Here is a 115343-nt window from a genome sequence, read left to right as displayed (position 1 = left end):
AAAGAGAAAGTTAAAAAAGGAAACGATACTGCGGCAGAAGAGGGAAAAAGCTCTGTGTCAGTTCCAGTAACAGATTATACATTTGATACTGCAGGCAACATGTTTGCATATGCAGAGTTTGAACTATCGGGCGAACCACTTGTAGAAGGTTTGGGACTGGATTTAGATGTTCTTGATCCAAAGAAGGTTAATAAACCAGAGAAATTTGATTACACTGCCGGGATTGAGGCATACGAGTATTCAGAGGAAGGCATGTATGAAGTTGTGGAGAAGTCTGGCTTGGGACTTCATTTGATCAATGGACCTGTTGTTAATGAAATGGCAAAAACAAAGGGCAAGGCAACGGATGTTGTTTTAGGTGAACGCTTTTATGAGTTAGCAGATGCGGTTGGTTATCCAAAGGAAGAGATCTTCCGTAACATGTTCCCGACTTTTATAGAATATGGACAAGGTGACCCACATTATGTTCAAGAGGTGGATACTGAAGAATACGCTTCAAACGATGATGGTACATACATTCCGAATTATCAGGTGAACTTTAAATCACTTCGCTGGGATCGAAATAAAATGGACCACATGTTAACACCAGCAGCATATGGAGGTACTTTCTTAAAGCAGTCACTTTGGGCTGGAGACTTTTTAGGAGGATTCCATACTGTAAAAGAGGAAGAGGAACTCGCTGGTGAGACTGGTAATGATGATAAAGATCCTAACATCAGACTTGGCGTTAGCTCTCCAGATGGAATGCAAGGGATGATCCTTGTTGAAGAAATTTGGAATAAATTAAACTTTATACGCGATGGATTATTTTACAATGCAAACGCTGGAAAGTTGATTAAGGCAGAAAACGGAAGCACATATGATCCTGCAAAAGGTTTAGTGTACTTGCCGCATCAAGTTAAGGTAGAAGAAAATGGTGAGGATTTAGCACCATCTGCCAAATCGCTTCAAATTGCCGATGAGCGAAGTCTTCTCAACGATCAATGGCTGATGCTTTGGCCTGCAGCAGAATTCTATGGAATGACGGACCAACGCAGTGAAAATAAAAATGTATCACCTTCTTTCCAAGCATTGTTTGATGGGAAACCGTATCCTTCTGCCCCTAAAGAAAATGTAGATGCTGATTCAAACAACGATATCTCATCTTCAGACCCATATAGCGTGAACAAAGATGTATTGTTGCATGTTTTCAAAAATTTGGATGCTATGCACTTTAATAAAGAAACAGGTTCCTTTGTTACGGAACACGATGGAAAATCTCAAGGGAAATACATCGATACGTTCCAAGCAGGATATACAGTGGAAGCGTTGAGGATTTTCCAACGTGCCATCGATGGACTCCCGGTTGGTTATGCAAGCGGGGAGGCAGCGGAAGGTCTAAAGACAGTTGAAGGAAAGCGTGCGATTGAGCTGATCAAATCTCAGGCAGATTTCATTATAAATGAGTTGGTGCTTGAAAATGGTTTGGTGGCAAAAGGATACACAGTTGGAAAAGGAGCTGATACTGAGTCAACATTGGAGGCTCAACTTGGAGCGATTCGCGGTTTGACAGCAGCCTATTTAGCAACTGATGATGACAAATATCGTGAAGCAGCCCGCAATATTTTTATTGCGATGGATGATAAGCTTTGGGATAATGAAGCCAATGCCTATAAGACGTACAAGGATGAAATGCAATATACACCTTATACGGCAGGTGGGGTGGCAGCAGTATTTAGAGTGGCAATCCAAAACCTAAGTAATCAAGAGAATGATAAGCAACAGCCAGAGTCATTGGAAGTAGAGTCTATCATTTCTAAATATTCTAGATTCTTTGAAACGGTTATTGATGGTCCGAGTCTTGATCAAGGTATGCAGGCTAGCGAGTTCTGGGATACAGGTGATTTTTATTTTAGCGGTAAAAAATCGGAGAACACCGATAAAGATAACGTTCCACAAATTCAAGCAGGTCATGGTAAGTTTGGAATTGCTCCAGTCCTTGTTCCTGTGGAAGTAAAGAAAAAATAGAAAATTATAAGAGAGGCGTTTGATTTTGAAAAAACTAGCCCTCCTCCTGCTGACGCTCCTTTTTATAGGGGCGTTAGCTGGTTGTACGAAAGAAAGCAATGTCAGTATAGTGAAAAGTTCAATAAAACGAAATGCTGCAGTGAATAGCAATAATATTATCATCAATAAAAAAGGTAGTTTAATATTCACAGCCAATCTTGACGTGAATACTGTTTCAATAATTGATTCTAAATCAGGTAAAGTTAACGCCGAAATCAAGGTTGGTAAAGACCCACGTCAACTGGCTTTAAGTCCTGATGAAAATTACCTTTTTGTCTCTTGTATGCAAGAAAATAGGGTGGATGTCATTTCTGTAGAAGAGAAAAAAGTGATTAAGTCTATCAAAACGAAGATTGAGCCATTTGGGGTCTTAACGAGTCCGGATGGAGAGCTTCTTTATGTTTCAAATTATCGTTCCAGTCTTATTTCTGTCATAGATTTAGTGAAAAATAAGCTAGTTACTGAGATTCCTGTCGGTGAACGGCCAAGGTCCTTGGCAATGACCGCAAATGGAGACAAGTTATACGTCCCACATTATCTTGAGGGTAAAATATCTGTCATAGATACAAAAAAGAATTCTGTAATAAAAACGATTCAGCTTTCCGAATCACAAAACAAGGCTGATCGAAAGAAAAGCCAAGGCATACCGAATACGTTAGAACAAATCGTGATAAGTCCGGATGGGAAAAAAGCATGGATTCCTCATTTGTTAACGAATGTTGATACCCCGATTCACTTTGAGGAAACGATATTTCCAGCGATTTCTGTCATTGACCTCGAAAAAGATGAAGAAATCATTGATGAGAGAAAAGAACTTTTCGAGGAAATGAATGTAACTGATAGTAAAAATAAGACCATCATTGTCTCTAATCCATATGATGTTGTTTTTCATCCGAAAGGTAATAAAGCTTTTGCGATTATGTCCGGGAGTGAAGACCTTGTAGTCTTTGATCTAAATCGCGGTGGTAATGCTACTCAAGTCCTTAGAAGAATAGAAGGGGACAATCCACGTGGAGCCGTTATTTCTCCCGATGGAGAAACCTTATTTGTTCACAATGCGATGAGTCATGATTTAGCAACGATTACGACAGGCGGAAAAAGCTCTTATTCACGTGCAAAAATGAATGGGGAAAATATCAATCTAATAGATAAAGATCCAATGGATCCTCTTGTGAGGGAAGGGAAAACCTTATTCTATTCTGCGAATAGTGACGAATATGCAACAGAAATCACCGGAAACAATTGGATGAGTTGTGCCTCATGTCATGCGGACGGGGATATGAATGGATTATCTCTTTCTACTGCAAAGGGTCCTCGAAACGTTCCGAGTAATGTTGTGACAACAGAAACTGGATTGTTCATGTGGGATGGAAGTCGGGATGATTTTACGGATTATATTTTAACTGTACAAGGAGAAATGGGCGGGATGATGGAATTCGACCCAGGAAAACCTCTACCTAAAGATGTACAGCATATGTATGATGCGTTATTCGCTTATCTTGACAATCCTGAATCTTTCCCGCCACCTAAAAGCCCTTATCGAAACGATATAGGTAAACTAACTGTAGCAGCACAAGAAGGAAAAGAGCTATTTAATGGTAAAGCAGGCTGTATCAGTTGTCACGGTGGGAAGCAGTTTACGGATAGTGGTAAGGCTGTCAATGTAAATGGGAATCTTACTACAGAAAATATTTCCTTTTTGCATAACATTGGCACTTCTAATTCAGCAGATATGGGTTCAAATGGGGATGCTAGATCAAATATGAGCAATCCAAGAGATAATCTTCATTTTGATACGCCAACATTAAGAGGCGTATGGGCAACAGCGCCATATTTCCACGATGGAAGTGCAAAAACGATTGAAGATTCTATTAAACGACACAAGACAAAAGAAGTTTCTACGCTCTCTACTGAAGAAATAGAAAAAATTGCAGAATATGTTCGGTCAATAGAATAATATTTTGATATTCTAAAGGAAGTGCCATTGTGGGCGCTTCCTTTTTTTGGATAAATCACTTAGGAACAAAAAAATAATTGTATTTGAAACTTTTATTCGATGCATCTGTCTCTAATGTATGAAAGGAGGTCAGGCAATGACAAACATACATACAGTGAAAAAAGCAATCAATGGAGATGAAGTGGCCTTTGAAACATTGATAAAAGATGAAAGTGCTAAGTTATACAGGACAGCTTTTCTCTATATGCGCAATAAAGAAGATGCTCTCGACGTTTTGCAGGATACAGTTACAAAAGCATTTGTCTCTATCCATCAATTGAAAAGCCCTGAATTTTTCAGCACTTGGCTGATCAAGATTTTGATTAGAACAGCCTACCATTTGCTTGAGAAAAAGAAGAAATTTGTTTTAACAGGTGATGATCTGCTCAACCAAATGGTAGACATTCAAAGTAAGAAAAGTGAAAGTGAAATCGATTTGTCGGTTGCATTGGCTCAATTAGAGATGCATTATCAAACGGTCATCATCCTTTTCTACTATCACGATCTCTCGATTCGTAAAATTGCGGAAACATTGGGTAAACCTGAGGGAACCATCAAGACATATCTTCGCAGGGCAAAATTAGAAATGAGAAAAGTACTGGAGGGGAAAGAAAACTATGAACAAAGAATGGTTTGATAATGAGTTGTTAGAGATTGAAGTTCCCCAAGTAGAAGTGATGACAGCGATTAAGAAAGGAATTGCGGAAGGCAGAAATGAAAAAGTGAGAATCGCAAGAAAAACAAAAGTGAAAAAAGCGGGAATCATTACAGCAACGGCTGCATCATTACTGCTCGCCTCTGGTTTTATTTTTACACCCATGACAAAGGTTTTGGCAAGCGTCCCATTGATAGGTGCCATCTATGATGATTTTCATTCCCAAGAAGGTAAACAATTGGCCGCGAGCAACTTGGTAACGGAGCTAAATGAAAAGGCTATCAGTAACGGTGTTGCGGTCACCATCACAAGTGCTTACTATGATGGTAACATTATTGGAGTAACATTTAGAGCAGAAGGTGACATTACAAAAAATCATGCACCAGATAACAGCCCAGAATCAGGATATTCGTTTCATATATTTGATGGGAATGAACAAAAGCAGTGGGCTGGTACGAGGGAAAGTTTACAGAAAAAAGATGGTAATTATATTGGTGCTTTTACCCTCGAATACTCCGAAAAGGAATGGCCAACCGCATTTACTTTACCTGTCACTTTTACGAATATGGGTGGGGTTCAAGGAGAGTGGACATTTGATATTCCGATTAAGCAACTGCCAGTCAAAAAAATCCTAACAAATACCGAATCTGTAAGCTCGGATGGTGTCTATGGATTGAAAATGAGCTCTATTCTGATTGGAAAAACGAATACGAGTTTCCACTATGAAGCAACCATGCCTGAATATGATTCTGTCAGTTTAAGAATATTTGACGATCAAGGAAACCAAATTGACGAGAATTTTGCTTCTTCCAAAAAGGCTAACTTCAGCAGCAAGATGATAAATGATGCCAAGTATTTAATGATTTATCCAGAGTTTGATAGAGATGAGTTTCCAACAATCCAAAAACTGAATAGAAACACGTTCAAGGTGGAAAGTGCTAGGTTTGGCTATAACATTAACGTAAATAACGTTAGACAATCTGGAAGCACCGTTTCACTCGATCTTGAAATTGGAAATGTAAATCACGAGCATTTTCGTAAGGACATCGTCAGAAATTTTGCTGAGAACTTTCAATTAGTAAACTCAGATGCAGAAGCTGTAAGAAAAGGGTTAAAAGGTCAGGAGTTTTACACTCAATTGAAAAGTGAATCACTGTTATCGGCTCATTCTGTAAAGAAAGTTGGAGAGTCTGTTTTTAACCTAACATTCAAAATTGAAAATAACGCGGTTTTTGAAGATTACTCTATCATGGTGCCATTCGGAGTATTTAGCATGAATGAAGAAAGCATCAAACTTGAACCGATTAAGATTGAGCTTAAATGACCTCTCACAGAAAAAATATCTAGAACAAATGCCGTTTTCGCACTGATTGTTGCTTTTCGGATGCTATTCTTTTCCAACATTCTTTATTGCATCGGGGCTCTTTTCGCGAAGCTACTGAACCAAGAATTCATAAAAAATCGTAAAAATCCAGGAGCCGATTTTTACTTTAGCTTGTGAAAACAACAAAGTTTACCAAAAGAGCCTAAACAAAAAATAACCCTGGTGATAAAGGGTTATTTTTTGTTGGCATGTGATGCGCTTTTCAGAAAATCTTAAAGTGTACAAACGTTTTGCGGCTTTTTAGGTCTCCTAACAAGTTCGCCACCACAATTCGGACAGACGCTATTTAATTCCTCGTAACAAGGAGTACAAAAAGTACATTCATGGACACAAATATAGGCCACACTATTTTCATCAATAGATGAGTTGCAGCGCTCACATTCTTTCCTCATTTCTAAAGCCATAGAATAATCCCCTTCCAAAAATATTTACAGGAGAAATATACCATTTAATGACGAACACAAAAAGTGACAGTTTTCAAAAAAAATTTGAGGTCAGTTTTGAAAATGACCTTAGTGTTTGTGAAACCGAGCTATCTTTAACGAAATTTAATTGGAATATTTCACTTTATTACATCGTATTTCTATGTATATAATGGAGACAAATATTCCCTTAATTGGTGTTAGAAAGGTGAAGGTTAAATGACTTTTATCATTTTGATGGGCATAGTTATTATCGCGTTTGTAATTTTGAAGAGGGAAAAAATAAGTGAAAGTAGCAATTTTGATATTCCTTTTATTCGTCTTATAAGTAAGCAAACGTGGTTTAGTAATCCGTGGTTATCAGGGATTTTCTTATTCTTTGTAAATGTCGTTTTATTTGGAGCGACTGCACTTCTTCTACTTGTCTTAACTAAGTTTACCGTTCCATTTCTACATATTTTGATTATGGTGGCAGCTGTCGCCATAAGCATATTAGCTTGGAAAACAATTAGCCGATCTTGGCATGGAACTAAGAAAGACCGAATAAAAATGGGGGTAGTAGGAAGTAGTTTTTATTTGTTTCTTACATTATGGATTGCATATGAATGGTTCAATCTAAAACCCAAGTTTCCTGGAGATGACACTTTTATGGCAGCAGTAGGTTTGACGTTTGGTTTCATTGTTACAATTGTTGCTTTTATCACATGCCTTAGTTTTTCGCTCTCTTCTAATAAGTTTACCAATCGATAAAATTTGGGGTTAAAAGGAATGAACGTCTTCTTTTCATAGAATCTCAAACACAAGAGAAAGGAATAAAATCAAAACTTCCTCAAGAAAATAAAAAAGGCTGCAATAGCAGCCTTTTTTGCGTTCTTAAACTGTCTGTAAAGACTGAATTTCTTTTAAAGCTTGATGAAGATTTGCTTTAACTGTGAGTCCTTTTAAGTTTAATCCTAATGTTACCATTGTATGGGCAACCTCTGGACGGATACCGGTCATAATTGTTTGGACTCCCAAAAGGGACAATGCGTTAATAATTTTAAACAATTGATCTGCAACCATGGTATCAATAATCATGACTCCAGATACATCTAAGATAAGAAAATTTAGCTTAAGATTGCCCACTTGCTTCAGCGTTTCATCCATGAGCATACATGCTCTTTCTGTGTCGATATTTCCTATTAAAGGTAAGACACCGACGCCATCCATCAATGGAACTACTGGCACAGACAATTCTAATAAGGCAGTTTTTGCGTTTTCTAGATTCTTTTGGTGGAATTGAACATAGTTAAGACTAAAGCTATAGACAGCCTTGTCCAAAAGCGGGTCAATAATTGAGATAACTTTGAAAATCGTGTCCGTTGACAATTGATGCGCTTCCGCTTCCTTTTGGATAGCCTTCCAAATATATTCGCGATAAAAACTTGCATCCTTCAACGCTTCATCTAATGGAGTTCCAAGTTTAAAAAAGTACTCTCCGGTTTCTTTTCCCCAAGTCATAATTTTTTCGAATGCTTTACTTTGATTATCGTATTCGATTAAAGCTTCACCGAAATAGCCAATGAAATTGGCACGAATATTAATAATTTGGGGCTCAATTTGACTAAATGAACGTCGTTGAGCTTCTGTCATTTGGACTCCAGCTAATCTTTCTGTATGAACCTCGTTTGCAATTTCAAGTTTCTTATTTACAATCATTTGTCCTAAAAGCACCAATTCGTCGTTCATTTCTATTCCTCGCATTCTTTATCTATTTTAAGGATTCATTTATATAGTCATTTTTTTATCAAATGTCTCTTAAAAAAACTATTAAGTAGAAGATATTTTTACATACTCTAATAATGATAACTTAACGTTCGAAATTTGGACAAGTAATATCTATTTCCCGTGGTGGATAATTTAGAAGGGAAATGAAGGTTTTTTACAGTATTTGTAGAAATTCATGAAAATGAACTAGAAATAGGATTGTTTAACATCATTCTAATGGTAGGTTGGAAGCAATAAAGTGAAAGGGAAAGGAGAGTCGGAAATGATCGTAAATGAAACAGAACGGCTTAATTTACGTGTTTTTAGAGATGAGGATTTTGAAGATGCAAAAGAGTTTTGGGGTAATGATGAAGTGATGATGCACTGTAACGGTGCTACGCCACATGATTTATTAATAAGAGCACTTGGAGGATACCGGAAGTGCCATGAAGATAAAGGGCTATCTGTTTATGCTGTTGAAGATAAAGAAACAGGTAAAGTACTTGGTGCTGCAGGTTTCAATATTCCAGAAGGAATTGAAAAGGTCGAGCTTATCTATCACTTTGGTAAGCAGGCATGGGGTAAAGGTTATGCAAAAGAAGCTGCACAAGCTTGTTTGCAGGTTGCCGAAAATCACGGTCAAGTGCGCACCATTTACGCTGCAGCCGATCCAAATAACATTGGGTCACTAAAGATACTAGAGAAAATTGGATTTACTTTTAAGGAAATGAAATGGTTCGATGATACTAACCAAGAAGAACCATATTACGAATACGAAATCAGCTGAGGTTTACAAATGGAAATAAGACTAGCTTCTGAAAAGGATATTGAACAGCTTAATAGGTTCTTTTCGTAAACTTTGTGTGTTTCACACGCAAACTAAAAATCGACTTCTGGATTTTTACGTATTCTTATGAATTCTTGGTTCAGGAACTTCTCGAAAAGAGCCATGAAGCCATAAAAAATGCGGGATGAGAGTAGTATCCGAAAAGCAACAATCAATGCGAAAACAGCCGCTTATTAAAATGCGAGGGGACTTCATATTCTTTTAAAATAATTTCGAGGAGGATAAGTGGATGGATATCTTCTTTATTTTCATAGGCATTAATTTCTTTATCTTATTAGGGTTTTATGCCATTCATATTTTTCTTACGAAAATTAAATGGATCAAGTACCTGTTTGCTGGAGTACAGTTATTGATAGGAATCACAAGTTGGTTATCGGTTTTGCTGACTTTAAATTCCTTGACTATTGCCATCGTCGGCAGTTTTTTCTTAATCAATTCCCTCATATCATTCGTCATTGCATTTTTATTAGATCTTTTTGAAAAAGCGAAACCTCACTGGTTCATCTCGACACACTCCGATGTTTGAATGTGAATGGCTTGTGGAAAAAACTCACTACATACACGAATTGAGGGGTGAGTTTTTACATGATCAAACTTAAATCGAACATTGATGGTAAACAATTTACGCTGTTAAAGTTGAAGGACACATTGGAACCAATGGGATACACAGTCGGAGGCAATTGGGATTATGACCACGGATATTTTGATTATAAAATTGCCGAAACAGAGGGCAATCAATATTTGAGAGTCCCCTTTGTAGCCATTGACGGCGAAGTTGAAGATCCGAATTGCAAAGTGAAGTTAGGAACACCATTTCTGCTCTCACATGAATACGAAGATGAAGTCGATGAAGAAGGCAATGTGGGCAATGTCTCTGCTACATTTAATCAATTCAAAGAACCTAAAGACAAGGATGCTGATTTTCCAACTGAATTTGAAGCGAAAGGCAAGGTACTTGTCGCCAAATTAGAAACTGCACTTGTAAAGTAGAGGCTGTTTTCGTAAATTTTGTTTTTTCGTAAAAATCCCAAAAACCGGATTTTTACCCTTTAATCATTGATTCGTTAACTAAATATAGAGAGTAGCTCTTTTCTAAACGTGAATAAACCTAGCTTCAAACTGAAAATTAGCATGAATATCATTATTAAGGTAACGAAAAGCAATAATGTAATGTTTTAAAAAAGAGCATAAATAAAAAAATCCCTAACTGCTATTTAGTGGTTAGGGATTTTTAAAAAATTGAGAATATGTTTAATTTTAAGGTCTGACTACAGCGAAATATGAGCTTTTATAGTAATTAATTAAAAGCAAAACTTAATAATTTTTAGATTAACACAAACTTTTTGTCGAGGAGCAGCCTCATATAAGCGGTACTTTTCTTTATAGGTCATTTCCCTCTTCATTTCCTCGGCACGAACTTTCATTAAATATTCAGCTTGAATATGATTGAATTCCATCATCGTAATCGCCTCCCTGTTTCTTAATACTAATATACGTTAGGAAGGCATTTGATCTCATTCGTCATTGGAATGAAAATAACTACAACTTTGGTCTGAAATTAAGGTATAGGATATATTGACTAATTTTTCTGACTAATTTAAGCTGATAATAGATATAGGAATAGGGGTGTGGTAGGTGAAACAAATTTATAAAGATTTCTTTTTCCACTTTGATATCATGATTATTTTTATACTTCTTTGCTTAGGGATCGGTTTCATGTTTTTTACTGGCATTACGCTCATAGCAGCTGTACTTTTTCTGGTGGGAATGCTCGGATTTGTACTTAGTGAATATTTTACCCATCGATTCTTATTCCATTTAAAAGCACCAAAAAATCCTTTTTTTCTTAAATTACTTAAACGCCTCCATTATGATCATCACACATATCCAAATGACCTCAAATTATTATTTCTACCGCTTTGGTACAGCATACCTAACTTTTTAATCTTCTCTTCGATTGTTTATCTCATCACTCATAATTTTTTATGGACTGTTTCCTTTGGAATGGGCCTTATGACTATGCTATTTATCTACGAATGGAAGCATTACGTTGCCCATCGGCCTATAAAACCGAAAACAAAATTTGGACAGTGGATTAAGAAGGTTCACATCCTCCATCATTACAAAAATGAAAATTACTGGTTTGGAGTAAGTAATCCATTTACAGATGTGATCTTTGGAACATTTGCAAAAGAAAAAGAAGTTGAAACTAGTCATACCGTAAAAGATCTAGAAAAGAAAGCTAAATAGGTAGAAAAGGATTAGAAGCATGTGAAAAGTGGTAATTCATATGTAGATTCTTAAATTCGAGGAGATGATCATATGGATACAACCAAGAAGACCTATTATGTGAATATGGTGAATGGAGAAGTTATTCCTGAGCCGGCAGGAACAGAAACTCACTTTAGAGTTAATGGAACTGATGAAGAAATAGAGGATCTCATGCAAATGTTCTCTGAAAACTACCAAGCAGATTTAGAGACATTTGGTCGTGCTCATATCCCCTATAAGGAATACCACAAAGACAAAGAAAATGATCATTATGATGCGACCATGGTCAAAATCTATCAGCAAATTTATAACCTAGGAGATGCTGAAGCTCGCGCACATATTAAAGAAATGGGAATCCTAGACGGTACGGCGATGGAAAGTCCGAAAGGGTTCTAATAATGAAAAAGCTGACTCGAAGGGTTGAAGTAGAAACCTTATAAGTCAGCTTTTGTTTTGCACTAATATAGTTGTATCATTTAAATTCCGTCTCCAAGACCTAGGAGTTCACCTTTCCTCAGAGTTAGAAATTTCAACAATATTCATAGAAAATGAAGAGTGCTGGTGGATAAAATCGATAATATCATCTACTATTTTCTGTCTATCATGATCTAGCGAAGCGACATGATAAGAGTTTTCGAGAGTTACGATCCTTTTTTGACATGATTGGATTTCATTGTAAATCATGTCCGTACAAGTAGGCGGGACCACATGATCAATTTTTGACTTTAAGAGAAGAGTGGGACATGAAATGCTAGATAACTTTAATAGTGACTGATCCATAAGTGCTAACAAATTCCTGATTGCGCGAGTAGGAACAGAATCGTATACAATTTCAACGACATTCTCCTGCTTGATATCAGGAACATCTTCTGGAATAAATCTTTTAGAAAAGTCATGCCTAAAACATTCATAGCCTGGAACGGATAATGCGGCATTGATGGTTATTATCCCAGTTAATTTACAACAATTTTCACTAGCAAGAGTGAGTGCGAGTGTTCCACCCATAGATTGACCAATCATAAAAACTTCCAAACATCTGCTTTTTAAAAAATTTACTGCCATTTTGACACTATTTATCCAATCCTTATAATGGCATTTTTCCATTTCATGCGGATCTGTACCATGACCTTCAAGGCGGGGGGCATAGACAGTGAAACCTTGCTCAGAGAGACATTCTCCCAGGTATCGAACGCTTTGTGGGGTACCATTAAAACCATGACAAATTAGGACACCAATTTCGTTACCTTCAAAGAAAAATGCACCAGCACCTTTCATAACGGGATAGTTACTTTTCAATTGTGTTCCCTCCTAAAATAGAAAAACTCTTTCCGCCTTGGTTGCAAAAAGAGTTTTCATCAGTTTATCAACCAAAGCATATGCTTTGCTGGTGGGAGCACCTTGCATATTGCAGGTTGCTGTGAATTCTTCGAGCCAGTTCTCTCATTCACTCTTGATAAATTTTATTTAATTAAAGGTTACTTTTCATTATATTCTTATAAACCGATAGTAACACTTGGAATTTAAAAATGTCAATGTAAAAAAATATTGACAAACTTGTTTTCGTGCTTTAAAGTCATTATCAACCTATAAAAATTACATGATTGCATGAAATCTTATCGAGAGAGGCAGAGGGAATTGGCCCGATGAAGCCTCGGCAGCAGACTCATAATGAGCACTGTGCCAAATCCAACAAGCGTATGCTTGGAAGATAAGAAGAGCCATAAATTTTTTAACACGGCCTCTTCTTTTTGAAGGGGTCTTTTTGTGTAAGTGAACCCATTATTCTGCTATATTTTTCGGAATAATTATTGGGATTTTCCAATAGGCTTAACTAACAAAATAGTTTTCTTATCAAGAGAGGTGGAGGGAATGGCCCCGTGAAGCCTCGGCAACAGACTCTTCAGTGAGCACTGTGCCAATTCCAACAGGAATATTCCTGGGAGATAAGAAGAGTCTGTTTAGATATGCTTCATATTTAAACCCTCTTCTTATGAGAAGAGGGTTTTTATGTGAGGAGGAATAAACAAAATGGCTATGCTTTTACAATTAGTGCAGCTAAGGAAGGAAAAATTGATTGAAATACTGATTAGAAATGGGATTTACAAAACGTCAGATCAAAAACATTTATATGATGCACCATTGCAAGAATTAGAAAAAGAGTACATTAAAATCTTAAATGGAAAAAATTTTTAAAAAAGGTATTTACTTACACCAGTTAACGCGTTAATATAGTAATAAGTAAAAGGAAAACTAAATAAATTATGATTGCTTCTTATCAAGAGAGGTGGAGGGAATGGCCCTGCGAAACCTCGGCAACAGACTCATTATTGAGCACTGTGCCAATTCCAACAAGCTAAGTGCTTGGAAGATAAGTTGAGATCTTATCAATTTGCGTATGCTTGATAAGCCTCTTCTTATTTTTAAGAAGAGGCTTTTTATTTTTACAGAAAAGGAGAGATTGCCGTGATCACCTTTAAGGATGTCACAAAGACTTATGAAAGTAATGGGCAAAAGGTGCCTGCATTGAATGGCATAAACCTCAAGATTAACGAAGGAGAAATTTTTGGAGTAATCGGATTTAGCGGCGCAGGTAAAAGTTCACTTATCCGATGCGTGAATTTCTTGGAAAAACCAACAACCGGAAAAGTGATTGTGGGTGGTCAGGATTTAGCAGGTCTTTCGAAAAAAGAAATTAGGGACGCTAAAAGGAAGATTGGCATGGTGTTTCAACACTTCAACTTGCTCAATTCAAAGACCGTGTTTGCGAACGTCGCAATGCCTCTTTCCTTAGCAGGTGTTCCTAAAGATGAAATCAAGCAAAGAGTGAATGAGCTCATAGAATTTGTAGGACTCACAGATAAAGCCAATCAATATCCCGATCAATTATCAGGTGGACAAAAACAAAGGGTGGGCATTGCCAGGGCACTTGCAACTAGACCAGCCATTTTGCTTTGTGATGAAGCTACATCGGCTCTTGATCCACAAACAACAAACTCAATATTACAGTTGCTAAAAAGAATAAACAAAGAATATAACATCACCATTTTGTTGATTACACACGAGATGGGAGTTATACGGGAGGTTTGCGATAAGGTCGCGGTTATTGAAGAAGGGAAGATCATTGAAAGCGGAACAGTATTTGAAGTCTTTTCTAACCCTCTAACAAAAACAGCTAAAAACTTTGTCAGTTCGGTTATGCATGACAAGATTCCAGATTCCATTCAAAAGATACTTTCCGAATCTGGCAGAGATAGAAGAATATACAAAGTAATCTTTGTGGGGCAAAGTGCAGGTGAACCGCTTCTATCTCAAATCGCAAAGCAATTTAAAGTGGACGTAAATATTCTCTACGGCAACATTACTGAACTTCAGGGTACTCCATTTGGCAACATAATAGTCGAGTTCAATGGAACAGAAACTGAGATAAATCGGGCATTGATCTATATTAACAACCGAAATGTCACGATTAAGGAGGTGATTTCAAATGCTAGTTGAAAGTTCAGAGATTGTTGAGGCGCTTTTAGACACCATCACGATGGTGGGACTGTCACTTCTTTTTTCCACACTGATTGGTTTACCGCTAGGAATTTTACTCGTCATTACCAGAAAAGGACATTTATTAGAAAATGTTCCCGTGTTTACGGTTTTGAATGGAATCATCAATATTTTCCGTTCTGTACCCTTTATCATTTTGTTGGTTGCGATCATTCCTGTTACACGATTTATCGTTGGGACGTCTATAGGAACAGCAGCTGCGATTGTTCCACTTGTGTTTTATGCAGGACCGTATATTGCAAGATTAATAGAGAATTCTTTACTTGAGGTGGACCAAGGAGTAATAGAGGCAGCAGAAGCGATGGGTGCTACTCCTCTTCAAATTATTTTCAGATTCCTCGTTCCTGAAGCTTTGAGCTCTCTTGTCCTCGGTCTCACGATAGCAACTGTTGGCCTAATTGGAGCATCGGCCATGGCAGGCGCTGTCGGTGGTGGGGGGCTAGGTGATTTAGCGATAACTTACGGATATCAGCGATTCGATACAAAGGTCATGATCATCACGGTAGGCATCTTGATTGTATTGGTGCAAGGTCTGCAATCTTCTGGAAACATACTTTCAAAAAAAATAAGAAGACGATAAGGAGAATGATAAATCATGAAAAAATATGCAATTTACTTATTCCTACTGGTGGCATCCATCTTAATCACGGGCTGTTCAAGCCACGAAGCGAGCGGTTCAAAGAAGGAAGTAAATATCAAAATTGGGGTGAGCGGGACAGATAATCGGATTTGGGATTTTGTAGCCATGAAGGCCAAAAAGGAAGGGATCAATGTGGAAATCGTAAGTTTTTCGGATTATGTTCAGCCTAATCTGGCACTCGCTGAAGGTGAAATTGATGCGAATGCATTTCAAACAATTTCTTATTTCAATGCTTTCAAGAAAGAGCACAATTTGGATCTTAAACCGATTGCTACTACGGTAATCGCTCCAATGGGTATTTATTCAGAAAAATATAAATCCGTGGAAGATATCCCAGAAGGAGGAAAAATCGCCGTGCCAAATGAAGCTACAAACATGGGAAGAGCTTTCCTGCTCCTTCAAGAGGCTGGATTAATCAAACTTCCTGAAGACTTTGACGGAAATGGTTCACTCGATAAGATTGTAGAAAATCCAAAAAAACTAGAGATTGTTCCAGTTGTAGCCGGTCAAACACCACGAGTATTGCCTGACGTAGCAGCTTCGATTATCAATAACGGAATTGCAGTTGATGCCGGATTCAGTCCAGTCAAAGATTCTATTTTCCATGAAAGTGCGACGGCAAAACCGTATATTAACATTATTGCAGTGCGTACGAAAGATGAAAATCGAAAAGAGTTGAAAAAACTGGCTGAATTGTACCAACAGGAAGACGTGGCTGATTTTATCAAAAAAGAATACAAAGGAAATACGATTCCAACCTTCGTTCCTTTAAGTGAGATTGGCGAGTAAATCAAACATTGGAGTGTGAAGAAGAATGACAGTGGCAGTTGATAGATTGGAAGAATTGAAAAGCTTAATAATCTCGGAAATTGAAAATAATAAGGAAAGTTACATCGAAACAAGCCATCGGATTCATGAAAGGCCAGAAATCGGAAACGAAGAGTATTTTGCATCGGCACTCCACATCGGAACCTTAGAAGAGGCAGGCTTTTTCGTGAAAAAAGCGGTTGCGGGTCATCAAACATCCTTCATTGCGAGGAAGAAATCCGCATTAAAGGATGGTCCTACGATTGCCTTCCTGGCCGAATACGATGCATTGCCTGGTCTAGGCCATGCCTGTGGTCATAACATCATTGGAACAACGAGTGTGGCGGGGGCAATTGCACTTAGTAAAATAGTCGATGAGACTGGAGGAGAAATAGTGGTTTTGGGTACTCCCGCAGAGGAAGGAGGACCAAACGGAAGTGCGAAAGGTAGTTTCGTTAAACACGGCCTTCTTGAGGGTATTGATGCAGCATTAATGATTCATCCCTCAGGTCAGACACGCCTAACAGGTCCATCGCTTGCGGTTGACCCATTGGATTTCGAATTCATCGGCAAACCGGCACATGCATCATCTTCTCCACATGAAGGAATCAATGCACTGGATGCTGTCATCCAACTATTCAATGGTATCAATGCACTTAGACAGCATGTTCCAAATGACGTTCGCATTCATGGCATCATCACTCATGGAGGAGATGCCCCTAACATTGTACCCGAATATGCAAAAGCAAGATTTTATATTCGTGCCGCTACCCGTCAAAGGTGTAATGAAGTAACCAGGAGAATAAGAGCCATTGCAGAAGGTGCAGCACTTGCTACTGGCGCAAAAGTGAACATAATAGCATTCCAAAACGAAGTGGATAATCTTCTCCCAAACCGAGTTTTTGATAGTGTGTTCAAAGAAGTAATCGAAGGACTAGGGGAAACGGTGGGAACGGACGAAAGACCTGGCCTTGGTTCAACAGACGCAGGGAATATCAGTCAAGTCGTTCCCACCATTCATCCTTTCATAAAAATTGGATCGGATGATCTTGTTGCTCATACAGTAGAATTTAGAGAAGCGGCTCGCTCAGCTAAAGGTGATCAAGCATTGATTATAGGGGCGAAAGCTCTTGCCTTAACTGGACTGAGGTTGATTACAGATAAGTTGAAACTTCAAGAAATCAAGGGAGAATTCAACGAACCAAAAAACGAATAGAATTAGTAAGCTTATTCTTAAAAGCCCTGTTCTACTTGATTACTCGAGTAGAACAGGGCTTTCTGCTTGTTCAAATTTTACTGAAGAATGAAATCTAAACATGAGTTAAAGGCAATATACTAGTACAAAAAGGAGGGGATTCCTATGACGCTTGCATGGTTTGTTTTACTGGTGTGTGGAGGCTTTATTTTCATCGGATACATGATTGACTTCTTTGCTAAAAATCGGAATCTACAGAAAAGTCGTGAGCACGGAATGGAGGGCATTAGTGAATCAGAAAAGATACAAAATGAAATGTACCTCAAGAGCACGATGGACGATTATCATAATCCGTACTCCTAATAATAAGAAATTAGTATGTGGGATATACTCAATTAAAAAGGGTTTTACTAAATCATTTCAGCAGGTCCTTTTAGGAACACACAAATGAATCATGATATGCATAAAAAGCATGACATCTCTAAAACAGATTGTTATGCTTTTTATGTATATTTTTACATAATTGAAACATTTATGTAGAATCAAAGGGGACAAATCGATAGACACTAATCAACAGCTATAAGGAGTTTTTTATGAAGAAGTATACATACTTACCTCCAAGGTTTAAACCATCTTCTAAAATAGTGGATGTAATTGATGCACAAGGAAATGTTGTATGTAAGTTTAAAAGAACTTATAAAAACTTTTTAACAAGATTAGTGTACTATGTAACGAACATAGATTGGTACGTTCAAATTGACGTTATATCAAATGATAGGGATATAGTTTATCAGTGTCAAAAAACAACAAAATTAGTTGGAAGACCAGAGTATCAAGTGATTAACTGTATGACGAATGAAATGTTTCAGGTATGTCAAAAATCCTGGCAAAATATTGTCCCCGAATTTCACATTAAATATAATTCTATTGATCTTGTAATGAAAAATGAACTCTTAGATTGGGTGAGGATTTTTCATAATGGAGAAGAAGTAGCGAGATGGAAAATGAAAACCTCGGAATGGTTCAAGACGCATTTAGAAATTGAAGAGGACTGTCCTATTCAAGAACCAGAGTTTTTTGTTTGTTTGCTTCAAAATATTTTTTGTGTTGGAGACTGAAAATGAATTCTGATTTCCAATTTAAAGAAAACAAAAATAGTCAGTAATAATAAGGTGTGAGGATTTTCGAGGTCCTCACACTTTTGTTTGTGTCTATTCAGGTTTGTAGAAATCTTTCTAATTTAGTTTCTTAAAATGGAAAGGATTGATGGAATTTTATTTGTGTAACTGTACAGTTTATTTGTGTGAATTGGAGTTCTATTTGTGAGAAATCGTGTTCTATTTGCAATTGTTACGCCAAAGACAAGCAATAGCTAAAATTATCTCCAAAAAAGATGTTCTTTACAAAAAATTCCTACTGAATTATAAATATTCTATAAGTTCTAATTTTTTAATAAAAAGGGTGTAATTATTGAAGTTTATTAAGGGTTATAGAGAAGACGAGCATCTAAGAAAGAGCTTTAATCAACTTGCTGAAGAAATCTTCGGAATCAATTTTGAGAAATGGTATAATGCTGGTTTTTGGACTGATAGATACGAAACCTATTCATTTGTGGATGGGGACAAAGTAATCGCTAATGTGTCAGTAAACAAGTTGACACTAGTTGTTAATGGAGAAGAGAAGCGTGGCTTGCAAATTGGAACGGTTATGACGCACCCAGATTATCGCAATCTCGGTTTGTCTGCTAGGTTGATGAACAAAGTTATTGAAGATTACGAGGGACAATATGACATGATGTACTTGTTTGCTAACAAAACGGTACTCGACTATTATCCTAAATTTGGTTTTCATAAAGTTGAAGAACAAATATTTTCATTGAAAAATAAATTTAATTCACAAGCGAATTCACCTATGAAGAAACTTACAGAAACTGAATTGAATTTACTTTATGAAACTGCTTCTAAACGAGTTCCAGTTTCCCGTAAGTTTTGCGTAGTGAATGCAGCAGAGTTGGTGATGTTTTATGCTATGTATGTCTTTGCTGATGATCTCTACTATGTAGAAAATCATGAAGCAATTGTGATTTGCAAACAAGACGGAGATCAACTGCATGTATTTGATATCATCAGTTCAAAAAATATCGAGATAGAATCAATATTAAAAGAAATATGTTCATCTAATATTAATGAAATCATTTTTTATTTCACTCCATATATTCAGGATGTAGAAATGAATGTGTTCGAAGGCAGCGAAATAATGTTTGTTAAGAAAGCAGAGGGACTAGAATTACCAGTCTTATTTAAACATCCATTGACATCGCAAGCCTAAATAGGAGGTGTAGGATGAATCAGATTGTTTCATTTCAGGGCGGAATGGCTGGGGGAAAAACAACTTTGGCAAAGAGGTTGGAAAAGAAATTCCCAAACATTTATGTGAGCTATGAAAATCCCTATCCTCTTGTGGCTCAACGTGGAAAATTAGATCTTGATTTGTCAACTGAAGAAGGATTTGTGAACAATCAACGTCTATTTATTCGAGCAGAAATTGAGAGATTCCTAAAACTCCCTACAGGAAAGGTATTGTTTGATAGAGGGCCTGAAGATATCGAGTTCTTCACTCTTCATTATCCAAGAGCGAACGGCTTTGAATGGGATATTGAATATCTATTAAAGGAAGAACTTACAGAATTAAGATCTTGTCGTTCCGACCTCATTATTTATCTGGATGCTTCCCCCTCTACATTATTTTCGAGGAAAATAGCGGATCAGACTCGAGAAAGAGGGTCATTTGATAAAAATATGAAACTGTATCCATTTGAGCGCGAGTGGTATGAAAAACAGCATACCGTTTTTATTCAAACGAATGAAAAGAGTGCGGATGAGATAGAATTAACAACTCTTAATCTATTGAAGGAAATCGATTTTGTTTAATGGGAGAAAGACTCACATGAAAATTCCTCAAAAAGATTTCAATCAAGAATTGCGCAAGACCATTGATGGTTATGAAAAACAACTAGAAAATGATTTGTTCAGTTTGGAAAGGAAATACAAAATATTTTTTTTGCAAAAACAACAAAAAATCGAAGTGAGTTTTGATAGAGAAGGTCAAAACCCTTTTGAATCAGGATATAGCTCCAGTATTTCTTTGGGTATCATTGACGAAGACGGTGAACTCGTCGATTTATTAAAGATTAACATTTGGGAATGTAATTATTTATTTCTAGGTCTCCCAATGTCAAGAATGATACCTGGCGCTAAACTTGTAGGTGAACTTGTAGATGAATCCGTGAAAGAGATTAGACATGAAATTCGGGATTATCTAGAAGAATTTCTTCAAGAAGATGAAAAATAACGTTGGTAGTGGAGGACGATGATGGGAGCATGGGGCGCAGGGATATGGGATGATGACTTGTCATGTGACATTCAGGACGAATGGAATGATTTGCTTGATGAAGGGATGAATACTCGAAAAGCAACGAAAATCATCCTTCAAACCTGGATGGAGGAATTGGGTGATTTGGACGAGGAAGAAAGATTAATTGATGAATCTCTCATATACATAGCGTTAGCTGCACTGCAAATAAGACATAATGTTTTAACTAGGTCGATAAAAAAGAAGGCTTTGGAATGCATTGAAAGTGGAGCCGACTTATCTTTATGGCAAGAGAATCAAGATGAATCTTACGCTGATAGAAAAAAAGTGCTTGAGGAACTTAAATCTAAACTAGAAAGCACATGGGCGAAACTCTTCTAATTGGATGCTAAAAAAATTTGGTCGTTTTCTAAAAGATTGTTGTTTTAGGAATAATCCTTGTGAATACCTAGTAGTTGACTGAAGCGGAAATCAACCACTACTTCACTAAGTTATATAGCAACGAAGTGTACGAAAACATCCGAAATTTAAAAAGGATTCCCCGAATTTGAACGAATTCTTATTGGTGGGGAATTTTTTTTTGTGCATTTTGAAACAAATTCCTAATTCATACGACTTATTACCAGATGGAGGGAGTGACAAGGTTGGATATTGAAAATATATATGAACTGTATTATCGAGATGTATATCATTTTGCTTTATATTTTACGAACAATAAGCAAGAAGCGGAGGATATCACGCAAGAAACATTTATGAAAGTAATGAAAAATCACCATACCTTAAAAGAATCATCGAGTATGAAAACTTGGATTATTTCTATAGCAAGGAATACAGCTATTGATTTGAAGAGGAAGCAAAAGTGGGTAAGTTTTCTTCCTGACTGGTTTCAAAAAGAAGAAGTTGATTCGGAAACTACAGAACAAAAAATCATTAAGAAAGATGAATGGGTTGAACTGCAAGATGCATTGTTAAGATTGAAGCCACATTATCGAACACTTGTCATTTTGCGTGGACTGAAAGAGCTTACCATCAAAGAAGTCTCTGAAATATTGGAAATCAGTGAACAAAAAGTTCGTGTCGATTACCATAGAGCAATTCAACAATTAAAAAAGCAAGTGCATTCTTTTCAAGAAGGGTGGGGAATGACGAATGAATAACCAAGAAATGAATGGATTTCTGAATCCTCTTAAAAATCGACCTGATTTAGAGCCTGATCAGGAATTCACTATGAATTTAAAACGTCGATTAATGTTGAATGAAAAGAACATTTCTTCAGAGAAGGTTAGGGGGCGGAAAAATTGGGGTGTCATATTTTCACTTTGTACTGCGATTGTGCTATTTGCGATTTTATCGGCTTCTTTTCTGACCAAGCAGACAACGAATCCTGAACAAGCATCTGAACATTCTCCAGACGTAGAAATTCCAAAAGAATCTTTTCCGATTTTTAATGAACTTATCTCAGAGACGCCAGCCTATAAGCAGCTATACGAAAAAATCGTACTCATTACGGGTATGCGGGAAGAAAGCAAAGTGGTCATTTCCTATTTAGAGGCTATGAAAAGAAAAGATTTAATGGAACTTAAAAAGTATGTTGATGAATCTGTAGTAAATGAAAAATCCCAAAGTTTGTTCACCTTTTACGAAAGTATGAATGAGAAAACGATCATACTCCGCGGGATAGTACCTAACATGGAGGAAAATCGTTTTGAAATTCTAATTAGTTTTGAAGATACGAAGGAGAATCCATACTTGATTCAACATAGTATCTTCTTGAACACTGAAGATGAGCAGAAAGTGAAGATTGAAGATGGATTACTCAAATCGGATGACAAAAAAGTAGAAACAGTAAAAAATGAATTTGAACTTACTAATGCAGAAAGAGAGAATTATGAATGGTTTAAGAAAGATTACGATGAAAGTAATTTGAAAGACTTGTCACCTATCAGCGTTGCAAAGCTTTACGTACAAGCAAAATTGGATGGGGATAGGGAAACGGAATATGAACTGTACACTTCAAGATCAGATCATATCTTATGGACAAAAGAAGAACATCTTAGTTTTCCTGCAACAGATAGTGGGACGAAAGAGCAAATCTTAGCTGATTTTTCTGGCATAGAGGAAGGGAAGTTTATCCAAACTAGTGATATTGAAGGTTATGTTAGTTTCACGAATGCGAATGGTGAAATGGGCTGTCGAATGGTTAAAGATGAAAATGGGGTATGGAAGGTTGGTTTCATGCCAACTCAATAACATATGTGAATTCAGGGAAATTTACGGCCAAAATCAAAAACACCGATTCCAAAGGGATCGGTGTTTCATGTTGTACAAAATATTGCATTAACTTTTTCTTGGCGCTAACCGTGGAGCTTGTGCTTTTTTACCTTTTGAATTTTCTTTAGTCGCTTCTTTATTCACTTCAATACGGGTATTCCCCATGAATAGAATGGTGATTGCAGCTAAACCAATTGGAATTAAGGCAATCATAAAGGTTATCGTAATCGAATCGGACATTGCGTTAACGATCCGATCCAGAACAAATCCAGGTATTTTCGAACGTTCTCCTGATTGGAATAGTTGTTCCGGATTTTCAAATTTCATTCCAGCTTGCCCGCCTTTGAAGGCATTAGAAAGTTTGTCGGTGAAAACATTGTTCTGTATCGTTCCGAATACAGTGACACCGATGGTCATTCCTAACGAACGAAGGAATGAGTTTGTAGAGTTTGCAGAACCGCGATAGCGTGCCTCCAAGTTATAAATTGAAGCCGATGGTAGTAATGAAAATGAAAAGCCCATTCCAAATCCGACAAGGATCATATACAAAGTAATCATCCAGCGTGCAGTATCAGGATCCATCGTACCAAGTAGATACATACCAGCGAAATAGGCAACAACTGATATGAGCATCAAGTTGCGGAAGCTCGTTTTCGCTTGGAAAATACCGCCGATGGCACTCCCTGCAACCGATCCTAGCATCATTGGTGTTAAGATAAATCCTGCATTTGTAGCCGAACCGCCAAAAACAGCCTGAACAAAAATCGGAATGAATACAGCTAAAATGATAAATGTACCGCCGTATAAAAAGGCAAGAATCTGTGATGTCGCAAATAGACGGTTTTTAAACATCCAAAAGGAAATGATCGGTTCTTCTGCTTTTCTTTCAATAAAAATAAAGACGATGAAAAAGAGTGCAAAACTAGCCAATAAGCTAATAATGGGAGCAGAGGCCCAAGCGTATTCCTTTCCGCCTAATTCTAAAGCAAACATAAGACTCACAACGGCTACTACTAGAGTAATGGCACCGCCATAATCAATGCGTTGCTTGCTGTGTTCAAGTGATTCTTGATAATAACGAAAGATAAGGTAAAAAGAAATAATTCCGATGGGTACGTTAATATAGAAAACCCAATGCCAGCTTATAAAGTCAGTAATATATGCCCCAAGTAAAGGCCCAAGTACACTGGATACGCCGAAAACAGCGCCTAGTAAACCTGTCATCTTCCCGCGGTTTTCAGGAGGGAAAATGTCAAAAACAATGGTGAAAGCAATCGGCATTAATGCACCACCACCAATACCCTGAATGGCGCGGAACACACTGAGTTGAACCATACTTTGCGCGATACCGCACAATGCAGATCCAACGAGGAAAACCACAAGTCCGAATATGAAAAATCGTTTTCTGCCGTACATATCGGATAATTTTCCGAAAATCGGCATTCCTGCCATGACAGCAACCATGTAGGCAGATGTTACCCAAACGAATTTATCAAAATCGCCTAAGTCTGCCACAATTGTACCCATTGCTGTCGCAACAATCGTGTTGTCCATTGCAGCCATTAATATGCCGAGCAACAAACCGGCAACAACAAACTTCAAGTTTTGCTCTTTGTTTACCATGATTTTCTCCCTTCAAAGTAGACGAGGATTAGCAACAGCCTGTCTCTTCCAAAATGTAGCATATCTAATCTTAACTCCTGACGTCGAGTCTTTCAAGCATGAACTATTTGCAAGGGAATCTCGTAAATCGAAAGCTTTCCCAGTGCAAATTATCTAGGCATCGGTCATATCTACCTTAATTTCTGGGGAAAATAAAAGGTGAAATTATGTTTTTTTTGATAAAGTATTAAATAGTAATGGATATTCATTCCAAAATGGTTGAATGATGTATGGATGTGAAATTCTTATATGAGATGGAGAACGACATTGAGTAAAACGAAGAAATTAAAGTGGCTTTCATACTTAAAAGTACTTATTCCCGCAGTTCTTCTCATTGTAGTGATAATTGGAGCTCGTAGATTTTTTGAGGGAATAAACGGCGAGTTACTAAAGAAACAATTTGATGAACTTAGTTTTTTGAAGCTTACATGTATTACCTTATTAGGATTTTTAGCTGTCTCTCCCATGATTTTATACGATTTTGTCTTTTCGAAAAAACTAGGCCTTCAAATCGGCAAAAAACAACTGATTCCCCAGTCTTATATTTTCAACACATTTTCCAATTTCATTGGATTTGGAGGATTTGCAGGAGCGGCACTACGAACGTATTTTTATCAACGCTACAACCTCGAGCGACGATCAATCATCAAAGAAATTGCGAAACTTTCGTTTTTCTATCTTTCTGGTATGTCTCTATTATGTTGGTTGATATTAATGGGGGTATTAGATTCTTCACTACTTGTGAAATATAGATGGTTAAAACTTGCGGTTTTGGCCATTGCACTTTATCTGCCAGTAGTATTAATAAGTCTTAGTTTTACCAAGCAGTTTGATTTAAGAAGGAATGTTGATCGAAAATACATCTTCCAGTTGATTTCAACTTCTACGGTAGAATGGCTGTTTGCCTTCATGGCGATTTACGGAATCGGAATACTTTTAGGTGAACACATTCCAATTCTTGAATTCCTTTCCATCTTTATCATCGCGACCTGCGCCGGCGTCATGAGTATGATTCCAGGAGGGCTAGGTTCATTTGATTTCATGGTTCTAATTGGACTTGAATCCTTAGGTTTGGAAAAAGAAACAATCCTGTTGATGATTTTACTCTATCGATTCAGTTATTATGTTTTCCCATTTTTCGTTTCCTTCATTGTACAAGCCCGTTATTTGTGGGGAATGTTCAATCGTAAATGGACAAACCTCCCCAACATTGTGATGGCGAATATCAGTCATGTTATTTTGACTGTACTGGTTTTTTTGGCAGGATTTATCTTGCTTTTTTCAGCATCTGTTCCAGGGATATTTAATAGGCTATCGTTTATGAAAGAAGTCCTTTCAGCACCGATTATGAATCTCTCTCATCAACTTTCTATCGCGGCTGGAATTTCTCTTTTGGGGCTTGCAAGAGGAATTGAATATCGAGTAAAACGAGCCTATTTTTTGACAATCGGAGTATTAATCGCAGGTTCTTTATTTACTTTTTCAAAAGGGTTTGATTATGAAGAAGCGATTTTTATTTTGTTAGTTGCTTGGGGGTTATGGTTAGCGAGGCACCGATTTTATCGAGAGGATTTTGTTCACACATGGGGTAAATTTCTTTTTGATACTTGCATCATATTGTTGATGTTAGGTTTCTATTTCTTTATCGGATATGTGAATTTGCCTTCATCTAATATTAAAGTACCTGTAAAATTGCAGGAAATTATCCTTATCAATCCTTATGAACTTTTTCGAAGTGGGATGATTGGACTTATCATTGCATCTACATTTCTTCTTCTTGGTTTTAAGATAGATATGCCTTCCTTCAAACCAAAGAAGATGGGGAAAAATACATCCATGATTGTGAGGGAACATTTGATTCAATATAAGGGTACAGTACTTTCTCATTTGTTGTTCCTATATGATAAGTATGTTCACTGGTCTACTCACAAAGATGTGTTATTCGGATATCAAATATATGCCGATAAGATAGTCGTACTTGGAAATCCAGTGGGTGAAAAAGCATCAATCCATCGGGCTATGGAAGAGTTCCGGGAGGAAGCAGACAAATTCGGGTATACACCCATTTACTATCAAGTAAGCAAAGAAATGCTTCCATACCTTCATGAAAATGGTTACGATTTCTTTAAGTTAGGCGAAGAGGGCTATGTTCAGTTAAAGGACTTTACTTTATCAGGAAAAAGAATGAAAAACTTGAGGGCTGTGCGAAACAAACTAGAGCGAGAAGGAATCTTGTTTAGCGTGAATTTACCACCATTTGATGCTGAATTGCTCCATGAACTAAAGGAAGTTTCGGAAATATGGCTTGATGGTCGTAAGGAAAAAGGCTTTTCATTAGGCTATTTTGACGAAGAATATATAAATTTGACCCCAGTGGCCATTATAAGGGACGCAAATGGGAAGTTGCTGGCATTTTCAACGTTAATGCCTGTTTACGATCAGAACAAGGTGATTTCCATCGATTTAATGAGATATGTACCTGATTCTCCTAGTGGAACAATGGATTATATGTTCATGAACTTACTTGAGTGGGCTAAACAAGAAGGTTATGTGCGTTTTAATCTAGGAATGGCGCCACTATCGAATGTTGGCATTTCGAAATATGCTTTCCTTGGTGAAAGAATAGCCTCTCAAATCTATTCGCAAGGGCATTTCTTATATCAATTCCAAGGTGTTCGCCGATTTAAGGAAAAGTATGCAGACGAATGGGAACCGAAGTATTTAGCTTATAAAAAGAAATCGTCGTTATTCTTTACGATGATGCAAGTGACGTTGCTAATCTCAAAAAAGAAGGACTAAAAATATTGGCCTCCTTGATTATCGGGAGGCTGTTTTGGAGGAGAGACCATGATTTTTCGTCATGTACGCGAATCAGATGCTGAAAAAATGGTTGAATTGGTATTAAGTATTGAGGCAGAGTCGAATTACATGCTATTTGGACCGGGGGAAAGAGGTTTAACAACAGAAAGGCAATTGGCTATGATTAAGGCGCTGAATGAGGAGCAGAACTCTACTATTTTTGTTGCTGAAGAAGATGGAAGATTACTAGGGTACTTGTTAGCTCGAGGAGGTAGCGCTAATAAAACGAGGCATTCCGTTTATATTGCGATTGGAATCAGGTCTGATTTTTGCGGAAAGGGCATTGGGACGAAACTTTTCGGAGAATTAGAGAATTGGGCACGGGCAGTAGGAGTACATCGTCTGGAGTTGACAGTCATCGTTGAGAATCAGGTAGGAGTGTCATTATATAAAAAATGCGGTTTTGATATCGAAGGTACGAAAAGGCATTCCGTTATACTAAATGGTCAGTATGTAGACGAATACTATATGGCGAAGCTAATCTAATCGAGTGAGGCTTAATAATTGAATTTGGCGTTAAAATACTGAAAACATTCTTAAAAACGGAGATTAGTTCAGAAAAACAAGCGATTTGACTTCAAATTCAGGCTGAAACTGATTATAAAAGGATTAAAAAGAAGGTCGCTCATAAGTACTCCATTCTCGTTGCTAAAATGATTATGAATAAGGCGAATAAAACATTAAAAGCGCACAATCCGAAGAGGTGATCCCAAGATATGCATGTACATATTCTGTTTGGAGCAAGTGGAACAGCCAGTTTAAAGTATATGTTCCGAGAAACTGACTCATCTGAGAGTAATCAAGTAATTGGCTTTCACGATAACTTGGTGGTCGGTCCATTATGGAATCTCCACAAGCCTGAAGGACTTGTAAATCGCCAAAATTGGTTAATACAACACCTTCCTATTGTATTAGGAGATGATTTTTTTGAAAAAAGTTATCAAGAAGAGTTTATGAAATGTGTACATCAAGTAAATTCCGTTACAGAAGAAACTCCGATTACGATATGGTGTACAAACAATGCTTCAGAACAAGCTGGAATAAGGCTTATTATGTACCTGTTAAGAGACCAATCAAACCCAATCCGAATCCTCAACGTCAAACCTATTTTTGATCGATTATTCAATACAGGAAAATATAAAATGGATATTCGCAGTGTGGGAGAAGTCAATCCTGATAAGCTTGAGCTTATTTATAAGGAGGCAGCTTGCATTGACCCTGTGAATGAGACAGAAAAGATTTCCTTAATGAAAGAATGGGGAGTGCTCTCCTCAAGTAAGGAACTATTAAGAATTTGGTGGAAAAACCAGATCAAGGAAGTGCCTGTCGATTACTTTGATGACTATCTTTATGAAATTGTTCTAAAGGTACACGGAAAACGAAAACAGAAGGAATTCATCAGAGCACCTCGTATCATCGGAGAAGCCATTGGCTATCTAAATCATGATGTCGGCGATCAATTCTTAGAATACCGTCTAAGAGAATTGGTCTCACAAGGATTACTTGAAGTTGAAGGCTCCTTTAAAGGAATGCCTTTCTACAGTGTCCGGGCAAAGTAAGTGCTTGCAAACTGTGGTTATCGCCAAGCCTACAAAGGGTATAGAAAACACTGAGGTAAAAATCAGTTTTAAGCGAGTTACTTTGTTTTAGGATAACAGTGAAGTCAAACTCGTAGGATAAAGTAATAATAGATTTTTACCACAGTGTGATTTGAATCACAACCTTCAAGAGAAATATTACTTATAATCACTATGTTGATATAAGAAATGACAAAGGGAGTGCTTAACTTGCTTAACCAAAAAACAATTGACATCATTAAATCTACTGTACCTGTATTAGAAATCCATGGGGAAAAAATCACATCACGCTTTTATGAGATGATGTTTACAAACCACCCAGAATTATTAAATATCTTTAATCATGCAAACCAAAAGCAAGGAAGACAACAAAAAGCATTAGCTAACACGGTTTATGCGGCTGCAAAATATATTGATCAATTAGAAGCGATTGTACCTGTTGTAAAACAAATCGCTCATAAACATAGAAGTCTTGGCATCAAGCCGGAACATTATCCAATCGTCGGCAAGCATTTAATCATGGCGATTAAAGATGTATTAGGCGATGCAGCAACAGATGAAATCTTACAAGCATGGACAGATGCATACGGAGTTATCGCTGACGTATTTATTAGTGTAGAAGCAGAAATGTATGATGAGGCTGCAAATCAAACCGGTGGATGGGAAGACTTTAAGTATTTCATCATTGACAAAAAAGTTACTGAAAGTGACGTTATTACTTCTTTCTATTTAAAACCTGCGGATGGTAAAGAGCTACCACCATTCCAACCTGGCCAATACATCAGTATCAAGCTTGAAATTGAAGGACAAGAATATACACATATCCGTCAATACAGCCTATCAGATATATCTGGAAAAGATTACTACCGTATCAGTGTAAAGAAAGAAGCAGGAAACAATAATCCAGACGGAATGGTTTCCAACTATCTTCATAACGGCTTAAAAGAAGGCGAACGAGTACTTGTCAGCGCTCCAGCTGGTGATTTTGTCCTTGATACAGAAAAAAGCACTCCAGTTGTCCTCATCGGTGGTGGCGTTGGAGTTACACCGATGATTAGTATGTTAAACACTATCGTGGAGAAACAGCCAGAAAGAAAGGTAATTTTCATCCAGGCTGCTCAAAATAATAAAATGCATGCATTTAATAACCATGTCCAAGAAGTGGCCAACATTCACAAAAATGTATCTGCACACGTATTTTACGATGTTGTCGAAGCTGGCGACGGAGCAGTACAAGGATATATTACAGCTGAGTGGATTAAGGAAAACGCATTGCTAGAAGAAGCAGATTATTATTTCTGTGGTCCAGTGCCATTCATGAGATCACTTCATCAATCACTAGCAGACTTAGGAATAGAACAAAGCAACATTCACTTCGAATTTTTCGGACCAAAAGACGAACTATAAGAATAAAAACATATCAAAGCAGATTACTCTATAACAGAGTGGTCTGTTTTTGCTTTAGATTGAAGTTATCGTTTTCATATAGTAAGGTCCCCTATCAGTTACAGTCATTTTCTGTTATGATTAGTTACATTGATTTTTGAAAAAAGAAAGAAGTGAATCATTTGCAAGATTTCAAACAATTAGGAGTCAACATTGACTTAGTTAATACATTACGAGCGCATGGTTTGGCGCAGCCAACCCCAATACAGGAAAAAGCGATTCCCGTTCTACTAGAAGGTAATGACGTCATCGCACAGGCACAAACAGGAACAGGTAAGACGCTTGCTTTCTTATTGCCTATTCTTGAAAATATCAACTTGGATCGCAGGCATATTCAAGCTTTGATTGTTACACCAACTCGTGAACTTGCTTTGCAAATCACAAGCGAAATTAATAAATTTAAGGGTCCGGATGTCAATGTTTTGGCTGTTTACGGTGGTCAGGATGTTGAAAAGCAGTTACACAAGCTTAAGAAGAACATTCATATTGTGGTAGGTACACCTGGCCGTCTGCTAGACCATCTGCGCCGTGAATCGATTAGTTTCTTAGATACATCTATGGTTGTTTTAGACGAAGCAGATCAAATGCTTCATATCGGTTTTCAGAAGGATGTAGAAGAGATTTTAGGTCAAACTTCATCTGGACGTCAAACCATGCTCTTTTCTGCGACGATGTCACCACAGGTACAGTCACTCGCAAAACAATTCTTAAAAGTTCCTGTCACTATTCATGTAAAAGAAAAGCAAGTTACCGTGAAAGATATTAAACAACTGGTATACGAAATGACTGATCGTGAAAAGCAAAGTACGCTCGTTACTCTTTTAGATCAGCACCGTCCATTTTTGGCTGTAATCTTTTGCAGAACGAAGCGTAGAGCAAATACCCTAAATGAAGCGTTGGTTAGCAAAGGATATAACTCAGAAGAACTGCATGGTGATTTGTCACAAGCAAAACGTGAAAAGGTAATGGATCGCTTCAGAAAAGCGGATTTGCAATTCTTAGTTGCTACGGACGTAGCTGCGCGTGGATTGGACGTAGAGGGAGTTACGCATGTATATAATTACGATATCCCACACGATGTAGAAAGCTATATTCACCGAATTGGACGTACTGGACGTGCCGGCGGGAAAGGATTGGCTATTACTTTAATGGCGCCCAAAGATCGTGAATTCCTTGCGTTAATCGAAGAAGGCATTGGAATGAAACTTGAAAAGCGCCAGCTTGAAGGCACTTCATATAATATTGTTGCTGCAAAAAGTGATGAAGACTCAGAACGGAAAGCACGAAAACGCGCTGGAAGTGGCGATAGAAGAAGCTCTGATCGAAACCGTTCAAGTGAAAGAGGCCGAACTTCAGGCGGTCGCGATGGTGAACGTCGTCCAAGTGAAGGAAGACGTGACGATCAGCGAGGTCGCTCCGGCTCAAGAAGTGAAGGAGAGCGAGGACGTGGTGACAGCAAAAGAGAGGTTGCTCGAAACCGATCTACAAAACGTCGTCAAAGTGAAAGACGCATTGGTGAAGGCAGACCATCTTCTGAAGGAACCCGTCGTGAAACAAATCTTGGTTCGGAGAGAAATCGCTTTTCAGAAGGCCGTGAGCGAGGATCGGAAAATTTAGGTGAAAGACGTTTTCGAAGTGCTGAAAGGCCAGCTTCTGGGAGAACTCGTTCTTCCGAAAGAAATGTGCGCGATTCAGGACGTCAAGGTTCACGTCAATCAGAAGGCCCAAAAAGAAATGTTTCCAAAAGCGTGATTTCTAGGAGAAAAGGTAAATAGAAGAAGGGTGCATCGATTGATGCATCCTTTTCTTATTCTGTTTTTTGATAGAATAAAAAAATATTCTTATCAAATTACAAATATTAGAATTTTTTGTATAATCATGTAGAAAGACACATTTGCGAAGGAGTGATCAAATTGAGTACCATAAGTTTAATGAAAAAGACAGCCGGTGTTGTCCTTGAAAAAAAGAAACTTACAGGCGTAGTGGCAAGAGTTGGACTTGTACTAGATATTTCGGGATCCATGAGAACGTTATACAAGAATGGGACTGTTCAGAAGGTCGTTGAACGCATCCTCGCTGTAGCAAGCCAATTTGATGATGACGGCATGCTCGATGTGTGGGTATATGATAATGAGTACTCTAGATTGAAAAGTGTGAGTGAACGTGATTTTCAAAACTATGTAAATGAATATATCTTAAATAATGAGTTGATCCACAAATTCGGCAGAAACGACGAACCACCTGTAATGGAAGATGTTATTAATAAATATACAGTTGAAGATCCAAGCAAAGATCCGGCTTTTATAGTTTTTATCAATGATGGTGGCTGCAAAAGAAGTATTAAGAAACCAGTTGTAAGTTCATCAAATAAGCCTTTGTTTTGGCAATTTGTTGGAATTGGTGATTCCAACTTCGATGTCTTGGAAAACCTCGACACGATGGATGGCCGCTTTATTGATAATGCCAATTTTTTTCATATTAAGGATATCGAAAAGATTTCTGACGAAGAACTATACAATAAACTTCTACATGAATTTCCAGAGTGGATCAAGGAAGCAAAAGAAAAGAGCGTATTATAGGGACAAAGAGGTATCCAAAGTAAATTGGATGCCTTTTTTGTGGTCTAGGAAATTATAAAATAAATTAATGTGGATAACTTTCTACGTTTGTCTAATAATCCAGCTCCAGCGCCCAGCCCCTCGGGGTTGTTTCCTAAAGCCGAAACAACCTTGGTCATAAGCCAAATCACTTCAGAAATCAAGATTTCCTGCGTGATTCGTCTTATGCCTGTCGGGGCTAATCAGGGCGCTTGCGCCTTTTTTGTTGGTAAATTGGTTGTCTTGTCAAAAAGAAAATGTTATTGGAAATTCAAGCATGCCTATCATAAATTTCGTCGGAATGTGTTATGATAGAAGTAAGAAAAATCCGACAAAGTTTTGAGTTATTTTTATAAAGAGACGGGGCTTAATTATGCAGTATATTACAGACATTATGGCTCAATATGGATATCTTGTCATTGTATTGTCATTATGCCTTGGTATTCTTGCAGCACCCATCCCTCTAGAAGCGGTCATGGGTTATGCAGGAGTGATGTCATATCAAGGTGACTTAAATACTTTTGGTAGCATCTTTGCGTCAGCAACGGGCACGACATTGGCGATGTTCATAACCTATGGCATCGGATACAAACTAGGAATGCCTTTTTTTGAACGTTATGGAGAGCGCATACATTTGGGTCCTGCAAGAATACAACAAATTTCGAATTGGTTTAATCGGCATGGAAATTATTTGATTGTCATTATTTACTTTATTCCTGGAATTCGACATTTTACTGGTTATTTCGCTGGTATCACAAGAATGAAATTTCCTGTATTTGCCCTTTATAGTTTCTTTGGTTCTTTTTTATGGGTGACCCCATTTGTTATTGGTGGGAAAGCACTTGGGCCAAATTGGGAAGGATTTTATCAATGGATGCATGAACATGTTGTTCTAGGTAGTACATCGTTCATATTAGCAATTGTGTTGTTTTACTTAATAAAAAAGTATCGTATTCATATTGTAGGATATCTAAATAAAAGTTTTGTATTTTTTAAATCCAGAGTAAAAGTATATATATCCGTTGTCTCAACATTTGTATTGGTAGCAGGATTAATCATCTATATGATCATGGCTAAATGATTGATTTTTCGGAAAAATGAGTTATAATAGGATGAAATTGAATGATGAAAACGTCAATGACAAAGAGAGTAATGATTGAGGAAACTTAAGCGAGTCAGGGAGAGTGTGAGCCTGATGTGTAATCTTTCATGAAGCGCACTTTGGAGATGCATTCTTGAAAAAACGTAGGGAATGCCGGGGATAGCCCCGTTATCAAGATAAGCAGGTTCCGTTTACGGAACAATTAGAGTGGTACCGCGGGAATCTTAAACTCTCGTCTCTTCTTCAGAAGAGGCGGGAGTTTTTTATTTTTTATGAGGGGGAACAATAGTGGATTATGTAAAGGGATTTGCCTCTGTATTATCGCCCTTACTAGAAGGCGATCTAAATGAAAATGAAATCACATTGATGATTGAAAAACCGAAACACAGCGGACTCGGTGACTATGCTTTTCCTTGCTTTTCACTGGCGAAAATAAAAAGGAAATCACCGCAAGTGATTGCTAGTGAACTTGCATTAAATGTTACGTCTCCCTTATTTGAAAAAACGGAAGCCGCCGGTGGTTATGTGAATGTTTTCTTGAAAAAAGATGCTGTAACAGAGCATGTAATCCAAAATGTTCTGAAACTAGGTGGCCAATACGGAAGTTCAGAAAATAAAAGTAAGGGCGTAGTTACCCTCGACATGTCATCGCCAAATATTGCAAAACCTTTCTCAATGGGGCATTTGAGATCAACTGTAATTGGAAATTCACTATCACTGATTTTTGAAAAAAGCGGCTATCAGCCTGTTAAAATTAATCATTTAGGTGATTGGGGAACACAATTCGGGAAATTGATTACTGCCTATAAGAAATGGGGAGATGAAGAGGAAGTCATCGCCAATCCCATTAAGGAACTCCTCAAACTATATATCAAATTCCATGATGAAGCAGAAAAAGATCCTGAGCTTGAGGTTGCAGGCAGAAACTGGTTCAAGCAACTTGAAGACGGCAATGAAGAAGCCTTATCGCTCTGGAAATGGTTTCGAGAGGAGTCACTAAAAGATTTTTCGAGAATCTATGATTTGTTGAATATTAAATTCGATTCCTTTGCTGGGGAAGCCTTCTATAATGACAAAATGAACAGAGTTGTTGAATTGCTTGAAGAAAAAAGATTGCTGACAACTTCTGAACAAGCTCTAGTCGTCGACTTAGAATCGGAAAATATGCCACCTTGTTTAATTAAGAAGTCTGACGGTGCCACACTTTATGCCACAAGGGATTTAGCAGCGGCATTATATAGATTTGAAAACTATCGCTTTGCTCATTCCATTTACGTGGTTGGGAATGAACAGACACTTCATTTCAAACAGCTAATTCACGTACTAAAGAAGATGGGATACGCTTGGTCAGATCAAATGGTGCATGTACCATTCGGAATGATTCTCAAAGACGGTAAAAAAATGTCAACGCGAAAAGGGAAAGTAATTTTATTAGAGGAAGTATTGAATGAGTCCATTGCCTTGGCAAAAAAGAATATTGAAGAAAAGAATCCGAACCTTGAAAACAAGGAAGCGGTAGCCAGAATGGTTGGGGTCGGTGCAGTGATTTTCCATGACTTGAAAAACTTCCGAATGAACGATATTGATTTCAATCTTGAAGATATGTTGCGTGTGGAAGGAGAAACAGGACCATACGTTCAATACACATACGCTCGTGCTAACTCACTGCTCAGAAAAGGTGGTTGGAATACGGGAGAGGCTCAAGATTCACCAGCGTTAAGTGGGGTTGAAGAATGGGATATTACGATGAAGCTATTAGAATTTCCAGAAGCCATTCAAAGAGCGACTGCAAAATATGATCCATCTCAGATTGCTAAATATGTAGTCGATCTTGCTCAAGCATTCAATAAATATTATGGAGCCGTTCGGATCTTGGAAGAAGATGAATGGAAGTATTCACGTCTAAAACTTGTTTCTGCTATCTGCACAGTCTTGGAAGAAGGTCTGCGTCTATTAGGACTGCAGGCTCCTGAGGAAATGTAATAAAAAACGAGGGCTTATACAGGAAAGCCCTCGTTTTTGTTCGCTATGAAGGTAGTGGATTCATACTTCTTGAGAGCCCACAACAAAAATAAAAACATTAAGAGAGGTATGAAATAAGGATTCACAGAAGATAGTACAGATTCGCGACCCGTTTCTTCAATTTGAAAAATTCTTGAATCTTTGTTCCCTACTAATCCGTAGAATAAACCATAGGCCACATTTAAACCGAAATGAATGCCGACATCCGCCCAAACAGAGCCAGTCTTAAAATAAGCATAAGTTAATGATAAACCAAGAATAACACTAAAGATAATATTACTCCACGAAAATCCTGCATACCAAAAATCTTCGAATGCGTAGATAAAAACACTGATAGTAAAAACCCAGCTAATCTTCAGATGGTCCTTCAGTAGTGTGATGACATAAGCACGGACAATGATGCCATTGATGAAAGACCCGAAGAAAAAACCTACAAGTATTTGCATGAGTGGCATGATAATCTGCATTCCTTGTTTTCTTCCTTGATATTCGGTAGTTCCGGTGATTAAATCGATTCCATACCATATTAGCCAAAAACTGAAGCCAATCAAAAAACTGAAGAGAAAATTCCTGCCCCAACCTTTATGAATGTAGAGACCGATACCGCGTAATCCACCAAGACCCGCAACTTTTGTGATTAAGGAAGCGAGGGGGAAAAACAAGAGGATTGTGGCCAATTGCAAGTACATATTTGTTAACTTAACGGGAACCAAATTAAAGTATAAATCTAAAACGAAAAAGCCAACAATTCCAATGATCAAATTCTTTTTCATTTATATTCCTCATTCCATATAAGCTTCATTTTTATTCTAAGTTAGTTTTAGGAAAAATCAACCAATTTATAAAATACATATTATAATAGATTTAGGAGGCGATATCCATGAATGAGGAAAGACTAAAGATGCTCCGTAAAAAGCATTTGATTCAAATGAATATGATGGCGTTGATCGGTTTCGGAATTTTTATGTTACTGCTGTATAATGGTATAACTACTAGAGCCATGTGGATTTCCCTCATTCTATTAACTGTATTTCAACTTCTCTTTATAGTCATAAAAGATATGCCGATAATAACTTTGTTTTCTAAGGATTGGCGTGAGTTACAAGACTATGAAAAAACAAAACTTGGTGGTGAATGGAAAAAGCAGAAGAAGATGCACATAACTTCCCAGATGCTTCTCATTGTAATCGGTGTATTTAATGCCATGGTTGCTGGTCCTAATAATAAAATGCTACTTGAAGGTAACTATGCTCATTTATTTTATATTTTCTTGTTCATAATCTTGTTACTGCTAATCAATGTGTCAACTGTCATTCATAATAGGAAACTTGATAAAAACGAGAACTTGGAAGGATACACGAAAAATATGTTCAAGTTCAGTATCATTACTGCAATAATTTTTATTATTATCGTTTTTACAGGGATGGTTTTATTCTTGTTCTCATATTAGAGGGTGATTATCAGGATCAAGCTTAATGCAATATGAATGATTGATTGGAGGCATCATATGGAGACTGAACTTCTGAAAATATTCGATGAAAACAGAAATGAAATTGGTACTGCCTCACGAGCGGACGCTCATCGTAAAGGCTTATGGCATGAGACATTCCATTGTTGGTTTGTCGAAAGGCAAGCAGGCGAAGATTATATTTATCTTCAAATAAGAAGCCACTTGAAAAAAGACTATCCTAGTTTACTAGACATTACGGCAGCTGGACATCTCTTGGCGAGTGAAACTGTAAAAGATGGAATCCGTGAAGTTCAAGAAGAGCTTGGTGTCCCGATAGAGTGGAAGGAAGTAGTGTCTCTTGGAATCGTGAAGAATGAAATTTACCAAAAAAACCTAATTGATAAAGAATACAGTCACATTTTCTTATATGAAAATAGGCTTCCAATGGAAGATTTCCGATTGCAATCAGAGGAAGTGACAGGAATTGTCCGAGCAAAATTCAGCGAATTTGAATCTTTTTATATGAATGAAGTCTCAGAAATCAAAATAGAAGGATTTGAATACGATTCAAAGGGTCAGAGATTATCCATCAAGCAAAATGTTGGGATGGATCGTTTCGTACCACATCAAGAATCGTATAGTTCGGCAATCGTAAAAATGATAGGGGAATATCTTGCATCACGTGATAAATAACTTAGTAAAGGCATCGTTCAAAACGATGCCTCTTTTCTGTCTATTTTAGGATTCTCTCCACTGTATAAATCCCTTTATAATTTTCAACTGTATTTAGATATCCGATTACATCAATTTTGTACTGCCCATAAATCGGGGAAGGTATTAAGGTTTCTTCGTAAGAAGTGACACCATTTCCAGAACTTCCTGCCAATTTCCCTTCGGAATCACGGACTTCTAAATCCAGATCATTGGCGGGTAAAGTCCATTCAATACGTACTTTCAAAGAAACAATGCCTTTTTCTATATCAATGCCATAATAATCATGTGAAGCAACTCCTGCATCAGCCAGCCCTGTACCAACAGAGCCCTCCCATGTATGCTGTGTGGTATAAGTATCATATTTTTTACCCGTCTTCTTATCAGTGTAGCCAGCAATTTTGATTCTTGAGTTTGCTGCTTGTTCGACTGCTTTATAGGCATTGATATAGCCAGCACCGACTTCATGTAGCTTATAATCGGCCATTGGATCTGCAGTATTAATCAGCAAATCAAGGGCCATATCTGGCGTTAACGCTTGTTGTGCTTCTTTCATTAGGGCAATGACACCTGATATATGCGGTGTAGCCATACTCGTTCCACTTGAAGTCGTGTAATAAGGAAGGTGTATAGGATCGATATAAGTAGCATCAGTAGCCGTCCCGAGAGCGTTCATCACTAAGCCTGTTGATGACCGAGTCGCAACAATATCAACACCTGGTGCCGTAATATCTGGATGTAAAAACTCGTCACCCTCAACTCCTCGAGAAGAAAAGTCAGCAAGCTTTTTGTCCTTAGTACCTGCAGCAACACTGATAACCCAAGGTGGTGCAGAATAAGGATTTAGAGTATTATCCTCCGGTCCTTCATTGCCTGCTGCAAATACAACCGTCATACCAGCATCGTGAGCTTTCTTTGATGCAACATTGATAGGATGATTCGGTGAATATTCCCCAGTGGATCCCCAGCTATTGCTAATCACGTCAATTCCGTATTCTTCTTGATGTTCAAGAACATAATCAAAAGCTTCTAGAGACCAAAGTATATTTATTCCTTCACCAACTCCGAGTCCGACTAGTTTTGCATCAGGAGCTACGCCCTTATAAAGGCCAGCTGATGCGGTTCCATTTCCTGCAATTGTTCCTGCCACGTGTGTTCCATGACCTGAGGTAGTATCCGTATTCGGAACATTTTCTAGGAAAAGTGACTCACTTCCAAACAAGCTATTTCCTGTAAGGAATTTGACGTTCTGAATGACTTTTTCTCCAAACTGTAGATCCTGATGGGTAGCATCTATGCCACTGTCAATGACCGCTACTGTAACCCCTTTACCGGTGTATCCAAGATCGTTCCAAACCGCTTCTGCTCCAATTAATTGTCGACTGTCTCTTAGATAATACATTAGATTATCATTCAAATAGATTGATAAGATTCCGTCTGTCAGATTAAGTAATTTTTCAAAAAGCAATACATTCCCGCTGATGGCCACCATTGGAAGACTATTAAACTTTTTCGTTTTAAAGCCAATGCTTTGAAGCAACTGAATGTCTGATAATGAAGGCATTTCTTGATAAGTAATAACGGCATCGATTTTTCCTGTAGTAATGGGATTGGCTAACAGTTCTTTTAGCTTCGGATCGATTTCAGGCTGGTCGATGACAGCTTTTGGTTGTGAAATAGAGAAAGAGAAAATGAATCCAATAATTAAAACAAACGAAACGATAATGCGAGAGATTTTGTTCATGCAAGCCTCCTAATAGGTTGAATTTTCTGACACTTCTACCTATATCCATTTTGTAGAATTCAGAAACCTCACAATAAATATTAATTGGCTTTTGATTTTGATACATCTTTATAATCAACGTCGATTAGGAGATAACCTTCATAATAAACAACTACTTCACTTTGTAAATCTAAAACCTTTTTGACAACATCCATGTTTCGGCAGAAGAGGGGAACTTCCATTTCACCATTGTAAAAAACAACCTGGACGAAATCTTTTGAAAATAGGGGTGCTTCATTATTAATTCGTATAAAGGTTCCAGAGAATGAACTAAGATCAGCACGGTTCTTACTCTCTGCTTCATAAGCCTGGAGAGTGAGTCTTTGATTTACTGATTGAAGGAAATCCTTAATGAATAGTACGAAAGAAATCAATCCGAAGAACATAAAGGAAACATATAAAGAGTTGGAAAGTGTGGGGAGCAGTGCCGCAATCAACCAAGAGGTTAGCGCAATCATTAAATGGATATACATTTTTTCACCTGCTTTCATGGTATAGAGGCAAAAGACTGCCAAGCATCTATGCTGGCAGTCTAGGTGAGTAAAGCTTAACTTGTTTTTCTCAGCGTCTGATTTGTGTTGTTTTTCTGTAATAACCAGAATACAGGCACTCCTATCAAGGTAATGATGATAGAGATAAACGTATCACTTGGTGTTTTCATGATTGTACTTGCTAGAATATAGATTGCTCCAATGATAGCGACAATCGGTGTGATTGGATAAAGGGGGACTTTATAAGTTCCATTTTCAGGCTTTTCATTTTTACGTAGAAGGAACACTGCGTAAAAAGCAAGTCCATAAAATAAAAACACAGAAAATATGGCTATATCTGATAGTCTGTCAGGATTACCTGCAAGCATCATTACAATGGCAATGATAACTTCAACTACCGTCACCCTAATGGGAGTCTTTAGTTTTGGATGAATATGTGATAAGGCGTGAGCAGCTGGAAGTAATCCCTTCTCTGCCATTGCCAGCGGGATTCGTGGAAAAGTTAATATTTTTCCATTCAAACACCCGAAAATGGAGATGAGAATTCCAATTGTTATTAGTTGTCCGCCTGTTGCTCCAAATAAAATATTGGCTGCTTCCTTTGCAGCAGAAGGTCCTAATTCAACGATCTTTTCAGCCGGTAACACATGTAACATGGCAACGTTCACAGATAAATAGGCTACCATGACGAATAGGATGCCAGAGATTATCGCTCGAGGCAATGTTTTCTGCGGGTTTTTCATTTCTCCGGCCATAAAACCAACATTCATCCACCCATCATACGCCCAAAGTGTGGCAAGTACAGCCGCTCCCATGCTGATAGCCTGAGTGCTGCCACTATCCATATTGAGAACTGGAACGTCACCTATCGCAATTCCTCCAATTGCTATAAATGCTATCGGAATCAATTTTGCAACAGTGGAAACACTTTGAATGATGCCCCCATATTTCGTACCTAAGATATTCATGAATGTTAAAAAGAGAACCGTCACAATGCCAATCCAAACTTTATGGCTATCTGACATTCCGAACATAGCTGCTACTAGTGATCCAAAGTATAGGCCTAGTGCACCTATGATGGCTGGTCCGTAAACGATGGTTTGTATCCAGCCGCAAAGAAATCCCCACAGTTTTCCATAGACTTCCTCTAAGTAAGCATAAAGGCCTCCAGTCCTTGGGATTTTGACACTTACTTCTGCAATCGTTAGCCCACTCGCAAGTGTAATAATTCCTCCAATCACCCAAGCCCATAAGGCCATTGTTGAATTCCCTGCAGAGGCAATGACAATTCCAGGTTTCATGAAAATACCCGAACCAATCACCGTTCCTACGACCAATGAAGTGGCTACCATAAAACCGATATTCTTCTTAAGATGTGTCTCTTTTTCCATGTCCATCACCTACGCACATATGTATTTTTGAGATTAACAGGATTATAACATAGGTTGCTATCATTATATAATTTTCAGAATTTAAAAAATAATTAAAATGTTGGTAAAAATAATATTGTTTTTATCTAAAGTGGCGTGGGTAATAGGAATGATAGAACAATATAGGAAGGAAAAATGAAAATGAAAAAAATGGTTATTATTATTCTAATGTTGTCAGTAATAGGAGGAATAGTTTATAAGATGTTCCTTGATGATAAAGTTAAAGGTGAGAAAGACACCTTAATAATGGCATTCGGAGACTCTCTCACATATGGAAAGGGAGACCGGGATGAAGAAGGATATATTGGAATTCTAGAAAGAAACTTGAATGGAAGATATCAAGATCGTTCATTTGTCATTAAGAATTTTGGGGTGCCAGGTAGAAAATCATCAGGTGTATTGAACGAATTATCAAATATCCACACAACAGAAAAACTGAATGAAGCCAATCATTTTATCGTTTTTATCGGCACTAACGACTTAATTAAAAGCAATGGGGGAGATTACTCGCCATTAAATCATGATAAGATTATGAAAGGTTTCTATGAATACAAGCGCAATATGAAAGCAATACTCGAATTGTTGCGAACGGCTAATAAAAGTGCCCCTATTGTGGTTGTGGGTATTTATAACCCTTATCCTGATGGTGAAAAAATCGAATCCTATATCGACGAGTGGAACGAAGCGACGGAGGAAATTGCTAAGTCACAGAAAAATACGGTTTTTGTAGGTACTAATGATCTCTTCAAAGGGAAAAATAAAAGCGATTATTTTAGCGACAGTTTGCATCTCGATGAAGATGGGTACGAACTTCTCGCCAACCGCATCATGAATCAACATAACTTTGCAAAAAATGAATAACGATATAAGAGAACTTTTTACTGATTTCAATCGTCATATAAGATGGGGGAAACAAAAGGAACAATTTGTACTGAGCGAAAGTTTATTACACCAAAAAATTTGACGACCTCCAGTAAACTAGATAACAGGAGAAAAAATAGTGAAAAGATTCAAATTCAAAAACGCTTTTACATTGTTGCTTTTTATAGTGATTGCTTACCTCTTATACTATAACTATATTAAAGAGCCAGATCTTAGTAAAATAAATTATCCAACGGAGTTGCATCCAAAAGTTCTGGATGGGCGCGATCAACTCATTCAAAAGACGTCACAAATCGGAATACCCATAAAGATTACAGAAGGTTTCAGAAGTGTGGGAGATCAGGATGCATTGTATGCCCAAGGGCGCACCGTTGATGGTGATATTGTTACTCACGCAAGAGGCGGAGAATCTTTCCACAATTTTGGCTTGGCCCTCGATTTCGCTTTGATTGCAAAAGACGGAAATATTATTTGGGACATGGAATATGACGGAAATGGGAATGCGAAGGCAGATTGGATGGAAGTTGTGAATATAGCAAAAGATCTTGGTTTTGAATGGGGCGGAGACTGGGCTGATTTTAAAGATTATCCTCACCTTGAGATGAACTTTGGATTGTCAATTAGGGAGCTCCAGAGAGGGAAGCGCCCTTAAATTTAAGTGGTTAAATAAGAAAAGTGGATTTCCAAAGGAAATCCACTTTTCTTATTTTGAATTTTTCTCGTCTTCTTGTCTTTGTGCTTCCAATTTAGCAGCGGCACGATTTTTGCTTCGTTTTTTTAATTGGTATCCAATAAAACCAACATATAACGGCACTGCGATATAAATGAAATAAGGTCTCTCAACATGTTCATTTTTAATAATGATAAATAGAAGATAGCCAAGCAATGCGGTAATAATCGTTCCGTACTTTGGAAGAGGAACGCTTTTTAAACTTGGGATTTTGTACTTACTAACCATCAGAAAGCAAAGTGCCATGAATGAAACGCTGATAATCAAATCAGGAATCCATCTGTTTAGCATCACAATTAAAGTTAATAACCCACCAGCTGCCGTAATAGGGACACCTGTGAAGTAGTTAATCGAGCTTTTTGCATTTACATTAAAACGGGCAAGTCTAAATGCTCCAAAAAGAGGGAATAAGCCCGCAATGATTAAGCCGATCAGTCCGTATTGTGAAAAAGATGCATAGTAAACAAGAATAGCTGGTGCAACACCAAAAGTAACGATGTCTGCTAAAGAATCCAATTCTTTTCCTATTTCAGACTGAGCATTAAGCATTCTTGCCAATCGACCGTCCATGCTGTCTAGCATCATTCCGATTAAAATTAAGATGGCAGCATTTTTAAAATCTCCGTTTGCCGTGAACACAATTGAAATGAATCCGCAAAACAAGTTGCTAAGTGTAAATAAGTTTGGAATCGCTCTTCTAATCATTTTCTCTAATTACCTCAAATCACGAAAAATTTTTCTGCATTATTATGGAATGATACCCGTTAATATCTATCATAACACATAATCTTTCGGCAATTAATCTCATAATTCGCATTCCTTTCAAAAAATTTCTCCTATCAGCGAAAAAAGATTGATGGAAAAATTACCAAAATAATCACCTAATTAGCAAGAGAGAATAACTCATAGAGGTGATGAATGTGGAGACGTTTTATAAGCATAAGCTCATTAAAAGTGGTGACGGTTATATCTTATCCTTATATCTTCATCCCATGAATCAAGAATTTTCAGAAGAATTGGGTGCGAAGAGTGAAAGTAATCAGTCTATTGAACAGTCAGTCAAACAGTACATCAGTAAGCAAATACCAAATATCAAAATTAAGTCTGTCCAAATCCTTCTAGGAACGATTGTTATTTCCTGTTTTTCTTTTACTCAGGAAAGAGCATCGGCATCTACAAATGATACGACAACCCCAGAAATGGTTGGATTTAATACATATACCGTTCAGGGTGGAGATTCCCTTTCTGTAATTGCAAAAAAATATGGAATATCAATAGAACAAATAAAAGAAGCGAATAACCTAGTTTCGGATGTGATTAGAGTTGGGCAAACTTTAACCATTCCAAAAGGGGCTACTGTTTCCATGCTTGATTCTAGTCCTAAAACTTACACGGTTGTTTCAGGTGACAGTCTTTCTGTAATTGCAAAAAGATTGAATACTAGTGTAGAGCAAATCAAAGCTGAAAATCAACTTGAAAGTGATCTCATTAGGGTGGGACAAGTATTGGTGATTCCCACTAACATTTTGGAGAATCCAGCACCTACATCAAACTCAAACCCTGCAACCATCAGTTCAGAACCTGCTATGAATTCAGCTGTAAATGAAGGCACCTATATTGTGGTTGCAGGGGATACATTATGGAATCTTTCTCAGCGTTTTGGTACGTCAATTTCTAATATAAAGCAGATGAATAACTTATCGTCTGATACGTTGACGATTGGACAGAAGCTTGCCGTACCATCTTCAACAGCTGCCAATGATGGAAATTCATCACCACCTTCATCAAAAACTGCTCAATATACAGTAGTTAGCGGCGATAGTTTATCAGTTATTGCAAAAAAATACAGCACAACTGTAGACCACTTAAAAACTCTTAATAATCTTAATTCTGACGTGATACGTATAGGACAGGTAGTAGTTGTACCTGAATTGAGTGCTACCTTTGTATTGCCAGCGACAACAAACGTACCTTCGTCACCGCCGACATCTCAGACGACGTCTTACACGGTAGTCAGTGGGGACAGCTTATCTGTCATTGCTAAAAGATTCAATACAACCGTTGATAGTATTAGAAGTCTTAATAACTTAACATCGGACATTATTAGAGTCGGACAAAAATTAACGATAAACGGGACCACAGGTAGTACAACGATCACTTCACCACTGGTTGCCCCCACAGCTCCAACAACAAGTCCGGACATAACCTCTGTACAAAAAGACTTAAATACTCTGGGATATTATGCCGTCTCTGTGTTCAGCGGCGTAGCAGACACATCAACAGAGGCTGCTGTGGAGGCATTTCAAAAAGACTATGGATTAGCTATTACAGGTAAGATTGATTCTACGACCAAAACCGAAATTGAACATGCAATCGTTAAGAAAAATCTTGTTCAGGATACAAAAATTTATACGGGTGTTCCATACAAATGGGGAGGTACCACTCCAACAGGCTTTGATTGTTCAGGATTTGTGTATTTCATGTTCAATAAGCAGGGTGTGGAGATTTCCAGGAATACATCAGAGGGACTATACATGACAGGGAAACCGATAGCCAAAGCTGATCTAAAACCAGGAGACCTCGTCTTTTTTGGTGTCGTGACTCCAGGAAAAGTGTCACATGTAGGCATTTATACTGGCGGAAATAACTTCGTATCGGCAACATCATCAAAGGGGATATGGGTGTACTCTATAGATGATTCTTACTGGGGAAAGTATTACATGGGAGCAAAAAGAATCTACTAAAAACCGATGGATTGGTGGTGTTTGAAAAATGGATAGCAGTTTATTTGATAAATACGAGATCAAAAGGCATGCTGAGGAAATCGAAATAACGCTCTTCTGCAAATCAGCATCTCCCAAGTTTCTCGAAGAGTTTGGAATTGAATTTGATTGGAAAAATAAATTTTCACGAAAAGATATAAAGGACGTGGCAGAAGCATTTGTCAATAGAAGCTTTCCAAAAATCAAAGCCGCCACCATCGTCATTGTTGCTGGTGCAGTTATTTTAGCCACCATCCCATTTAATTCTGCTAAAGCACATCAATCAAATTTCAATATGACTTATTTGTACTTTGGAAATACTACCTCATATATAAGGCAAATCGATCAAACGCAAGGGAATTTAAATGTTGTCTCTCCAAGTTATTTTGACATCAACGCAGATGGATCTTTAAATATTTCAAAGCAATTTGATCCGATTTTTCTTAGTGAAATGAAGAAAAGGGGAATTAAAGTTGTACCGTTCTTAAGTAATCACTGGGATAGCAATATAGGACGGGCAGCATTGGAAAACCGTGAAAATCTTACAAGTCAAATTGCAGCTTTCATTGTGGAGCATGATCTTTATGGGGTACAAGTAGATATAGAGAATGTAACTGATATCGATCGTGATAATTATACTGATTTAATCAAACTGTTAAACGATAAACTTCCTCCTGAAAAAGAAGTATCAGTTGCGGTTGCTGCCAATCCGAATAACTGGAAAAAAGGGTGGCACGGGTCCTACGATTATCCGGAACTTGCCAAATATGCCGATTATCTTATGATTATGGCTTATGACGAGAGTTTTCCTGGTAGTGCGGAAGGACCTGTAGCAAGTTATCCTTGGGTAGAGCGTTCCATTCAATACGCTTTGGCACAAAAAGTTCCTTCTGAAAAAATTGTACTCGGCGTACCGTTTTACGGACGTTATTGGAAAGTAGGAACCTCATACGGTGGAAATGGCATCTCCAATTTACGTGTCGATGAAATGCTTAAGAAATATGGTGGAACGGTTTCCTTCGATGAAGTGACAAAATCGCCAAGAGCAACCATTAACATTAAAGAAGGTGATGCTCCATTTGAATTTTCAGGAACCAGACTTGGTCCCGGACAATATCAGATATGGTTTGAGAACCATGATTCGATTAAAGCTAAACTAACTTTGGTTCATAAGTACAATTTAAAAGGGACAGGCAGTTGGAGTTTAGGGCAGGAGAATCCTTCGATTTGGCAAAACTACAGGACATGGATTTCACATGATGGTGAAATCACGGTTACACCTGCTCAACCAGCAAAGCCTACAGAGCAGACAAATGGTTCAACCAATCCTGTAACAACTGTTCCGAAGGTAACTGCACCTGTAACAAAGCCTGCAGTAAAGCCAAGTGTACCGGCGTCTAAGACCCCACCAAAACCAGCACCTCCTCCTTCACTAGTGGGGAAATTTATGTCACCAAAACTCAATAACACCTACGTAAGAAGAGCAGCTACTTCAAATGAAAAAATATTAAAAAAGTTAACTGTTAAAGATTCCGTAAAGGTCATTCAAGAATACACCGATCGTAATAAAGTGAAATGGGTGAGGATACAATCAGGTACAACGGTCGGATGGGTAATGACTTCTCAGCTGGTTGTGAAAACACCTCCAGTTGTAGCTAAATCCTATCCTACTTTAAAATACGGATCAAAAGGTACTTCGGTCGTTCAGTTGCAGGACAAATTAAGAAAAGTCAACGTTTATAAAGGGAAATCTCATGGTACCTACGACACCGCCACGCGAACGGCTGTCATCAATTTTCAAAAGAAATATAAATTGAAAGCTGATGGTATAGCAGGCAATTTAACACATGCAAAATTGAATGTAGTCTTAGGGATTAAGTAGGAGGAAGAAGAATGAAAAATATCCGCAAGTTATTATTAGGTTTGTTCATTTTTATGCTTGTGATGGGGAATTCTGCCTTAGCGGGTGAAGAAACCGAGGTAAAGCTATTTGGAGTTGGGTCTACTGTTGTAAAACTCGAGGATATGAGTCATGCGATTAAGACAGGTGGCAAGAAACCAAATGAAGGATTTGTTTACTCGCCTGTAGGCATTAAGCCAAATGGGAAAGCAAATTTTTCAATGATGATAAAAGGCAAAGGAACCATTATTCTTAAAATAGAAGAAACTGACGCTCGTGGTACTTTCATTAAAGAGACCATTTCTAAACCCGTAACTTTAAGTGATAAATGGCAAACTGTTGAACTCTTAAGTCATCTTAGTAGCAATACTGCACAAGTAGACGCATTAGTATTGACAACAACGAAGCAGCAATCAGATTTTCTTGTGAAAAGAATAAATTGGACAAAAAAGTAGCTTGGGATTTCCCAAGCTACTTTTTTGTAAGGTCAATGTGAAAACAGCCTAATGTAAAGGTCTATCGCTTTCAATTTTTCTATATAACAAGCTTGGATTGAACGTAATGAAACAACAGATTCGCTGTATGTTCAATAGAAGAAGAATGAGTCCTTTCGAAGGCATGTGATGAATCTATGCCTGGGCCAATCAAACCGTGAGCTATATCATGTCCTGCACGGATCGCCGCCGACGCATCAGAACCATAGAAAGGATAGAGATCAATTTTGTATTGTATCTTGTTTTCTTCTGCAAGTTGGACTAAATGTTTTCTTAATCCATAATGGTAAGGACCACTTGAATCTTTTGCGCAAATGGATACAGTATATTCATCAGTCGACTGGCCATCACCCATTGCGCCCATATCTACAGCTAAATACTCAACCGTTTCAGGTGTGATGTTAGAATTTCCTCCATAGCCGATTTCTTCATTATTAGAAATAAGGAAGTGGGTCGTATATGGTAACTCGATTTTATCATCTTGAATTTTCTTGATTAGCTGAAGCAGTATAGCTACGCTAGCTTTGTCATCTAAATGACGGGATTTGATAAATCCGCTCGCTGTAATTTCAACGCGAGGGTCGAAGGAAACGAAATCTCCCACCTCAATGCCTAATGCTCGAACATCCTCGGCACCTTTGACCACTTCATCAAGACGGATTTCCATATTAGTCTGATTACGTTCCGCTTTTCCCGCATCATTGTAGACATGAACAGAAGTTTGATGCATGAGTATTGTTCCCGTCAGTTTTTTACCATTACTTGTTTCGATTTGACAATACTCTCCTTCAATGGAGTTGTATTTAAAACCACCGATTAAGTCGATTTTAAGACGGCCACTAGGTTTGATTTCTTTTACCATTGCCCCAAGTGTATCCACGTGAGCAGTAAGCATTCGATGTTGGTTGTCGTCCTTTCCGTTAATTGTCGCAATTAACCCCCCTTTTCGATTGCGCTTTGTTTCAACTCCAGAGTTATGTAAGAATTCTTCTACAAAGCTTATGACTTCATTCGTGTTACCTGATGGACTAGGTATGGAAACGAGTTTTTTGATGAGTTCTATTGTGGATTGAGTGTTAGTCAATTGAAAATGCCCCCTTTTGTAAAATATATCCCTATTATAGCGGAATTTTATGTTTGTTCCCAATTTTCGTTTTAATAGTCAATTTTTAGCCGATACTGCATATGTTAGTTTGTGTTGAAACTTTTTCTTTACACAAGATTAGTTTTCAGAAACGCGGGGTAATTAATGTAACAAAGGAAACTGCTGGATGATGATCAGTAGTGCTCAATCAACAAATGGGGGTAGAAAATATGACAAGAACGGAACTATACCACGATAAGCCAACGACTTTTTTCTGGAAAGGGACGTTGCTCTTCTTTCTAACCTGCATTTTACTAGGAATTGGACTGATGCAGTATTCTCAAAATCAAATTAAAATTGATGCGCCAAAGATAGATTTAGGAAGAAAAGTAGTCGTTCATCTTCCAAACGGTGAAGAAGTATTTACTTACGAAAAATTGATTATCCAAAAAGAAGGAAAAATCATTTACAAAGGTGAACGCAATACATTGGATTTTACAGGTGGAACGATTGAACACAAGGATTGGGAGTAATATTAGGAAGAGCTCTATTGTAGGGCTCTTTTATTTTGTTTCGTTAATCCAATGGTAAAGTCTCAATTGAATTTAAGGATCAAGATCGTTTTATCAGCCAGATTATTCAAAAGTTAATCGCCAAATTCTCAAAACTAATCTATATTTGTACATGAGGTGAAAGTATTGAACATACTATGGGATTTTGATGGAACACTTTTTAATACATATCCTGCCTATACGGCTATCTTTAAAAAAGCGGTCGGAGAAGGTATTTCGGAGGAAGAAGTATTTTCTAAGCTGAAAGTTTCTTTTGATCATGCATTTCGTTCATTTGGGATGAATGAGGAGCAGGAAAGGGAAGTTCGCGCACAAGTGAGAAACCTAAGCCCAGAGGACTTCTTGCCATTCCCAGGTGTTATGGAAGTTTTACAGAAGGCAAATAAAAACGTCATTATGACACATAAAGAAAGAGTAGATGTTGAAAATGTGTTGAAACTGCATAACCTTGAAAGTCTAATCTCAGAGATAGTTGCAGGTGACGATGGTTATCCAAGAAAACCGCATACCGCTTCATATGAATATTTGCACCGCAACCACCAAATAGACCTTGCTATTGGAGACAGGGAACTTGACGTAATTCCTGCCAGACAACTAGGGATCAAAACATGCTTATTCCAAAATCCAAATGGAGAAGCAGATTTTCATTTAGAAAATTACGGTGATTTCGACGAAGTTGTCGGCAAATACATGGGTATTTTGTGACGGGAATTCATGAATTTAATTCTTCTTTTCTAAGATTTCAATAATTTTTCTATTCAAGTTAATTTTTATTCTAGTGGAATTGGTCAATGAATGAGTCTGCTATTTAAGAATCAAAAGAGTCTTCTCCCAAACTGGGAGAAGACTCTTTTCGTTTACAAACGATTCTTATTTCGTAGGTTCTTTGGTACATACACACAAAAAGGATCACTTTCCAGATAATCTCCGGTAACAGCATATGTTCTAGAGCGTGATCCACCACATATGTAGCGATATTCGCATACCCCGCATTTTCCTTTGTATAGGTCAGGGTTTCTTAATTCTTGGAACACTTTTGAATGGCGATAGATTTGTGCAAGGGGATTCTCACGAATATTTCCGCCTTTGATAGGCAGCAAACCGCTTGGTAATACATCCCCTGTATGTGAAATAAATAGAAATCCATTCCCATCATTGACGCCTTTTGGTGCTCTTTTTAACCCATCCAACATTTTGTTTTGATCCATTGTCATCGTATCTTCGTATTTATATATATCACTGTCAATCTTTTTCTCTAGTGCCTTTTGTTGTAGAACAACGCGTCTATAGTGCTGTGCAGCAGTAGTTTTTATATCATATGGAGCTGTCTTACTTAATTCATAAAGCCATCGAAATACCTTTTCATGTTGAATAGGAGAGATGCAATCTTCGAACTGTCCTCTACCAGTAGGAACTAGGAGGAAAATATACCACATCACCGCTTTTAACTCACCGACCAGCTCAGCCATCTTCTCTAAATGAAGAAAATTATATTGTGAAATAACAGTATTGATTTGAAGAGGCATATGTAGTTCATTTAAAAAACGTATTTTCTCAATTGTAAGATTGAAAGAACCTGGTGTTCCGCGGAAATGATCATGAATTTCAGATGTTGGTCCATCGAGACTAAATCCCCACCTGGATAAACCAACACTTTTTGCCTGTTTCATCTTTTCCTTTGTAACGTTTTCGGTTGCACTCGGGGTCATGGACACGCGCATACCTTTATTGATTGCATATTCAGCTAGATCGAAGAGATCATCACGTAACATGCAATCACCTCCTGTGAAGACAAGCATAGGATTATTCATCTCATATATTTGATCGATTAGATTTTTGCCTTCCTGATCTGAAAGTTCATGTGGATGTGGTTTCAATTGTGCATCTGCACGGCAATGCACACATTTTAGCTCACACGCTCTAGTTACTTCCCATATGACAATATACGGATTGATATGATAATCTACCGTAAAGGGTAGAGGATGATTTACCTTTTCTCGCACTTTTATCACCATACTTCTATGAATTATTTCATTTAACATCATTATAGTGATGTAGTTATTTTGTGGACGAACTCTTTGTTACAAAATTTCTACAAAACGTGTGAATGGAATATTGAAAAAACTGACAAGTTTATGTTAAAAGAATGTTACATTTAGATTTCAGTAGGTGGATAAAAACTATCAAAAAAGCCCTGGTATCAAGACTTAATAGATACGAAGGCTTTTTTTTATATTTGTAAAAATCAATGATAATAATGGATGAGAAGGATATTTCTCCCTTTACACCCATTTATTTGGGGTACCCACTATGTTTAAAAAAACCTAATATGGGTTTGTAAACGAATTCAAGGGAGTGCAATCATTGAAAAAACAAATTATTAGTGCAGCAGCAACAGTTGGCATATTGACATCGTCTTTTGGAGGAGCCGCAAGTGCTCATGAAAATACATATAATGTCGTTTCGGGTGATAGTCTATGGAAAATATCACAAGAAAACAATATTTCAGTTAGTAATCTAAAATCTTGGAACAATCTTTCTAGCGACACGATTTATGTAAATCAAGAACTATCTTTACTAGCTCCACACAGTCATGCTACTTCAACTACTGTCTCTCAAACTAGCAATTATGTTGTTAAGTCCGGAGATACATTGTGGGAAATTGCGACTCAAAACAATATTTCGGTATCAACGTTAAAATCACTTAATAACTTAAGTTCAGATACGATATATCCTGGTCAAACACTAGTTTTAAAAGGAGCGGTTGCTACTCCAGCTCCAACATCTACTTCAGCGAACGTGACAACTTATAAAGTTCAAAGCGGAGATTCATTATGGGCGATCGCATCACGTTATGACATGAGTGTAACTCAGCTGAAATCTATAAATAATCTAAGCTCAGACACAATCTATGTAGGTCAAGTTTTAAAGGTTTCAGGCACTGCAGCACCTTCAACAACTGAGACTGCCCCTGCAACAACTGTGAGTGCCCAATCAAAAGTTGATGAGTTGATTGTTGAAGCAAAAAAATATATTGGAACTCCTTATGTTTGGGGAGGAAATACACCATCTGGATTCGATTGTAGCGGATATTTAAAATATGTCTTCAACAAAGTAGGCGTGACGATTCCAAGAACTGTAGCGTCCATTTGGACTGCTACTACATCGGTATCCACACCAAAAGTGGGAGATATGGTTTTCTTTGAAACGTATACTTCAGGTCCATCACATGCAGGGATTTATTTAGGAAATAATAAGTTTATTCATGCAGGATCATCAACGGGTGTAACCATTAGTGATATGAGTCTTAGTTATTGGAAAACTCGTTATTTAGGTGCAAAATCAGCATTATAAAATATCAAGCTCTCTTATCGGATGATAGGGGAGTTTTATTTATGAACATTTTGTGTCATGACTAGGAAATACTATTAACTCTTAGTACCAGGTGTTAAAAAAATCACTCTTGTTCTTACAAAACCTTGCTAATATAAAAAGGTATTATCCATTGAAAAAGAAATGAGGTTTTGAATTGAACATTCCAAAATTAAAAATCGGCCATATGTCACCTGAATTCCCAATCATGCAAGGGGGAATGGGGGTAGGTATTTCATTAAGCAGATTAGCATCTGCAGTAGCAAATGCTGGTGGAATCGGGATTATCTCTGGAACAGGAATATCCATTAGCGACATGCGAATGCATATTCGTAAAGCCAAAGAGAGTGTCATAGGAAATGGATATATAGGGGTAAATGTTCTTTTTGCCATGAATGATTTCGCAGAAAAAATGAAAGCGGCAATTGAAGAAAAGGTTGATTTTATTATCTCTGGAGCAGGTATATCAAGAGACATGTATACATGGGGGAAAGAAGCGGGTATACCAGTTATTTCCATCGTTTCTTCTGCTAAGCTTGCAAGATTATCTGAAAGATTAGGAGCGTCAGCGATAGTGGTGGAGGGCCATGAAGCAGGCGGACACCTTGGAACTGATCACCCATTGTTTGAGATTCTTCCGGAAGTAGTTGATGCGGTTAAGATACCAGTTATCGCTGCAGGTGGAATCATGACTGGACAAGATTTAGCACGAGCACTAGGTATGGGAGCTGCAGGTGTACAAATGGGAACGAGGTTCGTAGCCAGTGAAGAGTGTGATGCACCAACGTCTTTTAAGGAGAAGTACGTTAAGGCACGTAAAGAGGATACTATGTTGGTGAAGACAACTGTTGGCTTACATGGGCGAGCCATTAAAAATAACTTTACAGATATGATTTCAGATGATCAAAAATTAAAAATTAAGAAATGTCATGATTGCTTAAAAAATTGTTCTTATCGCTTCTGCACACTAGATTCTTTATTGACATCAATGGAGGGAGATTGTGAAAATGGGCTTGTCTTTGCCGGAGCAAGGGTTCATGAAATTCAAGAGATTCTCCCTGTCCGATCAATCATCAAAAAAATCATGCAAGAATATCAAAGATTCATAGAAGAAAAGCAGTGCAATATATGATGTTTTTTTAATTTTTTCCCTAAAAAAATCAGCTTCCCATAATTGGGGAGCTGATCTTCAGTTAAAATTAGTAGCGATTTTTGTCTGTGTGATCGTTGAATTCTTCAGCAGCTTTCTCTTTCACGTCACCAAATTTTTCTTTTACATTACCAACGAACTTGTCCATTTTTCCTTCAGCTTCTAAAGACTCATTGTTAGTCAGACGGCCAAAGCCTTCTTTTGTTTCACCTTTGATTTGATCGAATGTACCTTTTGTTTGATCTTTGTTCATGATCGATTCCTCCTTAGTGAAAATGGTTATATGATGTATATACCCTTAATTAGTAGAGGTAAACTATGGTTTATCAAATTATTAATAAAACCGTCAAGAAGGATCCTGACGGTTCATGCTATTTCAACCTCCACGGGGGGTGGAAGGGAAATACTTATTTTTTTATCACACGTTTTGCACCCACGTAACGATCTTTCCAGTACTTTGTACTTAAAGACTGTAAGCAAACTCCTTTATTGACTGTAACTGCTAGAAATTGTCCATTGCTTACATAAATGCCTACAAAAGATACGCCTTTCCCATCAGTATTAAAGAAAACCAAATCGCCTTCATTAAGGTCTTTCTGCTTAACAACTGTTCCAAGTTTGTATTGTTCTTTGGAAGAATGGGGCAGGTTCATTTTTAATGCAGAGTTTTTGAATACATATTGGGTGTATCCTGAAGCATCGAACCCTTTTGGTGTGTTCCCGCCCCATTTATATGGCTTACCGATCAAGCGCTTGCCAACCTCTGTAACTTCCTGCCCCCAAGAAACGGATGCATCCGCTTTTTGTGGAAACGGTGTAAAAATAAATGCCATGGCAAGTGCGATAATAGCCAGCCCTACGGTAATGATTTTTGGTAAGCGTAAAGATTGAATCATGTTGATAACCTCCAAATGTCTAGTTGTTTGTTTTCACAACATTTTAGTCGCAACAACCCTATAATTAGTTTCAATTTCTTGAAAAGATTAAATCGACAACATTCTTAACAAAAATCGAGTTTATATCATGCATTTCGTTATCATCTATTTTTGACACAGTAGGAATCCGCTTTCATTCATATCGTGATAAAATAAACTATAAGAGGGAGGGTATGTCATGAACCAGTTTATTTATGTGTTGAAATTAGTACCAAAACTAGTAAACCCTGATAATTGGAGTGAAGTTGAAAATAATATTGTTGGTGAACATTTTCAGTACTTGCAAAGTGCTGAAAAAAACGGAACTCTTATTTTAGCAGGACGTACGGATATGATGAATGAAGATACATTCGGCATCGCAATCTTTCAAGTCGCAACGGAAGAAGCTGCGAAAGAATTTATGGAAAATGACCCGGCCGTGAAAAAAGGCGTCATGAATGCAACGTTATTTCCTTACAAAGTCGCCTTATTTAATTCGAATTGGAAGCAGAATGCTTAATTTAGGAGGAAAACGATGAGAAAGACATGGTGGAAGGAAGCGGTGGTTCAGCAAAACTGTTTGCGGTGATTCTACATACCCTACCAGGAACTCCTTACATTTCTCAGGAGAAGAAATTGGGATGACAGGTGTTAGGTTCGAAGAAACAACTGATTATCGGAAATTATGATGACTTTGAAATTCTTGATAAAAAGATGACACTTAAGCCTTACGAAGCAAAAATATATCAGATTTAACACGAAAATCCTTTTCTTACCACGAAAAGGATTTTCTTCATGATATAATGAATTGGTAAAGTATGGTGATTATGTTTTAGATAGAAAGGGTGGTTATGATGCCTGTGCTAGTAGTGATAGGTGGAATCTTATTCATCGCAGCATTTGTTATTTTTGCAATTATTATTGGTAGTGAGAAAGAATCGGAAAGAAAAGAACGATTTATCAATGGATTTCGTGCGAATTTTAAAGACACGCTACTTATTGACCACAATGATGTTGTAACGGATGATTTGGCGCGCAAAATAAATGAAGCCCTGAATATCGAGTATATGGAAAAAGTAAACACAGAATTTAGAATGAAATATCCCAGATATACTCAGTTTGAAGTCAATCAATTTTGGAGAGAGTTAAAACGCTATTTTATCATGACTGCAGTTTTTAAGAAGGTTGAAATGTTTAATACAAAAGTAGATGATTTATGGCACTTCATGCTTAAATATGAACAAGAGTATGCAGATTTTTGTGAAGAATTTATCGGCCATTATATACATCATATCCCTCATACAAAACCTGTTTTTAAGCCACAAGAACGAACATACTTTGACGTTTGTTATGTCCAACTGTTCACTATCGATGCCGTGGCCAATAAGATTTGGGGCGGATTTTTCAAACAAGGAAAGGGTCAGGAATGGCTCAATCATTTTGAAAAAGAAGAGATTACAAGCTTAAAAGATGAATACATGAGAAGGCCGACAAGTAAAGAATCTGAGGTCACTTTCGTCGCTTTTGTACATAGATTCAAAGAGCACAAAACGGATAAAGTTCGATTTTGGCAAGAGAAATATAAGGAAAGCAAGGATGCAAGTGACGGTTACTTTGCGTATGTAGATTGTGAAGACCATGATCGTGATTTTAAAGATATTTTTGGCGTTGATTCGGCAAGTGGCTCCTCAGATGGTGGTCACCACGGCCATCATCACGATGGATTTGGAGGGCATTCAGACGGCGGTTCGCACTCATCCTGCAGCTCGCATTCTTCTTGTAGTTCCTGTAGTTCATGCTCATCCTCTTAATGAATAGGCCTTTTTAAGGAGAAGGGAATAGTTGATTACTTTTTTAATAATATTGGCAGAAGTTTGTTTTTGGATCTTTATCATATTAGGACTTGTGACAAGGTATGTTTTTAAAAAGGAAAAGTTAAGTATTTTGTTATTTGGTGCAACACCACTTATTGACTTGATCCTTTTAATATTTACCGCATTTGATTTGAAAAGTGGTGCAGAAGCAACATTTGTACACGCATTAGCAGCTATTTATATCGGGGTATCGTTAGCTTTTGGTAAACAAATGATCAAGTGGGCAGATATAAAATTCCAATATCACTTCTTAAAAATTGATAATCGTCCAGCAAAGCTTTTTGGAATTGAAAGAGGAAAAAAAGAAATGGAAGGCTTTTTCAGGCATCTAATCGCTTACTTGATTGGTGCAACTTTATTAGTGGGAATGAAGTATTTATTGAAAGAAACGACAGATACGGAATATCTCATTTCAACATTACGCACATGGTCAGTCATTCTAGGACTTGATTTTTTTATTTCGTTGAGTTATAGATTGTTCCCAACCACGAAAAAAGAAAAGTTAAAAGAAGAATAGTTTTCTCTTAACAACTGTCTAATTCCATTAAATATCTATACTTTAAGCTGTCAATGTGGCAGCTTATCTTTTTATACTAATCTATTAGGATTGTTCTAGATGAATTTTCAAGATGGACTTTTCTTATTGCCCTTATGGTTTTGAAAGAGGTTAATAAAAATGAGAAATAGAGAGTTGAAATATAAGGAAATACCAAAGTGGGGACCATATTTACGTCGGCAATGGCTTGAAAGCTTTGCAAATCATCTATCCAAAGAGGAACAAAAATCGATTAATATGGACTCATTTCTTTGGCACCTATGTAGTTTTGAAAAGATTTTATACTTAGAGAAGGATAAAGCAATTGAAGCTTTTGAAAAGCAATTAAAAAATAAATATACTATTTTTTATCAATTTACGGATGAAGCCATCTTAATTGAAAATGGTGATTCTCTGAAGGTTATAGATTTACCATATCATGATAAACATTTGTATTACAGCGACATTTATATCATGGACTGGGATCGAAAATGGACTTTTATGATTACCCATGAAACCGAGTCTGGGTTAGGTCCTTATTTTATTAAGAGCTAAGGCGCATGACTCCTCGAAAGAAAGCGACTGTAGCGGAAATCAACAGGCATGATCTATAGAGACTATTTTTTAGGAAAATCGAAAGAGATTTCTCTTATTTCGTGATTTTTCAAAAAGTCTTATTTGAACTTAGCGATTAAATTTTTGAAAACGTTGATTACAATGAAAAAACAAGCGATATCATTTTTGAAAATGGCGATTACGATCAAAAGGCAGGATTATAAAAATTGCCGCAAACCCCATAAGGGTATGATGGGATATTTTTATATCCACTATAAAAGAGATAATTGCGCCAAATTCTCCATATTTGATCATGCAAATTTTCACTACAAGTAGACTTTTCGTGCCTTCTGCAAGTATTCTTGAAAAATAGAGGTAAATTAAAGTAAATTGTTGATATTATGCTCATTGTCGAGTTGCTATAATTTATTAACTAAAGGAGTTGGTTTTAAATGGGAAAAGTAACACCGTTCTTAATGTTTCAAGATGGTAAAGCCGAAGAAGCGATGAACTATTATTTATCACTCATTGACGGTTCAGAGATTACAAAGATTGTTCGCTATGGTGCGAATGAAAGTGGAGATGAAGGAACAGTAATGCAGGCTACTTTTTCCTTAAAAGGACAAGAATTTATGTGCATTGACAGTAATTTGAAGCATGAATTTTCCTTTACTCCATCATTCTCAATTTTTATTACATGTGATTCTGAAGAAGAAATTAACAACCTTTATCAGAAACTTAGCGAGGGTGGACAAGCACTCATGCCTATTGGTGATTATGGTTTTAGTCAAAGGTTTGCTTGGCTAAATGATCGGTTTGGAGTATCATGGCAACTTAATCTTCCTTTGTGAAAATCATTACATAAATTCTCGAATACCATTTGGGGTGTTAATCTAAAAGGATTAACGCTTCTTTTTTTGAAATATTGTACAAACGAACTTACTTTAATAAGCAGATTATCCTCAAAATGATATAATAGATATTCAAAAAATGTTAAAGGAATTAGGTAGGTTATTCCATGAAGTTATATAAATTGAAAACGCGATTTAGTGGATTTAGAAAAGGAACTCAGTTTTACCTGATTGCGGAATCAGAATTTATTGGGGTTAAAGAGTTTGTATTGAGAACGAAAGACTTATCGAATACTTTATCGATTAATGAAAGTGAACTTCTTAAAAATTTTACTTTTATAAAAAAAATCATGTAACGATTAACTTAACTTGGGTGCCAGATTGGCATCATTTTACTATGATATCGTGGTAGATTAATAGGATAGGCTGTAAATTGAATAGTTTATAGTTATGAAGCATTTCGTTGTAATGAGGAATGCTTTTTGTTTTGATCATACTTTCTGATAACTACATTTGGTATTATTGGTGTGAAGATGAAAATCAAAAGAAAAATTTATTAGGTAAAACAGTACAATTGTATGGAACTAATGAATTTGATAAGAATGAAATATTGCTATCAACAACGAAAATTGAAGAATTAACTAAAGATGATATTCAATTTCCTAATCATGAAAATATTGTGAAATTTCAAGCAGATATAAAGCCCACTAAAAAGGGTAGATGGGCAATTCAATCTTTCATTGAAAACCAATTAATCGGTACTACTAATGTATTTGATATGAAGAGAGAAGAGTGAGCAACAAAAAGGTAGATAGCGGTATCATCTTTTCAAGGATGAATTCACATCAAAGAATGCCATCAAGCCGCCTAGTTCTTTTGTGCAAGTATCGTCGTTAAGTGACTAAAAAGAGCATCGTCGGTACAAGTGATCTTGTTCCAACGATGCTCTTTCCTATACTTCCACCAGCATAAACTCATCAGCAAAGTTTTGAATATCAAGGCTGTTCGGTTTTTTCTTTTTATATTGAAATTCGGCCATGGCGATGAGGGACGAGAGTCTATTATCAGTTGCTTCTCTAAGTGAGACATCGCCATTTAGTAGCTTGATGGCAAAATCCCGAATCGTGTTGTCATCTGAAGAATGGTACAAGATAAAGGCGATGCAAGTCACTTTGTCCATATTGTTCCTCCTCATTATGAAACATACGTTCTTTTACTAGATTCGGCAGCCTTCCTGATAATCCTGCTAATTTTTTGAATTAATTGTTATTTTTTGACTAAGAATTCTAAAATCAGAAGAATAAAAGTGTAGCATTCTATTTTTTATCTGCTATAATGAACCTGTAATTAACTACATATCAAGTAAATGTGGGGGGACCGGTCTTGCCGGTTGAGATTTCATCCTTTAGATGATGACCCTTAGAACCTGATCTGGTTGACACCAGCGGAGGGAACATTCTAAACATCACTATTGTTTGCAATGTGCGCCTGGGTTCTAAGCCCGGGCGCATTTTATTTGTGTAAAGGGGATTTAGAAAATGAAAAAATGGTTGGCAGTTTTATTATCGTTAGGGTTAATGGCAGGCTGTAGTAAGGAAGAGCCTGTAGTTGAAAAGAAGGCGGAGAAAAATGATACGTTGAAGGATGTTTCTATTGTCCTTGATTGGACTCCGAATACAAATCATACAGGAATTTATGTGGCAAAAGAAAAAGGCTATTTTGAAGACGCTGGTCTTGATGTTGAAATCATCATGCCAGGAGAAGCGGGTGCGGATCAACTTGTTGCTTCAGGGAAATCGGAATTTGGGGTAGGTTATCAGGAGGCAATCACTCAAGCAAGAATTCAGGATGTACCGATTGTATCTATCGCAGCCATCATTCAACACAACACATCTGGCTTTGCATCACCAGAATCGAAAGGAATAAAGACTCCAAAAGATTTTGAGGGAAAGACATATGGAGGTTGGGGTTCGCCAGTTGAAAAGCAAGTCATCACTTCTCTTATGAATGAAGAAAAAGGGGATGCGAAAAAGGTTGATATCGTCAGCATGGGCGATACGGATTTTTTCACGGCAGTAAAAAGAGATATTGATTTTGCATGGATTTACTATGGTTGGACAGGAGTAGAAGCGGAACTTCGTGGTGAAAAACTAAACATGGTTTATTTAACGGATTACTCTGATAAGCTTGATTACTACACTCCAGTCTTAACGACCAGTGAAAAAATGATTGAGGAAGATCCAGAAACCGTCCGTGCATTTGTGAACGCTGTTTCCAAAGGTTACGACTTTGCGATTGAAAATCCAAGTGAAGCAGCTGACGTTCTCATTAAAGCTGTACCAGATTTAGATCCAAAGCTCGTGAAAAAAAGCCAAGAGTGGCTATCGCCTAAGTACAAGGATGATGCACCAAGATGGGGCGAACAAACACTGTACATTTGGGAAAATTATGCGAACTGGATGTATGAAAACGGCTTGCTTGAAAAACCACTTGATGCGAAAAAAGCATTTAACAATCAATTCTTACCGAAATAAGGGAGAGATAAATAATGCCTAATACTTTAATCAGCATACAAATCATTCCAAAAACGCCACAAGGTGAAAATGTGATTCCATTTGTGGATGAAGCCATCCGCATCATAGCGGAATCTGGTGTGAAATATGAAGTTCATCCTCTCGAAACGACGATGGAAGGTGAATTGCAGGAACTATTCTCAGTGATCGCTACCATGAATGAACGAATGGTGGAGATGGGATGCCATAATGTCATATCCCAAGTGAAAGTCCTCTATCAACCTGATGGAATCACGATGGATACACTGACGGCGAAATACCGATGATTTTGAAAAAATTATTTCTTGAAGGATGGAGGCCCATGTTGGCCCTCCTTCTTTTATTTATCATTTGGGAATTGGCCGTGAAAATAGCAGATGTACCACAATGGTTACTTCCATCACCAACTACCATCTTTTTAGAAGCAGGTCGTGGCTGGGCTGAATTCTATCCTGATGTGTTATCAACGATAAAGATTGCATTACTGGGTTTTGGGGTCGGTTCCTTAATTGGGTTGATTGTGGCAATCCTGCTGCATAATTTACGAGGGATGCAGAAAACCGTATATCCCCTCATCATTTTGTCTCAAAATGTACCGATCATCGTACTTGCACCATTGTTAGTGATTTGGTTCGGTTTTGGATTACTGCCAAAAATGATTGTTATTTCATTAGTCTGCTTTTTCCCCGTCACAGTAGCAGCCTTGGACGGATTTAGGCAGGCTCCGAAAGAGTTGCGTGATTATCTGCAGATGGCGGGTGCTTCTAACTGGCAGTTATTTAAGAAGCTAGAGTATCCCTATGCCATTCCTTCTTTATTTTCTGGGTTGAAGATTTCGGCTACCTATAGCGTAATGGGAGCAGTGATTTCGGAATGGCTCGGTTCAAAACAAGGAATCGGTGTTTACATGACATTTGCGTCATCCTCTTTTCGTACAGATCGCGTCTTCGTCGCTATCTTCGCCATTATGGTGATTAGTTTGGTTTTCTTCTATTTAATTGTTCAAGCGGAACGGTTGGTCGTTCGATGGAAGCCAAAAGGAGATCGAATAGAATGAGTTTTTTAGAATTGAAGAATATCTCTATGTCATACGGCGAGAAGGAAATCCTCCAAGATTTATCCTTTTCTCTTAAGAAAAATGAGTTCGTTTCTATCGTCGGTCCGTCAGGGAGTGGAAAAAGTACCATTTTTAGCTTGATAGGCGGAAGCACTGTTCCAGTGCGAGGTAAAATCTTGCTAGAAGAGGAAGAAGTAACGGGGAAACGAGGAAGGATCAGCTATATGCCTCAGTCAGCTTCACTTCTTCCTTGGCGTAATCTTTTAGACAATGTAACACTTGGTCAGGAATTATCAGGAACGGTGGATAAAGGAAGGGCTCTTGAAATGCTCGAACAAGCTGGATTAGGTGAGTACCAAAAGGCTTTTCCGCATGAGTTATCAGGAGGGATGAAGCAAAGAGCAGCATTTGTCCGTGCCTTGCTCAGCCCACAATCATTACTTTGTTTAGATGAACCGTTCTCTGCACTGGACGAACTAAGAAGAACAGAAATGCACGAATGGCTTCTTGGCCTTTTGGAAAGTCATCCCCGTACAGTGTTGTTTGTGACCCATAATATTGACGAGGCATTATTTCTTTCTGACAGAATTCTCGTGTTAAAAGAAAAGCCAGCAACCATTGTCGCAGATTACAAAGTGCCTTTTCAAAAGCCTAGATCAGAAAGTTTGATTCTCTCAGATCAATTCTTACAATCAAAACGGGAAATTTTTGATTTTTTAAAGGGAAAGAGGGAATAACCATGACTTTCTCAATAATTGATGCCCATATTCACTTGGATCATTATGAGGAAAAGCAGTTAACTGAACTTATGCGTAATGTAACTTCAGTTGAAGCACTCATATCTGTTTCATTCAATCTCGTTTCTTCTCAAAAAAATAAAACCATGGCACAACGATTTCAAAAAGTGAAACCAGCTTATGGTTTTCACCCTGAGCAAGATTTGCCTTCAGAATCAGAGCTTTCAGAATTGCTTTCATGGATGGAACTAGAAAAGGTGAATATGGTAGCGATTGGCGAAGTTGGATTGCCTTATTATCGTCGTTTAGAGGGAAATGTAACGGCTTCTGAATACGGACAATACATAGAGTTGTTAGAGGAATTCATCAAACGGGCAAGTCAGTGGTCAAAGCCAATTGCCTTGCATGCTGTTTACGATGATGCGCCGATTGTGTGCGATTTGTTGGAAAAACATTCTGTGAAAAATGCTCACTTTCATTGGTTTAAAGGTGACGATGCTACACTAGGACGCATGGCTGAAAACGGATATCATATTTCGATTACACCAGATGTTTTATATGAAGAAGAAATTCAAAAAATCGTCAGCATGTTTCCATTATCCCAAACTATGGTCGAAACAGATGGTCCATGGCCATTCGAAGGACCTTTCGAAGGGAAAATGACCAATCCGCTGATGATGAAAGAGTCGTTATATGAAATTTCCCGTATACACCGTATTCCCTTAGAGGAAGTGGCTTTGACGGTTTTGGAAACTACGAAAAGATTTTATCGGTTATGATTCTGTAATGGTTACCAAAGATTATAATCTAGTAAAACATCGAATTGGTTTTCCTTTACCGTCATAGAGCAAGAGACTTCTTTAACTCCAACGGAGGGAACAAATCCTTTTGAATTAGGGTTAGTTAATCCTCAAGAAAATCCGACACATTTACTTTTGGTGAATTATTTAACATCTATCGTAGCAGTTACATTCTTCATTTATCTTTTATGATTTTAAAACTCGTACTCTTAAGAAAGCATTCCTCAGTCTAACGAAGTAATATTTGAACAACAAATTCTTGGTTGAGTATTCACGCCATTTTTATAAGGGTAAGATTTTGAACAAATAGCCCATCTTACCATGACTTAATTTAAATCGAAGTACATTCTCTCCCCATAGGCATATGATGTCATAAAAACCTGTGAAGGGAATGACCAACATGTATTATGTTCCCAAAACGTATTCCTATCCTTATTACGCTAATGTTAATTCATCAATGTATTACTCAAACAATATGGTAAGAAATCATCAAGAAAATTATCATACTGTATTTGAAGCTATACTCCGTGGGATAAAAAGAGAGGCTTCAGCCATCGAGCTTTATAGACAATTGGCAGAAGTAGCGCCAAATCAAAAGCATAAAAGTGACATTCTTCAAGCATTAGAAGGAAAGAAGACTCATTTGACTCAATTTACAAATCTTTATGTAAACTTAACTGGAACTCAGCCAGTTTATCAGAATGATCAAATTTCTTTTCGAAATTATAGAGATGGTTTACAAAAGGCTTATAGAGCTGAAGTGGAGGGTTATGAAGAATATCAAAAGAGTTGCTTACTTACTCAACATCCACTAGTACAAAATGTTTTTTTGTGGGCAATAAGTGATGAGCAAGAAAATGCTGCACGATTTAGTTTCTTAAATGAGGAATTATCTATTAGAGTAACAGATTATGGTCCTAAACCATTTGTTGTTGATATAGAGGAGGTTACGAAACAAAATAATACTTTTCGTACCGCTATATGGACAGGAAGTCATTTGCAAGTGACCTTGATGAGTATCAATGTTGGAGAAGACATTGGTTTAGAAATTCATCCGACACTTGATCAATTCTTACGTATCGAAGAAGGTCAAGGGATTGTTCAAATGGGCGATAGCAAAGACAAATTGGACTTTAATGAAAAAGTATTTGATGATTATGCGATAGTGATTCCAGCTGGCAAATGGCATAACTTGATTAATACTGGTAATAAACCAATCAAACTTTACTCGATCTATGCGCCTCCTCAGCATCCATATGGAACTGTTCATGAAACGAAAGCAATTGCAATGGCTGCTGAAAAAGACTAAGATTTTTCACTAAACTTATTGGGAAATGAATGCGGTTATTCTTTAAGGGTAACCGTTTTTTATACAGTCAATAATTTATTCCGTTCACATAGTGATGACAACTTTTCCTTGGGAATGTCCTTCTTCGAAATATTTAAATGCAGCAGGGACTTCATTTAAGTCATAACTTCTTTCGATTACAGGTTTTATTATCCCAGCTTCAAGAAGATTTTTTACAAAAATAAGGTCTTCTTGATTGGCTCTTTGTAAAAAACTAACCATTTTTTTATTCCCTGTCATTGAAATCAAGGGCCCCATTACCATGGCTTGAAACATTTGACTACCAGAACCACCTACTTGAACAAAAGTTCCATTCGGATTTAATGAGTCTTTATACACTGAAATAGGCTGATAGCCATTTGCAGCCAGAATAAGGTCGTAAAGTTTAGTCTGTTTCGCAAAATCTTCTTTCTTATAATCAATCACGTGATCTGCGCCAATCGATTGTGCAATTTCTACGTTCCTCGTACTGCACACCGCTGTTACTGTCGTCCCAAAAGATTTGGCAATCTGGACGGCAAAAGTTCCAACACCACCGGATGCGCCATAAATCAATACGTTTTGACCGGGTTGAATCTTACCCTTATTACGTAAACTCTGTAACGCGGTTACAGCCGCCATCGGTGCTGCAGCAGCCTCCTCATAGGAAATATTGGCCGGTTTAATTGCCAAGGCATTTTCGGGAACAGAAACATATTCGGCAAACCCGCCCCAGCCACAACCAGATAGGTCTCCAAACACATCATCACCTGGCTGAAACTCCTTTACATCTTTACCCACTGCTTCAACCTTACCTGAAATATCTCCGCCCGGTATAGGGAATTTTGGTTTTAGAAGTCCGAAAGCAAATCGCGCCAAAAAAGGTTCGCCTTTCAAAAGTACCAAATTTCCGTAATTGACGGATGATGCATGAACTCTTACCAGTACCTCATTATCCTTAGGAATAGGTTTTTCGATTTCTCTTAACTCAAGAACATCAGGTGTACCATATTTGTTAGAAACGATCGCTTTTATAAAAAATCCCTCCTAATTACCTACGAGTTTTTCGAATTCACTCAGAATAAAGATATTCAAGGTAATGAAGTTCAAGACTAGTATACTCTCATACGGAAATAAAAAAATCCCATCAGAAAAGTCTGAGGGATGAAATGCTCTTATAGACAAACAAGGGTGGTATTTAAGGCGAGCACAATTATTTTTTGCTATCGGCATAGACAGCCATTGCATCGCGCATAAATTCCGCCAAACCCTCACCGAATTTATCGATATTTTTTGTGAATCGAACATCATCAACGTACATTTGACCCAGTCCTTTAAAGACATCCAATGAGTAGTGGCCAATTTGATTCAAGTACACATACCATTCCTCTATTCCTTCTTGAGCCTCTTTTGACTCAGGTGAGAGATGTCGTAGAGTAGCAAGATTTCTATAAATGTCATTGAATTTATTTGCTAATTCCTGTTGCTGAAACTTAGACATCTTTCCTATTTTTGCGTTCGACTCATCTACTGCTTTGTCACCCCATTTTGCTCTTGCTTCTTGTTCATAGGGGTTATTGCTAAAATCAAACCCTTCGAACTTTTCTTGATTAGACATTTGAATTTCTCCTTTCGAATGTTGAATGGTTTTCTCGATGGTCCCAATCATCTTATCGAGTCTGTTCCTTTTTTCAAGAAGAAATTTTCGATGCATCTGAAGTGCTTCTTCTCGATCGAATGAAGGACTATAGATGATTTCTTTAATCTTCTTTAAAGGGAAGCCTAATTCCTTGAAAAATAAGATTTGTTGGAGAGTTTCGAGGTTTTTCTCAGAGTAAACTCGATACCCAGATTCAGTGGTATCTTCAGGGATTAATAATCCGATTTCATCATAATGATGTAGTGTGCGCACACTAATTCCAACCAAATCTGCAACTTCTTTTACTTTCATCGTCATTCGCTCCCTTCAACAATTACTATAGTGTATCACGTAACGTTAGAGTCAATTGGAAATGTAAAAAATAATGATAATAATTTGAGAAAATTGTTTTTTGTAAAAAACATAAAAAGGAAGAAAATGAGATTCTATCTGCAAAGGGGGAATCGAATTATAGACTTGGGTTTGTTCCGATGTCTATATAGACCTTGAATGCTGCGTTAAAGGGGGAAAAGGCTTTACATTAAACAAAATGCACAATAAAAAAAGGTGCATAAGCACCAATGAAGTTGGAAATTATTTTGCTGCCCAAGCTTCAACTTCCACCTTGATTTCTGGTCGGGCTAACGCTGAGACATATGCCATAGTTGTAGCAGGAGGGGACTGATGATGAAATTCGCTCCATTTTTCATTGAATAATTCTCTACTAATATCTTCCGTTAACCAAATATTTACTTTGAAAACATTACTAGAATCTATACCCTCATTCATAAGAATGGATTTGATATTTGTAAGAGCGTTGGCAAACTGAGTTTCCACATCTTGTGGTAGAAACCCTTCCGTATCATTTCCTATCTGCCCAGATAAAACAACTAGCTCGGCATCTTTTGGTATTACAGCAACATGATGATATTGTCCTATGGGAGGTGCAACATTTTCTGGATTTGATTTTATGATCTTCATATCTAATTCTCCTTTTATTGAACTAAGATAATCATAAACTAGTTGCTGGATAATTTCAAAAATTAACCAATTTGCGAATAGGCTATATAAAATCTAAAAAAGAAGCTGTAACCGCAAATGGCTACAACTTCTGTCTTTTATTACTTATTTTAATATTTCTTGTACGCGACCAACTTGACCATCTTGAAGGCGAACTTTAATGCCGTGCGGATGAGAACTTGAATTCGTAAGAATGTCTTTTACAATTCCTTTTGTCAGTTTACCCGTACGCTGATCTTGTTTTAGAACAATATTGACTGTGATGCCAGGTGAGATGTTACTTCGATTCTTGCCGTCCAAATCTTAAACACCCATACGCTTACGTTGGTTATTTGGCTTTTTTGTCACTTGGCTTTGCATCGCCTGCAAGTTCTTTACAGGACCAGCGGAAGCTTTACCTGCAGCAGTCTGAGTTTGATTTTTGCTAGCAAGCTTTTGTTTAATCGCCTCTTGCAGGCTCATTTTCTTTGGGTTATCTTGATTCGTCATTTATAGTGTCTCCTTTTCGATTACGTGTTTGTTTCTTCTATTTTAATCGGTAGAGAGTGTTAATACAAATTAAATTGAGGGTAATTGGTATAAGGATTTAGATTTTTTTCCGTTACAGAAAACCATTTGACGTTGGTCACGCTTTCACAAAATGCTTTCTTGCTTGTAGGAATTCTTTACATTAAACTATTGAAAAGGTTCAACATCAGAGATAGAGATCTGCGAGGTAGATATGGATAAAAACGTTAAATATACGTATGAAATTATGGAAGTTTGTTTAATGGCAGGAAAAATCATGCTTCAAAGCGGGGCCGAAACGTATCGTGTTGAAGATACAATGATGAGGATGGCTGCTGCATTTGGAATTGGTGAGTCACATAGCTATGTCACTCCTACTGGCATTATCTTTTCAACAGAAGGTTCAGAACCGACTAAAACAAAGCTGATACGAATTTCTGAACGGACGACGGATTTGAAAAAAGTCGCACTTGTAAATAGTATCTCAAGGAAGATTACGGCAGGTGAGGTTACCCTTAAAGAAGCAGCCGAACTACTAAAAGAATTAGAATCTCAAAACGTGAGTTTTCCTCTTTATTTGCAGGTGCTTGCTGCGGCGATTTCAAGTGGATGCTTTTTAATTATGTTTAAGGGTGGATGGTACGATTTTCTTCCCGCGATCATATCAGGGGGCGTGGGGTACATTTGCTTTGTCTATTTCCATCGGCTTGTTCCCATAAAGTTCTTCGCTGAATTTTTAGCGAGCTTTACGATTGGTGCGTTATCATTTTTATTTATTAAAACTGGCATCGGAAACGAACTTGATAAGATTATCATTGGTTCTGTCATGCCACTTGTTCCGGGATTATTGATTACAAATGCGGTACGGGATTTAATGGCGGGCCATTTGGTTTCGGGACTATCAAAAGGCGCTGAGGCATTCTTAACTGCTTTTGCCATCGGCTCAGGAATCGCAGTCATCCTGTCATTTATCTAAAAAGGGGCTAACTACATGTATTTTATCGAACAATTGATCACTAGTTTTATTGCCACTGCGGCATTTGGTATTATATTCAATGCCCCAAAGCAATCACTGGTAAAGTGTGGGCTTGTTGGGGCTATTGGATGGATGATTTACGTGATAATGGAGTATCATCAATTTGACACCACTTTAGCAACGTTGGCTGCATCTTTTTTTATTGCCGTTATGAGTCAAACATTATCTCGAATATATAAAACACCCATCATTATCTTTAGCGTTGCAGGGGTCATTCCCCTTGTACCGGGAGGGCTTGCCTACGATGCAATGAAGAATTTTGTCCTTAATGACTACACTTTAGCAGTTGCTTTAGCAGCAAAAGCGTTTATGTTATCAGGCGCTATTGCAATCGGTCTTATTTTTTCAGAAGTTATCAACCAAATTATCCGACAATCTAAGCTCCGTGTATAATGAAAAGTCGAACAGTGGAAGGATCCGCTGTTTTTTTGTTTGACTAAAATTTTGAATTTTGTGATAAAATTAATTTGGAATATTTAGGAGGTTGTTGGATGGAAATACAAAAGACAAAGCCTACGAAAAAGAGGGTGTATGTATTAATTCTCTTAACATTTGCAATAATCTTTTTCCTTAATTGGAGGGAAGTGTCTGCCCCTCCACCGCTAATTGTCGGTGATGATTTCCATCCAGTTACTGCATCTGTACGAGAGTTTGAATGGCCTAAAGTGGCGGGAATTGCATTAAAAAGCTACGATAGCAAATCATCAGGACTATTCATGGACCTAGTTCCAGTTCGCTCCCAAGAAACCTTGCCTTTGTATTTCGAAGTTCCTCCGAAGTCAATATCAGTCCATTTGGAAGATTCTAAAGAAAAGTTGCCATTCGAGAAAAATACTTTTGATGTCAAACTTCCAGAATTGTTACCAGGTACATATAAATTAGTCATAAACGCTGAATGGGCGAGGGGTGAAGTAAAATATTGGGTGAAAGTGAAAGTTGAGGAATGACACTGGTATACCATTTCGAGTCTAAAAAAAAGAACATCAAGACCGAGAGTGAGTTAAGAATACAATAAGAAATGCGGAGTAGTCCGTATGAATCGGGGGTAATCAGATGGGCGCAAAGAGCGTTTTAAATGAGCAAATGAATGCATTGCATAAAAACCATTGGTTTGTTTCTTTGACGAATGCGATTGAAGGGTTGACGCCAGAACAGGCGTCGTGGAAACAAGGAGATTTCAACTCCATCCTTGAAATTGTGAATCACTTGATTTTTTATAACGAGAGATATTTGAACCGTTTTAAAAAAATACCTGTTTCTCCCAAAAATATCTCTAGCATCAAAGAAACTTTTACAGACCATCAAAACTGGAATGAGGCTGCTGAACATATTCAGGAGATTATGGCTGAATGGAGGGACCTCATTAAAGGTTCCGAAGAATCTTGTTTAAATAATGAAGAAAATTGGAACATAATCTTAGCCAATTTCACCGTGCATGTTGCCTATCATGTTGGCCAAATTGTTTTGTTGCGTAAACTTCAAGGTTCATGGAATGAGGCTTACGGTGTAAGTAAATAGAGGATGAAATGGGGGAGATATAGTTTTGAAATTAGATAATAAAGTTACATCAGAAGAATTAACAGAAATAGTCGGAGAACCGAGTGATGTTGCACGTAAAAAAGTCATTTCATTTTTGGATGAACACTGTCGTCATTTCATCGAGCGTTCGCCGTTTATTGTATTATCTACTTCCGATGCAGATGGAAAATGTGACGCATCACCTCGAGGGGATGCACCAGGTTTTGTTTCAGTTCTAAATGAAAAACAATTGTTGATACCTGATCGGAAGGGAAATAATCGGGTGGATTCTTTGAAGAATATCATAGCCAATCCTCATGTCGGGTTACTTTTTCTCATTCCGGGACTTCGAGAAACATTAAGAATAAACGGGAAGGCATTTGTCACGAAGGATTCAGAATTGCTTGAGCCACTCGTCGCTCAAGGGATCGTACCAAAGCTTGGAATTGTAGTCGAGGTAGAGGAATGCTACTTGCAGTGTGGGAAAGCAGTACACAGGTCAGGATTATGGAATTCCTTAACTTGGGCAAGCAAAGAGGAATTGCCTTCTCCTGCAAAGATCTATGCAGACCATGTCAAAATCGATGGAATGGATGAAGAGGCAATGGAAAAAAGGCTTGAGGAAGGGTATTTAAAGAGATTATATTGACACAATAAAACCTCCGCCAAATGACGGAGGTTTTCGTTTATTTATTCTTCATCGCCATCATCTGAAGCGTCTAGCTCGTCTTTTTTCTGACCATCACTGATTCCGTTGTCCTGATCTTTACCATCGCCACAAGCTGTTAATCCGCCTAATGTTAATGTTGCGACGATACCCATTGCTGCTAATTTCTTTGTTAAAGTGTTTTCCATCATATTCATCTCCCTAATTTTGTAGAATTTTGTAGTAATTGTTGCTTGTACAATGAAAGTACCCCGCATTTTCAAAACGTAAACAATTATTTTTAGAAAAATATTTTTCTTGGACAAACGCTGACAACCCTTCTTCCTATGAGCATATATTGGTAAAAAGCATTCACTTCATAGATGTTAGGGGAAATAATAATGATAAATTGGAAAGTGCGCTTCAAGAATGGCAGTTGGGTTATTGCATTTATTTCGCAATTGATGATTGTTCTACAGATGGTTCTAAGCGGATTAAATATGCTTGATATTACGGATTATCAGCTGACTAATCACGTGAAAGATACGGTATTGACATTTGCAAATGCAGTGTTTGTTCTGCTGTCAATGCTCGGTATCGTTCAAGACCCAACTACCAAAGGTTTGAGTGACAGTAAAAGAGCATTGGACTATCACGATCCTCAGTAATAGTTTCTTATATTAAAAACGTTTAAGTTTTACATTTTGTGGTAAAGATTGGAATATACTAATCTATCCAAGATAAAAGGGGACCTCAAAATGGAAGTGTGGATGATTTGGTGCATCGCTGCTTTTGTTAGTTTTATATTGGTGGAGGAAGGGATTTATTATTTCTGGAATCGCTATGTATTTGCTGATGAAGGAAGTCGTAATCGTTTTAGAGAATTAAAAGAGTTATTTACTCAAGTTATCGATAAGCATAAAAATAAGAAAAGCCATTCACTATAGCGGATGATTTTTATTAGGACGGAGTATTCATTGAAATTTACTTAGGGATAGAAGTTTTCATACTCATATTGTGTTTCATTTTCATCATAATATTTATTGAACTCAAACTTAAGATTTGATTTCGAACAATGAATGATTGCTAAAACAGCCAAATTAAAAGGGCTGTTTTTTTATTGAAAAGTTTGGGTACTATAAAAAAAACTATTAAAGACCATGTGAATAAAACAGATAAGGGGAAATGGCATATGAAATTAACACCAGAGCAACGGATTGAACTGCACGGATTTAATAATTTGACCAAATCATTAAGTTTCAATATGTATGATATATGTTATACAAGAACTAAGGAAGAGCGAGAGGCATACCTCGAATATATTGATGAGCAATATAATGCCGACCGGCTGACTAAAATATTGAAACAAGTGACTGAAATTATTGGTGCACACGTTCTTAATGTAGCAAAGCAGGATTATGTTCCTCAAGGTGCAAGTGTAACCATTTTGGTTTCGGAAGGACCAGTTGTGGAAGTACCAAACGGAGTATATGATGAATCTCCAGGTCCACTAAAAGATAATGTGGTCATGCAGCTTGATAAAAGTCATATTACAGTTCATACGTATCCCGAATTTCACCCAGATGAAGGAATCAGTACTTTCCGAGCTGATATCGATGTATCCACTTGTGGTGAGATCTCACCACTCAAGGCGCTCAATTATTTAATCCGATCATTTGACACTGACATTATGGCGATCGATTATCGCGTTCGTGGCTTCACAAGGGATAAACATGGTCACAAACTCTTTATTGATCATGATATCAGCTCGATTCAAAATTATATTCCTGAAGATGTGACCGATATGTTTGATATGATTGACGTCAATGTATATCAAGAAAATATTTTTCATACAAAGTGTAAATTGAAAGAATTCGACATTAATAATTACCTATTTGGTTATACAAAAGATGAATTAAGTCCAGAAGAGCTTGAGGAAATCACAGAGAGACTCCTAACAGAGATGGACGAAATATTTTATGGTAAGAATATTAACAAAGGGAAAATAGGTTAAGGACGAATAAATACACTCTGGTGATATTGCCTGAGTGTATTTATTTTTGTTGGATACATTTTTTCAATATCTTTTCCTTATGTTACAATAGGAAAAATAGGATTATTATTATCAACAAGTGAGGTAGGACTTTCTCAATGAGGATTAATAAGTATATTAGTGAAACAGGGTTTTGTTCACGACGTGAAGCGGATAAGTTAGTCGAAGCAAAAAGGGTAAAGATAAATGGGAAGTTAGCTGAACTTGGTAGCGCTGTTGAAGCTGGAGATTTGGTCGAAGTTGATGGCCAACAAGTAGGCGAGAAAAAGACCCCGATTTACATAGCATTAAATAAGCCGGTTGGCATCACGTCAACAACTGAAAGACATATTAAAGGAAATATCGTTGATTTTGTAAACCATCATGAACGAATTTTTCCAATAGGGCGACTTGATAAGGATTCAGATGGTCTAATTCTAATGACAAATGACGGTGATATCGTAAATAAGATTCTCCGTGCCGAAAATAATCATGAAAAAGAATATATTGTTACCGTAAGTAAGCCTGTCACTCCGCAATTTATTGAAGGAATGGCCAGTGGCGTGAAAATCCTCGGTCAGACGACGAAACGCTGCAAAGTGACAAAGGTTAGCGATCGCGTATTCAATATCGTCTTAACACAAGGGTTGAACCGACAAATCCGCCGCATGTGTGCAGTATTTGGTTATGAAGTTGTAAAACTTCAGCGTGTAAGAATTATGAACATTACATTAGACGGCTTGAAAATCGGTGAATGGCGTGATCTAAGTAAGAAAGAACTTTCTGTCCTCATGGATTTAATAAAATAAAGTAATGTTTAAGCACACTATTTATGGTGTGCTTTTTTGCAGTTTATAGTATTTGGGGGAGTCATCGGTTTGAACGTCGGAAAAAGAGTCCGGAACGTCGGATTATCCTTCAGCAACGAAGAAAAAATCAAATCAACGTCGGAAAATCCAAAAATAAACCATTTTCGTCGTGTTGGATGTGCCAAGTGATAGCTTGACTAGAGTCGCGGTCGGAATAATGAGTTTGAACGTCAGAAAAAGTACAACGAACGTCGGATTATCCCTCATCAACTTCGGAAAATTCCATTCTAAGTCGGATTTCCAGTAAAGTCTTCCATAACTCACGTATATGATGTAATATTTAGATTATCGAAAATTCAGTCTATACCATGGGAAGTGATGCTGTTTTGATGGTTTTATCGCTCATTAGTTCTTTTTTCAATGCCGTCAATTCTTTATATGCTAAGAAGATTGTGGGGGAGATGAAGGACAATAATAGTTTTATCGTTACCTCCTTTGCATACATAGGCATCCTACTCAGTTTCTCTTTGCCATGGATGTATTCTTTCGAAGTCAATGCGACTTCTATCTCCATACTTTTGTTGGTCATTGTGTTAGATACGTTGGCAAACGTATTATTCTTTTTATCCATGGAGCGGATAGAAGTTTCAGTATTGGCTGTATATTTAGCACTGACCCCATTATTCACTTTTATTCCAAATGCGTTCATCAATGGCTTTAATCCTGTCGTGTTGATTTCCGTATTGTTCATCATTACTGGAGTTTACTTTCTGAATTTGTCTGGAAAGAATCCTTTAACTCCTTTCATAGAGTTAAAAAAACCCGGAAATTTGTTGGGAATTGCGACAGCAGTCGTTTACGGTGTTAGCATGGTGCCAACACAGCAGCTTCTCATTCATGAATGGATCAATCCAGTCACTCTATATTTTTATCGTGCAATCGGGATTGCAGTATTAATCTATCTGATTTATCGGCCTAAGGTTTGGTTTCCAAGTCTTCATGGTCATATCACCTTAAGAGGAATTTCGGTCATCATTCAATGGCTATGTCTCTTTACGGCGTTAAAATTTGCTGATGGCACATTAGTTGTGGCGCTTGCCTATACGTCACCACTTTTTGCGGTATTCTTAGCTTGGATTTATTTTAAAGAAAAAATAACAGCAGCTAAATTGGCCGCTTGCATTATTACGGTAATGGGAATTGTTTTTACAATCAGTTAAAACTAAGGGAGGACTTTCAATGGGAGAGAGGAACGCAATGTTAGACCTGAATCAATTAGCTAGTGAAATCAACGAGCAAGTGGTTACGTGGAGAAGATATTTACACGAAAATCCAGAATTAAGTTTTCAAGAGGAAAAAACATCACAATTTATTTATGATACGCTGCTTTCATTCGGGAACTTGGATGTAACAAGGCCGACGAAGACAAGCGTAATGGCTCGGTTGATTGGCTCAAAGCCAGGTAAAACAATAGCCGTACGTGCTGATATGGATGCTCTCGCTATTACAGAAGAAAATGTTTCCCCGTTCGCTTCAAAAAATCCTGGTGTCATGCACGCGTGTGGTCATGATGGACATACAGCAATGTTACTTGGGACAGCAAAGATTCTTTCAGGTTTGCATGATCAAATAAATGGAGAAGTCCGCTTTCTCTTCCAACACGCCGAAGAAATTTATCCAGGTGGTGCTGAAGAAATGGTCAGTGCCGGCGTGATGGATGGTGTGGATCTTGTGATTGGGACTCATTTATGGGCATCACTTGAAGTCGGAAAAGTGGGTGTAGTATATGGGCCGATGATGGCTGCACCAGATACTTTTAAAATTACTGTTAAAGGTAGAGGAGGACATGCGGCATTGCCTCATCAAACGGTAGACTCCATCGCTATCGGTGCACAAATCGTAACCAACTTGCAACATATTGTCTCTCGTACAACTGACCCGCTAGATAATCTTGTTGTGTCGGTCACTCAATTTGTTGCAGGAACTGCAGATAATGTCATTCCGGGATCGATATGGCTTGGTGGTACCGTGAGGAGTTTTGACCAGACCCTTCGAGAATCCATTCCAGTAAAAATGGAGCGAATGGTAAAAGGTATTACAGAAGCACACGAAGCGGAGTACGAGTTTGAATATCAATATGGATATCGTCCAGTTATTAATGACCATGAAGTGACAAGAGTGATAGAAGAGACCGTTCTTGAAGTATTTGGAGAGGAAGCTCTTGATTTAATGAAACCAAATATGGGTGGGGAAGATTTTTCAGCCTACCAGCAAAAAGCTCCAGGGGCTTTCTTTTATGTAGGAGCAGGGAATGTAGATAAAGGAATCATTTATCCGCACCACCATGCACGTTTTGACATTGATGAAACAGCCTTAGAAAATGGTGTTAAGACATTTCTACATTCGATCTTCAAATTTTTTGGATAATAAACTAATTTTGAAAAGAATCTTGCCATGCAAGGTTCTTTTTTTGACTTTAATTCTAGCCCAGCTCTATAAGTTACTGTGGGTTGGTGTTTGTAAGAAAAAAAGGGGGTTTTTCTTTCGCGCAGTGGGGAACTTATACATGAAGAGACGGTTAAGTTTGTGTAAATGGATGTTATTTTTGGCCATATTGAGTTGTCTAAATACTTCTGCTATTTCAAAATTAGTATGAAGCGAATATATAAAAGACAATAACTTTATTATGTAAACAGGGACAAAAACCTCATGAGGAGCGTGACTGTTATGGACATAAAATTAATTGCATTAGACATGGACGGGACATTGCTCAATGACAACGAACAAATTTCTGAAGAAAATCGTGAAGCTATCAAAAGGGCAGAGGAAATGGGTGTGAAAGTCGTGTTAAGTACAGGGCGTGACTTATTGACTTGCCGTGATTACGCCGCATCACTTGAACTGTCCTCGTATTTGGTGACTGTGAACGGCAGCGAAATTTATGGTCCCACAGGAGAATTGATAGAAAGGAATCCTGTCAGTCATGACCAAATGAAGTGGATGTGGGATCTTTCCAAAGAACATGGTGCAGATTTCTGGGCATTAAGTTGTGAAAATCTGTGGCGGAGTAAGATGCCAGAAGATTTGACTGCTCATCAATGGCTTAAGTTTGGCTATATCATAAGAGACAATGAATTGAGGAAGAAGATCATGAAAATTCTTCAGGAAAAAGGAGAATTTGAAGTCACAAATTCCAGTGCCATCAATATTGAGGTGAATGCACTTGGAATTAACAAAGCACGAGGCTTGAAGAAAGTTTGCAAGTTGCTTGGAATTACAATGGATAACGTGATGGCGATGGGAGATTCTCTTAACGACATGGCGATGATAAAGGAAGCAGGTTTAGGAATTGCGATGGGGAACGCTCAATCTATCGTAAAAGAAGCGGCAAAAGATATCACAGCAAAAAATACTGAGCATGGAGTAGCCCATAGCATTTACAAGTGGGTGCTGGATCATTCCGGATTCGAAAGAGGCATGACACATGCCTAAATTTATTTGCATAAATGATTCTAAAGTAATTAGTTTCAGATTCAACGGAGAAAAAAGAAAAAATTTGATAAATCTAGCTAAATAACAAGAAAAGGCACAGAAAAACGCATGGACTAGATGAAACCATGCGTTTTCAATTTGCTTGTTTTTTTCACTTAAAGTGCTTTTTACTTAATGAGCTAATCAATCCTTATTTTTTATCTCACCAAGGTTAAAGTCAGTAAGGATATAATACTTTTCAGTAACGATGTTGCCTCCGTCACTAAAAACTTTAACCTCATAATCTGTATTCTTTCCTTCAAAAATAATTCTTCCGTCTGGACCTTTTTCAAAAATAATTTTTGAAATATCTCTTTTTGGACTCGAATTGATTGTTTTGATAACGTTTTTAATAACTTTCTTATCAGTAATTATATAGGGTCCTTCTTTATCCCCATTCAAGTAAATCGTCATCTTCGTAAAGCCTTTTTCTTTGATAGGATAGTTTAAAAGGTTGTAGCCAAATACCGTTGAGATGAGCAATATTGTTGTCGTTATTAGCAATAAGATAAATCGACGTTTCATATCATTACACCTCTTTATGCTATAAGACGCATATTTTAAAGAAAAGTTACTTATATACGAGTTATTGAGTAATCGGGTTGGATTGGTTAAAACAATTAAGATTAGAGAAGGTGTGTGGGGGGGTCATTCAAAGTGCACTGTCAAAATAAAAAACAGATTAAGGACCCTTAAAAATGAATATTGAAATTTATATTTTCAGAACATTCATATTTAATGTTATATTGTTAGATAAGGAGTGATTGCTTTGGAATTAAATGATGTAATATATGGACACAGATCCATACGAGAATATGCGGATAGGGAAGTAAGCCAAGAACTACTTGATCAAATATTAGAAGCTGGTATTCGTGCCTCTTCTAGTGGCAATATGCAATCGTATTCTATTGTTGTTACAAAAGACAAAGAACTTAAGAAAAAATTATACACCGCACACATGGAACAATCGATGGTGGTTGATTCACCTATTTTATTAACATTTTGTGCGGATTTTAATAGAATGAGAAAATGGCTTGCGCTCAATGATGCTCCTGTACATTTTGATAATTATATGAGCTTTATGATAGCTGCCATTGATGCGACTTTGGTGGCACAAAACTGTGCTTTAGCAGCTGAGAATGCAGGACTAGGTATTTGCTACATGGGATCAACACTAGCAAATTGCGATCAAATTGGTGAATTACTAAACTTGCCTCCAAATGTCGTCCCAGTCGTGGGGTATTCATTAGGATATCCAAACGAAAACCCTGCTCCTCGAGATCGATTGCCTAAACATGGACTTGTTCACTACGATCAATATCGTGATTATACAGAAGAAGAAATTCAAGACATCTATAAAGATAGAAATGAAAAGGGATGGAAACGCTACATGGAGATCCCTAGGCTTAAGGAAATGACAGAAGAATTAGGATTAAAAAATCTTGCTCAAGTCTATACGAAAGCCAAGTATACGAAGGAATCTCACCTCGAGTTTTCACAAACAGTGTTAAATTACTTGGAGAGGCAGAATTTTATGAATAATGATTGACATTTCTTGATTCTAGAAAAACGTCTAACATGGTGAAAATAAAAGAGGGCGTCCCAAAAAGTTTACACCTTTGGGGACGCCCTCTTTTATTTGTTTCTATTTAGATTTGATATGGATTAATATAATAATCCAACCATGTTTTCTCCAAGAAAACAGGACTACTTAGAATGTCTCCAAACACCCTAATTATTTCCTTGAACAGCTTCAGCCTTCCAATACAAGTTACTGATGGCTTCCGCGAGGGCCTCGACTGAATTTTTTAGTTCTTTCATGTCATTGTCAACGCCGCCAACTTCCACAACCACTGAATTTGGAGAGAGGTCTTGATTGTAAACACCGTCGACGTGAGCCCCTGATTTCCCTAGCACGCCTTTACTGAGTCCGGGGTAATGTGTCTGCAAATACTCATGAATGCCATTTGCGAACGCAATATTCTTATTATAGTTCTTATTGTCTTTTCCAATAACGAAGACGAGTTTGGCATAAGGTTTCTGGTTAATTTCAATACTAGTCGAATCTTTCCTTAATGAATCTCTATGCAAATCGATGAAATAATTAAGCTTTCCATTGCTAGCCATTGCCTGCTGAACGAGCGTTCGTGAAAATTCGTATGACTTTGCCGTTTTCCAATTCCTTTTTTTCAGTTCTTGACCAACATTTGTTTTATCAACCGTGACACCAATGCCTTTGGACTCAAGCTCTTTCCCAAGCAAATCACCGACAATCGTGATATTTGTTTTACCATCGACAGATTGGTCTTCGTCCTTCGCACCCTCAATGCCAAGCAAAGGGAGATACGATTCCCAACTATGCGTGTGATAGATATATATATTTTTCTCAGTTGGAACTTTTCCAGATGGTACATTGCCATCCTGCAATTCAGCTAATTCTTTTGAGGCCATTTCACGTTCCTTTAATAGTTCTTCCACTGGTGGTGCAGATTCCATTGGAATATCCGTATAATCTGTGCCTTCTCCGGCTATCAATATATCCAAATCGAAATGCACGAAACCAGGGAGTTCATAACGTACGAGGGAACGTATATCATCTATTTGGACATTTGTAAAAAGTTCGAATCCCATCTTTGAAAAAGAAAATTCCTCATTCAATCCGTGCCCCAGCATAGCATTTTCCGAGCCTACTAACCTTAATAAAATAGCAGAAGCATCTACTTTATCGTCGATTTTTATCTTTCCTAACTCTAGTTTTGAAAGTGAAATGGTAGCAGCAATCACAAAAAACGCTATTGTGGAAAGGATAAGTATTAGAAGTGAACCAAAAATTGATTTAACGATATTCATATTCATATTCATATCACCGCAATCCTTCAATCTTTTTACATATATATTTGGCCAAGCAGGATTTAAGAAGCTTTTGTCAACTGGAAAGTTTAAATTATCCTGGTCAGTAGCGCTAAATGTAAACTTTTTATAACAATTGGATTGATTTTAATACATTTGAAAGATTTTTTTATAAACTGAGCGTAAGAAAAGAAATTAGGTGAGGACATGTTGGAAAAGAGGAAAGTAGTCATCATCGGCGGAGGAATTACAGGTTTAACAACGGCGTATTATCTGCAAAAAGAAGCCCGTGTGAACGGCTTGCCTATCGATGTGAAGCTTATCGAAGGAAGTGACCGTCTTGGTGGGGTCATTCAAACAATCCGAAAAGACGGCTTTCTTATAGAAAAAGGACCTGACTCCATCATTGCTCGTAAACCAAGTGCAATGAGATTGATTGATGAGGTAGGCTTGAGAGATAAAGTAGTGAGCAATACAGCAGGGAAGTCCTATATCCTTGTGAAAGGTAAACTTCATACGATGCCTGAAGGCTCTTTCATGGGAATACCAACGAGAGTCATGCCGTTTGCATTTTCTGGTTTATTTTCACCGTTAGGGAAAGTAAGGGCAGCAGGGGATTTTATTTTACCTAAAGGTAAGAAACAGCAAGATCAATCTCTGGGAGGTTTCTTCAGACGACGTCTTGGGAATGAAGTAGTCGAAAATCTCATCGCACCGCTTTTGTCAGGAATCTATGCAGGTGATATAGATCAACTCAGTTTGATGGCGTTGTTCCCAAATTTTTATGAGATGGAACAGAAACATCACAGCCTTGTTTTGGGGTTGAAGAAGAGTATACCCACTCCAGCGAAAAGTGTGAAGAAAGTACCTAGCAAAAAAGGAATGTTCTATTCTTTAACAACTGGGTTGGAATCCCTTATTGAAGAAGTTGAAAAACGTTTAGACAAAAATAGTGTGAGGAAGGGAATCGCTGTAGACAAAATCGAAAAGATAGGTGAAGGCTATAAGTTAATGCTGGCTGATGGTTCAGTAGAAAATGCTGACAGCGTAGTTGTGGCTACCGAACATCATTTCGCTCGTAGAATGCTATCTGACTATCCTTTCATGGATGTCTTTAATGAAATGCCTTCCACATCTGTTGCGAATGTCGCAATGGCCTTCCCAAAATCATCAATCAAACAGGATATAGATGGGACAGGTTTTATCGTCTCTCGTAATAATGATTTTAGAATTACGGCCTGCACCTGGACTCACAAAAAATGGCCGTCATCGGCTCCTGAAGACTATGCCTTGCTTCGCTGCTATGTTGGCAAACCGGATGATCAGGAAATAGTAAACATGACGGACGAAGAAATCATTGAAATTGTGTTAAATGACCTTAACAAAACAATGGATATTAAGTCTAAACCATTGTTCCAGGTCATTTCACGGTGGAAAAAGGCGATGCCACAATATACGGTGGGGCATTTGGAAAGAATCGAGAAGGTGAAGGAATCTCTTGCCGAACACTTGCCAGGGGTGTTCTTAGCTGGCAGCTCGTTTGAAGGAGTAGGAATTCCAGGTTGTATTGACCAAGGAGAAGCAGCTGTCCAGAAAGTATTGAACTATTTAACTTAATGGGAAACCGGCCATTGCGCCGGTTCTTTTTTGTAGTAGAATAAGAAAGTGCGATTTAGAAGTCGTGTCATACGGTATGTAGTATCAGAGGTGTCGAAATGTGTCGCCATATCGATATCTATCGTTTACGTGTTGATATATGAAGAATTCATATGGATAAATAACGAAATCGTATTGATAAATGAAGGTTCCGCATCGATATCACATTCGTTTTGAAAAATAACAACAAAAATACCCCTTTCAAAAAGGCTGAAGATTTATGGACATAGTAGAACTTGGACCCTGGATTATCCAAATAGAATCAAACCAAGAAGAAATTGCCACAAATAGCTCATGTCCCTGTCTGTATTGCTTGAATTTTTATTATACAGTCGATCAAATGGACGCTAAGGAAACTAAGGTACTAAAGAAATTAGGGATACACCCCTTAAACCCGATTCAGTTATCTTACTTTGGAGAAACAGAAAGCCAAGAACATTTATATAGTGGTAGTTTCCACGTGAAAGGTACTCTTCTGGTCGGAAAACCTGTGAGAATTTCAGAATGGACACCCTTAAACATCTTTTCCATTGGGAAAATAAAATTTGTCATTTCTGATGAAGTGAATCTCGTGCCAGATGATTGTGCTTTTCCCTTATTACAACTTGATTTTGAATGGGAATTGCCTTGGAGTTTTGAGGGAAAACCTGAATAGATTTATACAATGGAGGACTTTATCATGTATTTGACGATAAAAGAAACGGCTGAGTACTTATCAATGCCAGAAGCATATGTGGAAAACCTTGTTCAACAGAAGAAAATCCGCGCTTTATTTGACGGGGAGAAGTATATGATTTACAAAGAGCAGTTTAATAAGCATTTTGAACAAGTTGAAAAATACAAAATTTTGCTTGATGAATGGAAAAGTGAACCCCTTAAAGAAGATATCGATGTAAAAGACGAAGATTAAGTCATAAAATTCCGGTTATTAAATCTACCCCAATAAACCAAGACTTCATTTCGTATTTGTATTATGGAGGTGTGCATCAAGATGATTATAGATAAAATACAAGATTTGAAGGTCGTAAAGAAGCTAGGAGAACGACTTCAAGATGTTGATGTTAAAGAGTTCTGGCTGGAATATAAAAATGAAAAACAAGATAGTTTAAAAGAAACCTTACACACATACCAAACGGTAGGTGGTGTCCCGCTTTGGAAAATCAACCGTGTCTTGAACAGATTGGCGAGAAAAGGTCTTTCTAAGGAAATGCTTGAAAAGGGCATGATCACGATAAAATTGCCATCTATAAACACTGGTGAATTGATGTCTGACGATGATAAAAGCGAATTGGTAAAGAAGATAAACCAGCTCGAAGGCTTTGAACTGCTTAGACTATGTGAATTCTATCAATATAAGACAACCTACATGGAAAGAAAGATTATTAATCATGTAACAAGATGGATAGAAATTGAGATCAAGAACTAAAAATAATGCGGCTCGGTAAATACAAAAAGGCTTCGGTGAAAAATCACCGAAGCCTTTTATATTATCACGCGCCTATATCTATAGGGGGGGACATGGGCGGGTGTAAAACACTTATTTTACGCGTGGAAAACCGTAACCTGAAGCATAGTCATCACCTGTAGTTGCTCCTATTCCACCTTTGATATCATATAGCTTGGCTCTTCTTTGTAACTCAGCACGAAGTTGTGTATGTGACCAAGATGGGTTCGCAGACCAAATTTTTGCAGCTAGGCCGGAAACGTGTGGTGTTGCCATTGAAGTTCCACTAATCGTATTGTAGTTTCCATCATACCAAGTAGATTCGATTGCAGAGCCAGGAGCGGAAACTTCGATGTCGCGCTCTTGAATGACATAGTCTGCATCTGTGGCTGAGTTGCCGCGAGAAGAGTAGTCAGCAACCCGGTAAGTACCATTCGATTGGACATTTTCCAATGCCGCTACGGCCACAGCGTTGACAAGCGCACCAGGATACCCGATTGTATTGTTACCTGAACCACTGTTACCAGCTGCGGCAACGACAAGCACACCTTTACCATATGCATAATCTACTGCACTAGCAATCAATGTATCTTTTGAACTTGAACCAAGAGACATGGAGATAATCGTTTTTGTTCCTGTTGAAACTGCCTGATCAGCAGCATGACGGATAGCAGCAGAAATGTCATCCGAATAGCCTGAACCGCTGTCTGTTAATACTTTATATGCCCAAAGATCTGCATCAGGAGCCACACCATAGACGCCAAGACCATCAGTTCCACCTTGAGCAAGTACAGTTCCGGCTACGTGCGTACCATGACCGTTACGGTCCGTACATGAGCCGTTTACCATTGAAGACGAAGTTTGTGTAAAGTCTTTACATTGTTCAGCTTGACCTTGAAGGTCGATATGATTTGTAAAAACACCTGTATCAAGTACAGCGACATTGATACCAGCACCACCGGAAGTGCTTGTAACAGTGCTGTCATTATAAATGGCTTGAATTCCCCATGGTGTGCGATCGCTTGGTAAAGATGTGATTGCTGTGGCTCCGATCTTTCCGTTTGTTCTTGTTTCCAATTGAACTTCCTGCACTTTTTCAACGGTTAAATTCTTATTTTTCAATAAAGAAGCGTATTGCTTTGCATTAACTTCAGTTGTGAATCCTTCACTGCCAAAATCCCAACGAGAGCCAAAGTTCTTCTTTGCGAGTGCCTTTTCTACTGCAGGTCCTTTGATTTGTACTCGATACATTTCATTTGAATCTGCCACCTGACCGAATGCACCTGTTGTAAACAATGAAATCCCCATTGCAAAAGATAAAATCCCTGTACCAATTACTTTTCTTTTCTTCATTGTCTAACTCCTCTCGAATCAAAATTGTACAGCGTATGTATGGCTGCAACTTGATTCTATTTGAAATATTCAGAAATAAGCAATCAGAATTACTCTGTTTTGAGTTGGGAAACTTTTTTTGAAAAGAGGGAGAAGACCGCGAGATATTAAGGTTTAACCGTGCTAAGTGGCCGGAAACTACTTAATCATCCTAAGAGCTTAAGACAAAAACTCTTCTACCCAAGGGGAGAAGAGTTCACTCAATTTGCTTTTACAATAAATCGTTCATTGTCTTCATCAATATACAAACAGAACTCATCTTGGGGAGTAAGGCCCATCAAATTCCGTAATTCCATCGGAAGAAGAACAGAACCTTCTTCATTTATTACTCTGGAATTATTCTTGGTCTCATGCATGTGCTTTTTGATAACGATTGCTGAATTATCGTATTCCAAATCGACGAGGTTCCCAGGTTTTAGGGCGAAACGATCACGCCATTTTTTAGGAAGGATTACGATGCCTGATTTATTAAGTTCCTTACATTTATATTGTTCCATTGAGATCACTCCAAGAATAAATTCTTTTCATTTATTTATCCGAATCCCTGAAAATGAAACACAATGGTCGTGACAAAATTTTCCTCGAGCTATTATAATACAATTATCTGACAAAAGGAGGACAATAACATGCAAATAGAGGTATCTGCTTTATAGTCTGAGACGGAGAGCTTAACTAAAAGTTTCCGTCTCAGACTCAGTAATCCTGAGAACAGAGTTATGATGAGACGGAGGAAAATTACTTGGATGCAAAAAAAGTTTATTTTAGATTAACCGGTACGAGAGCGTTTCTATTTCAAATCATTTTTACTGTACATGCGATTTATTTTATAACTGAAGCTGGTCTAAACCCACTACAACTCGTATTGTTAGGGACAGTCATGGAAGTTTCAGTGTTGATCTTCGAGGTTCCAACGGGAGTAATTGCGGATCACCTTAGTAGAAAATGGTCAGTCATTATCGGAACTGTGATTCTTGGTTGTGCGCATATCCTTGAAGGGTCAATCCCTGAATTTTACTCGATTGCTGTAGCATATGCCTTATGGGGTCTTGGGTACACATTCCTAAGTGGTGCCGAGGAAGCATGGATTGCGGATGAAGTACAAGGTAAAGAGTTGGATAAGTTGTTTTTCCGAAGTTCGCAAGTCGGTTCTTGGGGCAGATTTGCAGGCATTGTTGTGGGAGTGTGTGTATCTTACATGGAGTCGGTTCAGTTTGCCATTATCGCAGCAGGAGCTGCCTTTCTTGGGTTAGCTTTTTGGCTCATGTTCAGTATGCCTGAAAAACATTTTGTAAAAATGGAAAGAACAGAATCCTCACATTTTGGTCAATTGGCGGCTGTTTTGCAAAACGGCTTTAAGACCATTTGTGGAAACACTCTTTTAATGTGTATGGCGGGAATAACAACAATGTGGGGACTTGCCAGTGAAGGGTTTGATCGCTTATGGGAAATTCACTTCTTAAAGGATATACATGTTCCCGAAAATTCTGCTATTATTTGGTTTGGTGTCATTAATGCGATTGCATTATTATTAAATATCGGCTTGGTACAGTGGATAAAAGGAAAAATGGAAGCGACAGGTGAACAACGCTTTGTTTTGTTCCTATTCTTGATTAATGCGGGATTGTTTATTAGTACCTTGATTTTTGCGTTTAGCGGCGAACTTTGGCTTGCCTTAGCTTCTTATTGGGTAAGCTATACCTTCAGGGGATTGAATAGTCCACTATTTAGCATTTGGATCAATCAGAAATTGGAATCCAAGGGAAGGGCAACAATGCTTTCCTTGTTTGGCCAACTTGATGCTTTCGGTCAAATTGCCGGAGGGCCACTTGTAGGGTGGATTGCACTAAGTCTCTCCATTTCGGCAGGCCTTCTCACTACTGCATTATTCATGGTGCCCGTGCTTTTCTTTTTATGGATTTCAAAGAGGTATGCAAGTATGGGGAAAGTGCTTGATGTGACTTATCAAAAAAGCAGTAGCTAAAATGAGAGGGAAGAGTATTGTTAAAAAAGAAAAGAAAATCACAACCTAGTATCTTTCGTGATCTTTTGGATGAAATAGTCGGATCCATTTTGTTTGAAATTTTGTGGAGTATACTGTTGTTTATTCCTCGATTGATTATAAGGATCATAAAGAATATATTTTAGGAATAGTGAAAGGCTGCGCTTAAATGTTTTTCTGACATTAAGACAGCCTTTTTTTATAGTTCTATGTCAAAGTACATTGTTGCTTTTCTGCATTTTGTGGATTGAAGCGGAGAGCGCTTGACACCTCGGAAAGCAAGCGCTAAAGCGGAAATCACAGACAAGATTAACAGAGTCTATTTTTTAGGGAAATCAGCGGAGATTTCTCTGATTTCGGATTTTTAAAAAAGCCTTATATGAACTTAGCGAATCAATTTTTGATAACGTTTATTACGATAAAAAACAGGCCAAAACATTTTTGGAAATGGTGATAACGACCAAAAAACAGGAGTATAAAAAAGTTCGTAAACCCAATAAGGGTATTACGAAATACTCTTATATCCACTTTAAATGAGATAATTACGCAAAAATCTCCATATTTAAGCATACAAATTTTGAAGCTAATAGTATTTTCGTGCCTTCTGCCAGAATTCCTGAAAAATAAAGGTTAAATTAAAGTAAATGGTTGATTTACTGCACTTTGTGGATTGGATTGGAATGCGTTTGACTCCCTGAAAATCCTCCATTATGCTAGCGCATAATATCGTGTGATGTAAATTCAGGCAAGAATTCCTTGTGCTACCTCCTTTTCTTCGTGCGTGGATTCTTTCAAGGAAAAATCATCAATGTCCAGGAAAGCAAGCAACTGGAACGGAAACAAGATTAACAGAGCCTTTTTATAAAATATTTTAGAAAGTTATTGACTCTTTTTGGTATACATTATATAGTTACTTACATAAAGTAACTTAGAGGTGATTTTAACAAAAGGATTTGGCCGGCAAATTTTCTTTTGTTAAAAAAGCTTTAAAGGGTTCACTTATTGCTCCGATACGAGCATATATTTTTTTGTATAATATCTCGAATTCGAGATAAATTTATTTTATCATTTTAAGGAGGAAAAAAGTATGTTAAGTTTAGGACTATTAATTATTCGTTTAGTGATTGGATTATCATTTGCAGCACATGGGGTACAAAAGTTGTTCGGTTGGTTAGGCGGTTACGGTTTAAAAGGAACAGGCGGCTGGTTTGAATCAATCGGAATGAAGCCAGGAGTGACAATGGCTTTCTTAGCAGGTTTTGCGGAATTGGCAGGAGGATTATTGTTTGCAGCAGGATTGTTTACACCAATTGCAGGAGTAGTGTTAGCATTAACAATGCTGGTTGCAATTGTAAAAGTGCATGCAGCTAATGGTTACTGGTCAACGCAAAATGGTTACGAATATAATCTTGCATTAGTGGCAATTACAATAGGAGTCGCCTTAACAGGAGCAGGAAAATACGCATTAGATGCCATCTTATTCTAGATACCAGGAGGAAGACGTAGCATGAATTTTCATCAATTTCCCGCAACACATATTGGTCATGTACATTTACTTGTTTCTGATTTAGAAAAATCAAAAGCTTTTTATAAAGAAACTCTTGGCTTAAAGGTCCTTTCAGAAAATGCTGCTAGAGTTGAATTCACTGCAGATGAAGTGAAGCCATTACTTGTCATTGAAAGGGAAGAAGATTCTGTCCCACGTCTACCGAGAAGTACTGGACTATTTCATATGGCATTCCTGGTTCCAGAACGTAAGGATTTAGCGAAAGTATTACTTCATCTTTTGCAATTAAGATATCCATTGCAAGGGGCATCGGACCATCTATTTAGTGAAGCCATTTATTTAGCTGATCCCGATGGAAATGGCATTGAAATTTATCGAGACCGTGCCCCGGAAGAGTGGGTATGGGACGGGGATGAGCTTCCATTTGTCAGTGATCCGATTGATATCGAAGGTTTACTTTCCGATGCAAGAAATGAATCGTGGAACGAATTCCCTGCTGATACGGTTATGGGGCATGTTCATTTAAATGTAAATGATCTGCAAAAAGCTAAAGAATTTTATCATGATGCACTAGGATTTAATATCACAGTCCCTTTTAGACACCAGGCATTGTTTGTAGGTTCGAACGGCTATCATCACCATCTCGGCTTAAATACATGGAATGGAACCAATGCACCAATACCTTTGAAGAACAGTCTTGGGTTGAAATTATTTACAATTGTTGTTCCTAGCCAAGAGGAAATGGCCGTTATGGTTGAAAGACTTCAATCAATGGATTATGACGTGATGCTAGAAAACGGGAAAGCAATCGTGAAAGATTCTGCGGGTATTACAGTTCAATTAACATGCAACTAAGTTTAGAGAAAACCCTGGTCAATTTGATTAGGGTTTTTGTCGTTTAATGAAAGATGAAATTTTTACCAATTCCCTTAGGGATGCGAAACTGCACAAGTTGTAAAATCGTCTAATTGGTTGAATACGATTTTAACAACAAAGAAGGAATGCAGGATGGGGAAGTTACGTATTAAAGATTGGAAGAATCTTAAAAAGGTGTGCATGATTACTATACTGGTAATATTACCTTTCATGCTTTTGCTAAATAGTTTCCTTGCACAAGCAGAAACAAGACGCGGCATTGTAATTCAGAAACAGATAACACATATTGCTCAACACGAGGAGAGAATGACATTAGAACGGCAAAAACAAGCAGCGCAATGGGCTCATGATGAGGGTCATAAGACAATAGATACCCCACAAAATCCACCAGCAGAACAACCAGTTACAGAAGAGAAACCCACCATCCCAGCTAATCAAACACCTCCAAAAACTACTATTTACCTAACTTTTGACGATGGACCTTTCAGATTTAGCGGCGAACTTTTATCCCTTTTAGAAAAGTACGATGTAAAAGCAACGTTTTTTATGCTCGATGGTAATATGCTGAAATACCCCGATATTGTTAAAGAAATGGTCAATAAAGGCCATAGTGTCGGGATGCACGGAGTAACACACGACAAACATAAATTTTATGCGTCAACATCTTCTGTTATTGGTGAAATGAAAACGGCACAAAAAACCATAGAAGTTTTAACAGGAGTAGAATCGAATCTTATCCGCACCCCATATGGGAGTAAGCCGGGGATGACTATAGAATATCGTCAAGCAGTCATCAACGAAGGCTTTGAGATGTGGGACTGGAATATCGATAGTAGGGATTGGTACTTCAAAGATCAACGTTATGTGGCATCCGTTATTGCACAGCTAGAAAAACTCAAGGGATCAAAAGAATCAATTGTCATCTTGCTTCATGAAAGAAAAGAAACGTTAACATGGTTACCAATGCTCCTCGATTACTTGCTAAAGAATCAGTATGATTGTCAGCCAATATCGGAAACAATGGAGCCGGTTGCATTTAAGTGACTAAACGAAGTGGAGAGGATAAGAAGATAAGGAAAACGTGGTTTTCAAGAAATTCTAAAGGAAGAGAAATAGTAGTTTTATACTATAATCTTGTGCATTATTCCAAAGAGATTAATGCGCTTTTTTGTAAAAAAATACTAGGGTAAACTGTTAGACAGTTGAAAATAGAAAGGAATTTTGTATTGGCTTAAAATAGAGGAAAACTAGTAAAAGTAATTTATATAAAAATTGTAAAGGTTGTGAAATTAATTGTTTACTTGTGCGTGGTGTTTGAAAAAGATTAAAGAAGGAAAACCAGTATTTCCACTAATTGTTGAATTGATAGATGGTATTGATTTATCAGAAAGTAAAGGGAAGATAATCCAGGTGGATCTACTCACTCGTGATATGAGTGTTCCTCTGATTGTGCCTGGTAGTAATTCCATAGCAAAAAAACATGGAACAGATGGGATTTTTGCATTATGTAGTGAGGAATGTGCGGATCATTTGGAAGATACCATTTCCAGGGAAGTATCAATTTTTAAGGGGGTTAAAGACAATACCCTTCATTAAGAATAATAGAGTTAGTTTAGTTAGTGAAAGCCGGGGATGATTGAAGCTTAAAGAAAGGTAAGAAATGATAAAGAGCTTGCGGAATTGATTTGTGCCGCAAGCTCTTTGTCTGTTTTTCATTTAGATTTTTATTCGTTTTCAGTTATGTCGGATAAAACAAGTACATTTTCTTTATTAGGATAGTTTTTTTCGATATGCTGTTCACCCCATGCGCATAAAGAGTCCAATATCGTCTTTAAGGACCAACCATAATCGGTTAATGAATATTCGACTTTAGGAGGAACTTGATTATAGACCTCCCGAAGAATGACTTCATCTTCCTCAAGCTCACGCAACTGTTGTGTGAGCATTTTTTGCGTGATGCCTGGCATGAGTTTCTTTAACTCACTCGTTCGTTTCTTACCTTTTATTAAGTGACATAAGATGACGACCTTCCATTTTCCGCCGATCACTTCCAAGGCTGCTTCAACGGGTATGTTGTATTTCTTCATATATGATTAACTCCTTTTTAATTATTAAAGGAACTTAAAAGTGCCTATCGTACATAAAAGTGCGTACTTCTCATAAAAACTATTTGGTTCATACTAGCAAACGGGCAGCAGTAAATCAAACATGTGTTCATTATAACGCTGCTGTTAAAAGTGAGGTATAGGGTACTTTTAAGTGCCTACAGAACTTTAAAGTGCGTACTTTTTAAAAAAGCGTGTAGCCTTCATAATAATTTACATGACGAGCCAAGATGAAAGGCGCCTTCATCGACCGTCAGTTGACTATCACTTATTCGATCATATTTAAAAAGAGATACAATTGAGGAGGAATTTTCTTGAATTCACATATACAAGCAAAACAGAAAAAGGGAGGAACATTAGCCCTTTTAGCATTGGCCATTAGTGCATTTGGAATCGGAACGACCGAGTTTGTTCCAGTGGGATTACTGTCGACGATTGCGGATGACTTGAATATATCCATTACTTTAGCAGGATTGCTGATTTCCGGTTATGCCATGGGTGTCGCATTTGGAGCACCTATACTTACTGCTTTAACAAACAAAATGAGTCGTAAAACGCTTTTGATGGCCCTTATGGTTGTCTTTATCATCGGTAATTCAGTCGCAGCCATCTCAACAAGTTTTTCATTGTTATTAATTGCACGTTTTATTACGGCATTTTCACATGGTGTATTCTTCTCAATTGGTTCAACAATCGCTGCAGATCTCGTTCCTGAAGATAAGCGTGCAAGTGCAATTGCTTTTATGTTTACTGGATTGACTGTTGCAACTGTAACGGGAGTTCCACTAGGAACCTTTGTTGGCCAAATATTTGGTTGGAGAGCAACGTTTTGGGGAGTTGCATTTTTGGGTGTAATTGGGATTATCGCAAGTGCCATTTTAGTACCGAAGAATCTTAAGGAAGCACCGCCTTCCAAATTCAGTGACCAAATTAAAATTCTAAAAAACGGACCATTATTGTTGGCCTTTGCCATTACGGCTCTTGGTTACGGAGGGACATTTGTTGCTTTCACTTACTTAACTCCGATTCTGCAGGATATTACTGGTTTCACTCCGAAGGTCGTAAGTATCATATTGCTGGTATACGGAATTGCTGTTGCAATTGGGAACACAATAGGGGGGAAAGCTGCGAACAAAAATCCGCTTAAAGCATTAGCTTGGATGTTTATTGCGCAAGCGATCATCTTAGTTATTCTATCTTTTACCGCACCGTTTAAGATTGTCGGTGTCGTGACGATTTTCTTGTTAGGTTTATTTGCTTTCATGAACGTTCCGGGGTTGCAAGTGTTGGTAGTGAATTTGGCAGAAAAATATGTGCCTTCTGCTGTGGATGTTGCTTCAGCGTTAAATATTGCTGCTTTCAACTTAGGAATCGCGATTGGGGCTTTCGTGGGTGGACTAGTAGTCGACTCGATTGGTCTAATCCATACACCATGGATTGGTGGAATAATGGTATTTGGTGCTGTGCTTCTTACTAGTTGGAGTGCGGCTATTGATAAAAAGAACAAATAACAACTTAAAAACGCGATAGGTGTATGCCACCTATCGCGTTTTTTTAGGTATTCTTATTCAAGTTTTATTTCGCCATTTTCACGAGTTCACGAACCATGCTTCCACCTATTCGACCGCCTACTCTTCCAGCCTGTACGGATGTAAGTTGGCCATTATAGCCTTTTTTCAGAGGAACACCTGTTTCCTGTGCCGCTTCAAATTTTGCATCTTCAGGGGAGGAGGCACCTGTAATTTTTGCTTTCAGTTCATCTAGTCCTTTTCTGGCTTCCGGTACAAGAATCTTATTCTTTCTGGCCATTATGAATCACCTCTTTGGATTTACAGTGCCCAAACGATCACGAAATATACTTCAAAGCGAGATGAACAACAAATCACAGATGGCGTCGGGGATGAAAATTACTTCATAAGGCAGATGAATAACAAATCCCAGATGACGTTGGAGTTGATAAGTACTCCATTAGGCGGATGAATAACAAAACCCAGATGGCGTCATGGTTGAAGAGTACTTCATTAGCCCGAGAATATCAAATCTCTGATGGTAGAGGGGGTGAAAAGTACTTCATAAGCCCGATGAATTACAAATCCCAGATGGCGGCGAGGTAGGAAAGTACTTCATAAGCCCGATGAATTACAAATCCCAGATGGCGGCGAGGTAGGAAAGTGCTTCATAAGCCCGATGAATAACAAAAGCTATCCGCAGAATAAGTGAAAAGTCCTTCATCAGCATAATGAAGGACAAATTAGTCAAAGCGACAAGAGCAATAATCGCTGTCAGTATTATTGGGTTACAAGCGCCTTAAGAACAAATTCTTCAACGACCTTTGCAACGCCGTCGTTCATATTCGTATCTGTAACATAATCAGCTTTTGCTTTAATATCTTCGGGGGCGTTACCCATCGCGACACCAAGTCCAGCAAATTCAATCATAGCCAAGTCATTATAGCTATCACCCATTGCGATTACTTCTTCTCGCTTGATGCCCATGGTGTGAATCAAATGGTTCAAGCTAGTGCCCTTAGTTACCCCAGCTTCCGTAAATTCAAGAAAGAACGGTTTGGAGCGCATGACGCTTAATTTACCTGCTAATTCTGCCTGTAAAGTTTTTTCAACAATGGCAAGTTCTTCAGGCTCCGCAAGCATGAGCGCTTTGACAACTGGTTCTTGGACAGCGTCAACAAAGTTGTCTACGATGACAATTTCCATGCCAGTCAAATCGCCTTCAATGTCGGTAAACTTATTGTCAATATCAGTGAATATCTGATCTTCAATATAAGTATGAATCATAACACCTTCACGTTGACTAAGACGGTAAAGTGATTCCATCGTTTCCGGTGAGAGGGTGCTGCTGAACAATTCCTCTCCCGTTTGGCAGTTGATGATCTTAGCTCCGTTAAAAGAAAGAATGTAGCTTCCGAAATCCTGTAAGCGAAGCTCCTCAGCAATTTTTCTCATTCCAAAAGTTGGGCGGCCAGATGCGAGGACCACCTTGACCCCTGCTTCTTGTGCATCCATCAATGCTTGCTTTGTACGAGGAGAAATCGTTTGATCATTACGAAGAAGAGTATCATCTAAATCTAGAACAATCATTTTATATGTCATAAGGAAAATTCCTTTCTATTAAAATTCACCTTAATAATCCTACTATATTTAAAGTAAAAGACAAGTCTTTCTTATTGGAAGTGACTAATAATGGTCGTTGTTGATATTGACAGTTATATTTCCTAATTTTAAGCCTCGGTTATAATTGACGGGGTTTTTGTTTGTCCAGAAACGCAGTATAATAGTTGGTATATTAAGGGGGAAAAGTATGTTTTCATTTCGTACACTTGGTTTTACGACAGGATATTTCATGACAGGATTTTTATTCCATGGTCTAAAAGTATCCGCAATGGGAGTTCAGTTAGACTCTATGAGTGAAAGACTCGGGGCCATTGGATTCGGACTTATCATGCTTGCACTATTTATGATTCTTTTTAAGAAATTGTTTTCTGAGTCATTTTTTAATGGCTTTCTTGTTGCAACCGGATTGTTTCTTAGTTTTGATATAGTTGTCTTTCACTGGATTTTTGGTTTGCATCGAATTACTAGTGGCCCAGAAGCAAACTGGCTAGAGCCACTATTTGTAGTATCCGGTTCATTGGTAATTTTTTTAGGTGTGATAAAAGAAAGAAAAGCAACACTTCTTACCACAGGAGTCTAGTGAAAAGAGAAGATCATCATAGAAGAAATAGATAAAAATGATAAACTTAAATTCTTCTATATTTTACATAGGAAAGGGCGATGAACATGATTGATTTAAGAAGTGATACAGTCACAAAGCCAACGGAAGAAATGAGAAAAGCAGCCTATACCGCTGAAGTTGGGGATGATGTTTATGGAGAAGATCCATCGGTAAAAAGGCTGGAAGAAGCCGCTGCCGAAATCCTTGGTAAGGAAGATGCATTGTTTGTCACAAGCGGAACTCAGGGTAATCAACTTGCTATTTTGGTTCATTGCCGCCCTGGGAATGAAGTGTTGATGGAAGCAGAATCCCATATCTTTTATTATGAGTCAGGTGCTGCATCCGCGCTTGCAGGAGTGCAAACAAGAACCATTCCTGGTGTTCGTGGTGCAATGTCAGCGGAAGCTGTAGAAGCAGCAATCAGACCAGAAGACCAACACTTTCCTGAAACAGGTTTGATCTGTATAGAAAATACACATAACAGGGCAGGCGGTGCTGTTGTTCCTGTTTCAAATATGAGAGAGATTTACAATGTTGCAGGAAAATACGGTGTTCCTGTACATTTAGATGGAGCGCGTCTGTTTAACGCTTCAACGGCACAAGGTGTTCCCGTGACAGATTTGACGGCACATTGTGATACGGTTCAAATTTGTCTATCAAAGGGGTTGGGTGCTCCAGTTGGTTCATTGCTAGCAGGAAATAGAGATTTTATTCAAAAAGCAAGAAAATGGCGTAAACGATTGGGCGGTGGATTACGTCAAGCAGGTATCATTGCAGCTCCGGGATATATTGCATTAACCAAAATGTCTGAAAGGCTAGCGATTGATCATGAAAATGCACGTATTTTTGCAGAAGGCATCAATGAAATTGCATTGCTGAATGTTGCTAATCAGGTTGACACAAATATTGTGGTGGTTGATGTAAGTAAGACAGGACAAACACAAGAAGAATTTTGTCTTCGACTTAAAGAAATTGGTATACTAGCAGGAGGATTCGGAAGTGGACTTGTCCGTTTCGTCACTCACTTTGATGTAACGAAAGCGGATATTGATAAAGCTCTTAAGGGAATTTCTGATACCTTACGATAGTTAAAAAGCCTTCCCAGATAGGAAGGCTTTTAATTATTCATAATTATTAGGGTAATTTTGCAGAGGGTGAAGAGCTTTTGATGTATCAACATAAATAAATGCATCATACCGTGCTGAAAGGTTAGAAGGGACGTAATTGCCATAGTGCTCCATTTCAGGTTGATAAACGACTCCAATTGCTCTATGTCCAAGGATGTTGGAGAAGTAGGATCTGTTTTCATCAGTGAATAATAGCCACTTGTCAAAGGAACCAGCCTGAAATAAATAATCTTCCCAGCTAAAAGCCTTTGCAGGAGGAACATCCATAATCTTTTGTTCAGCACCCCATGCCTCGCTGGCAATCACCGTCCCTTTATGAGTACCGAATCCCGCTATAAACACATCCTCTTTTTTATGCTGTTCCCTGACAATCTGACCAACATTCAGCATACCTTCTCTTTGCATGTCTGTTGCCCGAGCATCGCCTACATGAGTGTTGTGCTCCCAAATAATGACCTTTGCATCTTCGCCATAATATTTTCGAATGGCATTGAGGGCTTCAACCATATGCTTGTCCCGTACATTCCAGGATCGCGAATCGCTTTGAACCATAGACCGATAGTATTCTTCGGCGTTAGCGGCAACTAGAGCATTTACTTCTAAGTTTAGTGCCTCCTCAGGATCGAGGTTGCTTGTCTTAGTATTACTTCTAATAGAGGTTAGCAAATCTACAACCTCATCTGTACAATCATCTGATAGATAACCTGCAGAAATCGCATATGTTTCATTATTCCTATTAAAAGGTTCAAAACAAGAAAATGCTTTCTTAGCTGTTTCAAGATCGGAAGAGTTGATTTTCTTTAGATAGTTTAGAATTTCATCCATAGATTCCCATAGGCTGTATACATCCAATCCGTAAAAACCAATTTTTTTATCACTTTTATTGTTGCGGTTAAAATCTTTAAGCCATTCCACTAAAGATGAGACCTCACGATTTGCCCACATCCACGACGGCCATCGGTGAAAAGCTGAAATGATGATTTCTTCTGTGTTCCTATAGGTTTTACTGAAACCTTTAATATAGCTGTTTACTTCCTGACAGGAGGGCCAATCACCTTCAACGGCAATAAAGGAAAAACCTTTTTCTTTAATCAATTTTTTTGTTATTTCGGTCCTAATCGTATAGAACTCAGACGTCCCATGCGAAGCTTCTCCTAGGAGTACGATCTTAGATTGGGCCATCCTATCAATTAAGGGATTTAGATCATCGGATGATTTTATTGGCACAGACCATTTTTGAATAGCGTTTTTTATATTTTTGTCCACGAGAGGAAGCCTCCTTGTGAAATTTTCATACGATTAATTTACCCAATCCTTCGAGGGGGGAATGCATCTTATTGATGCAGATAGATAAAGACAGTTTTCGGATTGATTGTTACTTTTACGAAAAATGGAACAACACGAATAGATTCTTATTTCTTGCTCTTTTCCTCAATAGAAAATTCTAAACTCTAAATTACTAATGATTTCAGGATAGAAAAAGCCCTAAAGCCGGCTTTTTCTTGTTACAATAACAACAAATTTTACGAAAAGAGCCTAAATAAAAAAAGCCAGAATTACCTGGCTTCATCGAAATTGAAATTGCTCATGGAGTCCATATGACTTGCGATTAACGCAATAATGGTAGAAGCTTCTTCTTTGCTAAAGATGAAATGACTTTCATCCTTTAGCAAGTCTTCTTCGGAAGTCCAAATTCGGTTGACTCTTTTAATCACACCATCACCAGTTTCTTTAATGATTCCAAACTGATAAGTGACTTCGACTTCATCTTCATGAATATATGCGGTAACCTCGGGAGTTTCCCACTCCACATCGATTTCTTCAAAAATGTCGTCCACCGCTTCTTCTTCATAGTAATCATCGTCATCAAACTCTTCGGAGTCGGCTTCCACTACAACTTCAAAGCCTTCATTCAAATATTCGTGAAGACTTTCGTGGACATAGTCGACGATGTCTTCTATATCCTCAAGGAGGGTGCGGCAAGTTTTTCCATATTCAGAATCAAATTGCTCAAAGAAAAATTCCTCATGGGCAGCATCGAAAGAGACGGTACAAAAATAATCTCTCTCTTCCTCTTCTATTTCTATAAAGAATTCAATCCGAGGATATTTAGCGCCACGCTCAACAGACATATGACCACTCTGATCATACTCGCCACATATGGATTCTAAATGATCCTGAAGTTCCCCGCTTACACGATCAAACCATTCTAACGACATTCACAACCCATCCCTTCACTGTCATTTAATGTATCACTTTCAAGGATGCCCTTCATTTTCTAAAATAAACGAAATGTCGGTTATTAAATCAGTTTTTTCCGAAAATACAAAAGGCTCGAAGTGCTGTCCTTAATGGGCAGCTATTTTTTTTGATGAAACAAGTGAATGAGACAAACTGCATTATTTAAAAAGGATAACAGGAATTTAATGAAGAGTAATTTGGGAACCGAATCATACATGGCACTAATCTGACTTTATTAAATTGGGACGGAAATGAATAACATAAGGAAACGCCACATCTGATTATGAACTAATAGAGTGATAGATAAGGGCTATAATAAAAGAATGAACCATATACTTAATTTGAATATTATTTTCTTTGGAGGGAGTCCAAGGTCATGCAGCGGATGAGATTTATGATCAAACAATTCCAACGTGAGCCACTTTGGTTTAAGATACTGATTGTGATGACATTGCTAACTTCAATTATATTGAGCAGTTCATTTTTCTCGGGGAATATTTATAATCAAAGTATTTCCAAATTAGCTGCGGCCATCTTCTTTATTGCTTATGGGATCAAAATGAGGAAAAACCTTAAAACGGCTGTCTTATTTTTCATCTTAGCGGCTATCTCTTTGTATTTGTCCGCGTTGCCGGTATTTCTTACTTAGGCTCTTTTCGTAAACTTTGTTGTTTTCACAAGCAAAAGTAAAAAATCGGCGTCGAGATTTTTAAGATTTTTTATGAATTCTTGGTTCAGTAACTTCTCGAAAAGAGCCCCGAAGCCATAAAGAATGCGGGTGAAAGTAGCATCCGAGAAGAAACAATCAGTGCGAAAACAGCCTTTACTTAAAATTTATTCATAAAGTAAAAGATGCATATCAATGAAATGCATCTTTTTTTAACGTGCTCCAATTCCTCCACAATGGTGTTTTGACGGGGTTTTGAAGACATATGAAGCTTATTTAGAATATTTGAGGAAGATTTTCAATATATGACGGGATTTTTCCGATAGATGCTTAAGGCTGAATTTTCAGAAAAACACTATGGTAAAAAAACAGATTTGCAATCTACACATCCGTTACTCTCATATTTGGAAATTTTTAAAAAAAAACGATTGTAGAATTGCCATGAATTAACTTATACTATTAGTGTAATATTACACTTTCGGGAGCGTGGTTTTTTGAATTTATCACGTGTAAGTAACAATATGCGAGTGTTACATAAAAAACCTTGGTTTCTTGGGATATTCCTATTTGTTTTTGTTTTATGGATATTTTGGAATATTCCGATTGAGAAAAGAAAATACGGCCTCTCACAGAGCAATATGACCACAGATTATACTGGCTTACTGCCGGAAAGGATTAAAGGAATTGTTAAGGCAGGGAATCGTACGGAATTACAAAAAATTGTAAAGGAAGCAAATCAGAAAGGTTTTCATATTTCTATAGCTGGACAACAGCATTCTCAAGGAGGACATACGTATTACAAAGATGCAGTGGTTTTAGATATGAAGGCGTACAACAAGGTCCTTGCGATAGATGAACAGAATAAAACCATAAAAGTAGAAGCAGGAGCAACGTGGGAAGATGTTCAGGAAGCCATTACACCTTATGGGCTCGCATTAAAGGTGACACAGTCACAGTCGATTTTTACCATAGGAGGTTCACTTTCAGTAAATGCCCATGGGCGGGATATCCGATTTGGTCCAATGGCTGGGACTGTTAAGGAAATGACGATCCTAACCCCGACAGGAGAATTGAAGAAGGTAACACATAATGATTCCGAGGATTGGATGAAGTACGTTTTGGGTGGGTATGGCTTATTCGGTGTCATTTTAGATGTAACGTTAGAGTTAACCGAAAATGACATTTACCTGCTCCATACAGAAGAAATCCAAACGAAAGACTATGAAAGCTATTTTGCAAATCTGATAAGTAAAGATAATGTAGCTATGCATTATGCAAGAGTAAGTGTTGCGCCAAGTTCTTTTTTAAAAGAAATGTATGTAATTGATTATAAATATACAGGACAACAGGATTTTGAAACATCGCTCAAAGAAGAGCATGGTGCCCGACTTGGTAAACTTGCACTCGATCTTGGACGACAAGGCGGCAGATGGGAGGATCTTTTCTGGGAGAATCAGAAGAGGCTTATCCACTCAATAGACGGTGACAAGACTACCAGGAATAATGCTATGCGCGGGAATTCTGCGTTTATGGAATATACAAAACCAGGTCGGGTGGAAGTATTACAGGAGTTTTTCATTCCGGTTAATCAGTATGAAGAATATATGAACGATTTAAAAAAATGGCTGCCAGCTAATGACCAAAATGATGATTTTAAGATTCATAACATTACTGTTCGATATGTATCAAAAGAAAACAACACAACTTTAAACTATGCCAAAGAAGATATGTTTGGACTCGTCATTTTGATTCAGCATGGACTAAAAGAAGAAGAGATAGATCATGCTGAAGCCATTATACAAGAATGGACTAATCTCACACTAGAATACGGAGGCACGTATTATCTCCCGTACTATCATTATCAAACAAAGGAACAATTTCGACAGTCCTATCCAGAATGGGAAAAGTTCAATAAAGAGAAATTAAAAAGAGATCCAAATGGTGTGTTTCAAAATATCTTTTATGACTATTATTTTTAGAGAAGGAGGATCGTATGAAGAATAGGAGTGAACGATATATTCCTCTCATTGTATCCGTTGGGCAGGTTGCGATCTTTCCATATTACATCCTCTGGTTAAAACAAGCGTCACTCACGTTTACCTTATTTACATGGTTTTTTGCAGCATTTTCTTTTACTGCGGCGTTGGGTTACAAAGTCTTTCAATCTAGAAAAAACAGGATTAATTCGGTTATTCCATTTATATATATGGGGATGGGTTCAGTGTATATACTTGCAGGCACTATAAAGTATTCATTTGAATACATCCCCTATATGGCTTTATTCCTACAGATCATTTTAGGATTTTTACAAGGTTACTATCATGCTTGGCATATCGAGCAGAAAGCCTATCGTGCTCATGCGGTAAATCACTATCTAATGGTTGGCGTTATTATGTTCGGACTTTCTTTTGTAAAAATAATATCCCCCGTAACCTTTATTACTGCTTTTGGGAGTGTTGTAGTCATTTGCGGAGTTTGGTTAATTCTACTGACTATAAGGCGGCATTGAACCATGACGGATACATGCCACCTTATATTTGAAATGTTTTAAGGTGCTAAAAGATCAGGGTTGCCAAATAAGAGACAAGATGAATATCACTGATTAGCGAGTTCTTCCTGTGAAATGTGTAGGATATGATAAATGACTCCACTCATTTCGCCCAAGACGCTTAGGTCACTTAAAAAGTAAAACACATCGTATTTCCATTTATCGGGATTATAAATAACTATATATTCTGTATGATCAATCTCTGGCATATCTTCAACTAATTTATCTTTTAAGTTATTGAGACTTTCTTGTGGTTGTATTTCTCTTGTGATTTGAAATAGATATTTTTTCTCTTTGATTTTAGGTGTAGTTGTATCAATGAGGGGAATTCCTACATTTACGCGTTGCCATCCAAAAGAGTTTAATATATTGTCATAAAATCCATTAAATAAAAACTTGTTTAGCCCGTTTGTATCTTTCCATAGATATAATGGGCAATAACTATTTTGTAAATTATTATTCATTCCTTTTTCGGTTACCAAATATAGTTTAAATTTTAAATCCTCAAAACCGTCTGTTTTATAACCATTATTCCTTACTCTCTCTTTGATAATATTCATATCATAATCACTTGGTAATGTGATCTTGTATTGAGTCGCTATCATTTAATCATTTCCTCCTTATTTCAAATATAGAAAAAATAACAGTATCAACTTGATTAAAACATAAATTGGTATGTGCTGGAAGTATTTAAGAAGATTGACTGGAATAGGACTTGAACTATACTTATTCAACAAAAACCCTACCATTTTTTAGGGTATATGTTAAAGTTTATTCAAGGACGATTAAATGGAGGTGTCTTGTGAGGTTCTTATTAGAATTAATAAGAATTATCGTTATATTTGTTATTTTTGGTGGTCTTTTTGGCTCCTTACTTGAAAATGTATATTTAGTGGTTGGGACCGATACTAATAATTATGGTTGGATAGGTTCAATTGCGATTCTTATTCTGTTTTTTGTCGTATATAGAAATAAATTGCAGTTTAGTGGATGGTACAAAGGAAAAGGAAGAGAAAGACTTCCGATAAAAGTATCAAAAACACTTATCTTAAGCGCAATTACACTACTATTAATACCTCCATTTTTCAGTTTGCTAATGAACTAACAGAGGCTTGGGTTTAAACAAAAATGGGGAAAGTCCTGATAAATGGGGTTTCCCTTATTTATTATGCAAAAACAACATTAAGGTTTAACAGAGCCTATTTTTTTAATAGCAACAAAGTTTTCGAAAACAGTCTAGCAATACAACTAATATTGAAGAATATTCTTACGGCGAGTTATTTTTAATACTGATTTACAAAAAAGAAGCAGATGCGCCACTCACGCATCTGCTTCTTTTATAATTCTACCTCGACTTCAACGCCATAATGGTCAGAGATGACAGGTTTATTTTTACCATTAAAAATAACAGTGGATGATGCCACCCGAAGAGGGGAGTTTGTTAGAATCAAATCGAGTCGCAATTCTTCAATATTATCATCCCACCCAGCTATCTTTCCGAGAACAGTTACACCGTTGTCCTTTTCTTCTGCAAGGTTGTAAGTATCAACCAAGCCTTTCTCGATTAAGTAGTCATAACCTTCATTACGTTTAAATCCACTGTTATTGAAATCACCCATCAAGAAAAAACGTTGCGAGTGATCTATTTTGTTTAACAAGGCAGTAACTTGATCCTGAAATGCTTCCTCTTCATCATTCCACCAACCAAGATGGCAGGAGTAGAACCACATTTCTTGATCAGCATTTCGAATTTTTGCACCAACCACTTTACGAGATTTCCAGAATGAGGTGTCATTACTCTTAGAAATGAAGAAAGACGTTTCCTCAACAATAGAATGCTTCGTTAAAATCGCTACGCCTTCTTCGTAGATGTCGAAACCGATATGAACAAAATCCCATAGGTAGTGATAATGGGAAACACCGATTTCTTCAAGAAATTTTAAAAGGACTATAAGGTAGTTGTCTTCTTTCAGTGAGCCCTCCACCGCAGGAGCTGCGATGGACTGGCTCACCTCTTGGAGGGCAATGACGTCGTAATCATTTTCTTTAATGGTTTCTGCCAGAATCCGAATTTTCTCAAGCTGATTTTCCTCAATCCAAGCGTGACAATTAACCGTTAATAATTTCATAGAATTACATTCCTAAACGATCTTGGATATCGGATTTCAACACGTCCGCTTTAGGACCATAAATGGCTTGAACGCCTTTATTTTTCACGATTAGTCCAAGCGCACCAGCGGATTTCCATTGCTGTTCCGTTCCTACTTTTTCAGTTTCCTTAACCGTTATACGAAGACGAGTCATACAAGCATCAACGTCTTCAATGTTTCCTTGTCCGCCAAGGAGGCCGATGATCGTAGACGCAAGTGAATCGTCAGCTGGAGTACTGCCAGTTGTTGTCGATGCAGTTTTTTCAGGAGCTCCTTCTTCTTCAATGTAATTTCCTGCACGTCCTGGTGTCGGGAAGTTGAAGCGTTTAATCATGAAATTTGCTACCGCAAAGTTTAGGGCGAAGAAGAATAGACATGCAAGCACAAAGTATACAAGGTCAAGCCATAATCCTGCTTTGACGATCATTGGTGTACGAGTTAGTAATTCGATAATTCCAAATGAGTGAACGCGAATATGGACAATATCAACAATGGCAAAGGCAAGTCCAGTCATAACAGCATACACACCGTATAAAAGGGGAGCAACAAACATGAACATAAATTCGATAGGTTCCGTAACACCTGTTAAGAATACTGCTAAACCAGCAGAGAAGAACATTGATTTATATTTTAAACGCTTATCAGGGTCTACATTACGATACATTGCAAGAGCGATACCTAGCAAAGCTGCACAAGAAAGAATCATTTGACCAACTTTGAATCGAGCTGGCGTTACTTCTTTTAACAATTGCTTATAGCTTTCTGTGTCACCAGCAGCAAGGAAGTTGTTCAAGTCAGCAATCCATGCCAACCACAATGGATCTTGTCCTGCAACAGTTTGGCCAGCACTAGCACCTGTCAGAATTTTATAAGTTCCACCTAGTTCCGTATAGTTCATAGGAACCGTTAACATGTGATGCAATCCGAATGGAAGCAATAAACGTTCTAAAGCACCAAAAACGAATGGAGCAATAATAGGAGCCGTATCACGAGAAGAAGCAATCCAGCGACCGAAGTCGTTCAACAGGCCTTGGATGAAAGGCCAAACAATTGCCAGAATAATAGCGGTTACAACCGAGCCCGCAATAACCACGAACGGTACAAAACGCTTACCGTTGAAAAATGAAAGTGATTGTGGAAGTTTACTATAGTTGTAATATTTGTTGAAAAGGTTCGCCCCAAGGAAACCTGAGATAATACCAACGAAAACACCCATATTTAATGCTGGTGCACCTAAAATCGAAGTAAAGTAATCTTTAACTACTAGTTCACTACCAAATAATGAATTAACAGTTGCCGCAGGGTCTGCGAGCATAGCGCCATTGACACCAAAGATGGCACCTGTAATGCGGTTAATCAGGATAAATGCGATAAGAGCTGCGAAAGCTCCGCCTGCACGTTCTTTAGCCCAAGAACCACCAATGGCCACTGCAAATAATACATGTAGGTTGACGATAATACCCCAACCAATATCTTCAAGCACTCGGGCAACCGCTTGCACAAAAACGATGTCACCAGCACTCATACCAATTAACTTACCAAGAGAAATCATGATTCCTGCAGCGGGCATTACCGCCACGACAACAAGTAAAGCTTTGCCGAATTTTTGCCAGAAATCAAAAGATCCAAAACCTTTTAATTTACTCATCTTATGTAGCCTCCTAAAAAAATCATCTAAACTATGTATGTGAGTTTACCGGGTAAAGAAATGCAACCGGTTGCATCAACACGTTGTTTCTCCATTTTAGGCAATCCATCATTCTATGTAAATAGTTTTTTAAAAATAATTGTTTAGAATGAAAAAAATTTTCTCATTCAACTAAGTCTCAAGTCTTAGATAAAGTTAAATCTCAGGCATCATTTAAGAAGTGTGTAGGGGGGATACAATGAATTGTGTAAAACTGGTTTTGATTCCAAATTTTTCATAAAAAAAAAGGATTATTTCTCAATCGAGGTGAATAGTATTTTGTTTGGGGAATAAACAAGGGATGGGAGTAAAGATAAAATGATGAGATCCATAATTAGGTTCAGCATGAAAAATGCAGTGGCACTTTGTCTAATGATGTTGCTGATAATAGGAGGGGGACTATATTCATTAAAGGAAATCAATATTGAGAAATATCCAAATGTTGATATTCCATATGTGACAGTGGTGATTCCGTATCCTGGTGCATCACCTAAACAAGTGATGAAAGAAATCGGGGAACCAGTTGAACGTGAGCTAATGAATATTGAAGGTGTAAAGAATGTGTATACAGATGGTGTTGCCAATGTATCCTATTTGACAATGGAATTTGATTTGTCAGTAAGCATGGATGATGCGGAACAATTAGTAAGGTCCGCAGTCGATAAGGTGAATTTACCTGAAACGGCTGAAGATCCTGAAATCATCTTCCAAGGGCCTGAAGCTGATCCAACGATTTTCTCACTAGGCATCTATTCTAAAGAAAATACAGAAGAGGTACAAAAATTCGTTTCAGATAAAATCATTCCACAATTAGAAGTAATTGAGGGTGTAAGTAAAGTTGAGGTTGGTGGAGTTGAAGAAAAAACAGTTTCAATACGACTACTACCCGAGAAGTTGAAGGAAAAAGGATTAACTCTGGACGATGTGAAAGGTGCGATTACGGCAAACAATATGACGATTCCAACCGGAGATGTTGAATTGTCCAAAGAAATCCTGCCAGTGCGAGTAAGCAAGGAATTGCAATCCTTGAGCGATGTGAAAAATATTACTCTTTTTACACAAGGTGCACCAACTGCACAAGGAGTTCCAACACTTGAGGATATTAAACTGAGTGATATTGCTGAAGTTACATATGGCATAGAAAATGAAAGTAATTTTACGAGAATCAATGGGGAACCTGGAGTGCGTGTAGGTATAGTCGCTGAAGGAGGAGCGAATGCTGTTGCCATTGTAGAAAAAGTAAAAGAAGAAATCGACAGAGTTAAACTTCCAAAAGGCTATGAAGTAGAAACGCTAAGAGATCAATCAATTGAAATTAAAGACTCTGTATATGCCATGCTACGTGAAGCACTATTAGGTGCTGTGATGGCGGTTGTCGTAACGTTCCTATTTTTAAGAAATATGCGTTCGACAATCATTGCAATCATTTCGATTCCGCTTTCGATTTTTGCATCCTTTACTGTCATCAATATGTTAGGCTACACGCTCAATATTATGACTTTGGCAGGTATTGCTGTTGCCGTAGGGCGTGTTGTTGATGATAGTATTGTGGTAATAGAAAATGTGTTTAGAAGAGTAAGTGCTTCAAAAGAACGTAATGAAAAGCTTGTGGAGCAAGCAACGAGAGAAGTAGCTTCCGCTATTACTTCTTCAACAATTACAACAGTTGCAGTATTTTTACCGATGGCATTCGTACCAGGGATAATCGGAAAATTCTTCGCTCCCCTGGCATGGACAATTGTTATTTCACTGATCTTCTCTTTAATTGTTGCTGTAACTATTGTACCTTTAATGTCTCGCATGTTCTTGCTGAAAATTTCACCAAAAGAACATAAAGAGAATTTAATGCAAAAAAGCTATCGTTCAAGTTTAAAGTGGGTTTTAAGAAACAGGGTATTCACATTAGTTATGGCAGTTGTTCTACTTGCAGGTTCAATTGGATTCATCGCACCAAAACTTGGAACGACATTCCTTCCGCAGGAAAAAGTAACAAATTTTGATGTAAATATTTCAATGGAAAAAGGGACTTCACCAGAGGAAACAAGTGCTGTTGCAACAAAAGTAGAAGATATTCTCTTAGGTAAAAAAGAAGTGAAGCTTGTCAGTACAAGTGTCAGAGGTCAGGATGAGCATGCTTCCATCACATTTGACTTGAAAGAAAATGTTGAGGATACCGATGCATTCGTAGAAGACTTGCGCGCTGAATTTAAGGGGATCAATGAAGCAGAAGAAATTTCTGTAACTGGAGTTGGCAGCTTTGCGGGCGGTGCTCAATCACAATACGTGTTGGTCGTAAACGGTTCGGACTTTGAGGACATAAAGAAAGCTAGCGAAGAAATTGTTAGTAAAATCAAGAGAATCAAGGGTATGGCAGACGTATCATCTTCATTAGAGGGTGACGAGCCTGAAATTGAAATCGATTTGAATGAAACAAAGCTTGCTGAAAATGGATTAATGCCTGCGATGGTTGGAAAAAGTCTGCGAGATTTGATTAATGGTGATGTCGTTACAACGATGTCGATGGAAGATGAAAAAACAGATGTGAAACTCAGCCTGAAGATGGATGAAATATCGAACCTGGATAAATTAGGCGAGCAAGAGATCAATAATGTAATGGGCATGCCTGTTAAATTGAAAGACGTGGGAGAACTGAAACGTGTCAATAACAGGACCGTCATTACTCATTTAAATCAAAACGAATATGTCATGGTGTTTGGACAGATTACGGATTCGAAAGCAGGGGAAGTATCGAAGAAGGTAGATAAGGTGATTGCAGATATCGATCTTCCTGACACGGTAAATACTTACAAAGAAGGCGCATCTGCTGCCATGGAAGAGGGCTTTAAGAACATGGCCATTGCAATTGGTGTCAGCATTCTCCTCGTTTACATGGTAATGGTCATCGCGTTTGGTGAAGGGAAAGCTCCTTTTGTAATCTTGTTCGCCATTCCATTCTCGATTATTGGTGCGCTGATTGGTCTTTACATCGTAAAAGAACCAATTGGAATGCCAGCGATGATCGGGTTGCTGATGTTAAATGGAATCGTTGTAACAAACGCAATCGTATTACTAGATAAAGTTAAAAAGAATGAAAAGAAAGGCATGCCAAAGCACGAATCATTGGTTGAGGCTGGTGTTGTAAGGATAAGACCAATCTTGATGACTGCCATTGCAACAGTAGGAGCACTTGTACCTATGGCGATTTCAAGCCATGCAGGAATCGTTTCATCTTCATTGGCAGTAGTGGTAATAGGCGGTCTTTCCACATCTACATTGTTAACGCTATTTATTGTACCTGTTCTATATAGTTTGTTTAATCCTGTAAAGAAGTTGAAAAAAACAGTCATTGAAAATCAGACAAAAGCAGTTTAGTGATAAAAGGAAACAAAGGCATTCTTCTCTCTGCATGATTCTTGTCAAAATGGAAATATTAACTTCGATAAGGAATCTGAGGAGGAATTACGATGGATAACACAAATGAATTTGTTGCAAAGTTCAACGAAAATAAGAAGAAGCAAGAGAAAAACCAGAAACAAGGGAAAAATCATCCGGAAAAGCAGCTTCCTAATCAAAGTCATTAGACTCACGAAGTCACGAAGGCACCCGTCATGGGTGCTTTCTTTTTGGCTATGTTAAAGTACATGGTTGATTCCAAAGAAGCGTTCCTTGTACTTTGTGCTACCGCCTTTTCTTCGGGCGTGGGTTCTTTCGAGAAAGATCATCAGTGTCCTCGGAAAGCAAGGGACTAGCCCGGAAATCAAAAGGTTAGATTCACCGAGCATATTATTTGGGGAATTCGGCGGGGATTTCTCTAATTTCGTGATTTTTCTAAAAGCCGTATATGAACTTAGCGAATAAATTTTTGAAAACGTTGAGCACCATAAAAAAACAGGCGATAACATTTTTGAAAATGGCGATTACGTTCAAAAAACAGGAGTATAAAAATGGTCGCAAACCCCACAAGGGTATAATGTGATATTTTCATATCCACTTTAAAAGTGATAATTACGCCAAAATCTCCATATTTAAGCATGAAAATTTTCGTAGAAGAAGATTTTCTGTGCCATCTGCCAGTATTCCTGAAAAATAAAGGAAAATTAAAGTGAATTGTTGATTTTCTAAACTTTATTGGTTGGAGCGGAAGGCGCTTGACTCCTCGAAAAGCCTCTAGGCTCTTTTCGAAAACTTTGTTGTTATTGGAACAAGAAAAAGCCGGCTCTAGGGCTTTTTCATAATTCATACAGGAAAGCAAGCGACTGAGCGACAAGATTAACAGAGCCTAAACTTTATTAATTTTATAGTAGTGACGTTAACCCATTCCTTCCATTAAGAATAAACTTAAAGAGGAATGTGAGTGATGGGTGGGCTGACAATGGATGACCAAAATAAAGAGTTTGTGGGATCATGGATTCAAGCCATTGGCACAGTAACCGCTGCCGTTGGTGCAACTCCATTCAAACGTTTGAGTGAAGACTTCAGAGAGAATCTGAGCTTGTGGGGAAATCTACTTCAAGGTACAGGCAATGCTTTAGTCGCAGATAGTATCTCTGAGCCTACTCTCGATAAAAGAGGTAACCAAATACAATCGATTGGCAATACAACCGTTGTGGCTTCAATCATTATTGATTTTGATAGCAAGACAAAACAGGAATTAGAAATTAAGGGAAACTTGATGCAAGCACTAGGTGGAGGAGCATCCCTTGGAGAGGAATTGCAAAATCTTTCAGAAACGGGTTTAACATACGATATTGTAGGTAATTATCTACAAGTCATCGGAAATTCAATGCAAGCGATCGGTGGGAGGAAACAACTGAACAAAAGTGAAAAGTTATCCTACCGGGAAGTTAAATTCGATGGAGATAGCCTTCAGATAAACGGAAGTTGGATTCAAGCAGTGGGCTCGGTCATTGCTGCTCTCGGAGTTACGAAAGAAATTTTCAACCCGGAAAAGAATTCAGAAGATGAATGAAGGGTATTTTTAAGCAGAAGCGAAATATTAGATACAGTAAGCAATTGTCTGGGGGTGTTTAAGTGGAATTGGATGCTGTGCTTAATAAGTTGAAAAAGCATACTCCCTCGATTTTAGGAAGTAAGATGTATGCAAAATATGCCGTCCTCCTCCCATTAATTAAAAAGGAAGATGGGATTCATATTTTATTTGAGGTTAGATCCCAGTCTCTGAGAAGACAACCAGGAGAAATCTGTTTTCCTGGCGGAAGGATTGACCGTGAGGACCTTGATGAAGAAAAAGCCGCCATTCGTGAAACAAGTGAAGAACTTGGCATTGAAACAGATGAGATCACTGAGGTATATCCTTTGGACTACATGATTTCTCCTTTTGGAATGATTGTATACCCTTATGTAGGCCTTATTAGTAATTTTGAAAAAGTGAAACCGAATGCTGATGAAGTAGGAGAGGTATTTTCAATACCGCTCGCTTATTTTTTTGAAAATGAGCCTAAAATACATAAAGTCAATTTCAAAGTAGAGCCAGAGGCGGATTTCCCTTTCGACCTAGTCGTTGGTGGTGAGAACTATAATTGGCGGACAAGGAAAGTCGATGAATATTTTTATGTATATGAAAAAAGAGTAGTATGGGGACTAACCGCAAGAATTGTTGCACATTTCATTGAGATGCTAAAGGGAGAATAGCGGGCTTTTTCATAATTCGTCACGTGGAAAGCGAGAACCCTGTAGCGGAAATCAACTACCACTTTCTATTTGTTATATAGCAACAAAGTTTACGAAAACAGCCATAACATAAAACGATAAAGCTTTTTGCTCAACACTTAGCAATAAATTATGTTATAGTAATATTTAAAAAATTCTTGGAACTGTTTCTGTAGGGAAGGTGACACGATGCAAACAAATGTCAAAACAAACGACAGTGGTCAACCATTAAGACGCGATGTAAAAATGCTTGGAAATATGTTAGGGGATATACTTGTATTTCATGGTGGAATCGAACTTTTTGACAGAGTGGAAAAAATACGTGAAATGTGTAAAAATCTTCGGAATCAAAATGAAGAGACTACATATAAACGCTTAAAAGATGAAATTGCTGGTTTGAGCCCAGAAATGAGAAAAGACGTCATTCGGGCATTTTCAACTTACTTTCACTTAATTAATGCGGCTGAACAAAATCATCGAATTAGAAGACGTAGAGAATATCTGCTTCAAGCTGAGGGGAATGTACAGCCGGGTTCCATCGAGAGCGCCATTGTATCTTTACAAGATAATCATGTGAGTTCTGATATCATTCAAAACGTTCTGAATACCCTTTCCCTTGAACTAATTATAACGGCTCATCCAACGGAGGCGACAAAGCGATCCATCTTGGAAATTCAAAAGAGAATCGCAACGATTTTAAAAGACTTGGACAATCCGATGATTCCTCAGAAGGAGCGTAAAAAACTTCAGGAAAGTCTTTTTAATGAAGTGACGGCCCTTTGGCAAACTGATGAGTTAAGGCATAATAAGCCGACTGTGCTTGATGAAGTACGTAACGGCTTATATTATTTTGATCAAACTTTATTTGATGTCCTTCCAGATATCCATCAGGATGTGGAAGATTCACTAAATGCTCATTATCCGGATTCGAAATGGACGGTTCCACAATTTTTACGCTTCGGTTCTTGGATAGGTGGGGATCGTGACGGAAATCCAAATGTGACTCCTGAGGTAACCTGGGAAACATTAAACAAGCAACGAAGACTTGTTTTGAAAAAATATAAAGCGGTTTTAGTAGAGTTGATGAAACGTTTCAGCCATTCGACTCAACGTGTAACCGTTGGTGAAGAATTTACAGGTACATTAGAATTCGAAGAACAACAATACTTGGCAGAAGAACAGCGCTGGACGGTTGAATCCGAAGTATATCGCCGCAAATTCGCAATTATCATCGAAAGATTGAAACAGGTAGGAAAATCAGACATTGGATATGGCTCGGTAGATGAATTCTTAAATGATTTACTTCTCATTCAACAAAGTATTTATGGTCATCATCCAGCTAACCATGATTTGAAACTACTGCAAAAATTAATTAGACAGGTAAAATTATTTGGGTTCCATCTAGCTACACTTGATATCCGCAACCATAGTGGTGAACATGAAGCTGCAATCGCAGAAATCCTACAAAAAGTAGGTGTCAGCGAAAATTATGCACAACTTTCTGAAGAGGAAAAATTAGAACTTTTGCAAACATTGCTTATGGATCCACGTCCGATCCTATTGATGCACGAAAATTACTCGCAGGAAACACGCGAAGTATTTAAGGTATTTCAGATGATCCGAAAAGCACATAAAGAATTCGGTAAAAGCTCCATTTATGTATATCTTGTGAGCATGACTCAATCATCTAGCGACCTGTTGGAAGTTTTACTTCTTGCTAAGGAAGCGGGATTGTATCGTTTACATGCGAACGGGACCGTGGAAACGGACTTGAATGTGGCTCCGTTACTGGAAACGATTGACGATTTAACAGCTGGTCCGAAGATAATGGAGACGCTGTTCAATATGCCAGTTTACCGAAAGCATTTACAAAAGCTCGGTGACCATCAGGAAATCATGCTCGGATATTCAGATGGTAGTAAAGATGGAGGAACGCTGACGGCGAACTGGAAACTTTACAATGCCCAGCTTGAAATCCATAAGATGGCTAAAAAATATGACGTTAGCTTGAAGTTTTTCCACGGTCGAGGCGGATCTTTAGGCCGAGGTGGCGGTACATTACAACGGAGTCTATTGTCACAGCCTGCAGAGACATTAGGTGACGGCGTTAAGATAACAGAACAGGGTGAAGTGCTGTCATCCAGATACTTGCTTGAAGAGATTGCTTATCGTAGTTTGGAACAAGCGACATCTACATTACTCAAGGCAGCTGCCAATGTCTTGAAGGAATCTGAACAGGGTCATATTCGTGATCCTCGTTGGGTAAGCGCGATGGAAGAAATGTCAGACGTATCATTGGCGACTTATCAAGCGTTAGTTTTCAATGATCCAGACTTTTTGACTTACTTCACACAAGCCACTCCATTAAAAGAGCTTGGGAGATTGAATATCGGTTCTCGACCAATGAGTCGTAAGAATAGTGATAAATTTGAAAATCTGCGCGCTATACCTTGGGTATTCGCATGGACA

122 protein-coding genes, 2 pseudogenes, 5 riboswitches and 1 other annotated feature (2 of these 130 cut by a window edge) are annotated in these 115343 nt (G+C 37.8%); of the genes and pseudogenes, 91 read left to right on the top strand and 33 right to left on the bottom strand.

Features of this window, described 5'->3' with window-relative positions; all coding sequences use genetic code 11:
- The 4 genes from BMZ31_RS00900 to BMZ31_RS00885 form a co-directional block, all read left to right on the top strand.
- Nucleotides 1-2007, top strand: the 3' portion of a protein-coding gene (locus BMZ31_RS00900) for a hypothetical protein (RefSeq protein WP_090829846.1). It extends 78 nt beyond the left edge of the window; 2007 of the gene's 2085 nt are visible here — the last part of the coding sequence; the start codon falls outside the window, past its left edge; it ends in the stop codon at nucleotides 2005-2007.
- A 25-nt stretch (nucleotides 2008-2032) separates the two neighbouring features.
- Nucleotides 2033-4003 carry a cytochrome D1 domain-containing protein gene (locus BMZ31_RS00895; protein ID WP_090829845.1) on the top strand — a complete coding sequence of 657 codons (1971 nt, stop codon included), beginning with the start codon at nucleotides 2033-2035 and terminating at the stop codon, nucleotides 4001-4003.
- A 136-nt stretch (nucleotides 4004-4139) separates the two neighbouring features.
- Entirely contained in the window at nucleotides 4140-4679 is a 540-nt protein-coding gene (locus tag BMZ31_RS00890) for a sigma-70 family RNA polymerase sigma factor (RefSeq protein ID WP_254778540.1), read from the top strand.
- A complete protein-coding gene (locus tag BMZ31_RS00885; protein WP_090829843.1) occupies nucleotides 4660-6021 on the top strand; it encodes a DUF4179 domain-containing protein in 1362 nt (453 codons plus the stop codon). The genes BMZ31_RS00890 and BMZ31_RS00885 overlap by 20 nt, the downstream gene beginning before the upstream one ends.
- A gap of 272 nt (nucleotides 6022-6293) precedes the next feature.
- On the opposite strand, the gene BMZ31_RS00880 is transcribed toward BMZ31_RS00885, so the two are convergent.
- On the bottom strand, nucleotides 6294-6485 hold the full coding sequence (locus tag BMZ31_RS00880) for a DUF1272 domain-containing protein (RefSeq protein WP_090829842.1): 192 nt from the start codon (nucleotides 6483-6485) through the stop codon (nucleotides 6294-6296).
- 237 nt (nucleotides 6486-6722) lie between these two features.
- On the opposite strand from BMZ31_RS00880, the gene BMZ31_RS00875 reads away from it, so the two are divergent.
- Complete coding sequence (locus tag BMZ31_RS00875) at nucleotides 6723-7253, top strand: hypothetical protein (protein ID WP_090829841.1); 531 nt, start codon at nucleotides 6723-6725, stop codon at nucleotides 7251-7253.
- A gap of 123 nt (nucleotides 7254-7376) precedes the next feature.
- On the opposite strand, the gene BMZ31_RS00870 is transcribed toward BMZ31_RS00875, so the two are convergent.
- Nucleotides 7377-8246 carry an STAS domain-containing protein gene (locus BMZ31_RS00870; RefSeq protein ID WP_254778539.1) on the bottom strand — a complete coding sequence of 290 codons (870 nt, stop codon included), beginning with the start codon at nucleotides 8244-8246 and terminating at the stop codon, nucleotides 7377-7379.
- 286 nt (nucleotides 8247-8532) lie between these two features.
- Here BMZ31_RS00870 and BMZ31_RS00865 point away from each other — a divergent pair, with 286 nt between their 5' ends.
- The 3 genes from BMZ31_RS00865 to BMZ31_RS00855 all read left to right on the top strand — a co-directional run bounded on the left by BMZ31_RS00865 (nucleotide 8533) and on the right by BMZ31_RS00855 (nucleotide 10086).
- Nucleotides 8533-9036, top strand: coding sequence for a GNAT family N-acetyltransferase (locus BMZ31_RS00865; RefSeq protein WP_090829839.1), 504 nt, complete (start codon nucleotides 8533-8535; stop codon nucleotides 9034-9036).
- Between the two features lie 289 nt (nucleotides 9037-9325).
- The gene (locus BMZ31_RS00860) at nucleotides 9326-9622 is read left to right on the top strand and encodes a hypothetical protein (protein WP_090829838.1); all 297 of its coding nucleotides are present in this window, start codon (nucleotides 9326-9328) and stop codon (nucleotides 9620-9622) included.
- Nucleotides 9623-9681: 59 nt separating this feature from the next.
- On the top strand, nucleotides 9682-10086 hold the full coding sequence (locus tag BMZ31_RS00855) for a YugN-like family protein (RefSeq protein ID WP_090829837.1): 405 nt from the start codon (nucleotides 9682-9684) through the stop codon (nucleotides 10084-10086).
- 311 nt (nucleotides 10087-10397) lie between these two features.
- On the opposite strand, the gene BMZ31_RS20175 is transcribed toward BMZ31_RS00855, so the two are convergent.
- Nucleotides 10398-10556, bottom strand: a complete 159-nt coding sequence (locus BMZ31_RS20175; RefSeq protein WP_175477966.1) for a hypothetical protein — start codon at nucleotides 10554-10556, stop codon at nucleotides 10398-10400.
- A gap of 175 nt (nucleotides 10557-10731) precedes the next feature.
- Between BMZ31_RS20175 and BMZ31_RS00850 the strand changes: the two genes are divergently transcribed.
- Complete coding sequence (locus BMZ31_RS00850) at nucleotides 10732-11346, top strand: sterol desaturase family protein (protein WP_090829836.1); 615 nt, start codon at nucleotides 10732-10734, stop codon at nucleotides 11344-11346.
- A 72-nt stretch (nucleotides 11347-11418) separates the two neighbouring features.
- Nucleotides 11419-11763: a DUF3970 family protein gene (locus BMZ31_RS00845; protein WP_090829835.1), complete on the top strand. Its 345-nt coding sequence runs from the start codon at nucleotides 11419-11421 to the stop codon at nucleotides 11761-11763.
- A gap of 108 nt (nucleotides 11764-11871) precedes the next feature.
- Here the strand turns inward: BMZ31_RS00845 and BMZ31_RS00840 are convergent, their stop codons facing one another.
- Entirely contained in the window at nucleotides 11872-12663 is a 792-nt protein-coding gene (locus BMZ31_RS00840; protein WP_090829834.1) for an alpha/beta hydrolase, read from the bottom strand.
- Between the two features lie 61 nt (nucleotides 12664-12724).
- Nucleotides 12725-12827: riboswitch (SAM riboswitch) on the bottom strand.
- 150 nt (nucleotides 12828-12977) lie between these two features.
- A riboswitch (SAM riboswitch) is annotated at nucleotides 12978-13082 on the top strand.
- Between the two features lie 130 nt (nucleotides 13083-13212).
- Nucleotides 13213-13317, top strand: a riboswitch (SAM riboswitch).
- A gap of 84 nt (nucleotides 13318-13401) precedes the next feature.
- Between BMZ31_RS00840 and BMZ31_RS00835 the strand changes: the two genes are divergently transcribed.
- The 13 genes from BMZ31_RS00835 (at nucleotide 13402) to BMZ31_RS20615 (ending at nucleotide 23186) form a co-directional block, all read left to right on the top strand.
- Nucleotides 13402-13560 carry a Fur-regulated basic protein FbpA gene (locus BMZ31_RS00835; protein WP_254778601.1) on the top strand — a complete coding sequence of 53 codons (159 nt, stop codon included), beginning with the start codon at nucleotides 13402-13404 and terminating at the stop codon, nucleotides 13558-13560.
- A gap of 76 nt (nucleotides 13561-13636) precedes the next feature.
- Nucleotides 13637-13742, top strand: a riboswitch (SAM riboswitch).
- Between the two features lie 88 nt (nucleotides 13743-13830).
- Entirely contained in the window at nucleotides 13831-14862 is a 1032-nt protein-coding gene (locus BMZ31_RS00830; RefSeq protein WP_090829832.1) for a methionine ABC transporter ATP-binding protein, read from the top strand.
- Nucleotides 14852-15502 (top strand): methionine ABC transporter permease, encoded by a 651-nt coding sequence (locus BMZ31_RS00825; RefSeq protein WP_090829831.1) that lies wholly within the window; start codon nucleotides 14852-14854, stop codon nucleotides 15500-15502. The genes BMZ31_RS00830 and BMZ31_RS00825 overlap by 11 nt, the downstream gene beginning before the upstream one ends.
- 15 nt (nucleotides 15503-15517) lie before the next feature.
- Nucleotides 15518-16351, top strand: a complete 834-nt coding sequence (locus BMZ31_RS00820) for a MetQ/NlpA family ABC transporter substrate-binding protein (RefSeq protein ID WP_090829830.1) — start codon at nucleotides 15518-15520, stop codon at nucleotides 16349-16351.
- A gap of 25 nt (nucleotides 16352-16376) precedes the next feature.
- On the top strand, nucleotides 16377-17585 hold the full coding sequence (locus BMZ31_RS00815) for a M20 family metallopeptidase (RefSeq protein ID WP_090829829.1): 1209 nt from the start codon (nucleotides 16377-16379) through the stop codon (nucleotides 17583-17585).
- A gap of 144 nt (nucleotides 17586-17729) precedes the next feature.
- Nucleotides 17730-17927 carry a hypothetical protein gene (locus tag BMZ31_RS00810; RefSeq protein ID WP_090829828.1) on the top strand — a complete coding sequence of 66 codons (198 nt, stop codon included), beginning with the start codon at nucleotides 17730-17732 and terminating at the stop codon, nucleotides 17925-17927.
- Between the two features lie 230 nt (nucleotides 17928-18157).
- Nucleotides 18158-18682: a tubby C-terminal domain-like protein gene (locus BMZ31_RS00805; protein ID WP_090829827.1), complete on the top strand. Its 525-nt coding sequence runs from the start codon at nucleotides 18158-18160 to the stop codon at nucleotides 18680-18682.
- A 352-nt stretch (nucleotides 18683-19034) separates the two neighbouring features.
- Nucleotides 19035-19892, top strand: coding sequence for a GNAT family N-acetyltransferase (locus tag BMZ31_RS00800; RefSeq protein ID WP_090829826.1), 858 nt, complete (start codon nucleotides 19035-19037; stop codon nucleotides 19890-19892).
- 14 nt (nucleotides 19893-19906) lie between these two features.
- A complete protein-coding gene (locus BMZ31_RS00795; protein ID WP_090829825.1) occupies nucleotides 19907-20494 on the top strand; it encodes an AAA family ATPase in 588 nt (195 codons plus the stop codon).
- Between the two features lie 16 nt (nucleotides 20495-20510).
- Complete coding sequence (locus tag BMZ31_RS00790; RefSeq protein ID WP_090829824.1) at nucleotides 20511-20915, top strand: hypothetical protein; 405 nt, start codon at nucleotides 20511-20513, stop codon at nucleotides 20913-20915.
- 18 nt (nucleotides 20916-20933) lie between these two features.
- Nucleotides 20934-21317 carry a MarR family transcriptional regulator gene (locus BMZ31_RS00785; protein WP_139206593.1) on the top strand — a complete coding sequence of 128 codons (384 nt, stop codon included), beginning with the start codon at nucleotides 20934-20936 and terminating at the stop codon, nucleotides 21315-21317.
- Between the two features lie 263 nt (nucleotides 21318-21580).
- On the top strand, nucleotides 21581-22093 hold the full coding sequence (locus tag BMZ31_RS00780; RefSeq protein ID WP_254778538.1) for an RNA polymerase sigma factor: 513 nt from the start codon (nucleotides 21581-21583) through the stop codon (nucleotides 22091-22093).
- Nucleotides 22086-23186: a hypothetical protein gene (locus BMZ31_RS20615; RefSeq protein ID WP_254778537.1), complete on the top strand. Its 1101-nt coding sequence runs from the start codon at nucleotides 22086-22088 to the stop codon at nucleotides 23184-23186. Before BMZ31_RS00780 ends, BMZ31_RS20615 begins: the two co-directional genes overlap by 8 nt.
- 87 nt (nucleotides 23187-23273) lie before the next feature.
- Here BMZ31_RS20615 and BMZ31_RS00770 read toward each other — a convergent pair whose 3' ends face one another.
- Nucleotides 23274-24830 (bottom strand): MDR family MFS transporter, encoded by a 1557-nt coding sequence (locus BMZ31_RS00770; protein WP_090829821.1) that lies wholly within the window; start codon nucleotides 24828-24830, stop codon nucleotides 23274-23276.
- 288 nt (nucleotides 24831-25118) lie between these two features.
- Here BMZ31_RS00770 and mprF point away from each other — a divergent pair, with 288 nt between their 5' ends.
- The 8 genes from mprF (at nucleotide 25119) to argS (ending at nucleotide 36433) form a co-directional block, all read left to right on the top strand.
- Complete coding sequence (gene mprF, locus BMZ31_RS00765) at nucleotides 25119-27668, top strand: bifunctional lysylphosphatidylglycerol flippase/synthetase MprF (RefSeq protein WP_090829820.1); 2550 nt, start codon at nucleotides 25119-25121, stop codon at nucleotides 27666-27668.
- A gap of 48 nt (nucleotides 27669-27716) precedes the next feature.
- On the top strand, nucleotides 27717-28214 hold the full coding sequence (locus BMZ31_RS00760; RefSeq protein WP_090829819.1) for a GNAT family N-acetyltransferase: 498 nt from the start codon (nucleotides 27717-27719) through the stop codon (nucleotides 28212-28214).
- A gap of 230 nt (nucleotides 28215-28444) precedes the next feature.
- Nucleotides 28445-29287, top strand: coding sequence for a DUF1835 domain-containing protein (locus BMZ31_RS00755; protein ID WP_090829818.1), 843 nt, complete (start codon nucleotides 28445-28447; stop codon nucleotides 29285-29287).
- Between the two features lie 228 nt (nucleotides 29288-29515).
- Nucleotides 29516-30712, top strand: a complete 1197-nt coding sequence (hmpA, locus tag BMZ31_RS00750; protein ID WP_090829817.1) for an NO-inducible flavohemoprotein — start codon at nucleotides 29516-29518, stop codon at nucleotides 30710-30712.
- Nucleotides 30713-30864: 152 nt separating this feature from the next.
- Nucleotides 30865-32526 carry a DEAD/DEAH box helicase gene (locus BMZ31_RS00745; protein WP_254780677.1) on the top strand — a complete coding sequence of 554 codons (1662 nt, stop codon included), beginning with the start codon at nucleotides 30865-30867 and terminating at the stop codon, nucleotides 32524-32526.
- A gap of 138 nt (nucleotides 32527-32664) precedes the next feature.
- Nucleotides 32665-33330, top strand: a complete 666-nt coding sequence (locus BMZ31_RS00740) for a vWA domain-containing protein (RefSeq protein ID WP_090829815.1) — start codon at nucleotides 32665-32667, stop codon at nucleotides 33328-33330.
- Nucleotides 33331-33721: 391 nt separating this feature from the next.
- A complete protein-coding gene (locus tag BMZ31_RS00735) occupies nucleotides 33722-34429 on the top strand; it encodes a DedA family protein (RefSeq protein ID WP_090829814.1) in 708 nt (235 codons plus the stop codon).
- A 47-nt stretch (nucleotides 34430-34476) separates the two neighbouring features.
- Nucleotides 34477-34693, top strand: a binding site (T-box leader).
- Between the two features lie 45 nt (nucleotides 34694-34738).
- Nucleotides 34739-36433 (top strand): arginine--tRNA ligase, encoded by a 1695-nt coding sequence (gene argS / locus BMZ31_RS00730; protein ID WP_090829813.1) that lies wholly within the window; start codon nucleotides 34739-34741, stop codon nucleotides 36431-36433.
- Nucleotides 36434-36447: 14 nt separating this feature from the next.
- Here the strand turns inward: argS and BMZ31_RS00725 are convergent, their stop codons facing one another.
- Nucleotides 36448-37245, bottom strand: a complete 798-nt coding sequence (locus tag BMZ31_RS00725) for a CPBP family intramembrane glutamic endopeptidase (protein ID WP_090829812.1) — start codon at nucleotides 37243-37245, stop codon at nucleotides 36448-36450.
- A gap of 107 nt (nucleotides 37246-37352) precedes the next feature.
- Here BMZ31_RS00725 and BMZ31_RS00720 point away from each other — a divergent pair, with 107 nt between their 5' ends.
- Nucleotides 37353-37922 carry a hypothetical protein gene (locus BMZ31_RS00720; RefSeq protein WP_090829811.1) on the top strand — a complete coding sequence of 190 codons (570 nt, stop codon included), beginning with the start codon at nucleotides 37353-37355 and terminating at the stop codon, nucleotides 37920-37922.
- Nucleotides 37923-37958: 36 nt separating this feature from the next.
- The gene (locus BMZ31_RS00715; protein ID WP_254778536.1) at nucleotides 37959-38615 is read left to right on the top strand and encodes an NUDIX hydrolase; all 657 of its coding nucleotides are present in this window, start codon (nucleotides 37959-37961) and stop codon (nucleotides 38613-38615) included.
- Nucleotides 38616-38655: 40 nt separating this feature from the next.
- Here BMZ31_RS00715 and BMZ31_RS00710 read toward each other — a convergent pair whose 3' ends face one another.
- The 3 genes from BMZ31_RS00710 to BMZ31_RS00700 all read right to left on the bottom strand — a co-directional run bounded on the left by BMZ31_RS00710 (nucleotide 38656) and on the right by BMZ31_RS00700 (nucleotide 42298).
- The gene (locus tag BMZ31_RS00710; RefSeq protein WP_090829809.1) at nucleotides 38656-40377 is read right to left on the bottom strand and encodes a S8 family peptidase; all 1722 of its coding nucleotides are present in this window, start codon (nucleotides 40375-40377) and stop codon (nucleotides 38656-38658) included.
- 80 nt (nucleotides 40378-40457) lie between these two features.
- Nucleotides 40458-40907 (bottom strand): hypothetical protein, encoded by a 450-nt coding sequence (locus tag BMZ31_RS00705; RefSeq protein WP_217642734.1) that lies wholly within the window; start codon nucleotides 40905-40907, stop codon nucleotides 40458-40460.
- Between the two features lie 56 nt (nucleotides 40908-40963).
- Nucleotides 40964-42298 (bottom strand): APC family permease, encoded by a 1335-nt coding sequence (locus tag BMZ31_RS00700; RefSeq protein ID WP_090829807.1) that lies wholly within the window; start codon nucleotides 42296-42298, stop codon nucleotides 40964-40966.
- A gap of 174 nt (nucleotides 42299-42472) precedes the next feature.
- On the opposite strand from BMZ31_RS00700, the gene BMZ31_RS00695 reads away from it, so the two are divergent.
- Both BMZ31_RS00695 and BMZ31_RS00690 read left to right on the top strand, forming a co-directional pair.
- Complete coding sequence (locus tag BMZ31_RS00695) at nucleotides 42473-43198, top strand: GDSL-type esterase/lipase family protein (protein ID WP_090829806.1); 726 nt, start codon at nucleotides 42473-42475, stop codon at nucleotides 43196-43198.
- A 139-nt stretch (nucleotides 43199-43337) separates the two neighbouring features.
- On the top strand, nucleotides 43338-43871 hold the full coding sequence (locus tag BMZ31_RS00690) for a M15 family metallopeptidase (RefSeq protein ID WP_090829805.1): 534 nt from the start codon (nucleotides 43338-43340) through the stop codon (nucleotides 43869-43871).
- A 51-nt stretch (nucleotides 43872-43922) separates the two neighbouring features.
- Here BMZ31_RS00690 and pssA read toward each other — a convergent pair whose 3' ends face one another.
- Nucleotides 43923-44654, bottom strand: coding sequence for a CDP-diacylglycerol--serine O-phosphatidyltransferase (pssA, locus tag BMZ31_RS00685; RefSeq protein WP_090829804.1), 732 nt, complete (start codon nucleotides 44652-44654; stop codon nucleotides 43923-43925).
- A gap of 287 nt (nucleotides 44655-44941) precedes the next feature.
- Between pssA and BMZ31_RS00680 the strand changes: the two genes are divergently transcribed.
- From BMZ31_RS00680 to BMZ31_RS00670, 3 genes are read left to right on the top strand one after another with little or no spacing between them, the layout of a single operon-like run.
- Entirely contained in the window at nucleotides 44942-46693 is a 1752-nt protein-coding gene (locus BMZ31_RS00680) for a C40 family peptidase (protein ID WP_175477964.1), read from the top strand.
- 28 nt (nucleotides 46694-46721) lie between these two features.
- Nucleotides 46722-48593: a glycosyl hydrolase family 18 protein gene (locus BMZ31_RS00675; protein ID WP_090829802.1), complete on the top strand. Its 1872-nt coding sequence runs from the start codon at nucleotides 46722-46724 to the stop codon at nucleotides 48591-48593.
- Nucleotides 48594-48604: 11 nt separating this feature from the next.
- Nucleotides 48605-49066 (top strand): hypothetical protein, encoded by a 462-nt coding sequence (locus BMZ31_RS00670; protein ID WP_090829801.1) that lies wholly within the window; start codon nucleotides 48605-48607, stop codon nucleotides 49064-49066.
- 79 nt (nucleotides 49067-49145) lie between these two features.
- On the opposite strand, the gene BMZ31_RS00665 is transcribed toward BMZ31_RS00670, so the two are convergent.
- On the bottom strand, nucleotides 49146-50189 hold the full coding sequence (locus tag BMZ31_RS00665) for a M42 family metallopeptidase (protein WP_090829800.1): 1044 nt from the start codon (nucleotides 50187-50189) through the stop codon (nucleotides 49146-49148).
- A 230-nt stretch (nucleotides 50190-50419) separates the two neighbouring features.
- Here BMZ31_RS00665 and BMZ31_RS00660 point away from each other — a divergent pair, with 230 nt between their 5' ends.
- Both BMZ31_RS00660 and BMZ31_RS00655 read left to right on the top strand, forming a co-directional pair.
- The gene (locus BMZ31_RS00660) at nucleotides 50420-50722 is read left to right on the top strand and encodes a hypothetical protein (RefSeq protein ID WP_090829799.1); all 303 of its coding nucleotides are present in this window, start codon (nucleotides 50420-50422) and stop codon (nucleotides 50720-50722) included.
- A gap of 165 nt (nucleotides 50723-50887) precedes the next feature.
- The gene (locus BMZ31_RS00655; protein ID WP_090829798.1) at nucleotides 50888-51466 is read left to right on the top strand and encodes an HAD hydrolase-like protein; all 579 of its coding nucleotides are present in this window, start codon (nucleotides 50888-50890) and stop codon (nucleotides 51464-51466) included.
- A gap of 152 nt (nucleotides 51467-51618) precedes the next feature.
- Here the strand turns inward: BMZ31_RS00655 and BMZ31_RS00650 are convergent, their stop codons facing one another.
- A complete protein-coding gene (locus BMZ31_RS00650) occupies nucleotides 51619-52776 on the bottom strand; it encodes a TIGR04053 family radical SAM/SPASM domain-containing protein (RefSeq protein ID WP_090830649.1) in 1158 nt (385 codons plus the stop codon).
- A gap of 349 nt (nucleotides 52777-53125) precedes the next feature.
- Here BMZ31_RS00650 and BMZ31_RS00645 point away from each other — a divergent pair, with 349 nt between their 5' ends.
- Both BMZ31_RS00645 and BMZ31_RS00640 read left to right on the top strand, forming a co-directional pair.
- Complete coding sequence (locus BMZ31_RS00645; RefSeq protein WP_090829797.1) at nucleotides 53126-54115, top strand: C40 family peptidase; 990 nt, start codon at nucleotides 53126-53128, stop codon at nucleotides 54113-54115.
- 205 nt (nucleotides 54116-54320) lie between these two features.
- Entirely contained in the window at nucleotides 54321-55265 is a 945-nt protein-coding gene (locus BMZ31_RS00640) for an NAD(P)H-dependent flavin oxidoreductase (protein WP_175478010.1), read from the top strand.
- A 67-nt stretch (nucleotides 55266-55332) separates the two neighbouring features.
- On the opposite strand, the gene BMZ31_RS00635 is transcribed toward BMZ31_RS00640, so the two are convergent.
- The gene (locus BMZ31_RS00635) at nucleotides 55333-55536 is read right to left on the bottom strand and encodes a CsbD family protein (protein WP_090829795.1); all 204 of its coding nucleotides are present in this window, start codon (nucleotides 55534-55536) and stop codon (nucleotides 55333-55335) included.
- A gap of 154 nt (nucleotides 55537-55690) precedes the next feature.
- Nucleotides 55691-56179 carry a C40 family peptidase gene (locus tag BMZ31_RS00630; protein WP_090829794.1) on the bottom strand — a complete coding sequence of 163 codons (489 nt, stop codon included), beginning with the start codon at nucleotides 56177-56179 and terminating at the stop codon, nucleotides 55691-55693.
- Nucleotides 56180-56396: 217 nt separating this feature from the next.
- On the opposite strand from BMZ31_RS00630, the gene BMZ31_RS00625 reads away from it, so the two are divergent.
- The 8 genes and pseudogenes from BMZ31_RS00625 (at nucleotide 56397) to BMZ31_RS00595 (ending at nucleotide 60808) form a co-directional block, all read left to right on the top strand.
- Nucleotides 56397-56717: a YciI family protein gene (locus BMZ31_RS00625; RefSeq protein ID WP_090829793.1), complete on the top strand. Its 321-nt coding sequence runs from the start codon at nucleotides 56397-56399 to the stop codon at nucleotides 56715-56717.
- A gap of 47 nt (nucleotides 56718-56764) precedes the next feature.
- Nucleotides 56765-56856, top strand: a pseudogene (locus BMZ31_RS20610) (alpha-amylase family glycosyl hydrolase); the annotation flags it as partial.
- Between the two features lie 201 nt (nucleotides 56857-57057).
- Entirely contained in the window at nucleotides 57058-58008 is a 951-nt protein-coding gene (locus BMZ31_RS00620) for a glycine-rich domain-containing protein (RefSeq protein WP_139206592.1), read from the top strand.
- Nucleotides 58009-58039: 31 nt separating this feature from the next.
- The gene (locus BMZ31_RS00615; RefSeq protein ID WP_090829791.1) at nucleotides 58040-58588 is read left to right on the top strand and encodes a hypothetical protein; all 549 of its coding nucleotides are present in this window, start codon (nucleotides 58040-58042) and stop codon (nucleotides 58586-58588) included.
- Between the two features lie 159 nt (nucleotides 58589-58747).
- Nucleotides 58748-59161, top strand: coding sequence for a DUF4275 family protein (locus BMZ31_RS00610; RefSeq protein ID WP_090829790.1), 414 nt, complete (start codon nucleotides 58748-58750; stop codon nucleotides 59159-59161).
- 452 nt (nucleotides 59162-59613) lie between these two features.
- Nucleotides 59614-60012 carry a VOC family protein gene (locus BMZ31_RS00605; protein ID WP_090829789.1) on the top strand — a complete coding sequence of 133 codons (399 nt, stop codon included), beginning with the start codon at nucleotides 59614-59616 and terminating at the stop codon, nucleotides 60010-60012.
- A gap of 167 nt (nucleotides 60013-60179) precedes the next feature.
- Complete coding sequence (locus tag BMZ31_RS00600) at nucleotides 60180-60368, top strand: hypothetical protein (RefSeq protein ID WP_090829788.1); 189 nt, start codon at nucleotides 60180-60182, stop codon at nucleotides 60366-60368.
- 119 nt (nucleotides 60369-60487) lie between these two features.
- Nucleotides 60488-60808 (top strand): hypothetical protein, encoded by a 321-nt coding sequence (locus BMZ31_RS00595; RefSeq protein ID WP_090829787.1) that lies wholly within the window; start codon nucleotides 60488-60490, stop codon nucleotides 60806-60808.
- A gap of 156 nt (nucleotides 60809-60964) precedes the next feature.
- Here the strand turns inward: BMZ31_RS00595 and BMZ31_RS00590 are convergent, their stop codons facing one another.
- A complete protein-coding gene (locus BMZ31_RS00590) occupies nucleotides 60965-61192 on the bottom strand; it encodes a hypothetical protein (protein WP_090829786.1) in 228 nt (75 codons plus the stop codon).
- Nucleotides 61193-61372: 180 nt separating this feature from the next.
- Nucleotides 61373-61482, top strand: a riboswitch (TPP riboswitch).
- A gap of 68 nt (nucleotides 61483-61550) precedes the next feature.
- On the opposite strand from BMZ31_RS00590, the gene BMZ31_RS00585 reads away from it, so the two are divergent.
- The 6 genes from BMZ31_RS00585 (at nucleotide 61551) to BMZ31_RS00560 (ending at nucleotide 66467) form a co-directional block, all read left to right on the top strand.
- Nucleotides 61551-62546, top strand: a complete 996-nt coding sequence (locus BMZ31_RS00585; RefSeq protein ID WP_090829785.1) for an ABC transporter substrate-binding protein — start codon at nucleotides 61551-61553, stop codon at nucleotides 62544-62546.
- A 14-nt stretch (nucleotides 62547-62560) separates the two neighbouring features.
- Nucleotides 62561-62851, top strand: coding sequence for a thiamine-binding protein (locus tag BMZ31_RS00580; RefSeq protein ID WP_090829784.1), 291 nt, complete (start codon nucleotides 62561-62563; stop codon nucleotides 62849-62851).
- Nucleotides 62852-62853: 2 nt separating this feature from the next.
- Nucleotides 62854-63621 carry an ABC transporter permease gene (locus BMZ31_RS00575; RefSeq protein WP_090830648.1) on the top strand — a complete coding sequence of 256 codons (768 nt, stop codon included), beginning with the start codon at nucleotides 62854-62856 and terminating at the stop codon, nucleotides 63619-63621.
- Nucleotides 63618-64358, top strand: coding sequence for an ABC transporter ATP-binding protein (locus tag BMZ31_RS00570; RefSeq protein ID WP_090829783.1), 741 nt, complete (start codon nucleotides 63618-63620; stop codon nucleotides 64356-64358). The genes BMZ31_RS00575 and BMZ31_RS00570 overlap by 4 nt, the downstream gene beginning before the upstream one ends.
- A gap of 2 nt (nucleotides 64359-64360) precedes the next feature.
- The gene (locus tag BMZ31_RS00565; protein WP_090829782.1) at nucleotides 64361-65137 is read left to right on the top strand and encodes a TatD family hydrolase; all 777 of its coding nucleotides are present in this window, start codon (nucleotides 64361-64363) and stop codon (nucleotides 65135-65137) included.
- Between the two features lie 421 nt (nucleotides 65138-65558).
- The gene (locus tag BMZ31_RS00560; protein WP_090829781.1) at nucleotides 65559-66467 is read left to right on the top strand and encodes a cupin domain-containing protein; all 909 of its coding nucleotides are present in this window, start codon (nucleotides 65559-65561) and stop codon (nucleotides 66465-66467) included.
- Between the two features lie 84 nt (nucleotides 66468-66551).
- Here the strand turns inward: BMZ31_RS00560 and BMZ31_RS00555 are convergent, their stop codons facing one another.
- From BMZ31_RS00555 to BMZ31_RS00535, 5 genes are all read right to left on the bottom strand, one after another.
- Nucleotides 66552-67520 carry an NAD(P)-dependent alcohol dehydrogenase gene (locus BMZ31_RS00555; RefSeq protein WP_090829780.1) on the bottom strand — a complete coding sequence of 323 codons (969 nt, stop codon included), beginning with the start codon at nucleotides 67518-67520 and terminating at the stop codon, nucleotides 66552-66554.
- Between the two features lie 178 nt (nucleotides 67521-67698).
- On the bottom strand, nucleotides 67699-68442 hold the full coding sequence (locus tag BMZ31_RS00550) for a MerR family transcriptional regulator (RefSeq protein WP_090829779.1): 744 nt from the start codon (nucleotides 68440-68442) through the stop codon (nucleotides 67699-67701).
- A 276-nt stretch (nucleotides 68443-68718) separates the two neighbouring features.
- Entirely contained in the window at nucleotides 68719-69105 is a 387-nt protein-coding gene (locus BMZ31_RS00545) for a RidA family protein (protein WP_090829778.1), read from the bottom strand.
- Nucleotides 69106-69249: 144 nt separating this feature from the next.
- The gene (locus BMZ31_RS00540; RefSeq protein ID WP_090829777.1) at nucleotides 69250-69444 is read right to left on the bottom strand and encodes a YwbE family protein; all 195 of its coding nucleotides are present in this window, start codon (nucleotides 69442-69444) and stop codon (nucleotides 69250-69252) included.
- A gap of 3 nt (nucleotides 69445-69447) precedes the next feature.
- Nucleotides 69448-69633 carry a hypothetical protein gene (locus tag BMZ31_RS00535; protein ID WP_090829776.1) on the bottom strand — a complete coding sequence of 62 codons (186 nt, stop codon included), beginning with the start codon at nucleotides 69631-69633 and terminating at the stop codon, nucleotides 69448-69450.
- Nucleotides 69634-69865: 232 nt separating this feature from the next.
- Here BMZ31_RS00535 and BMZ31_RS00530 point away from each other — a divergent pair, with 232 nt between their 5' ends.
- From BMZ31_RS00530 to BMZ31_RS00510, 5 genes are all read left to right on the top strand, one after another.
- On the top strand, nucleotides 69866-70627 hold the full coding sequence (locus BMZ31_RS00530; RefSeq protein ID WP_090829775.1) for a threonine/serine exporter family protein: 762 nt from the start codon (nucleotides 69866-69868) through the stop codon (nucleotides 70625-70627).
- A gap of 15 nt (nucleotides 70628-70642) precedes the next feature.
- Nucleotides 70643-71080: a threonine/serine exporter family protein gene (locus tag BMZ31_RS00525; RefSeq protein ID WP_090829774.1), complete on the top strand. Its 438-nt coding sequence runs from the start codon at nucleotides 70643-70645 to the stop codon at nucleotides 71078-71080.
- Between the two features lie 98 nt (nucleotides 71081-71178).
- Entirely contained in the window at nucleotides 71179-71634 is a 456-nt protein-coding gene (locus BMZ31_RS00520) for a hypothetical protein (RefSeq protein ID WP_090829773.1), read from the top strand.
- A 106-nt stretch (nucleotides 71635-71740) separates the two neighbouring features.
- Nucleotides 71741-72205, top strand: a complete 465-nt coding sequence (locus tag BMZ31_RS00515; protein ID WP_090829772.1) for a DinB family protein — start codon at nucleotides 71741-71743, stop codon at nucleotides 72203-72205.
- Between the two features lie 25 nt (nucleotides 72206-72230).
- Nucleotides 72231-72854 carry a pyridoxamine 5'-phosphate oxidase family protein gene (locus tag BMZ31_RS00510; protein WP_254778535.1) on the top strand — a complete coding sequence of 208 codons (624 nt, stop codon included), beginning with the start codon at nucleotides 72231-72233 and terminating at the stop codon, nucleotides 72852-72854.
- 41 nt (nucleotides 72855-72895) lie between these two features.
- Here BMZ31_RS00510 and BMZ31_RS20170 read toward each other — a convergent pair whose 3' ends face one another.
- Nucleotides 72896-73063, bottom strand: coding sequence for a hypothetical protein (locus BMZ31_RS20170; RefSeq protein WP_217644036.1), 168 nt, complete (start codon nucleotides 73061-73063; stop codon nucleotides 72896-72898).
- Between the two features lie 189 nt (nucleotides 73064-73252).
- Here BMZ31_RS20170 and BMZ31_RS00500 point away from each other — a divergent pair, with 189 nt between their 5' ends.
- The 8 genes and pseudogenes from BMZ31_RS00500 to BMZ31_RS00470 all read left to right on the top strand — a co-directional run bounded on the left by BMZ31_RS00500 (nucleotide 73253) and on the right by BMZ31_RS00470 (nucleotide 79184).
- Nucleotides 73253-73519, top strand: a complete 267-nt coding sequence (locus tag BMZ31_RS00500) for a phage holin (RefSeq protein ID WP_090829769.1) — start codon at nucleotides 73253-73255, stop codon at nucleotides 73517-73519.
- A 90-nt stretch (nucleotides 73520-73609) separates the two neighbouring features.
- Nucleotides 73610-73798, top strand: coding sequence for a hypothetical protein (locus tag BMZ31_RS00495; protein WP_090829768.1), 189 nt, complete (start codon nucleotides 73610-73612; stop codon nucleotides 73796-73798).
- A 245-nt stretch (nucleotides 73799-74043) separates the two neighbouring features.
- A complete protein-coding gene (speD, locus tag BMZ31_RS00490; protein ID WP_090829767.1) occupies nucleotides 74044-74865 on the top strand; it encodes an adenosylmethionine decarboxylase in 822 nt (273 codons plus the stop codon).
- A gap of 137 nt (nucleotides 74866-75002) precedes the next feature.
- Nucleotides 75003-75692 carry a 23S rRNA pseudouridine(2604) synthase RluF gene (rluF, locus tag BMZ31_RS00485; protein ID WP_090829766.1) on the top strand — a complete coding sequence of 230 codons (690 nt, stop codon included), beginning with the start codon at nucleotides 75003-75005 and terminating at the stop codon, nucleotides 75690-75692.
- Between the two features lie 368 nt (nucleotides 75693-76060).
- Nucleotides 76061-76408 (top strand): annotated as a pseudogene (locus tag BMZ31_RS21005) (EamA family transporter); the annotation flags it as partial.
- 117 nt (nucleotides 76409-76525) lie between these two features.
- Nucleotides 76526-76912 (top strand): EamA family transporter, encoded by a 387-nt coding sequence (locus BMZ31_RS20600; RefSeq protein WP_254778533.1) that lies wholly within the window; start codon nucleotides 76526-76528, stop codon nucleotides 76910-76912.
- Between the two features lie 19 nt (nucleotides 76913-76931).
- Nucleotides 76932-78119, top strand: a complete 1188-nt coding sequence (locus BMZ31_RS00475) for a M20 family metallopeptidase (RefSeq protein ID WP_090829764.1) — start codon at nucleotides 76932-76934, stop codon at nucleotides 78117-78119.
- A gap of 300 nt (nucleotides 78120-78419) precedes the next feature.
- Nucleotides 78420-79184: a Cof-type HAD-IIB family hydrolase gene (locus BMZ31_RS00470; RefSeq protein WP_302846820.1), complete on the top strand. Its 765-nt coding sequence runs from the start codon at nucleotides 78420-78422 to the stop codon at nucleotides 79182-79184.
- A 183-nt stretch (nucleotides 79185-79367) separates the two neighbouring features.
- Here BMZ31_RS00470 and BMZ31_RS00465 read toward each other — a convergent pair whose 3' ends face one another.
- On the bottom strand, nucleotides 79368-79748 hold the full coding sequence (locus tag BMZ31_RS00465) for a hypothetical protein (protein WP_090829762.1): 381 nt from the start codon (nucleotides 79746-79748) through the stop codon (nucleotides 79368-79370).
- Between the two features lie 244 nt (nucleotides 79749-79992).
- Here BMZ31_RS00465 and BMZ31_RS00460 point away from each other — a divergent pair, with 244 nt between their 5' ends.
- A complete protein-coding gene (locus BMZ31_RS00460; RefSeq protein WP_090829761.1) occupies nucleotides 79993-80772 on the top strand; it encodes a nitroreductase family protein in 780 nt (259 codons plus the stop codon).
- Nucleotides 80773-80954: 182 nt separating this feature from the next.
- On the opposite strand, the gene spoIIP is transcribed toward BMZ31_RS00460, so the two are convergent.
- Entirely contained in the window at nucleotides 80955-82085 is a 1131-nt protein-coding gene (gene spoIIP / locus BMZ31_RS00455) for a stage II sporulation protein P (protein ID WP_090829760.1), read from the bottom strand.
- 195 nt (nucleotides 82086-82280) lie between these two features.
- Between spoIIP and hemY the strand changes: the two genes are divergently transcribed.
- The 4 genes from hemY to BMZ31_RS00435 all read left to right on the top strand — a co-directional run bounded on the left by hemY (nucleotide 82281) and on the right by BMZ31_RS00435 (nucleotide 85155).
- Nucleotides 82281-83690, top strand: coding sequence for a protoporphyrinogen oxidase (gene hemY, locus BMZ31_RS00450; RefSeq protein WP_090829759.1), 1410 nt, complete (start codon nucleotides 82281-82283; stop codon nucleotides 83688-83690).
- Between the two features lie 352 nt (nucleotides 83691-84042).
- Nucleotides 84043-84384 (top strand): hypothetical protein, encoded by a 342-nt coding sequence (locus BMZ31_RS00445; protein ID WP_139206591.1) that lies wholly within the window; start codon nucleotides 84043-84045, stop codon nucleotides 84382-84384.
- 24 nt (nucleotides 84385-84408) lie between these two features.
- Nucleotides 84409-84639 carry an excisionase family DNA-binding protein gene (locus BMZ31_RS00440; RefSeq protein ID WP_090829757.1) on the top strand — a complete coding sequence of 77 codons (231 nt, stop codon included), beginning with the start codon at nucleotides 84409-84411 and terminating at the stop codon, nucleotides 84637-84639.
- Nucleotides 84640-84720: 81 nt separating this feature from the next.
- A complete protein-coding gene (locus BMZ31_RS00435; RefSeq protein ID WP_090829756.1) occupies nucleotides 84721-85155 on the top strand; it encodes a hypothetical protein in 435 nt (144 codons plus the stop codon).
- 111 nt (nucleotides 85156-85266) lie between these two features.
- Here BMZ31_RS00435 and BMZ31_RS00430 read toward each other — a convergent pair whose 3' ends face one another.
- Together BMZ31_RS00430 and BMZ31_RS00425 are read right to left on the bottom strand one after the other, a co-directional pair.
- The gene (locus BMZ31_RS00430; protein ID WP_090829755.1) at nucleotides 85267-86526 is read right to left on the bottom strand and encodes a S8 family serine peptidase; all 1260 of its coding nucleotides are present in this window, start codon (nucleotides 86524-86526) and stop codon (nucleotides 85267-85269) included.
- Between the two features lie 239 nt (nucleotides 86527-86765).
- Complete coding sequence (locus BMZ31_RS00425) at nucleotides 86766-87062, bottom strand: AbrB/MazE/SpoVT family DNA-binding domain-containing protein (RefSeq protein ID WP_090829754.1); 297 nt, start codon at nucleotides 87060-87062, stop codon at nucleotides 86766-86768.
- A gap of 242 nt (nucleotides 87063-87304) precedes the next feature.
- Between BMZ31_RS00425 and BMZ31_RS00420 the strand changes: the two genes are divergently transcribed.
- The 5 genes from BMZ31_RS00420 to BMZ31_RS00400 all read left to right on the top strand — a co-directional run bounded on the left by BMZ31_RS00420 (nucleotide 87305) and on the right by BMZ31_RS00400 (nucleotide 92543).
- Nucleotides 87305-88546, top strand: a complete 1242-nt coding sequence (locus tag BMZ31_RS00420) for an MFS transporter (RefSeq protein WP_090829753.1) — start codon at nucleotides 87305-87307, stop codon at nucleotides 88544-88546.
- 1105 nt (nucleotides 88547-89651) lie between these two features.
- Nucleotides 89652-90050 carry a DoxX family protein gene (locus BMZ31_RS00415; protein ID WP_090829752.1) on the top strand — a complete coding sequence of 133 codons (399 nt, stop codon included), beginning with the start codon at nucleotides 89652-89654 and terminating at the stop codon, nucleotides 90048-90050.
- A gap of 21 nt (nucleotides 90051-90071) precedes the next feature.
- On the top strand, nucleotides 90072-90926 hold the full coding sequence (locus tag BMZ31_RS00410; protein WP_090829751.1) for a VOC family protein: 855 nt from the start codon (nucleotides 90072-90074) through the stop codon (nucleotides 90924-90926).
- 153 nt (nucleotides 90927-91079) lie between these two features.
- On the top strand, nucleotides 91080-91991 hold the full coding sequence (locus tag BMZ31_RS00405; protein ID WP_090829750.1) for a polysaccharide deacetylase family protein: 912 nt from the start codon (nucleotides 91080-91082) through the stop codon (nucleotides 91989-91991).
- A gap of 270 nt (nucleotides 91992-92261) precedes the next feature.
- A complete protein-coding gene (locus BMZ31_RS00400; RefSeq protein ID WP_139205902.1) occupies nucleotides 92262-92543 on the top strand; it encodes a hypothetical protein in 282 nt (93 codons plus the stop codon).
- Between the two features lie 128 nt (nucleotides 92544-92671).
- Here BMZ31_RS00400 and BMZ31_RS00395 read toward each other — a convergent pair whose 3' ends face one another.
- Nucleotides 92672-93034 carry a winged helix-turn-helix transcriptional regulator gene (locus BMZ31_RS00395; protein ID WP_090829748.1) on the bottom strand — a complete coding sequence of 121 codons (363 nt, stop codon included), beginning with the start codon at nucleotides 93032-93034 and terminating at the stop codon, nucleotides 92672-92674.
- Between the two features lie 332 nt (nucleotides 93035-93366).
- Here BMZ31_RS00395 and BMZ31_RS00390 point away from each other — a divergent pair, with 332 nt between their 5' ends.
- Complete coding sequence (locus BMZ31_RS00390; protein ID WP_090829747.1) at nucleotides 93367-94563, top strand: MFS transporter; 1197 nt, start codon at nucleotides 93367-93369, stop codon at nucleotides 94561-94563.
- A 64-nt stretch (nucleotides 94564-94627) separates the two neighbouring features.
- On the opposite strand, the gene BMZ31_RS00385 is transcribed toward BMZ31_RS00390, so the two are convergent.
- Together BMZ31_RS00385 and BMZ31_RS00380 are read right to left on the bottom strand one after the other, a co-directional pair.
- Complete coding sequence (locus BMZ31_RS00385) at nucleotides 94628-94861, bottom strand: alpha/beta-type small acid-soluble spore protein (RefSeq protein WP_090829746.1); 234 nt, start codon at nucleotides 94859-94861, stop codon at nucleotides 94628-94630.
- A 479-nt stretch (nucleotides 94862-95340) separates the two neighbouring features.
- Complete coding sequence (locus BMZ31_RS00380; protein WP_090829745.1) at nucleotides 95341-96162, bottom strand: Cof-type HAD-IIB family hydrolase; 822 nt, start codon at nucleotides 96160-96162, stop codon at nucleotides 95341-95343.
- Between the two features lie 208 nt (nucleotides 96163-96370).
- Here BMZ31_RS00380 and BMZ31_RS00375 point away from each other — a divergent pair, with 208 nt between their 5' ends.
- Nucleotides 96371-96763 carry a DUF2243 domain-containing protein gene (locus BMZ31_RS00375; protein ID WP_090829744.1) on the top strand — a complete coding sequence of 131 codons (393 nt, stop codon included), beginning with the start codon at nucleotides 96371-96373 and terminating at the stop codon, nucleotides 96761-96763.
- An 86-nt stretch (nucleotides 96764-96849) separates the two neighbouring features.
- On the top strand, nucleotides 96850-97872 hold the full coding sequence (gene ltaE, locus BMZ31_RS00370) for a low-specificity L-threonine aldolase (RefSeq protein ID WP_090830647.1): 1023 nt from the start codon (nucleotides 96850-96852) through the stop codon (nucleotides 97870-97872).
- Between the two features lie 33 nt (nucleotides 97873-97905).
- Here the strand turns inward: ltaE and BMZ31_RS00365 are convergent, their stop codons facing one another.
- Both BMZ31_RS00365 and BMZ31_RS00360 read right to left on the bottom strand, forming a co-directional pair.
- A complete protein-coding gene (locus BMZ31_RS00365; RefSeq protein WP_254778532.1) occupies nucleotides 97906-99177 on the bottom strand; it encodes an erythromycin esterase family protein in 1272 nt (423 codons plus the stop codon).
- A gap of 290 nt (nucleotides 99178-99467) precedes the next feature.
- Complete coding sequence (locus BMZ31_RS00360; protein WP_090829743.1) at nucleotides 99468-100130, bottom strand: hypothetical protein; 663 nt, start codon at nucleotides 100128-100130, stop codon at nucleotides 99468-99470.
- 398 nt (nucleotides 100131-100528) lie between these two features.
- Between BMZ31_RS00360 and BMZ31_RS00355 the strand changes: the two genes are divergently transcribed.
- The 3 genes from BMZ31_RS00355 to BMZ31_RS00345 all read left to right on the top strand — a co-directional run bounded on the left by BMZ31_RS00355 (nucleotide 100529) and on the right by BMZ31_RS00345 (nucleotide 103328).
- A complete protein-coding gene (locus tag BMZ31_RS00355) occupies nucleotides 100529-100801 on the top strand; it encodes a hypothetical protein (protein ID WP_090829742.1) in 273 nt (90 codons plus the stop codon).
- 512 nt (nucleotides 100802-101313) lie between these two features.
- A complete protein-coding gene (locus tag BMZ31_RS00350) occupies nucleotides 101314-102798 on the top strand; it encodes an FAD-binding oxidoreductase (RefSeq protein WP_254778531.1) in 1485 nt (494 codons plus the stop codon).
- A 14-nt stretch (nucleotides 102799-102812) separates the two neighbouring features.
- Nucleotides 102813-103328 (top strand): hypothetical protein, encoded by a 516-nt coding sequence (locus BMZ31_RS00345; RefSeq protein ID WP_090829741.1) that lies wholly within the window; start codon nucleotides 102813-102815, stop codon nucleotides 103326-103328.
- An 86-nt stretch (nucleotides 103329-103414) separates the two neighbouring features.
- Here BMZ31_RS00345 and BMZ31_RS00340 read toward each other — a convergent pair whose 3' ends face one another.
- Complete coding sequence (locus BMZ31_RS00340) at nucleotides 103415-103972, bottom strand: DUF4865 family protein (RefSeq protein ID WP_090829740.1); 558 nt, start codon at nucleotides 103970-103972, stop codon at nucleotides 103415-103417.
- A 197-nt stretch (nucleotides 103973-104169) separates the two neighbouring features.
- On the opposite strand from BMZ31_RS00340, the gene BMZ31_RS00335 reads away from it, so the two are divergent.
- Nucleotides 104170-104472, top strand: a complete 303-nt coding sequence (locus BMZ31_RS00335; protein WP_090829739.1) for a hypothetical protein — start codon at nucleotides 104170-104172, stop codon at nucleotides 104470-104472.
- Between the two features lie 232 nt (nucleotides 104473-104704).
- Here the strand turns inward: BMZ31_RS00335 and BMZ31_RS00330 are convergent, their stop codons facing one another.
- Both BMZ31_RS00330 and BMZ31_RS00325 read right to left on the bottom strand, forming a co-directional pair.
- Complete coding sequence (locus tag BMZ31_RS00330) at nucleotides 104705-105496, bottom strand: endonuclease/exonuclease/phosphatase family protein (RefSeq protein WP_090829738.1); 792 nt, start codon at nucleotides 105494-105496, stop codon at nucleotides 104705-104707.
- 4 nt (nucleotides 105497-105500) lie between these two features.
- Nucleotides 105501-107165, bottom strand: a complete 1665-nt coding sequence (locus BMZ31_RS00325) for a PTS transporter subunit IIBC (RefSeq protein WP_090829737.1) — start codon at nucleotides 107163-107165, stop codon at nucleotides 105501-105503.
- 357 nt (nucleotides 107166-107522) lie between these two features.
- Here BMZ31_RS00325 and BMZ31_RS00320 point away from each other — a divergent pair, with 357 nt between their 5' ends.
- The 5 genes from BMZ31_RS00320 to ppc all read left to right on the top strand — a co-directional run.
- The gene (locus tag BMZ31_RS00320) at nucleotides 107523-110576 is read left to right on the top strand and encodes an efflux RND transporter permease subunit (RefSeq protein ID WP_090829736.1); all 3054 of its coding nucleotides are present in this window, start codon (nucleotides 107523-107525) and stop codon (nucleotides 110574-110576) included.
- A 92-nt stretch (nucleotides 110577-110668) separates the two neighbouring features.
- Nucleotides 110669-110785 (top strand): DUF4023 family protein, encoded by a 117-nt coding sequence (locus tag BMZ31_RS00315; protein WP_090829735.1) that lies wholly within the window; start codon nucleotides 110669-110671, stop codon nucleotides 110783-110785.
- Nucleotides 110786-111576: 791 nt separating this feature from the next.
- Entirely contained in the window at nucleotides 111577-112173 is a 597-nt protein-coding gene (locus tag BMZ31_RS00310; protein WP_090830644.1) for a DUF6944 family repetitive protein, read from the top strand.
- 62 nt (nucleotides 112174-112235) lie between these two features.
- Nucleotides 112236-112856 carry an NUDIX hydrolase gene (locus tag BMZ31_RS00305; protein ID WP_090829734.1) on the top strand — a complete coding sequence of 207 codons (621 nt, stop codon included), beginning with the start codon at nucleotides 112236-112238 and terminating at the stop codon, nucleotides 112854-112856.
- 207 nt (nucleotides 112857-113063) lie between these two features.
- On the top strand, nucleotides 113064-115343 hold the 5' portion of the coding sequence (gene ppc, locus BMZ31_RS00300) for a phosphoenolpyruvate carboxylase (protein WP_090829733.1). 483 nt of this gene lie beyond the right edge of the window; the window shows 2280 of its 2763 coding nt (coding positions 1-2280); the start codon lies at nucleotides 113064-113066; the stop codon falls past the right edge of the window.

The sequence above is a fragment of the Bacillus sp. cl95 genome (assembly GCF_900115925.1).
GTDB lineage: Bacteria > Bacillota > Bacilli > Bacillales > Cytobacillaceae > Neobacillus_A.
The sequence above is the reverse complement of the archived record's forward strand: the minus strand, read 5'-3'. Positions and strand labels throughout refer to the sequence as shown.

Coding starts and splice junctions, on each gene's coding strand:
- BMZ31_RS00890 (WP_254778540.1), top strand. CDS start 4,140: ATGACAAACATACATACAGTGAAAAAAGCAATCAATGGAGATGAAGTG.
- BMZ31_RS00885 (WP_090829843.1), top strand. CDS start 4,660: ATGAACAAAGAATGGTTTGATAATGAGTTGTTAGAGATTGAAGTTCCC.
- BMZ31_RS00880 (WP_090829842.1), bottom strand. CDS start 6,485: ATGGCTTTAGAAATGAGGAAAGAATGTGAGCGCTGCAACTCATCTATT.
- BMZ31_RS00875 (WP_090829841.1), top strand. CDS start 6,723: ATGACTTTTATCATTTTGATGGGCATAGTTATTATCGCGTTTGTAATT.
- BMZ31_RS00870 (WP_254778539.1), bottom strand. CDS start 8,246: ATGCGAGGAATAGAAATGAACGACGAATTGGTGCTTTTAGGACAAATG.
- BMZ31_RS00865 (WP_090829839.1), top strand. CDS start 8,533: ATGATCGTAAATGAAACAGAACGGCTTAATTTACGTGTTTTTAGAGAT.
- BMZ31_RS00860 (WP_090829838.1), top strand. CDS start 9,326: ATGGATATCTTCTTTATTTTCATAGGCATTAATTTCTTTATCTTATTA.
- BMZ31_RS00855 (WP_090829837.1), top strand. CDS start 9,682: ATGATCAAACTTAAATCGAACATTGATGGTAAACAATTTACGCTGTTA.
- BMZ31_RS20175 (WP_175477966.1), bottom strand. CDS start 10,556: ATGATGGAATTCAATCATATTCAAGCTGAATATTTAATGAAAGTTCGT.
- BMZ31_RS00845 (WP_090829835.1), top strand. CDS start 11,419: ATGGATACAACCAAGAAGACCTATTATGTGAATATGGTGAATGGAGAA.
- BMZ31_RS00835 (WP_254778601.1), top strand. CDS start 13,402: ATGCTTTTACAATTAGTGCAGCTAAGGAAGGAAAAATTGATTGAAATA.
- BMZ31_RS00825 (WP_090829831.1), top strand. CDS start 14,852: ATGCTAGTTGAAAGTTCAGAGATTGTTGAGGCGCTTTTAGACACCATC.
- BMZ31_RS00820 (WP_090829830.1), top strand. CDS start 15,518: ATGAAAAAATATGCAATTTACTTATTCCTACTGGTGGCATCCATCTTA.
- BMZ31_RS00815 (WP_090829829.1), top strand. CDS start 16,377: ATGACAGTGGCAGTTGATAGATTGGAAGAATTGAAAAGCTTAATAATC.
- BMZ31_RS00810 (WP_090829828.1), top strand. CDS start 17,730: ATGACGCTTGCATGGTTTGTTTTACTGGTGTGTGGAGGCTTTATTTTC.
- BMZ31_RS00805 (WP_090829827.1), top strand. CDS start 18,158: ATGAAGAAGTATACATACTTACCTCCAAGGTTTAAACCATCTTCTAAA.
- BMZ31_RS00795 (WP_090829825.1), top strand. CDS start 19,907: ATGAATCAGATTGTTTCATTTCAGGGCGGAATGGCTGGGGGAAAAACA.
- BMZ31_RS00790 (WP_090829824.1), top strand. CDS start 20,511: ATGAAAATTCCTCAAAAAGATTTCAATCAAGAATTGCGCAAGACCATT.
- BMZ31_RS00785 (WP_139206593.1), top strand. CDS start 20,934: ATGATGGGAGCATGGGGCGCAGGGATATGGGATGATGACTTGTCATGT.
- BMZ31_RS20615 (WP_254778537.1), top strand. CDS start 22,086: ATGAATAACCAAGAAATGAATGGATTTCTGAATCCTCTTAAAAATCGA.
- BMZ31_RS00770 (WP_090829821.1), bottom strand. CDS start 24,830: ATGGTAAACAAAGAGCAAAACTTGAAGTTTGTTGTTGCCGGTTTGTTG.
- mprF (WP_090829820.1), top strand. CDS start 25,119: ATGAGATGGAGAACGACATTGAGTAAAACGAAGAAATTAAAGTGGCTT.
- BMZ31_RS00760 (WP_090829819.1), top strand. CDS start 27,717: ATGATTTTTCGTCATGTACGCGAATCAGATGCTGAAAAAATGGTTGAA.
- BMZ31_RS00755 (WP_090829818.1), top strand. CDS start 28,445: ATGCATGTACATATTCTGTTTGGAGCAAGTGGAACAGCCAGTTTAAAG.
- BMZ31_RS00735 (WP_090829814.1), top strand. CDS start 33,722: ATGCAGTATATTACAGACATTATGGCTCAATATGGATATCTTGTCATT.
- BMZ31_RS00725 (WP_090829812.1), bottom strand. CDS start 37,245: ATGAAAAAGAATTTGATCATTGGAATTGTTGGCTTTTTCGTTTTAGAT.
- BMZ31_RS00720 (WP_090829811.1), top strand. CDS start 37,353: ATGAATGAGGAAAGACTAAAGATGCTCCGTAAAAAGCATTTGATTCAA.
- BMZ31_RS00715 (WP_254778536.1), top strand. CDS start 37,959: ATGATTGATTGGAGGCATCATATGGAGACTGAACTTCTGAAAATATTC.
- BMZ31_RS00710 (WP_090829809.1), bottom strand. CDS start 40,377: ATGAACAAAATCTCTCGCATTATCGTTTCGTTTGTTTTAATTATTGGA.
- BMZ31_RS00705 (WP_217642734.1), bottom strand. CDS start 40,907: ATGAAAGCAGGTGAAAAAATGTATATCCATTTAATGATTGCGCTAACC.
- BMZ31_RS00700 (WP_090829807.1), bottom strand. CDS start 42,298: ATGGAAAAAGAGACACATCTTAAGAAGAATATCGGTTTTATGGTAGCC.
- BMZ31_RS00695 (WP_090829806.1), top strand. CDS start 42,473: ATGAAAATGAAAAAAATGGTTATTATTATTCTAATGTTGTCAGTAATA.
- pssA (WP_090829804.1), bottom strand. CDS start 44,654: ATGATTAGAAGAGCGATTCCAAACTTATTTACACTTAGCAACTTGTTT.
- BMZ31_RS00680 (WP_175477964.1), top strand. CDS start 44,942: ATGAATCAAGAATTTTCAGAAGAATTGGGTGCGAAGAGTGAAAGTAAT.
- BMZ31_RS00675 (WP_090829802.1), top strand. CDS start 46,722: ATGGATAGCAGTTTATTTGATAAATACGAGATCAAAAGGCATGCTGAG.
- BMZ31_RS00670 (WP_090829801.1), top strand. CDS start 48,605: ATGAAAAATATCCGCAAGTTATTATTAGGTTTGTTCATTTTTATGCTT.
- BMZ31_RS00660 (WP_090829799.1), top strand. CDS start 50,420: ATGACAAGAACGGAACTATACCACGATAAGCCAACGACTTTTTTCTGG.
- BMZ31_RS00650 (WP_090830649.1), bottom strand. CDS start 52,776: ATGGTGATAAAAGTGCGAGAAAAGGTAAATCATCCTCTACCCTTTACG.
- BMZ31_RS00640 (WP_175478010.1), top strand. CDS start 54,321: ATGTCACCTGAATTCCCAATCATGCAAGGGGGAATGGGGGTAGGTATT.
- BMZ31_RS00635 (WP_090829795.1), bottom strand. CDS start 55,536: ATGAACAAAGATCAAACAAAAGGTACATTCGATCAAATCAAAGGTGAA.
- BMZ31_RS00630 (WP_090829794.1), bottom strand. CDS start 56,179: ATGATTCAATCTTTACGCTTACCAAAAATCATTACCGTAGGGCTGGCT.
- BMZ31_RS00625 (WP_090829793.1), top strand. CDS start 56,397: ATGAACCAGTTTATTTATGTGTTGAAATTAGTACCAAAACTAGTAAAC.
- BMZ31_RS00610 (WP_090829790.1), top strand. CDS start 58,748: ATGAGAAATAGAGAGTTGAAATATAAGGAAATACCAAAGTGGGGACCA.
- BMZ31_RS00605 (WP_090829789.1), top strand. CDS start 59,614: ATGGGAAAAGTAACACCGTTCTTAATGTTTCAAGATGGTAAAGCCGAA.
- BMZ31_RS00600 (WP_090829788.1), top strand. CDS start 60,180: ATGAAGTTATATAAATTGAAAACGCGATTTAGTGGATTTAGAAAAGGA.
- BMZ31_RS00595 (WP_090829787.1), top strand. CDS start 60,488: ATGCTTTTTGTTTTGATCATACTTTCTGATAACTACATTTGGTATTAT.
- BMZ31_RS00590 (WP_090829786.1), bottom strand. CDS start 61,192: ATGGACAAAGTGACTTGCATCGCCTTTATCTTGTACCATTCTTCAGAT.
- BMZ31_RS00585 (WP_090829785.1), top strand. CDS start 61,551: ATGAAAAAATGGTTGGCAGTTTTATTATCGTTAGGGTTAATGGCAGGC.
- BMZ31_RS00580 (WP_090829784.1), top strand. CDS start 62,561: ATGCCTAATACTTTAATCAGCATACAAATCATTCCAAAAACGCCACAA.
- BMZ31_RS00570 (WP_090829783.1), top strand. CDS start 63,618: ATGAGTTTTTTAGAATTGAAGAATATCTCTATGTCATACGGCGAGAAG.
- BMZ31_RS00565 (WP_090829782.1), top strand. CDS start 64,361: ATGACTTTCTCAATAATTGATGCCCATATTCACTTGGATCATTATGAG.
- BMZ31_RS00560 (WP_090829781.1), top strand. CDS start 65,559: ATGTATTATGTTCCCAAAACGTATTCCTATCCTTATTACGCTAATGTT.
- BMZ31_RS00550 (WP_090829779.1), bottom strand. CDS start 68,442: ATGACGATGAAAGTAAAAGAAGTTGCAGATTTGGTTGGAATTAGTGTG.
- BMZ31_RS00545 (WP_090829778.1), bottom strand. CDS start 69,105: ATGAAGATCATAAAATCAAATCCAGAAAATGTTGCACCTCCCATAGGA.
- BMZ31_RS00535 (WP_090829776.1), bottom strand. CDS start 69,633: ATGACGAATCAAGATAACCCAAAGAAAATGAGCCTGCAAGAGGCGATT.
- BMZ31_RS00530 (WP_090829775.1), top strand. CDS start 69,866: ATGGATAAAAACGTTAAATATACGTATGAAATTATGGAAGTTTGTTTA.
- BMZ31_RS00525 (WP_090829774.1), top strand. CDS start 70,643: ATGTATTTTATCGAACAATTGATCACTAGTTTTATTGCCACTGCGGCA.
- BMZ31_RS00520 (WP_090829773.1), top strand. CDS start 71,179: ATGGAAATACAAAAGACAAAGCCTACGAAAAAGAGGGTGTATGTATTA.
- BMZ31_RS00515 (WP_090829772.1), top strand. CDS start 71,741: ATGGGCGCAAAGAGCGTTTTAAATGAGCAAATGAATGCATTGCATAAA.
- BMZ31_RS20170 (WP_217644036.1), bottom strand. CDS start 73,063: ATGATGGAAAACACTTTAACAAAGAAATTAGCAGCAATGGGTATCGTC.
- BMZ31_RS00500 (WP_090829769.1), top strand. CDS start 73,253: ATGATAAATTGGAAAGTGCGCTTCAAGAATGGCAGTTGGGTTATTGCA.
- BMZ31_RS00495 (WP_090829768.1), top strand. CDS start 73,610: ATGGAAGTGTGGATGATTTGGTGCATCGCTGCTTTTGTTAGTTTTATA.
- speD (WP_090829767.1), top strand. CDS start 74,044: ATGAAATTAACACCAGAGCAACGGATTGAACTGCACGGATTTAATAAT.
- rluF (WP_090829766.1), top strand. CDS start 75,003: ATGAGGATTAATAAGTATATTAGTGAAACAGGGTTTTGTTCACGACGT.
- BMZ31_RS00475 (WP_090829764.1), top strand. CDS start 76,932: ATGGGAGAGAGGAACGCAATGTTAGACCTGAATCAATTAGCTAGTGAA.
- BMZ31_RS00470 (WP_302846820.1), top strand. CDS start 78,420: ATGGACATAAAATTAATTGCATTAGACATGGACGGGACATTGCTCAAT.
- BMZ31_RS00465 (WP_090829762.1), bottom strand. CDS start 79,748: ATGAAACGTCGATTTATCTTATTGCTAATAACGACAACAATATTGCTC.
- spoIIP (WP_090829760.1), bottom strand. CDS start 82,085: ATGAATATGAATATGAATATCGTTAAATCAATTTTTGGTTCACTTCTA.
- hemY (WP_090829759.1), top strand. CDS start 82,281: ATGTTGGAAAAGAGGAAAGTAGTCATCATCGGCGGAGGAATTACAGGT.
- BMZ31_RS00440 (WP_090829757.1), top strand. CDS start 84,409: ATGTATTTGACGATAAAAGAAACGGCTGAGTACTTATCAATGCCAGAA.
- BMZ31_RS00435 (WP_090829756.1), top strand. CDS start 84,721: ATGATTATAGATAAAATACAAGATTTGAAGGTCGTAAAGAAGCTAGGA.
- BMZ31_RS00430 (WP_090829755.1), bottom strand. CDS start 86,526: ATGAAGAAAAGAAAAGTAATTGGTACAGGGATTTTATCTTTTGCAATG.
- BMZ31_RS00425 (WP_090829754.1), bottom strand. CDS start 87,062: ATGGAACAATATAAATGTAAGGAACTTAATAAATCAGGCATCGTAATC.
- BMZ31_RS00415 (WP_090829752.1), top strand. CDS start 89,652: ATGTTAAGTTTAGGACTATTAATTATTCGTTTAGTGATTGGATTATCA.
- BMZ31_RS00410 (WP_090829751.1), top strand. CDS start 90,072: ATGAATTTTCATCAATTTCCCGCAACACATATTGGTCATGTACATTTA.
- BMZ31_RS00405 (WP_090829750.1), top strand. CDS start 91,080: ATGGGGAAGTTACGTATTAAAGATTGGAAGAATCTTAAAAAGGTGTGC.
- BMZ31_RS00395 (WP_090829748.1), bottom strand. CDS start 93,034: ATGAAGAAATACAACATACCCGTTGAAGCAGCCTTGGAAGTGATCGGC.
- BMZ31_RS00385 (WP_090829746.1), bottom strand. CDS start 94,861: ATGGCCAGAAAGAATAAGATTCTTGTACCGGAAGCCAGAAAAGGACTA.
- BMZ31_RS00380 (WP_090829745.1), bottom strand. CDS start 96,162: ATGACATATAAAATGATTGTTCTAGATTTAGATGATACTCTTCTTCGT.
- BMZ31_RS00375 (WP_090829744.1), top strand. CDS start 96,371: ATGTTTTCATTTCGTACACTTGGTTTTACGACAGGATATTTCATGACA.
- ltaE (WP_090830647.1), top strand. CDS start 96,850: ATGATTGATTTAAGAAGTGATACAGTCACAAAGCCAACGGAAGAAATG.
- BMZ31_RS00360 (WP_090829743.1), bottom strand. CDS start 100,130: ATGTCGTTAGAATGGTTTGATCGTGTAAGCGGGGAACTTCAGGATCAT.
- BMZ31_RS00355 (WP_090829742.1), top strand. CDS start 100,529: ATGCAGCGGATGAGATTTATGATCAAACAATTCCAACGTGAGCCACTT.
- BMZ31_RS00345 (WP_090829741.1), top strand. CDS start 102,813: ATGAAGAATAGGAGTGAACGATATATTCCTCTCATTGTATCCGTTGGG.
- BMZ31_RS00340 (WP_090829740.1), bottom strand. CDS start 103,972: ATGATAGCGACTCAATACAAGATCACATTACCAAGTGATTATGATATG.
- BMZ31_RS00330 (WP_090829738.1), bottom strand. CDS start 105,496: ATGAAATTATTAACGGTTAATTGTCACGCTTGGATTGAGGAAAATCAG.
- BMZ31_RS00325 (WP_090829737.1), bottom strand. CDS start 107,165: ATGAGTAAATTAAAAGGTTTTGGATCTTTTGATTTCTGGCAAAAATTC.
- BMZ31_RS00320 (WP_090829736.1), top strand. CDS start 107,523: ATGATGAGATCCATAATTAGGTTCAGCATGAAAAATGCAGTGGCACTT.
- BMZ31_RS00315 (WP_090829735.1), top strand. CDS start 110,669: ATGGATAACACAAATGAATTTGTTGCAAAGTTCAACGAAAATAAGAAG.
- BMZ31_RS00310 (WP_090830644.1), top strand. CDS start 111,577: ATGGATGACCAAAATAAAGAGTTTGTGGGATCATGGATTCAAGCCATT.